Origin of the sequence: uncultured Modestobacter sp., assembly GCF_947486615.1 — a bacterium.
Classification (GTDB): Bacteria; Actinomycetota; Actinomycetes; order Mycobacteriales; family Geodermatophilaceae; genus Modestobacter.
Window position 1 is genome coordinate 57,672 of the sequence record NZ_CANKUD010000009.1, and the last position, 113,793, is coordinate 171,464.

Sequence of the window (113,793 nt, forward strand, 5' to 3'; positions counted from 1 at the left end):
ACGGTCCGGTCGCCCTCGGGGTCCTCGGACTCGCCGTTGACGATGGAGGGGTCCTCCTCGCCGTTGATCAGCGCGATGGCCAGCTCGGCCAGCGCGTTGGCCTCCTCGGCCGCCGGCTTGTAGACCGTCATGCACTGCCGCTCGGCCAGGATGTTCTGCAGGCCCTCGACCGAGGCGTCCTGACCGGTGACCGGCACCGCGCCGGCCTGGTTGTTGCGCGCCAGCACCTGGATGACGGCGTTGGCCAGCGTGTCGTTGGCCGCCAGGACACCCTGGATGTCGCCACCCTGCTGGGTGTACATCTGCTCGAAGATGGTCAGCGCCTCGGTGGGCTCCCACCCCGGGACGGCCTGCTCGGCGACCTGGGTGTACTGGCTCATCGGGTCGAGCACCTCGTGCGCGCCGTTGGAGAACGAGGTGGCGTTGCTGTCGTCGGGCGAACCGTTGAGGAAGGCGACGTTCGCCGGCTCGTCGCCCAGGCAGTCGGCCAGGCCTTGGCCCTGCAGCCGGCCGACCTCGGTGTTGTCGAAGGAGACGTAGTACTCCGCCGAGCCACCCAGGGTGAGCCGGTCGTAGTCGATGGTCGCCACGCCCTGCTGGGCGGCCTGGTCCTGGATCTGGGCGCCGGAGGCGTTGTCCAGGTTGACGATCGCCAGCACGGTCACGCCGCTGGTGATCATCTGGTTGGCGATCGTCTGCATCTGCTGGGCGTCGCCCTGGGCGTTCTGGATGTCGGCCTCGATGCCGGCCTCCTCGAAGGCGGCCTCCAGCAGCGGGCGGTCGAAGGACTCCCAGCGGGGCGAGGACTCGGTGTCGGGGAGGATGACGCCGACCTTGCCGGCGGCCTCGCCGCCACCGCCGCCGCCACTGCCACTGCCACCACCGTCGTCGTCGCCGCCGCCGCCACAGGCGGTCAAGCCGAACACGAGGGTGGCTGCGAGAGCCGTCATGAGGGTGCGCCGTCGCGCCATCAGGGCCTGCCGTTTCGTCGAAGTCTGGATGGTTGCCGGGCGCGATGTTGCGCGGGTCACTGGTGTGACCACAAGCACAAGCGAACTCCGTTATCAGCACGTGACCGAAACTCTCGGATGACGTCACAGACGTCTGACCGGGGATTCCCCGCCGTACGGCGATCTTCGGGTGCTGCACCCCCACCTCGGGGGAACTGGTCGCCGACCGCTGTTACCAGCGGGTAACTTCATTCGGGCCGTCCTCTGCCGAGGCCGGCACTGAACTCATCGCGGAGGTCGGAGTGTCATCTGCAGAGCGGCCACCACGCTCACTGCGCGAGGTCGTCTTCGTCGACGGCGTGCGCACCCCGTTCGGCAAGGCGGGGCCGACGGGGATCTACGCCGAGACCCGTGCCGACGACCTCGTCGTCCGCTGCATCCGGGAGCTGATGCGCCGCAACCCGGCACTGCCGGCCGACCGGGTCGACGAGGTCGCCATCGCCGCCACCACCCAGATCGGCGACCAGGGGCTGACCATCGGCCGCACCGCCGCACTGCTGGCCGGTCTGCCGAAGAGCGTGCCCGGGTTCGCGATCGACCGGATGTGCGCCGGGGCGATGACCGCCGTGACCACGACGGCCAGCGGCATCGCCTTCGGCGCCTACGACGTCGCGATCGCCGGCGGCGTCGAACACATGGGCCACCACCCGATGGGCGAGGGCGTCGACCCCAACCCGCGGTTCGTCAGCGAGCAGATCGTCGACGGCTCGGCACTGGTGATGGGCTCGACCGCGGAGAACCTGCACGACCGGTTCCCGCACCTGACCAAGGAGCGGGCCGACGCCTTCGCGCTGGCCAGCCAGCAGAAGTATGCCGCGGCCGTGGCAGCCGGCCGGATCGGCCCGGAGCTGGTGCCGGTGGCCACCCGGTCGGCCGAGCACGGTTGGGGGCTGGCCACCGTCGACGAGCCGCCCCGCCCGGGCACGACGCTCGACGGGCTGGCGACGCTGAAGACCCCGTTCCGCCCGCACGGGCACGTGACGGCGGGCAACGCCGCCGGGCTGAACGACGGCGCCACCGGCTGCCTGCTGGCCGCCGAGGACGTCGCCGAGGAGCTGGGCCTGCACGTGGGCATGCGGCTGGTGGGCTTCGGCTTCGCCGGCGTCGAGCCCGAGGTGATGGGCGTGGGGCCGATCCCGTCGACGGAGAAGGCGCTGGCCCGCACCGGGCTCACCATCGACGACATCGGGCTGTTCGAGCTCAACGAGGCCTTCGCGGTCCAGGTGCTGGCCTTCCTGGACCACTTCGGCATCGCCGACGACGACGCGCGGGTCAACCCGTGGGGCGGCGCGATCGCCGTGGGCCACCCGCTGGCCTCCTCCGGCGTGCGGCTGATGACCCAGCTGTCCCGGCAGTTCGCCGAGCGGCCCGACGTCCGCTACGGCCTGACCGCCATGTGCATCGGCATCGGCATGGGTGGCACCGTCATCTGGGAGAACCCGAACTGGGAAGGGGCTGCGGCATGAGCGCCGTCTTCGCCGACGAGGTCGTCACCGCCGCCAAGGTGCGGTACCTGCGGGTGCCCGGGCTGGCCGGTGAGCTGGCGCTGATCACGCTGGACAACGGGCACGACCACACCCGGCCCTCCACGTTCGGCCCCGGCGGGCTCGCCGCGCTGGACGCCGCGCTGGACGAGGTCGCCGCGCACTCCCCCGCCCCGGTCGCCATCGCCGTCACAGGGAAGCCGTTCATCTTCGCGGTCGGCGCCGACCTGTCCGGCGTCCCAGCGATCACCTCGGCCGCCGACGCCCGGGAGATCGCCGAGACCGGGCACCGGGTGTTCCGCCGGCTGAAGGACTCGGCGATCCCGACGTTCGCCTTCGTCAACGGCGCGGCGATGGGCGGCGGGCTGGAGCTGGCGCTGCACTGCCACCACCGGACGATCGCGAGCACCGCCGTCGTCGCGTTCCCCGAGGTCTTCCTCGGCCTGGTGCCCGGCTGGGGCGGCACCCAGCTCCTGCCGAACCTGATCGGCATCGACGCCGCGGTCGGCGTCATCGTGGACAACGCGCTGGCGCAGAACAAGGTCACCCCGGCGCCGAAGGCGGCTGCGCTGGGCATCGCCGACGCGGTGTTCGAGCCGGCGGACTTCCTGGAGCGGTCGCTGGAGTGGGCGGCCGGAGTCCTCTCCGGGGACGTCGCCGTCCGCCGTCCCGAGGTGGACCGGTCGGCCTGGGACGACGCGATCGCCCGGGCCCGCGGCATCGTTGCGGCCCGCACCCGCAACGCCTCCCCCGGCGCGCTGCGCGCGGTGGAGCTGCTCGACCTGGCCCGGGCCGGCGACGCCGGCTTCACCGCCGGGACCGCTGCCGAGGACGACGCGCTCACCGACCTGCTGATGAGCGACGAGCTGCGGGCCGGCCTGTACGCCTTCGACCTGGTCAACAAGCGGGCCAAGCGGCCGGCCGGGGCGCCGGACAAGGCGCTGGCCCGGAAGGTCACCAAGGTCGGCGTGGTGGGTGCCGGGCTGATGGCCTCCCAACTGGCACTGCTGTTCGTGCGCCGGCTCGAGGTGCCCGTCGTGCTCACCGACGTCGACCAGGCCCGCGTCGACAAGGGGGTGGGCTACGTGCACGCCGAACTGGAGAAGCTGGCCGGCCGTCGGCGGCTCTCCCCCGACGCCCTCAACCGGCTCAAGAGCCTGGTCACCGGCTCGCTGGACAAGGCCGCGTTCGCCGACGCCGACCTGGTGATCGAGGCGGTCTTCGAGGAGCTGTCGGTCAAGCAGCAGGTCTTCGCCGAGGTGGAGGCCGTGGTGCGGCCCGAGTGCGTGCTGGCGACCAACACCTCCGCGCTGTCGGTCACCGAGATGGCGGCGCAGCTGCAGCACCCGGAACGCGTGGTCGGGCTGCACTTCTTCAACCCGGTCGCCGTCCTGCCGCTGCTGGAGGTGGTGCGCGCCGAGCGCACCGACGACGCCACCCTCGCCACGGCCTTCGCCGTGGGCAAGGCGCTGAAGAAGTCGTGCGTGCTGGTCGCCGACGCCCCGGCGTTCGTGGTCAACCGGCTGCTCACCCGGTTCCTCGGCGAGGTCACCGCCGCCGTGGACGCCGGCACACCGGTCGCGGTCGCCGAGACGGCGCTGGAGCCCCTCGGCCTGCCGATGACGCCGTTCGAGCTGCTGTCGCTGGTCGGCCCGCCGGTGGCGCTGCACGTGGCCGAGCGGATGCACGAGGCGTTCCCCGACCGCTTCGGCGTCGGCGAGGGCCTGCGCCGGATGGTCGAGCTCGGCAAGACCTCGGTCTTCTCCGAGCCCGGCGTCATCGACCCGGAGCTGGCCGGCATCGACAGCGGCGACTCCCCGCTCACCGCTGAGGAGCTGCGCGACCGGGCAGAGCGGGCGCTGGCCGAGGAGATCGGGCTGATGCTGGCCGACGGCGTCGTCCAGGCCGTGCAGGACATCGACCTGGCGATGCTGCTCGGCGCCGGCTGGCCGTTCTGGCTCGGCGGCATCTCCGCGTACCTGGACCGGGCCGGCGTCTCCGAGGCGGTCACCGGTGCCCGGTTCCTCCCCCGCGGGGTGGCCTCGCTCCCCGCCTGAGGCGGCCGCCGTCCGCACTCCCCGGTCGCCGACCTCACGCTGTGGCGTGCGGTCGGCGACCACCGGGTGAGGACGGCGATCATGGTCCGAGACGACGAGAGCGCCGCATCCCGCGTGGGGTGTGGCGCTCTCGTCGGCGTCAGGTCGGCGGTGACCAGCTCCGGGTGACGGCGGTGGGGCGGAATCCCAGGGTGGCGTAGAGCTTCTTCGGAGTGTCCCCCGGCTCTGCCCCGATCAGCACGGGACCGGCTCCTCGGGCACGCACCCTCCCGACGGCGAGCCCGAGCAGTGCGGTGGCAACCCGGCGCCCGCGGTGGTCCGGGTGGACGAACACGTCCTCGATCAGACCCACGCCTTCCTCGCCCACCCAGGAGGCGATGCAGCCGATCGGCCGGCCGTCCTGCTGGGCCAGCAGGTACTCCACTTCCTCCCCCAGCGCCCGACGCAGTGCCACGGCCTCCGCTGTTGCCCCTGGCTGGCGGGCCGGTCGCCCCAGCCGGCGGTCCTCCTCGACGTGATCCAGCCGGAAGAGCTCGACGACCGCTGCCCAGTGGTCGTCGGTGCGCACGACCACGAACTCCCAGCCCAGGCCGTCGCCGGGGTGAGCCAACGCCTCCGTGGCCGGCAGCACCAGCTGCAACTGCGTCTCCAGCAGCCAGTCAAGAACGGTCAGCTCCGCCTCCACGAACGGTGCGGTGGCCGGGTCGACCAGCACCCGCGCAGCCGGCCCGGCCAACAGGTCACTGACGTCGCCCACCAGGGTGTCCAGCTCCGCCACGGTCTGCACCCGGACCCGGCAGAGGAAGGTGCCGAGCGGGTGGGTCGGCGCTGCTTGGTGCCGGACCAGCAGACCGCCGTCCAGCCGGTCGAGCTGCCCACTCGAGGACCAGAACTGCTCGACGGCCCTGGTGACCGCTTCGTCCGACAGCACGGGTCCGCGCCGTCGTCAGCGGAACTTGTGGGTGAGCGAGTCCATCGTGCGGTCCACCGAGGCGATCTTCACGTGCGAGATCCCGGCGTTGGCACCCGCGGCGAGCATCGCCTCGTGCGCGGCTCGCAGGGTCGCCCAGACCGTGTCGGCGTCGCCCTCCAGCGTCGTCCCGAGCGCACCGACCTCCGAACGCAGCCCGGACGCCTGGATCACCCGGATCGCCGCCTCCACGAAGGCGTGCGGGTCCTCGGCGGTGCCGGGCGGTGACGGTGCCACCTGGATCTCGGCGATGATCACAGTTCCCTCGTCCCGTCGGTGTCCTCCGGCCCCCGTGCAGGGTCCCGCCGCGAGCCTGCGAGTGGCGGGGAGCACGGGGGTCCTTCCCCTACTGCTGCCCCTCGGCCGGCTCCGTCTCCGCAGGGACCCCGGCACGGTCGGCGACGCGGGCGGCCCACTCGACGATCCGGCGGGCGACGTCCTGCTCGGTGAGCCCGACGTCGGCGAGCACCTGGCCGCGGCTGCCGTGCTCGAAGAACTGCTGGGGCAGGCCCAGGGTGCGCACCGGCACGTCGAGGTCGGCGTCCTGCAGGGCCTGCGAGAGCAGCGTGCCCACGCCACCGGCCCGGCCGCCGTCCTCGACGGTGACCACGAGCCGGTGCTCCCCGGCCAGGGCGACCAGCTCGTCGGCCACCGGCATCACCCAGCGGGGGTCGACCACGGTGACCTCGATGCCGTGGTCGGCGGCACGCTGCGCGGCGGCCAGGCACATCGGCACCAGCGAGCCGGTGGCGACCAGCAGCACCTCGTCGACCTCGCCCCGGCGCAGCACGTCGACCGGGCCGCGCCGCTCGACCGCCGGCACCTCGGGCGGCAGCGCGCCCTTCGGGAACCGGACGACGGTCGGCCCGTCGGTGACCTGCACCGCCTCGCGCAGCGCCTCCCGCAGCGTCGGCTCGTCGCGGGGGGCGGCCAGCTGCAGACCCGGCACGATCGAGCAGATCGACATGTCCCACATGCCGTTGTGCGAGGCGCCGTCGGAGCCGGTGACCCCGGCCCGGTCGAGCACGAGGGTGACCGGCTGGCCGTGCAGCGCGACGTCCATCAGCAGCTGGTCGAAGGCACGGTTCAGGAACGTCGAGTAGATGGCGACGACGGGGTGCAGGCCGCCCATCGCGAGGCCGGCCGCCGAGGTGAGCGCGTGCTGCTCGGCGATCCCGACGTCGTAGGTGCGCTCGGGGAACCGCTCGGCGAACGGGGCCAGCCCGGTGGGGTGCAGCATCGCCGCGGTGATCGCCACGACGTCGGAGCGGTCCGTGCCGATCCGCACCAGCTCGTCGGCGAACACGTCGGTCCACTCCGGGCCCTTGGCCGCCGAGGAGAGTCCGCTGTCGGGCTCGAACACCCCGGTGGAGTGCCAGGCGTCGATCGTGTCGGTCTCCGCCGGCGGGTAGCCGAAGCCCTTGGTGGTGACCGCGTGCACGATCACCGGCCCGCCGAAGGACCGGGCTCGGCGCAGCGCGGACTCCATCATCTCGACGTCGTGGCCGTCGACCGGGCCGACGTACTTCATGCCGAGGTCCTCGAACATGCCCTGCGGGGCCAGGACGTCCTTGAGGCCCTTCTTGATCGCGTGCAGCGCGTCGTAGAGCTTGGTGCCGACGACGGGGGCGCGGTGCAGGGCCTGCCGGACGGCGGCCAGCGCCTCCTCGTAGCCCGGGCGCAACCGCAGCGTGGCCAGCGCGTCGGCCACCCCGCCGATGGTCGGTGAGTAGGAGCGGCCGTTGTCGTTGACCACGATGACGACGGGGCGGTCCTGGGCGGCGGCGATGTTGTTCAGCGCCTCCCAGGCCATGCCGCCGGTGAGCGCGCCGTCGCCGATGACCGCGACCACCGGGCGGTCCTCACCACGCACGGCGAAGGCCTTGGCCAGCCCGTCGGCGTAGGACAGCGAGGTGGAGGCGTGGCTGTTCTCCACCCAGTCGTGCTCGCTCTCCGCGCGGCTCGGGTAGCCGGAGAGGCCACCGCGCTGGCGGAGCTGGGCGAACCCGTCCAACCGGCCGGTGAGCAGCTTGTGCACGTAGGCCTGGTGCCCGGTGTCGAACACGATCGGCTCACGCGGGGACTCGAACACCCGGTGGACGGCGATGGTCAGCTCCACCGCGCCGAGGTTGGGGCCGAGGTGGCCACCGGTCTTGGCGACGGCGGCGACCAGCGCGTCCCGGATCTCCGTGGCGAGCACGGGGAGCTGGTCGGGGCGCAGTGCCCGGAGGTCGGCGGGCCCGGTCAACGAGCGGAGCAACGACACGACGGGGCAGGGTCCTCTCGACGTCGGCGGCGTCCGATGGAACGCAACCGGTGGGATCCCACTGTAACCGCGAACCGGCGACCTGCCCGGTGGGCGGCGGAGCTAGAGGCGGGGCACCCAGCGCTCCCCGCGCAGCGCGCCGGCGACCACCTCGACCCCTCGCGCGGCGCGGGTCAGCCGGGCGCCCTCCCGCTCGTAGGCGCTGATCGCCGCCTCCATCGCCTCCGGCGGCAGCTGGTCGGCGAGCTCCACCCGCACGGTGCGCCAGCCGGTCCGCGCGGCCTCCAGACCGGCGGCGACGTGGTCCCCGGCGAAGCGGGCCAGCAGCACCGGGTAGCGCCGCAACACCTCGTGGGCGCGGTAGTCCGGCGGCACCAGGTCGAACAGCCAGGCGACCGCGGTCCGCTCCCAGTCGGGCGCCCCGGGTGGGTGCACCTCGTCCGGCCAGCCGGGGGGCAGGGCGACGTCCACCCGTCCAGTGTGCGTTCGGCGGCGCGACTCCTCGACACCGGATCGCACGCGTGTTCGAAGCGTGACCTGCCGGAGTCCCACCGTGCGACCCGGATCCTGACCGGCCCGCGGACGCGAGCACCGAGCTGCCGGGCGCGACCCGGGAGGCCTACCTGCCGGCGGCGGGAGCCTGACCAGGACCGGCATCCCGCAGGGTCCGGAGTCGCTGACCACAGACGGCGGCGGCCACGACGCCGACCAGCACCGAGGTCACGTCACCGCGCGCCCCGTTCGCGCCGGTGACCAGCACGACGAGGACCAGAGCCGTCAGCCAGGCCCCCCGGCTGACCGGGCGGCTCAGCAGCCAGGTCCACGCACCACGCGCCCAGCCCACGAAGCGCTCACCACCCGCCGGTCCGACCACGGCGCGAGCGTAGGCACGCCACCCCCCGACCGACCAGCGACGTCCCGAGGGGACGAGCAGTCCTGCGTAATTCTCGGGCCTCCCGAGCGACCCGATCCGGATCGGCCACGGGTCCGCTGCCCGCCGCCTGCTGTGCGCATACGGCTGACCGTCGGTACGTGCGCCTAACTTCCGCACCGTGACCGCTGATCCGATCGATCCCCCCGACGTCGTGGAGACCCGCGCCGCCTACGACACCGTCGCCATCTCCTACGCGGAACTGGTCCGGACGTCGCTGGCGGAGAGCCCGATGGACCGGGCGCTGCTCGGCGTCTTCGCCGAGCAGGTGCTCGCCGGCGGCGGTGGCCCCGTCGGCGACCTCGGGTGCGGGCCGGGCCGGCTCACCGACCACCTGCACCGCTCCGGGCTGGACGCCTTCGGGATCGACCTCTCCCCCGGCATGGTCGAGGTGGCGCGTGCGCGGCACCCCGACCTGCGCTTCGCCGTGGGGTCGCTCGAGGCGCTGACGCTGCCCGACGGCGGACTGGCCGGCGCACTGGTCTGGTACTCGCTCATCCACATCCCGCCGGGGCGCCAGCCGGCGGTGTTCGCCGAGCTGGCCCGGGTGCTGCGGCCCGGCGCCCCGCTGCTGGCCGCGTTCCAGGCCGCCGACGACGAGCCGGTGCACCACCGGCAGGGCTACGGGCACACCATCTCCCTGAGTGCGTGGCGGCTGGACCCCGACCGGGTCGCACGACAGCTCGCCGCGGCCGGCCTCGACGTGCGGGCCCGCGTGCTGCGCGAGCCCGAGGGGCCCTACGAGAGGTCCCCGCAGGCCCACCTGCTGGCGGTCCGGCGGTGACCCTCGACCGCTCGACCACGCCCGGGTCGGGGGTCTCGCACCCCCGCGTCGTCCCGCCCAGGCCGCCGGACCGGCCCGGACCAGCCACCACCCCCGGGTGAGGGCGGGCCTGACCGCGGTACGGGAGCCACTCGCCGACGCCGATACGTGACACAGGACACACGGGCGGCCCACGGGCCGATCCGGGCGTCCCTGACCGCACGCACTCGCCGAGCATCGGAGAACACGACGTGACCACCTACCGCAACGTCCGTGACCTGCTCGCCGAGGCCGTCCACGAGGCGTTCCTCTTCGCCGACTTCCTCATCCGCAAGGCCGATGACCGATGGGTCCTGCCGCGCGAGGACACCGGCCCGCTCTGACCCTCCCCGACCCCAGGTGGCGGTGGCCGTCGCCGGCGGGCTGCTACGCCTGGGCCAGCAGGGCGACGCACTCCACGTGGGCGGTCATCGGGAAGCAGTCGAAGGCCCGCAGCGCCTGGAGGCGGTAGCCCGCGTCCGCGAACGCGGCCACGTCGCGGGCCAGGGACGCCGGGTCGCAGGCCACGTAGACCACGGCCCGGGCACCGGCACCGGCGAGCACCCGGCTGACGTCCTGCCCGGCCCCGGCCCGCGGCGGGTCCAGCACCACGACGTCGGGGCGGCCGAGGTCGCCCAGCAGCTCGGTGAGCCCGGCGGCGTCCACATCGCCCTGCCAGACCTCGGCCTGCGGCAGGTCGGCGAGGTTGGCGTCGGCGGCGGCACAGGCCGCCTCGTCGGACTCCACGCAGACCACCCGGCCCCCGGCGCCGACGCCCGGGGCGAGGGCCCCGCCGAACAGGCCGGCGCCGGCGTAGAGGTCCAGCACCGTCTCCCCCGGCTGCACCGCGGCGAACTCCGAGACCGCGGCGACGAGCGCGTCGGCGGCCGCGGGGTGCACCTGCCAGAAGCCGGTGCCCTCGACCTCCCAGTCACGGCCACCGGCCGAGCGCTGCGCCCGCCCGGCGGGCTCCTCGGGGACCTCGGCGCCCGGGCGCAGCACAGACGTCTCCTGCGGCCGACCGCGGCGGTCCAGCGTCGTCGTCGTCACCGCACCGGCCGAGTCGATGGCGACGTCCACCGCGCCGGAGTCGAGCCAGCGGCGGCCGAGGACGGCCCGGGCAGCCGGCTCGACGGTGATCGGGCAGTCGTCGAGGACGACGACGTCGTGCGAGCGGTGCCGGCGCAGGCCGGGCTCCCCGGTGCGCTCGACCGCGAAGCGCGCGCGGGACCGCCAGCGCAGCGGCCCGCCGGGCAGCGGCTCGACGACCACCGGCAGGTCGATCCCGGCCAGCCGGGACAGCTGCTCCCGGACGACGGCGGCCTTGAGCCGGAGCTGCCCCTCGTGTCCGACGTGCTGCCAGTCGCAGCCGCCGCACTTACCCGGGCCGCTGTACGGGCAGGGACGCTCGACCCGGTCGGGCGATGCCTCCAGCACCTCGACCGCGTCGGCGCGGCAGAAGCCCTTCTGCCGGTCCTCGGTCACCTCGACCACGACCCGCTCGCCGGGCAGCGTGTGCCGCACGAAGACCACCCGGCCCTCGTGCCGGGCCACGCAGTGCCCGCCGTGCGCCACCGGCCCCACGGTCACCTCGAAGCGGCGTCCGACCCAGCCGCCACTCTTGTCCGACTGCGGTCGACGACGGTTCTTCGGCCGCACTTCAGGGCCCCGCCGCGAGCTTGCGAGGGGTGGGGGGAAGCGTGGTCCTTCTTCAGCCATAGGGGGTCTGCTCGACGTCCTCGGTGAGGCCGCGGCGGAGGTCGCCGGGGGCGGGGCCGTCGCCGCGGGGGCCGCCGTCCCGATCCAGCGAGCTCTCCAGCTGCCACGGCACGCTGGTGATCATCACGCCGGGCTGGAACTGCAGGCGGGTGCGCAGCCGGAGCGCGCTCTGGTTGTGCAGCAGGTTCTCCCACCAGTGCCCGACCACGTACTGCGGCACGAACACCACGACCAGCTCACGCGGGCTGGAGCGGCGGATGTCCCGCACGAAGTCCAGCACCGGCCGGGTGATCTCCCGGTACGGGGAGTCCACGACGGTCAGCGGCACCGGGATGTCGTAGCGCTCCCAGTCCTGCTGCAGGGCCCGGGTGTCGGCGTCGTCCACGTTGACGGTGAGGGCGGTGAGCACGTCGGGCCGGGTGGCCCGGGCGAAGGCCAGCGCCCGCAGCGTGGGCTTGTGCACCTTGGACACCAGGACGACGGCGTGCACCTTCGAGGGCTTCATCCGCGCGTCGCTGTCGGGCACCAGCTGCTCGGCGACGTGCGAGTAGTGCCGGTTGATCGAGCGCATCAGCAGGAAGATCACCGGCATCGCGGCGATGACGATCCAGGCACCGCCGGCGAACTTGGTGACCACGACGATCGCCAGGACCACGGTGGTCAGCGTCCCCCCGACGGCGTTGATCACCCGGGAACGCTGCATCTGCCCGCGCACGGCCGGGTCGGTCTCGCTGCGCAGCTCGCGGTTCCAGTGCCGCACCATGCCCCACTGGCCGATCGAGAAGCTGGTGAAGACGCCGACGATGTACATCTGGATCAGCTGGGTGGAGTCGGCCTCGAAGACGACCAGCAGCAGGATCGCGAACCCGGCGAGCAGCAGGATGCCGTTGCTGTAGACCAGCTTGTCGCCGCGGGTGTGCAGCTGCCGGGGCATGTAGCGGTCCTGCGCGAGCACCGAGCCCAGCAGCGGGAAGCCGTTGAAGGCGGTGTTGGCCGCGAGGATCAGCACCAGCGCCGTGGCGGCCTGCACGAAGAAGAAGCCCAGCGAGTCCGAGCCGCCGAACACCGCGGCGGCGACCTGGGCGATCACGGTGCGCTGCGGCTGGTTCTCGCAGTCGGCGAAGCCGACCAGGTCGCAGGCGTTCTCCACGTACTTGACGTCGGCGAGCATGGCCAGCGCGGTCACCCCGGCGAACATCGTCGCGGCGATCCCGCCCATCAGCGCGAGCGTCGTGGCGGCGTTCCGGCTCTTCGGCGGCTTGAAGGCGGGGACACCGTTGGCGATCGCCTCCACGCCGGTCAGCGCCGTGCACCCGGAGGCGAAGGCGCGCAGCACGAAGAAGATCAGCGCCAGCCCGGTGACCTGCTCGTAGCCCGGCTCCGGTGTGATCGCGTAGCCGGCGCTCTCGGCCACCACGTCACCGCCGGCCACGAGCTCACGGACCAGGCCGGTGACGATCATGACCATGATGCAGGCGATGAACGCGTAGGTCGGGACGGCGAAGGTCTTCCCCGACTCCCGGACGCCACGCAGGTTCATCGCGACCAGCAGCGCGACCAGGCCCACGGAGATCAGCACGCGGTGCTCGGCCAGGCCGGGGAAGGCGGAGATGATGTTGTCGGTGCCCGAGCTGACCGACACGGCGACGGTGAGCACGTAGTCGGTGAGCAGCGCGCTGGCGACCACCAGGCCGGCGAACTGGCCGTGGTTCTTCATCGCGACCTCGTAGTCGCCGCCACCCGAGGGGTAGGCGTGCACCACCTGGCGGTACGAGAGCACCACCACGGTGAGCAGCAGGACGACGACGGCGGCCAGCCACGGGGTGAGGAACAGGAACGACGTCCCGGCCAGCGTCAGGAAGATCAGGATCTCCTGCGTCGCGTACGCCACGGACGACAACGGGTCGCTGGCGAAGATCGGCAGCGCCAGGTGCTTGGGCAGCAGCGACTCACCGGCGCGGTCACTGCGGACCGGCCGGCCGAGGACGAGCCGTTTCGGGAGTTGTCCGAGGTCGGACAGGGATGGCACGGCGGCGATGGTACGGACGCCGCGCCCGCAGATGTGCCGATCCGGGGCGACCTCCCTCACAGGGGCACCCGGAGGGGTGTGTCGGAGCTGCCCGGGCGGGCACCGCGGGCCCGGGGCGGGTGTACGTTCGCGCGCTGTACGCCCCGGCGATCCGCGGGGGCGGCGAGGCAGCAGGACCGGCCAGCAGACGGGGTGGGACAGGTGCACGTGGTCGTCATGGGCTGCGGCCGGGTCGGCTCGGCGATCGCCCGGCGGCTCGAGGTGATCGGCCACAGCGTCGCGGTGATCGACCAGGACCCCGAGGCGTTCCGCCGGCTCGGTCCGGAGTTCGGCGGCCGGCAGGTGAGCGGGCTCGGCTTCGACCGGCAGACCCTGCTCGACGCCGGGATCGACTCCGCCGGCGCGTTCGCCGCGGTGAGCAGCGGTGACAACTCCAACATCATCGCCGCCCGGGTCGCCCGGGAGACCTTCGGCGTCGAGCACGTGGTGGCCCGGATCTACGACTCGAAGCGGGCCGAGGTCTACGAGCGGATGGGCATCCCCAGCGTCGCCACGGTGCCCTGGACGGTGAGCCGGCTGATGCGCGAGCTGCTCGCGGTCAAGGTGACCGAGATCTGGCGCGAGCCCACCGGCAAGGTGCTGCTCATGCGGGTCACCGTCACCGACGGCTGGGTCGGCCGGCCGCTGGGTGAGCTGGAGACCGCCTCCGGCGCCCGCGCCGCCTGGCTGGTCCGCTTCGGCGAGGCCCAGCTGCCCACCCCCGCCACGGTGCTGCAGACCGGTGACCACCTGGTGCTCGCCGCCACCGACGAGCTCACCGACCGGGTGCACCAGGTCGTCGAGCAGGCACCCACCGGAGGGCAGCACTGATGCGGGTCGCCATCGTCGGCGCCGGTGCGGTCGGCCGCTCGATCGCCGCCGAGCTGCTGGGCAACGGGCACAGCGTGATGCTCATCGAGAAGAACGGCTCCCGGGTCAGGCCCCGGTCGGTGCCCGGCGCCGAGTGGGTGCAGGCCGATGCCTGTGAGGTCAGCTCGCTGGAGGAGGCCCAGCTGGCCACCTGCGACGTGGTCATCGCCGCCACCGGCGACGACAAGGCCAACCTGGTGGTGTCGCTGCTGGCCAAGACCGAGTTCGCGGTCAACCGGGTGGTCGCCCGGGTGAAGGACCCGCGCAACGAGTGGCTCTACACCGAGGCGTGGGGCGTCGACGTCGCCGTCTCCACCCCCCGGGTGCTGGCCGCCCTGGTCGAGGAGGCGGTGACCGTCGGCGACGTGGTGCGGCTGATGAGCTTCCGCAAGGGCGCGGCGAACCTGGTGGAGATCACCCTCGCCGAGGACACCCCCTGGATCGGTCGCCCGGTGCGCGACGTGCCGCTGCCGCGGGAGACGGTGCTGACCACGATCCTGCGTGGCGACCGGGTGATCAGCCCGGACCCCGACGAGCCGCTGGAGGCCGGGGACGAGCTGCTGTTCGTCACCCACGGGGACATCGAGGAGCAGCTGCAGAAGATCATGTGCCCCGACGGCAGCTGTTGAGAAAGGACCCCCTCGCCCCCCACCGCGAGCTCGCGGCGGGGCCCTGCGAGGGGGCCGTCAAGCCGGGGGCTGCTCCTCGGCGCGGTGGCGGTGCAGGCGGGCGACCACCCAGAGGGTGACGACCAGCTGGACGGCGGTGACCGGCAGCCCGAGCACCAGCGACGATGTGCCCAGCCAGCCCACCGCGTTCTGCCAGTAGAAGAGCCCCTGCACGGCGGCCCGGAGCAGGAAGACCCCGCCCCACAGCACGGTCAGCCAGCTGTAGGCGCGCAGCATCCGCGGGTCGTCGCGCCAGTACACCTCGGGCGGGGTGTCCGGTCCGCGGACCCGGCCGATCGCCTCGGCGGCGGTCTCGGTGTCCACCGCCTGGGCGGGCCGCGTGCCGCCGGAGAAGCCCCGGCCGCGCAGCGAGGGCAGTCGGTGGGCGGCCATCGCACCCAGGTGGCTGGGTGCGAGCCACTCGGCGACCACGCCCACCAGCGGACGCCGGAACAGCAGCGAGCCCAGCACCACGACGCCGATGCCCGCGTTGCGCACGATGCCCAGCACGAAGAAGTCACGGGCCTGGCCGGAGTACCGCGCGATCGCAATGGCCACGGCCACCGCGAACAGGCCGCTGATCGCCTGCTGGATGCTCTGCCGGCGCACCAGCCGGAGCAGGAACACCAGCACCGCGGCGACGGCCGCGGACCAGATGCCGACGGTCAGCCCGCCAAGGGAGTTGGCGACGATGAAGGCGATGGTCGGCAGCGAGGCGTCGACCATGCCACGCCAGCCGCCGAGCTGCTCGAGCACCAGGTGACGGTCGAACGTCACCTCCTTGCCCTGCGGGAGGTCCTCCCCCTGCTGGAGGTCCTTGCCCTGCGGGAGTTCCTCGCCGTGCGGGAGATCCTCCCCCTGCGGCAGGCTCTTGCCCTGCGGCACGTCGCCCTCGGGCCGGGCGGTCATCGCCGGCCGGCCGGGGTCGGAGGGGTCACCCGGCGCTCAGCTCGTACCAGGGGTTGTAGATGACCTGCCGGCCCTCGAAGGCGGCGAAGCGGCCGCGGGCGGTCAGCCGGCGCCCTGGCTCGATGCCCGGGATCCGCCGGCGGCCCAGCCACACCAGGGTGACCGACCCCGATCCGTCGAACAGCTCGGCCTCCAGCGTCGGCACCGTCTCGCGAGGGGTGTAGACGACCGACTTGATCCGGCCGGTCACCGTCACGACCTCGCCCTTGCGGCAGGCGCTGACCGCCGAGCAGCCGGCGGACGCCGTCTCCGAGCGGAGCACCTGGGCATCGACGGTCTGGTCGTCGGCGGTGAGCTTCTGCAGTGTGCGGGAGAGCCAGCCGCGCGCACCGGGCTGCGCGGTCGACCCCACCCTGGTCTCGGTCACGACTCCAGGGTAGTGCGGTCCGAGGCCGCAGAGCGGCGCGCCGTCAGCCAGGTCACGGTGCGTCGCCAGGCCTCTCCGGCGAGGTCGATCACGGCCATGTGATCACCGGGGACCACGCTCACCTCCACGGTGTCCCCCGCGGCCGTGGCCGCCGTCCGGTACCGCTGGCTCTGGTCCAGCGGCACGGTCGTGTCCTGCTCGCCGTGCACGCAGAGCACCGGCACACCGGTGGGCAGCAACCGGGCCGGGTCGGCGGCCGCGTACCGGTCGGGCACCTCCGCCGGGGTGCCGCCGAGGAAGGCCACGGTGGCGCCGTCGCCGAGGTCGGCGGCGACCGCCGCCGCCAGGTCCAGCACCCCGGCCTGGGCGACCACGGCGCCGACCGGCACCCGGGGACGGGCCCCGGGTGCGCCGCCGGGCAGCCGGCCCCGGCCCGCCGCCCAGGCGGCCAGGTGGCCACCGGCGGAGTGCCCCACGACGGTGATGCCGCTGAGGTCCAGGCGGTCGGCCCCCGGGAGGTCCGGCAGGGCGTCGAGCGCGGCGGCGACGTCGTCCAGGGTGGTCGGCCAGCCACCGCCGGCCCCGACCCGGCGGTACTCGACGGCGACCGCCGCCCAGCCGCGCGCGGCGAGGTCGGCGGCCAGCGGCCGGGCCAGCTCGATCCCGTACCGGGCCCGCCAGAACCCGCCGTGCAGGACGACGACCACCGGTGCGGCCCCGTCGCCGTCCGGGAGCGTGAGCTCCAGGAACTGGTCCGGGCCGGGCCCGTAGGCGTGGACGACCGGCGCGGCGGTCACCCCGCGCTTCCGGGCGGCGTGCTGCCTGGCACAGGAGACGTGCTGCCCGGCGCGGGAGACGTGCTGCCCGGCGCGGGAGACGTGCTGCCGGGCGCCGGTGAGGCGGCTCCGGGCACGGCGGACGTGGGACCGGGTGCAGCGGACGTGGGGCCCGTTCCCGGGGAGGCCGTGCCCGCAGCCGGTGCGGCGGCCGCGCCCGTCGTCGTGGCCCGGCCGGCCGTGCGGCCGGCGGCCTGCTGGCGGGCCATCTGCGCCGCCGCCTGCGCCGGGAGGGTCAGCGGGAGCTGCTCCCGGACCGGCATCGGCTGCGGCCCACGGACCACGACCACGTCCCGGAAGGCGGCCTCCAGCGCCGCGCCCGCCTCGGGGTCCGCGGCCGCGGGGCCGGTCATCATGCCGCGCAGGAACCAGCGGGGGCCGTCGACGCCGAGGAAGCGGGCCGGCCGGCGGACCGGCTTGGCCGGCGCCGTCTGCCCGGGCGGCGCGGCGGGGGTGAGCAGCACCGAGCCGGCCAGCTCACGGCCGAACGGGCCGTCGACCTCCCTCAGCTGGCCGCCCTGACCACTGGCCCCGCGGGCGAGGTCGGCCCGGACCTCGTCCCACAGCCCACCGGCCCGGGGCGCGGCGAAGACCGAGAGCTGGAGCAGGGAGTCCCCCATCCGGAGGCTGGCCCCGACCACCTGCTGCTGGGCGTTGACGTCCACCCGGAGCTCCATCCCGCCGACCGCGGGGACCCGCAGCGCACCGAGGTCGACGCGCGGCCGGCCGTCCTGCGGCGCGTCCGCCTCGTCCCACGGTCCGCTGGTCGCGGTCTCCTCCCGCTCCCGCACCTGCGGCTCGGGGGGCACACCGCGCTCGCGGAGGCTGCGGTCGATGCGGTTGCGTCGGCGTCCGAACGGCATGTCAGACCCGTCCTTCCAGGCTCGAGGGAGTGCTGTCGGCGCCCAGCGCCACCGCGCCACCGGTCGATCCGTGGCCGGCGCCGCCCCGCTCGCTGACCGGCAGCTCGGCGACCGGGACGAAGCGGGCACGGACCACCGGCTGGACGACCAGCTGGGCGACCCGGTCGCCCCGGCGCAGCCGCAGCGGGGTCGTCGGGTCCAGGTTGACCAGGTTGACCTTGATCTCGCCCCGGTACCCGGCGTCGATCGTCCCCGGCGCGTTGACCAGGCTCAGGCCGAGCCGGTGCGCCAGCCCCGAGCGGGGGTGGACGAAGCCGGCGAAGCCGTCCGGGATGGCCACGGCGACCCCGGTGCCGACCAGGGCCCGCTGGTGCGGGGCGAGCTCGACGTCCTCGGCCAGGCAGAGGTCGGCGCCGGCGTCCCCGGGCAGTGCGTAGGCCGGCGCGACGGCGTCCGGACCGGTGAGCAGCACGGGGACGTCGACCGGGCGGGTCACCGGGTCGTCCGCGGGGGGTACGGGCACGGCGGCGAGGCTAGCCGCGCGGGCCGGACCGCTGGTGGGCGGCCGGTGGGCGAGCGTCTCCCCCACGCCGGTCCGGCCCCGCGCTCAGGAGCCGGCGGCGGGCGGCAGGCGCAGGTCCGACCGCAGCCGGTCGGCCAGCTCGGCGGTCGCCTTGCGGTTGCCGCGGGCGGCCAGCGTGGCGCCGACCAGGAGCGGGGCCATCGACGTCGTGCTGCGGGCCAGCCGGCGGGTGACCCGGCGGCGCAGCGCCGCCATCCCCGCCGAGCCCATCGTGGCGAACACCCCGCCGCGCCCCGGGGACCCGACCGCGCGCTGGGTCGTCCAGCTGGACAGGTACGCCGCGGCGCGCTCCCGGGCGTCCCCCGGGGCCGGCCGGCCGGCGAGCTCGTGCAGCTCACCGACGAGCACGACCTCCACCGCCGCGACCAGGACGGTCTGCGCCCCCAGCTCCAGCGGGACGGCGACCATCGACGGCGGGGCGAACCACTGGGCGGCCGCCAGCCCGCCGGTCGCCGCGCCGACCGCGCCGGTGAGCCGGGCGGCCCGGGCGACCAGGGCGTCGGCGATCTCGCCGTCCGAGGCCCCGGGGTGGGCCCGCCGCAGCCGCTCCCCGTCCCGGATGGGCAGCCGGGGCGCCGCGGCGTCGAGCAGGTCGGTCAGCAGCCCACCGGGGGCCCAGCTGCGTGCCCCCCCGGCGGTGCCGGCGGCCCGCTGCGAGCTCCCGGTGGCCCGTTGCGCGCCCTCGTCGGACCGGGCCGAGCGGGCCGCGCCGGCGACCGCGGAGACGACGTCGGCGAGCACGCCGGACGCGGCCCGGGCACCGGCGCCGGCCCGCGAGGAGCCACGGGACCCGCCGTCCTTGCCGGACCCGTTGCCGAGCAGCCCGGCCACGGCGTCGGCCAGGGCGCGGGCGGCAGAGCCGAGCCCGCTGTCCGCGCCGACGACCTCGCCCTCCACCGGCTCCCCGGTCGCGCCCACGGGACGTGGCGGGGGCACGTCCCGTGGCCGGCCGGGCCGGCCCGGCTGCTCGCTCATCGACCGGCGCCGATCAGGCGCAGTCCCGGCACAGCAGCCGGTCGCCGCGGGTGGCGGCCAGCCGGCTGCGGTGCTGCACCAGGAAGCAGCTGGAACAGGTGAACTCGTCCTCCTGCTTGGGCAGCACCCGGACGGTCAGCTCCTCGTTGGACAGGTCCGCACCCGGGAGCTCGAGGGCCTCGTTGAAGTCGGTCTCGTCGACGTCGACCGAGGAGGACTGGGCCTCGGCCCGGCGGGCCTTGAGCTCCTCGAGGGAGTCCTCCCCGAGCTCGTCGGTCTCGTTGCGGCGGGGGGCGTCGTAGTCGGTGGCCATGGTGTGCCCCTTCTCTCGTCTCGTCGCGGGCGCACGGCCCGCTCGTCTGCCGTCGGCGCCGAGGCGCCGGAGGCGGTGGTGCCGGCCGCCTCGGCGGCCGGATGTCTGTCGCCGGCCGGGGTCCCCTGCTGGGCTCCCGGCCGGTTTGGCTCGGTCGTGCGGTCGACGGTGCGGCGCGGTCGGGTCGGCAGGTCACCGCCCCGGTCGCCCCGGCGTCCTCCGCTCCGATCCGGCCAGCCGCCCAACGCCGTCAGGCCCCGGTTTGTGCCCGCCTGCTGCTGGCCGACACATCCGGTCGCCGGGAGACCGGCCGCGGGTGGGAGCGCCAGAGGCTACCCTGCCGCCGTGGCGACTCCAGTGGGTGCTGATCCGGGGGTCGTCGGGCCCTACCTGGCGACCGCTCTCGGAGACGAGAAGTGGCGTTCGGTGCGCGTCGAGCTGATCGCCGCGGGCATGTCCAACCTCACCTACGTGGTGACGCCGGAGGGGTCGTCCGGGGACGACGCGGTCATCCTGCGGCGCCCGCCGACCGGCGCCGTCCTGGCCACCGCGCACGACATGGCACGCGAGCACCGGGTCATCTCCGCGCTGGCCGGCACGCCGGTGCCGGTGCCGCGCACGCTGCACCTGGCCACCGACACCACGGTGCTGGGTGCGCCGTTCTACGTGATGGAGCGGGTGGTGGGCGTGCACGTGGCGACCGCGCTGCCCGCCGGGTACGCCGACGTCCCGGCCCAGCGCCGGGCGATCGCCGACGGCCTGATGGACGTGCTGGCCGACCTGCACGCGGTCGACCCGGCCGCGGTGGGCCTGTCGGACTTCGGGCGCCCCGAGGGCTTCCTGGAGCGCCAGGTGCGCCGCTGGACCAAGCAGTGGGACGCCACCCGGGACGCCGACCGGCCCGCCCTGGACGCACTGGCCGCACGGCTGGCCGAGACGGTGCCGGCCTCGCAGCGCGCCGGGATCACCCACGGCGACTACCGGCTGGACAACTGCCTGCTCGACCCGGAGACCCCCGGCCGGGTGCGCGCCGTCCTGGACTGGGAGATGTCCACCCTCGGTGACCCGCTCACCGACCTGGGGATGCTGTTCGTCTACTGGCCGCAGGCCGGCGAGGAGCGTGCGGTCTCGGTGTCCTCGGTGACCACGCTCCCGGGCTTCCCCACCCGGCTGGAGCTGGCCGAGCGGTACGCCACCCGCAGCGGCGCCGACCTCGCCGACCTCAACTGGTACGTGGGGTTCGCCTACTTCAAGTTCGCCGCCATCGTCGCCGGGATCGTCGCCCGGTCGGCGGCCGGGGCGATGGCCGGCAAGGACACCACCGGGTACGCGGACAAGATCGACCCCTGCGTCGAGCTGGGACGCGCCGCACTCGAGGACGGTGCGCTGTAGCCGGTGCGGCCGCCGCTAGGGTCGCCTCCGTGTACGTGCTCGCCGCCGCCGTGAGGACCCCGTGACCGAGACCGCGAGCGAGACGGGCACCCGGCGACCAGCCGGCGGGCCCCGGAACCGCCGTCCCCTGCCCGCGCTGGTCTTCCTGCTCGTGCTGGCGCTGGCCGCGCTCGCGGTGTGGTGGAACGTGCTCGGTGACGAGCGGGCCCGCAAGGAGGCCCAGGCCGCCGCCTGCAGCAGCGCCGAGAACGCGCCCGAGGCCCTGGACCCCGCGACGGTGACCCTGCGGGTGCTCAACGCCAGCGACGTCGGCGGCCGGGCCGGGGAGGTCGCCGCGCAGCTGCAGTCCCTCGGCTTCGTCGTCCAGGAGATCGCCAACGACCAGAGCGACCACGAGGTCACCGGCGTCGGTGAGCTCCGGTACGGACCGGCCGGCGGCGGGGTGGCCGACTACGTGCAGCTGTACCTGCCGCAGGCCACCGAGCGCCGCGACACCCGGGCGACCACCGTGGTCGACGTGGTCCTCGGGCCCGACTACGCCGGGCTGGCGTCGGCGGAGGACGTCGCCGCTGCCCTCGCCCCGGCGGAGAACGCCGAGGCCGCCTCCTGCTGACCGCCTGCTCGCCGGCGTGGCGAGCAGGCGGCTCCCCCGGTCAGCCGGCGGTGTGCAGCCGCTCCAGCAGCTCGACCAGCGGGCCGGCCACCGACGGTGCCGCCGCGACCGCCATCGGCTCGGCGAACGGCCGGCCCGTCGTGCCGGTGACGACCAGACCGGCCTCGGCGGCGATCAGCGCGCCGGCCGCGTGGTCCCAGGGCTTGAGGTCCAGCTCGTAGTAGGCGTCGACCCGTCCGGCCGCGGCTGCGCACAGGTCCAGCGAGGCGCAGCCCCAGCGGCGGATGTCGCGCACCTCGGGCAGCAGCTGGGCCACCACGGCGCCCTGGGCGCGGCGCTGCTCCACCCGGTAGCCGAACCCGGTGGCCACCAGGGTCTGCTCCAGGGACACCGGCGCGCTGCCGTGCAGCTGCATGGCCGCAGCACCCGGCGCGGTCAGCCACGCCCCCTGGCCCCGGACGGCGGTGAACAGCTCGCCGTTGCCGACGTTGAGCACCACGCCGACCTCGGTGCGCCCGTCGACCTGGCCGGCGATGGAGATCGCGAACGCGGGCAGGCCGTAGAGGAAGTTGACGGTGCCGTCGATCGGGTCCACGACCCACCGGACGCCGCTGGTGCCCTCGGTGGCGGCGCCCTCCTCCCCCAGCACCCCGTCGTCGGGCCGCGCCCCCAGCAGCCGCCGCACGATCAGCGCCTCGCTCGCCTTGTCCACCGCGGTCACCACGTCGACCGGACTGGACTTCGTGTCGACGTCCTCGGCGGCGGTGCTGCGCCCCGCCCCGACCAGGACGGCGGCCTCCTCGGCGGTGGCCCGGGCCAGCTCGAGGAGCTCGGTGGACAGGTCCGGAGCAGGGCTGCCGGAGGTGGACGCGGTGGTGCCGGAGGTGGTCACGCCCCGGGATCCTGCCGGACCTGTGTGCCGTCGCGACGTCGGGTCGCTAGCCTCCCCCCGTGCAGGGCTTCGGAGTGGACATCGGTGGCAGCGGCATCAAGGGCTGTGTGGTCGACCTGGACAAGGGCGAGCTGGTCGGGGAACGGGTCCGCATCCCGACCCCCCAGCCGGCCCTTCCCGACCCCGTCTACGGGGTGGTGGCCGACATCGTCGGCCAGTTCGGCTGGGAGGGGCGGATCGGCGTCACCTACCCGGGGGTCATGAAGCACGGCGAGGCGTTCACCGCCGCCAACATGGACAAGAGCTGGATCGGCACCGACATGGCCGCCGGCCTGGAGGCGGTGATCCCCGGCACCGTGCAGACGCTCAACGACGCCGACGCCGCCGGGATCGCGGAGATGGCCTACGGCGCCGGGCGCGGGGAGCGGGGGCTGGTGCTCATGCTGACCTTCGGCACCGGCATCGGCAGCGCGCTGTTCATCGACGGCACGCTGGTGCCCAACACCGAGTTCGGCCACATCGAGGTCGACGGCGAGGACGGCGAGAAGCGTGCCTCCGCCTCGGCCCGGGAGCGCGAGGAGCTCAGCTACCCGCAGTGGGCGAAGCGGGTCGACCGCTACCTGGACACGTTGGAGCACAGCCTGTGGCCCGACCTGATCATCGTCGGCGGCGGGGTGAGCAAGAAGGCGGACAAGTGGGTCCCGCTGCTGTCCACCCGCACCCGGGTCGTCGCCGCGGAGCTGCTCAACGACGCCGGCATCGTGGGGGCGGCGCTGGCGGCGGAGCAGCACATCGGGCAGTGACGCCGACCGCCCGCCGGGTGGGGCCTGCCTCAGGCTCGCCCGGCGGGCGGGCACCGGATCGCGGCCGGCACAGAACCAGTGGACCGGGGCGTGCCCGTCGTTACAATGGAGCCGCCCCAGCGCGCCGCTCTCCAGCCGACAGGCCATCCCCGGTTCCCAGCACGGTGAAACACCCTGTGGTGTGTCGCCCCGCCGGGCTCGTCGGTGGGCCATTGCCGTCCGGGCGGGGTGCGGAGCCGCTGCCCGCGGGCCACACGGTCCTCGAGGAACGCACCGCAGTAGCACGGGAAGGAACCTGAGTGCCCGCCGACCAGCCAGGACCGGACGCAGCCACGGTGAGCAGCACGAGTCGCAGCCGGACGGTCGCCGCCCGCTCCAGCGCCCCGTCGTCCACCAGCCCGGTGACCGCCGCAGCGAAGAAGGCCCCGGCCAAGCGCGTCCCGGCCAAGAAGGCAGCCTCCCGCAAGCCCACGATCGCCCCCTCCCCCGGCACCGGTGAGGGCACCGTGCTGACCGCCGTCGCCTCCGACGGGGCGACCGTCGCCGTGGTCGACGCCGGCGCCGAGGGCCTCAAGCTCGACGAGACGGTCGTGACCGGCAAGGACGGCGTCGCCGTCGCCGAGACCGACGAGAAGGACGCCGAGACCAGCGGCGACTTCGAGTGGGACGACGAGGAGGAGTCCGAGGCGCTGCGGCAGGCCCGCAAGGACGCCGAGCTCACCGCCTCCGCCGACTCCGTCCGCGCCTACCTCAAGCAGATCGGCAAGGTCGCCCTGCTCACCGCCGAGGAGGAGGTCGACCTCGCCAAGCGGATCGAGGCCGGGCTCTACGGCGCCGAGCGGCTGCGCCAGGTCGAGGAGGAGGGCCAGAAGCTCTCCCCGCAGATGCGCCGTGACCTCAACTGGATCGTCCGCGACGGCGAGCGGGCCAAGAACCACCTGCTGGAGGCCAACCTCCGCCTCGTGGTCTCCCTGGCCAAGCGCTACACCGGCCGCGGCATGGCGTTCCTGGACCTGATCCAGGAGGGCAACCTGGGTCTCATCCGTGCGGTGGAGAAGTTCGACTACACCAAGGGCTACAAGTTCTCCACCTACGCCACCTGGTGGATCCGGCAGGCGATCACCCGCGCGATGGCCGACCAGGCCCGCACCATCCGCATCCCGGTGCACATGGTCGAGGTCATCAACAAGCTCGGCCGCATCCAGCGCGAGCTGCTCCAGGACCTGGGCCGCGAGCCCACCCCGGAGGAGCTGGCCAAGGAGATGGACATCACCCCGGAGAAGGTGCTGGAGATCCAGCAGTACGCCCGGGAGCCGATCAGCCTCGACCAGACCATCGGCGACGAGGGCGACAGCCAGCTCGGTGACTTCATCGAGGACTCCGAGGCCGTCGTGGCCGTCGACGCGGTCAGCTTCACCCTCATGCAGGACCAGCTGACCAGCGTGCTGCAGACGCTGTCGGAGCGGGAGGCCGGCGTCGTCCGGCTGCGCTTCGGCCTCACCGACGGCCAGCCGCGCACCCTCGACGAGATCGGCCAGGTCTACGGGGTCACCCGGGAGCGGATCCGGCAGATCGAGTCCAAGACGATGTCCAAGCTGCGCCACCCCAGCCGCTCCCAGGTGCTGCGCGACTACCTCGACTGAGGAAACACCCCCTCCTCCTCATCCCTCGCAGGCTCGGGACGAGCCTCTGGAGGGGGCCGGGCAGAGCCCTCTCTCTCCCGGACTCAGCAGGTCTGGCACGCGACCAGCGGTCGGTGGCCCACGGGTCGCCGGCCGTTGGTGTGTCCGGCTGCCGGGGGACGTTCCGATCCCATCGGGTGACGCGGCGGTGTACGACGGCACGTGGCGGGTAGACGGCGTAGCGTGGGGGACGTCAGAACAGCAGCGGACCCACAGCTGGCCTGAGCCAGTGAACGAGATCCACCAGTACGTGCAGCACCCGGACCCAGTTCCGAACCAGCGACGTCCCCTGCTGACCCGCTCCATCCGCGCCTCCCGTGTCACGGACTCATCTCGATCGGTGAGTCGGTGCACAGTCGGCACCGGAGTGGGAACACGAGGGGCCATCCTGGCGCTGTGCAGGAGGCCGATCCGCAGCCGCGGGTCCGTGCGGTAGAGAGCGAGTGATGAGCCAGATGACCCAGACGCTGACGACGACCCCGCCCACCGAAGACCTCGTCGTTCCCTTCCACTGCGATCGCTGCGGTGCTCTGGCCAAGGTGCGCGTGGTCCTCCCGAGTGGGAGCGACCTCGTCTTCTGTGGACACCACGCACGTGAGTACGAGGACAAGCTCCGCGACATCGCGGCCGACTTCATCGAGGCCGACGGCGAGGCGCGCGTCTCCCACTGAGGAGGGCAACTATCGTCGCGCCAGCGATGAAGCCCTCACCCGACGAAGCCGCCGGCACCCCTGACCCGCACCACGGGCACGGGGGGCCGGCGGCTTCGTCGTCCTCGGGACCGGACCGCGGTCCCCGCCGACCCGGAGAGCGACCGATGCCGCAGGAACCCCGCGACGACACCGTCCGCCTGGAGCCGGACGGCACCGTCGGAGCGGCCCGGACCGGCCGCCCCCCAGCGGTCCCCCCAGCCGGCCGACCGGCCGCTGCGCCGGCCGCCGAGCCGGTCGAGCAGCCCACCGGTGCAGCCGACCCGTCGGCTCCCGCGGACGGTGACCAGCCGCAGCCCGACGGCCACGTCGACGGCCGCACGGCAGCCACCCCGCCGCCCGCGGAGCCCTCCGACACCCAGGTCATCCCGCCGGTCCAGGACGACCCCCCGGCGGCCGCCGGTACGGCGCCGACCCAGGACGCCCCGATCACGGCACGCGGCACGGACGAGACGGCGACGATCAGCGGGCCGCCCCCGGCAGCACCACGCGACGTCGACGAGACCGCCACCATCTCCGGCCCGCCCCCAGCGGCCGACGAGACCGCGACCACCGCCGGTCCTCCCCCGGCAGCCCCTCGGGACGTCGACGAGACCGCCACCATCTCCGGCCCGCCCCCCGCGGCCGGGCGCGACGCCGACGAGACCGCGCTGATCGGCGAGCGGGTCCCGGCCGAGGAGCGCGCCGGCCGGGGCGGCGACGACGACGGCACCACCCCGCCCCCCTCCGGGTCCACCGGGGACGACCGCCCCTGGTGGCGTCGCCGGGCGGTGGCCGTCCCGGCGGCCGCCGTCCTCACCCTCGGCGTCCTCTACGGGGTCGACCTGCTGATCGCCGGCGACGACGTCCCGCGCGGCACCGTGGTGGCCGGTGTGGACGTCGGCGGGCTCTCTCCCGCGGCCGCCACCGAGCGGCTGGACAGCGACCTCGCGCCCCGGATCGCCGCCGACCACCCGCTGGTCGCCGCCGACGTGCAGGGCCTGCTGCACCCGGCCAGCGCCGGGATCTCGCTCGACACCCCGGCCACCGTCGACGCCGCCGACGACCAGCCGCTCAACCCCTGGACCCGGCTGACCACGCTGTTCGGCGACCGCGAGGTCGACCCGGTCCTGGCGGGCGACGAGACCGCCCTGGCGGCCCAGGTCGAGGCGTTCGCCAGCACGGTCGACCGTGCCCCGGTCGACGCCTCGATCACCCTCGACGGGACGACGCCCCAGCTGGTCGAGCCGGCCGAGGGACGCGAGCTCGACCGGAACGCGGCGGCCGAGACGATCACCGCCGCCCTCGCCGCCGGCGGCGACCCCGAGACGCCCATCGAGCTCCCCGTCGAGGTGACCGAGCCCCGGGTGGAGACCGCCGAGGCCCAGCGGGTGCTGGCGGAGACGGTCACCCCGGCCCTCGCCGCACCGGTCACCGTCGTCGGCGCTGACGGCGCGGACTCCGTCGAGCTGCCGGTGACCGCGATCGCGGCCTCCCTGACCTTCACCCCGCAGGAGGACGGCAGCCTGGCCGTCGCCGTCGACCCGGCCGCTCTCCAGGCCGCGACGGGCGAGGAGTTCGCGGCGTTCGGCTCCCCCGCGCAGGACGCTCGCTTCGAGGTCTCCGGGGACACCATCGCCGTCGTCCCCTCCGTGGACGGTCAGGGGGTCGACCCGGCGGTGCTCGCCACCGACCTGCTGCCGGTGCTCGACGACCCGGCGCCCCGCTCGGTCACCGCGGCCCTCGGCCCGGTGCCGGCCGAGTTCACCACCGAGCAGGCACAGGCGCTGGGCATCAAGGAGGAGGTCAGCTCCTTCAGCACGAACTTCACCAGCGCCGCGAGCGGCACCAACATCCGGGTGGTCGCCGCCGAGGTCGACGGTGCGCTGGTGCGGCCCGGTGAGACGTTCAGCCTGAACGGCTACACCGGCCCGCGCGGCACCGCGCAGGGCTACGTGCCGGCCGCGGTGATCAGCGGCGGTGAGATCTCCCAGGCCGTGGGCGGCGGGATCAGCCAGTTCGCGACCACGATGTTCAACGCGGTCTTCTTCGCCGGGCTCGAGGACGTCTACCACAAGCCGCACAGCTTCTACATCAGCCGCTACCCGGCCGGGCGGGAGGCGACGGTCTACGAGGGCCAGATCGACCTGCAGTGGCGCAACGACACCGAGACCGGCATCTACGTGCAGACCCAGTGGGTGCCGGGCACGCTCACCGTCACCTTCTGGGGCACCCGCTACTACGACATCGAGTCGATCAGCAGCGAGCGCCGCAACATCCGGCAGCCGGCCGTGCAGGAGAAGGTCGACGACGGCAACTGCATCCCGCAGTCCGGTGCGCTGGGCTTCGACATCACCGTGACCCGGGTCTTCCAGGACCTCACCAGCGGTGCGGAGCTCCGTCGCGAGTCCTTCGACACCCGCTACGCGGCCGAGGCGATCATCCGCTGCGTGCCGCCGCCCGCGGAGCCGACCGACCCGGCGGCGGTCCCCCCGGCCACCGGCACCCCCGCTCCGTCCACCCCGGCCGGCCGCCGCCCCGGCCCGCGGGCCGGCACCGCCCCGCGGGCCGGCCGGCGACGCTGCTGACCCCTCCCCCCTCCGGCGAGGGGGGAGGGGACGGCCGGGCCGGCATCACCGACTGCGCGGCCGTGCAGACTGGTGCCGTGGCCTCCGTCGTCCCGAACAGCTCCCCGGCACCCGCCGCCGAGCTGACGGGCGCGTCCCACCCGGCGGCGGACGCCCCACCCACCGGGTCGTCCGCGCCCACCGGCTCGGCCGTGCCGCCGGGGTCGACTGCGCCCACGGGGTCGACGGCGCGGGGCGGGCAGCGGCCGGGCCGGCTGGACAAGCTGCCCACGCCGGTGCGGGTGCCGCTGCAGGTGCTCGGGCGGACGCTGGCGAAGGCGTGGCAGGACCGGATCCTCGGGTTGTCGGCCGAGGCGGCCTTCTGGCAGGTCCTCTCGGTGCCGCCGCTGCTGATCGGGCTACTGGGCTCGCTCGGCTACCTGAGCTCGTGGATCGGCACGGACGCGGTCCGGGAGATCGAGGAGCAGCTGGTCAACGCCTCGGCGGAGGCGCTCACCCCGGCCGTCGTCCAGTCGCTGGTGCAGCCCACGCTCAACGAGATCCTCGCGCCGGGCCGGCTGGACGTGGTGAGCCTGGGCTTCCTCGTCTCGCTGTGGGCCGGCTCCTCGGCCACCGCCACGTTCCTGAACACCTCGGTGATCGCCTACGACCAGCGGGACGTGCGGGGGCCGATCCGCACCCGGCTGATGGCGCTGTGGCTGTTCGTCGTCGGCCTGGTGCTGGCCGTGCTCACCCTGCCGCTGCTGGTGCTCGGCCGCGGCACGCTGGTCGGCCTGATGCCCCGGCGCTGGCAGGGCACCGCGACGTTGCTGGTCGACGCGGTGTACTGGCCGCTGGTCGTGGCGGCGCTCATCCTGGCGCTGACCAGCTTCTACCACGTGATCCTGCCCCGGCGGATCCCCTGGCACCGGCACCTGCTGGGCGGGGTGTTCGCGGTCGGCTTCTTCATCGTCGCGGCGCTGGTGCTGCGCAGCTACGTCGCCGACGTGCTCACCACCGCGCTGCCCTACGGTGCACTGGCGGCACCGATCGCCGCACTGCTGTTCTGCTTCGTGCTGGGCATGTCGATGCTGCTGGGCGCCGAGCTCAACGCCACCGTGGAGGCCCGCTGGCCGGCGCAGCAGCGCCGGCACGACCGCCGGAGCCAGCGCCGCCGGGCGGCCAAGATCGAGCTGGAGGCGCACAAGCTCGGCCTCCGCTGAGCACCGGTCAGCCCTTCGGCCCCGTCCCGAGGCTCGTGCCGAGCTTGCGAGGCATGAGGAGGACGAGGTCCTTCACTTCTTGAGCTGGTTGTAGACCTCCTTGCAGGCCGGGCACACCGGGCTGCCGGGCTTGGGGCTCTTGGTCACCGGGAAGACCTCGCCGCAGAGCGCCTCGACCATGGTGCCCATGACGGCGCTCTCGGCGATCTGGTTCTTCTTCACGTAGTGGAAGACCTCGTTGGCGTTGCCGGTGTCGGCGTCGCGGACGTCCGGGCGCTCGAGGATGTCGGCGCTGCTCATGGGCTGCTCCCTCAGGTCTCGGGTTCGGGCCGGGATCCGGTCCGGAACGGGCTGCCCACCATGATGGCAGGGTGGCCCACCCCTTCCCCGGAACTCCGTCCGTCCTCTCCCCCGAGGTGGCCGATGCGCTCGCCGCCGGCCGGCCCGTCGTCGCCCTGGAGAGCACCCTGCTCGCCCACGGCCTCCCCCGCCCGCAGAACCGCGCTGCCGCCGACGAGGTGGAGGCCGCGGTGCGTGCCGGCGGCGCGGTGCCGGCCACCATCGCGGTGCTCGACGGCGTACCGCACGTCGGGCTGACCGCGGCGGAGGTCGACCGGGTCTGCGCCGACCCGGAGCTGGCCAAGCTCGGCGTCCGCGACCTGCCGGTCGCCGCCGCGCTGGGCCGCAGCGGCGCGACCACCGTCTCCAGCACGGCACTGCTGGCCGCCCGGGCCGGGATCGGCGTCTTCGCCACCGGCGGGCTGGGCGGGGTGCACCGGCTGGCCAGCGACACCTTCGACGAGTCGGCCGACCTGGTCGCCCTGGCCCGCACCTCGCTGGTCGTGGTCTGCGCCGGCGTGAAGTCCATCCTCGACGTCCCGGCCACCCTGGAGCGGCTGGAGTCGCTGTCGGTGACCGTCGTCGGCTACCGCACGAACCGCTTCCCCGGTTTCTACGTGGCCGACTCCGGGTCGCCGGTCGACTGGTCGGTGGCGTCCGCCGCCGAGGCGGCCCGGGTGTTCGCCGCCCGCCGCGAGCTCGCCCCCGGCGCGGTGGTGGTGGCCAACCCCCTGCCGGTCGACCAGCAGCTGGACACCGAGCTGCACGATCGGGTGATCGCCGACGCGCTGGCCGCCGCCGACGCCGCCGGCGCCCGAGGCAAGGACGTCACCCCGTTCATCCTGGGGCACCTGCACGAGGCCAGCGGCGGGGCGAGCCTGGAGGTCAACGTGCGGCTGGTGCTGCGCAACGCCGAGCTGGCCGGGCAGATCGCGGCCGAGCTCGCCGCGATCGGCCGCTGACTCCCACGGTGGCCGCGTCGCGGGTCGTCGTCGTCGGTGACGTGTGCACCGACGTCGTCGTCCTGCTTTCCGGGGAGCCGGCGCCGGGCTCGGACCGGCCGGCGGCGATCAGCACCGCCGGGGGCGGCGCCGGGGCGAACGTGGCCGCGCACCTGGCGGCCCTCGGGACGCCGGTGACGCTGGCCGGGTGCGTGGGCGACGACCTGCCCGGGGAGGCGCTGCGCGCCGGGCTCGCGGCGGCCGGCGTGCAGCTGGCGCTGCGGACCGTGCCCGGTGCGCCGACCGGCACCATCGTCAGCCTCGTCGAGCCGGGCGGGGAGCGCAGCTTCCTGGCCGACCGGGGCGCCAACCTGGCGCTGCAGGCCGCCGACGTGCCCACCCCGGTCCGCGGCGGGCACCTGCACCTGTCCGGCTACACGCTGCTGGCGCCCGGGCCGCGGGCCGCCGGGCTGGCGGCGCTGGCCCGGGCCCGGGCGGCGGACTGCACCGTGTCGGTCGACCCGGCGTCCACCGGCCCGCTGGCTGCGCACGGCGTCGACCGGTGGCTGGCCGAGACCGCGGCGGCCACCCTGTTGCTGCCCAACGCCGACGAGGCGCGGCTGCTCACCGGCTGCGCGGACCCGGCCGCGGCGGCCCGGGCACTCGCCGCCCGGCACCCGGTGGTGGTGGTCACCCTGGGGGCGGACGGCGCGCTCTGGGCCGCCGGTGACGAGCTCGTGCACCGCCCGGCGCACCCCGCCGTCGTCGTCGACACGACCGGTGCGGGTGATGCGTTCACCGCGGGCGTGCTGGCCGCCTGGACGTCGTCCGGCGGGCGGCCGGACCCGCTGCGCGCGCTGGACGCGGGGCTGGCCCGGGCCGCCGAGGTGGTGGCCCGGCCCGGGGCCCGCTGACTCACATGTCGATGACGCGGGCCCTGCTGCTGCCGGACTCGAGGATCCGGTCCGGTGCCGGCGGCCGGTAGCGGTTCGGGTCGATCTTCTTCTTCGGCGGCCGGTCGTTGGCCATCACCACCGCGACCCAGGGCAGCACGGTGCCCAGGACCGCGAAGACGGCCATCAGCCAGATCGAGTACTGGTAGGTGAGCGCGGCCAGCACGAGGCTGACGCCACGGATCAGCATGGTGATCGCGTAGCGCTTCTTGCGGGCCGCGTGCTGGTCGGCCCGGCTGGGCTCGGCCTCGGTGATGAGCAGCGGCTCGTTGCTGTCGTGCCGGCCGACGGACTGGCTGGAGGCCACGGATGCCCTTCCCTGGACTGGCCGGGGGAAGGGCGGCGGTGGTCGGCTCCCGTGGTGCGACCGGCCCCCGGAGCCCCCGGCTCCTGCGGTCCATCGTGCCACTCGATCGTGCGCCATGCAGCGGCTCGGCAGACCCGCTGCCGGGCGACTCAGCCGACCGGGGCCTTCGCCGCGCGGGCCTCCTTGGCGGCCTGCTTGGCCGCCTGCTTGAACGCCCGCACCTCGGCCAGGGACGCCGGGTCGGTGATGTCGGCGACCGACCGGCGGGCGCCCTCCAGGCCGTAGTCCCCGGCGGCCTCCCGCCAGCCGGGCGGGGTGACGCCGCACTGCTTGCCCAGCAGGGCCAGGAAGATCGTCGCCTTCTGCGCGCCGAAGCCGGGCAGCTCCCGCAGCCGCCGCAGCAGGGTCGCGCCGTCCGGGGCATCGGTCCAGACCGCGTCGGCCCGGCCGTCGTACCGCTCCACCAGCGCCCGGGCCAGCTCCTGGGTGCGGGCGGCCATCGACCCGGGGTAGCGGTGCACCGCGGGCGGCCCCTGGAAGAGCCGGGCCAGCTCCGCCGGGTCGCACTCGGCGAGCTCGACCGCGGACAGCGTCTGCACACCCAGCCGGTCGGCCAGCAGCCGCGGCCCGGCGAACGCACGCTCCATCGGGAACTGCTGGTCCAGCAGCATCCCGATCAGCAGCGCCAGCGGGTCACGGCCGAGCAGCTCGTCGGCGACGTCGTCCTGGGAGATGCGGAGGGTCGGCACGCAGCAGATCCTGCCGCACCGGCCCGCCCACCCCTGCGGTCAGTGCGCCTTCGCGCCGCTCGCCTCGTCCGCCGTGCGCCGGTGCAGGGTCAGGCTCAGCACCGTCACCACGATCGCGCCCACGACCAGCCCGAGCAGCGCGCTGCCCAGGGTGTTGACCACCCAGCCGATGACCGAGCCGAGCGCGCCGGTGGCGTCGGCCGCGGCCTCCTCCAGGTGGTGCACGACCTCGTAGAGGACGTGCAGGCCCAGCTCGTCGGTGCCCACCAGCAGGATGTGGCCACCGACCCAGAGCATCGCCGCGGTGCCGACCACGGTGAGCGCGCTGAGCAGCTTCGGCATGCCCTTGACCAGCCCGCGCCCGAACCGGGCCACGCCCGCACTGGACCGCTGGGCCAGGTGCAGCCCGACGTCGTCCATCTTCACGATGAGGCCGACGACGCCGTAGACGAGCACGGTGATCCCGAGCGCGACGATCGCCAGGATGATCGCGCGGGACCAGAAGCCCTGGTCCACCACCTCGTTCAGCGAGATCACCATGATCTCGGCGGAGAGGATGAAGTCGGTGCGCACCGCCCCGGTGACGATCGTCTTCTCGTCCGGGAGCGCCTCCTCCACCGACGCGTGGGCCTCGTCGTGGCCCTTGACCCGGTGCCAGATCTTCTCCGCGCCCTCGTAGCAGAGGTAGGCGCCACCGACCATCAGGATCGGGGTGAGCAGGAAGGGCAGGAACTCACTCAGCAGCAGGATCGCCGGCAGGATGATCAGCAGCTTGTTGCGGAGCGAGCCGACAGCGATCTTGCGGATGATCGGCAGCTCACGGTCGGCGTTCAGCCCGTGCACGTACTGCGGGGTGACCGCGGTGTCGTCGACCACCACCCCGGCGGCCTTCACGCTGGCCCGCCCGGCAGCGGCCCCGATGTCGTCGATCGAGGCCGCGGCCGCGCGCGCCAGCACCGCCACGTCGTCCAGGAGTGCCACCAGTCCACCCGCCACGGGAGGTTCCTTCCGATCGGTTGCGCACTCGCGTGCTGTCGGAGGACATGGTGGACGATCCGGCGGTGCCACGCGCGGGCGCCGCACCCGTCCGGGTCACCGAAGTCCGGCACGCCCGCGCGGCCGGGGCGCCGGGTCGGCGAGGATCGACGGCGTGCGTGCGGTGGTGACCCGGGTCAGCGAGGCGTCGGTGACGGTGGACGGCGAGGTGGTCGGCGCGATCGGCGCGGGCCTGCTGGCCCTCGTCGGGGTCGGCCGGGACGACGACGTCGCCCGGGCCCGCGCGCTCGGGAAGAAGCTGCACGAGCTGCGCGTCTTCCCCACCGACGACGGTGCCCGCTCGGTCGGTGACCTCGGCCTGGGGGTGCTGGTGGTCAGCCAGTTCACCCTCTACGCCGACACCCGGAAGGGACGCCGTCCCTCGTGGGCCGACGCGGCGCCCGGGGAGCTGGCCGAGCCGCTGGTCGACGAGGTGGTCGCCGAGCTGCGCCGGCGGGGCACCGAGGTCGGCACCGGCCGGTTCGGCGCCCGGATGTCGGTGGCCTCGGTGAACGAGGGGCCGATGACCCTGCAGCTGGAGGTCTAGCCACCGGCGGAGCGGGGTACCACACCGCTGTCACTCGCTTCCGGAGCGCACGCAGAGTCGCCGACCTGGACGTTGCCTGTGAGTCCTCGCGCCCCGGAACACGCGCCCCGGCAGGTCCGTTGCACACGATGTACCACACGGACAGAACGACCGGAGAGCCACCCGGCTGATCCCGGACGACGCTCTGACCTCCACCGGGGTGCACCGCCAGACCACCCACGACGGCGACGCATCCGGACCCCGAAGCAAGGACGAAGACTCATCGTGACCGTGCTGCAGTCCTCCCCCACCGACACCCTCGAGGTGCGTTCCCCGCGCCGCGCCCCGGACACCAGTGGCCTGGTGTCGACGGACCTGGTGCGCGTCTACCTCAACACCATCGGCAAGACCGCGCTGCTGACCGCCGAGCAGGAGGTCGAGCTGGCCAAGCGGATCGAGGCCGGCCTCTACGCCGACCGGCTGCTGAACGAGAAGAAGCTGACCCCGGCGCTGACCCGGGACTACAAGCTGCTCGCGGCGGACGGCAAGGCGGCCAAGGCCCACCTGCTCGAGGCGAACCTCCGCCTGGTCGTCTCGGTGGCCAAGCGCTACACCGGCCACGGCATGACGTTCCTGGACCTCATCCAGGAGGGCAACGTCGGCCTGATCCGCGCCGTGGAGAAGTTCGACTACACCAAGGGCTTCAAGTTCTCGACCTACGCCACCTGGTGGATCCGCCAGGCCATCACCCGGGCGATGGCCGACTCCGGACGGACGATCCGGCTGCCCGTCCACCTGGCCGAGCAGGTCAACAAGGTGGTGCGCACCCGCCGCCGGATCCACCAGGAGCTGGAGCGGGAGCCCACCCCCGAGGAGCTGGGCCTCGAGCTCGACATGACCCCCGAGCGGATCACCGAGCTGCTCGAGTACTCCCGCGACCTGGTCTCCCTCGACCAGACCGTCGGTGCCGACGAGGAGTCCCGGCTCGGTGACTTCATCGAGGACGCCGACGCCGCGGTCGCCGAGGACGCCGTCGCCTTCCAGATGATGAAGGGCGACGTGCGCAACGTGCTGGAGACCCTCGAGGAGCGGGAGCGGGACGTGGTGATCATGCGGTTCGGTCTCGACGGCGGCCAGCCGCGCACGCTCGAGCAGATCGGCAAGCGCTTCGGCCTCTCCCGCGAGCGGGTGCGGCAGATCGAGCGCGAGACGATGACCAAGCTCCGCGCCCCGCAGCGCGCCGACGCCCTCCGGGACTACCTGGGCTGAGCCGACGACGACAGCGCCCCTGCCCCCCTGCCCTGGTGGGTGGGGGCTCTGTCGCGTCAGGTGCCGGGGCGGAACATGCGGCGGGGGCCCTGGTCGATGCGGGCGGTGGGCGGGCCGACCCGGATGACGGCGCCGGCGACCACCAGGCTGCGGCCGCCGTGCCAGGCGTCGGCCGGGCCGACGATGACCGGGTCCAGGCTGAGCCCGAGCACCTCGGGCAGGGCGTCGCCGAGCCGGGCGACCCGGAGCAGCAGGTCCTCCAGGGCGGCGCTGTCCACCGGCGCGCTGCCGCGATAGCCGTTCAGCAGCGGCCAGGCCCGGGGCTCCCGGACCAGCTCGTGCGCGTCCAGGTCGGTCAGCGGCAGGGTGCGGTAGGCGCGGTCACCGAGCAGGTCGGTCGCCACCCCGCCGACGCCGAAGCTGACCAGCGCCCCGAAGGACGGGTCGTCGACGATCTCCACCACCGTCGCCACCCCGGGCGCCGCCTGCTCCTGCACGATCACCGGGTCGCCGGCCGGGATCGCCGCGAACGCCGTCCGCACGTCCTCGGCGTCGGTCAGGTCGAAGCGCATGCCGCCCAGGTCGCGCCGGTCGCGCAGCCACGGCGCGGTGGACTTCAGCACCACCGGGTGGCCGATCTCCTCCGCGGCGGCGACCGCGGCCTCGGCGTCCTCGACCCGGCGGGTGCCCAGCATCGGCACCCCGTAGGCGCCCAGCAGTGCCATCGTCTCCTCGTCGGTGAGCTCCCGGCCCTCCGGGGACGCCACCAGCGCGGCCTCCACGACCCGGCGGGCGGCGGCCTCGTCGATGCCCTCCAGCTCGGGGACCACGCCCAGCGGCCGGCGCCGCCAGCGGGCGTACTCGCTGACCTTCGCCAGCGCGATGATCGCGCGCTCCGGGGTCGAGAACGAGGGCACCGACCCGCGGGCGGGCATGCCGTGCTCGTCGCGGATCGCCAGCTCGTCCGGGATGCCCTCGGTGGAGAGGAAGTTGGCCACCAGCGGCTTCCCCGAGCCGGCCGAGACGGCCCGCAGCACCTCGCCGAAGGGCTGCTCCTCCCCGCGCACCAGCGGCGGCAGGAAGACCGCGACGACGCTGTCCACGCCGTCGTCGTCCAGGGCCGCCTGGAGTGCGGTCCGGAAGTCCTCCGGGCCGGCCTGGGTGCCGATGTCGACCGGGCGGTCGTGGGCCAGCGCCAGGCCCTGCTCCAGGACGGCGTCGGCGACCAGCACGCCCATGGCGGTCGAGTTGCCGACCACGGCGACCCGGTCGCCGCCGGGCAGCGGCTGGTGGGCCAGCAGCGTGCCGACGTCGAAGAGCTGGGCCAGGGTCTCCACCCGGATCACCCCGGCCGAGGCGAACAGCGCCGCGACCGACTGCTCGGGGACGGCGACGCTGGTGCCGGCCAGGCCGGCGGTCATCCCGACGTGCCGTCCGCTCTTCACCGCGACCACCGGCTTGGTGCGGCCGATCCCCCGGGCCAGCCGGGCGAACTTGCGTGGGTTGCCGAAGCTCTCCAGGTGCAGCAGCACCACCTCGGTGCCGGGGTCGCTGGCCCAGTACTGCAGCAGGTCGTTGCCGCTGACGTCGGCCCGGTTGCCGGCGGAGACGAAGCTGGACAGCCCGATCCCCCGGCTGCGGGCCCGTTCCAGCAGGGCGACGCCGAGCGCACCGGACTGGGCGAAGAAGCCGACCCGCCCACGGCCGGGCACGTCGGGGGCCAGGCTGGCGTTCAGCCGCACCGCCGGGTCGGTGTTGACGATGCCCAGGCAGTTGGGGCCGACCACGCGCATGCCCGAGGCGCGGGCGGAGGCGACCAGGGCCCGCTCGGCGGCGCGCCCCTCGGGGCCGGTCTCCCCGAACCCGCCGGAGATGACCACCAGGCCGCGGACGTTCTTGCGCCGGCAGGCCTCGACCACCGCCGGCACCTCGTCGGCCGGCACCGCCAGCACGGCCAGGTCGACGTCGTCCGGGATGGCCTCGATGTCGGCGTAGGCCGGCACGCCGCGGACGTGCCGCACGGCCGGGTTGACCGGGTAGAGCGGGCCGGCGAAGCCGTACTCGAGCAGGTCGTGCAGCACCGCGTGACCGACCTTCGACGGGTCGTTGCTGGCGCCCACGATCGCCACCGACCCGGGGTTGAGCAGCCGGCCGATCGACCGGGACTCGCTGCGCTGCTCCCGCTCGTGCGCCACCGCCAGCGACTGCTCGGTGGGCGCGATCGGGAAGGTCAGGTGCACCACGCCGTCCTCGTAGGACCGCTTCGCCGAGTACCCGGCGTCGATGAAGACCCGCACCATCGCGCTGTTCTGGCTGAGCACCTCGGCGACGAACCGGCTGATCCCCCGCTCCCGCGCCGCCGCGGCCAGGTGCTCCAGCAGCACCGACCCCAGGCCCCGGCGCTGGTGGGCGTCCTCGATCAGGAAGGCGACCTCGGCGTCGTCGGTGCCCGGGTAGCGGTCGTAGCGGCCGACCCCGATGAGCCGGTCGCCGAGCAGGACGACGAAGGCGACCCGGGCGTCGTGGTCGACGTGGGTGAAGCGGTGCAGGTCCTTGTCCGACAACCGGCGCATCGGCCCGAAGAACCGGTAGTAGCGGGTCTGGTCGGAGCTGCGGTCCATCAGCCCGACGATCCCCTCGGCGTCCTCGGGGGTGATCGGCCGCAGGTGCACGGTGCCCCCGTCGGCGGCCACCACGTCGGCCTCCCAGTGCGGCGGCGCAGCGGGGGTCAGTTGGTCATCCACGGTCGCGTTCCTCCGGCCACCTCGTAGGGGCCCGCCACGAGCCGGCGAGTGGCGGGGGGCGAGGTGGTCCTTCCGTCAGTCACGGGGGTCGTCCGGGTCGAGTCCGAAGTAGGGGAAGGAGGCGGTGCGGGTGCGCAGGATCGCCCGGTCGACGCGGTTCTCGGTGAACGGGTCCCAGCGCTGGTAGCCGACGTACCCGCCCTCGGTCATGCTCACCGGCGGCGGGGTGTGCAGCCCGCGGGCGCGGACGTCGTCCTGCCAGCTCTGCGGGATGTCGGTCGTGCCGGCCAGCCGGTCGCCGCTGGCCTCGGCGATCAGGTGGGTCCAGGCGCGTGGCACGCACCGCACCACGCCGTAGCCGCCACCGCCGAGGGCGACCCAGCGGCCCTCGCAGACCTCGTGCGCCAGGTCGTGCACCGCGCGGTAGGAGGCACGCTGGCCGTCGATGGTGAGCCCGAGGTCGGCCATCGGGTCCTCGTGGTGGGCGTCGCAGCCGCACTGGGTGACGAGGATCTGCGGAGCGAAGGCACGCACCACGCTGGGCACCACGGCGGAGAAGGCGCGCAGCCAGCCGGAGTCGTCGGTGCCGTTGGGCAGCGCCAGGTTGACCGCGCTGCCCAGCGCCTTCTGCGGGTCGCCGGTCTCCTCGGGGAAGCCGGTGCCCGGGAAGAGGGTGAGCGGGGTCTGGTGGACGCTGACGGTGAGCACCCGTGGGTCGTCGTAGAACGCGGCCTGGACGCCGTCCCCGTGGTGCACGTCGAGGTCGACGTAGGCGATCCGCTCCCAGCCCTGGGCCAGCAGCCAGGCGATGGCGACCGCGGCGTCGTTGAACACGCAGAAGCCCGACGCCGCGTCGCGCATGGCGTGGTGCAGCCCGCCGGAGATGTTGACCGCGTGCTGCGCCCGCCCGCTGGCGACCTGCTCGGCGGCGAGCACGCTGCCCCCGGTGATCAGCGCCGCGGCGTCGTACATGCCCGGGAAGACCGGGTTGTCCGGCGTGCCCAGGCCGTGTCCCACCCCGTAGGGGTCCTCCGGTGCCCGGCGCACGGCCTCGAGGTAGCCGGGGTCGTGGACCAGGGTCAGCAGGTCCTCGCCCGCCTGGGTCGGGCTGACCACCTGGATCCGGGGCCGGTCCAGGACGCCCAGGGACCCGGCCAGCCGCATGGTCAGGTCCAGGCGGACCGGGTGCATGGGGTGGTCCCCGCCCATGGTGTAGCCCAGCAGCGCGTCGTCCCAGACGACCGTCACGGCGTCGCTCACGACCCCGCTCCCCGGTCGCGCGGGCGCGGGCACGGTGCTGCGGTGCTCCTCGTCGAGCAGGCGAGCTCCCTCACCGGGCCGACGCTACCGGTGCCGGCCCGCGCGTGCGCCGGCGCGACGCGGCGACCGTCCGCACCGCTCGCGTGCCCCGTCGGCTGGCCCCCGCCTCGTAGGATCGGGGCCACCTGACGGAGGAGTGGACGTGAACGACCTCATCGACACCACGGAGATGTACCTCCGGACGATCTTCGAGCTGGAGGAGGAGGGCATCGTCCCGCTCCGCGCCCGGATCGCCGAACGACTGCACCAGAGCGGCCCGACCGTGAGCCAGACCGTCGCCCGGATGGAGCGCGACGGGCTGCTGACGGTGCAGGGCGACCGGCACCTGCAGCTCTCCGACGAGGGCCGCGAGCTGGCCACCGCGGTGATGCGCAAGCACCGGCTGGCCGAGTGCCTGCTGGTGGACGTGATCCGGCTGGACTACGCCGACGTCCACGAGGAGGCCTGCCGCTGGGAGCACGTGATGAGCGAGGCGGTGGAGCGCAAGCTGCTCAGCCTGCTGAACAACCCGACGGTCTCGCCGTTCGGCAACCCGATCCCCGGCCTGGACGCGCTCGGTGGCGACACCTCCGCGGTGCTCGACGCGCTGACCCTGCTCTCCACCACGGCCACCCCGGAGGGGAGGCCGGTGGTGATCCGGCGGATCAGCGAGCAGCTGCAGGAGGACGCCACCCTGCTGCGCACCCTGGCCGACCTCGGCGTCCGGCCCGGGTCCCAGGTCACCGCGTCGCTGGCCAACGGCACCGTGCTGGTCGACGGGGAGGCGTTGCAGCCCGGGGTGGCCCAGCACGTGTTCGTGAGCGCGGTGGAAGAGGAGCTCACGCCGGTCGAGGCCGCCGAGGCGACCGCCGGCGTCAGCTGACCCGACCCGCTCGACCGAGAGCCGCGCCCCACTGGGGGCGCGGCTCTCCGCGTACCCGGGGCCCGGACGCCGCACTCGTTCGCACGGCTCACGACCTTCGTCACTAGGCTCGCCGGGACACCGACGCGACGCGTAGAGAGAAGGCACCGGTGAGCGACTCCCCAGCTCCCTCCGAGCAGCCCGACGCCACCCCGCCCACCCCGTTCCACCGGCTCGCGGACTTCGTCGCGCTGCCCCGGCTGGGCGGGCTCGCCCTCTCCCCCGACGGCACGCGGCTGGTCACCTCGGTGGCGACGCTGGACCCGGCGGGCACCCGGTGGCAGTCGGCGCTGTGGGAGGTCGACCCGGCCGGCCGGCGCCCGGCCCGCCGGCTGACCCGGGGCGCGGCCGGTGAGTCCGCCCCGCAGTTCTCCCCCACCGGCGACCTGCTGTTCACCTCTGCCCGCCCCGACCCGGACGCGGGCAAGGACGCCGGTGAGCCCAAGCCGGCCCTGTGGGCGCTGCCCGCGGACGGCGGCGAGGCCCGCGTCGTCCTGCAGCGCCCGAGCGGCATCTCCGGGGTGACCGTCGCCGCCGACACCGGTGACGTCGCGGTCGTCGCGTCGACCATGCCCGGTGCCGGCGACGCCGAGGCCGACCAGGCGCGTCGCACCGCCCGCAAGGACGCCGGGGTCACCGCCTTGCTGCACGAGAGCTACCCGGTGCGCTACTGGGACCACGACCTCGGACCGGCCGTGCCGCACGTGTTCTGGATCGGGCAGCTGCCCACCGAGCCGGTGCCCGGCACGGCTCCGGCCGCTTCCGAGTGGCGGGACCTCACCCCCGACGCGGGTCCGCCGCTGGGGGCCGGTGAGGACGTGGCCCTCTCCCCCGACGGCCGGCTGCTGGTGCGCAGCGAGGACGTCGCCGACGGCCCGGCCGGGCGGCGCTCCCGCCTGGTGCTCACCGAGGTGGCCTCCGGGCGGACCCGGGTGCTGGTCGACGACCCGCTGGCGGACGTGTCCGGGGCGCGCTTCTCCCCCGACTCCCGCCAGGTGGTCTGCGCCCGCCAGTCGGCGACGACCTACGACGACCCGCCGGAGTACACGCTGCTGCTGGTCGACCTGGACGACGACCAGCCGGCCGGCGTCCGTGAGCTGACCCCCGACTTCGACCGGTGGCCCAGCGCCCCGCAGTTCGCCGCGGACGGCACGGCCGTCTACTTCCTGGCCGACGACGACGGCCGGCACGCGGTGTTCCGGGTCGCCGTGGACGGGAGCGCACCGGTCCGGCTGACCGACCAGGGCGCCTACAGCGACCTGCAGGTGGCCCGGGACGGCAGCGCCCTCTACGCCCTGCGGTCGGGGTACGACACCCCGCCGGTGCCGGTGCGGCTGGACCCGGCGGCCACCGGTCAGGACCCGGTGCCGCTGCCCAACCCCGGCACGATCAGCTCCTTCCCCGGGACGCTGCGCGAACTGGACGCCACCGCCGCCGACGGCACCCGGGTGCAGTCCTGGCTGGTGCTGCCCGAAGGGGCCGGCGCGGACACCCCGGCCCCGCTGGTGCTGTGGATCCACGGCGGGCCGCTGATGAGCTGGAACTCCTGGTCGTGGCGGTGGACGCCGTGGGTGCTCGCCGCCCGCGGGTATGCGGTACTGCTGCCCAACCCGGCGCTGTCGCAGGGGTTCGGGCAGGACTTCGTCCGGCGTGGCTGGGGAGAGTGGGGCGACGCGCCCTACACCGACCTGATGGCCGCGGTGGACGCCGCCGAGGCGCTGCCGGAGATCGACCAGACCCGCACCGCGGCGATGGGCGGCTCCTTCGGTGGCTACATGGCCAACTGGGTGGCCACCCAGACCGACCGGTTCAAGGCGATCGTCACCCACGCCAGCCTGTGGCACCTGGACGGCTTCGTCGGCGCCACCGACGCCTCCTACTACTGGGAGAAGGAGTTCGGCGACCCGCTGACGGAGCCCAAGCGGTACGAGCAGAACTCGCCGCACCGCTTCGCCGACGCGATCCGCACGCCGATGCTGGTCATCCACGGCGACAAGGACTACCGGGTGCCGATCGGTGAGGGCCTGCGGCTCTGGTACGACCTGCAGAAGCGGGGCGTGCCGTCGAAGTTCCTCTACTTCCCCGACGAGAACCACTGGGTGCTCACGCCGGGCAACGCCGCGGTCTGGTACGAGACGGTGATCGCCTTCCTGGCCGAGCACGTGCTGGGCGAGGAGTGGCAGCGCCCCGAGCTGCTCTGAGGTGCACCGGGGCGCCGGCACCGCCGCTGGTGCCCCGGTCACCGCCGCGCAGCACCCGGGCGCGCCGGCGTCCCGGTCACCGGCGCACCCGGCCCGGGTCGCCGGCGTCCTGCATCAGCCGGCGCACCGCCTTCGGTGGCATGCCGGCGTGCAGCGCGGTCCGCAGCAGTCCGGCGAGGGTGTAGCTCGGCTCGCTGTCCAGCGCGCGCTGCAGGGCCACGTTGGCCAGGGCGCCGTTCCCGCCCACCCAGGCGGTGACGGCCAGCAGGGTCGCCGGCGCCGCGTCCAGCGGGGCGGGTGCCCGCCGGACCAGCTCGGTCCAGACCACCTCCGCGGCCGCTGCCTGCCGCCCCACCGTGAGCGCCAGCGCCCGGTCGCGGAGGTCGTGGTCACGCAGCCCCCAGGCCAGCCGGGCGACCTCCCGGTCCGACAGTCGCTCCACCGAGCCGGGCCGGGAGGCCGCGACCGCCGCCAGCAGGGCGTCCCAGCCCTCCTCCACGACGGCGTCCCAGCCCAGCTGCGCCGTCCGGTGGGCGAGCTCGTCGCCGACCTGCTCGCAGGCCCGGGCCATCCCCGCCGCGGCCAGGAAGCCGACCGGGGCGATCCGCCGGGCGAACGCCGCGCGGTCGTCCTCGACGACCTGCCCGGACAGCGCGCCGGCCACCGCCAGCTGGCTGGTGCCGCTGGGCAGTGGGGTGCCCGTCCCCGGGTCGCAGCAGGCCTGCGCGCAGTCGTAGTCCCACCACCGGCCGTGCCGGACCAGCAGCACGTCGCGCACCGGCAGCTCCTGCTCGTGCAGGGCGAGCAGGGCCTCGCGCACCAGCTCGCGGTGCGGCAGCACCGGGACCGCCGGGCCGGGCGGGAGCGGCGCCGCCCAGTCGTCGGCGTCCTCGGACACCACGGCCAGCAGGGCCGCCACCGGCTGGTCGGTGCACAGCGCCCGCACCACGTCCCGGACCACCGCGGCCCGGTGCTCCTCCGGCGGCAGGTCGACCCGGACGGTCAGCCCGAGGGTGACCGGGGTGGTGCCGCGGACGCCGACCAGCACGAGCGACTCCCGGGGACGGAAGCCGATGAGGTGCGGCAGCGCGGCGGCCACCTCCCCGGGACCGGTCAGGCGGACGGTGTGCTCGGGCCGTGAGTCGGACATGCCCCGACCCTGCGGCCGGCGCCGGCAGGCTGGCCGCTGCAGGAGCGGGTTGTGGACAGCACCTCCGGCTGTGGACGCCGAGCCGCTCGCGCTCACCGGACGGGTGCAGCCTCCCGGTCGTGCGAGAGCAACGTGCGGAGTCCTCCGACCTGGTACCGCCCTCAGACCTCGTACTGGACGGCGGAGCGGCTGGCCAGGTGCGGCTTGACGTGCTCGGCGATCACCGCGAGGTGCCGCGGGTCGCCGGCGTAGGCCCGGAAGGACTCGACGTCGGCGAAGTCGGCGACCAGCGCGGTGTCGGCGTTCCCGTCGACGAGACCGGCGTCGGGGCCGACCGCGAACGACGTCATCCCGCCCACCTCCTCGGGCAGCCGGCGCAGCGCGGCCAGCGTGGCCTCGCGGGTCTGGGGGGAGGTGTCCTCGGTCCAGGTGAACAGCACGACGTGGCGCAGCATGAGCGCACCCTGCCAGGCCGGTCCGGGCACCGGCCAACCGGAGCGCGCTGGTTACAGTCCGGGCATGGGACGGTCGTTGCGGGTCGCACTGCTGTCCTACCGGAGCAAGCCGCACGGCGGCGGACAGGGCGTCTACGTCCGGGCGCTGTCCCGGGAGCTGCGCGAGCTCGGCCACCGCGTCGAGGTGCTCAGCGGTCAGCCCTACCCGGAGCTGGACGACGGCACGCCGCTGACCCGGGTGCCCAGCCTCGACCTCTACCGGGAGCCGGACCCGTTCCGCACACCGCGGCTGCGCGAGTTCTCCAGCCTGGTCGACGTCGCCGAGTTCGCCACGATGTGCACCGCCGGCTTCCCGGAGCCGCTGACGTTCAGCCTGCGCGCCGCCCGGCTGCTGGGCCGGCGGGCCGCCGAGTTCGACGTGGTGCACGACAACCAGTCGCTGGGCTACGGCTTGTTGCAGCTGCGCCGCCGGGGCCTGCCCACGATCGCCACGGTGCACCACCCGGTGGCCATCGACCGGGATCTCGAGCTCGCCGCAGCCCCGACCCTGCGACGCCGGGTGACGCTGCGCCGCTGGTACGCGTTCACCGGCATGCAGGCCCGGGTCGCCCAGCGGCTGGACGGGATCACCACCGTCTCGGAGAGCTCCCGTCGCGACATCGAGCGGCACATGGGCGTGCCCGCCCAGGGAGTCCAGGTCATCCCGGTCGGGATCGACCCGGACGTGTTCCGGCCGGGCGACCCCGCGGCCCGGGAGAGCGCCCGGATCGTGGTGACCACCAGCGCGGACGTGCCGCTCAAGGGGCTGGTGCACCTGCTGGAGGCGGTGGCCAAGCTGCGCACCGAGCGGGACGTGCAGCTGACCGTGATCGGCACCGCGCGCCCCGGCGGGCCGGCAGCGACGGCGATGGACCGGCTGGGGCTGGGCGATGCGGTGCGGTTCACCGGGCCGGTCACGCAGGAGGAGCTGGTGCGGCTGCTGCAGACGGCCACCGTCGCGGCGATCCCGTCGCTCTACGAGGGGTTCTCCCTCCCGGCGGTGGAGGCGATGGCCTGCGCCACCCCGCTGGTGACCACCGACGCCGGCGCGCTCCCCGAGGTGGTCGGCTCGCACGCCGGCGTGCAGGTGCCCGCCGGCGACGTCGGCCGGCTGGGCGAGGCGCTGCGGCTGGTGCTGGACCACCCGTCGCTGCAGGAGCAGCTGGGGCGGGCCGGCCGCACCCGGGTGCTGGGCAGCTACACCTGGCGCCGCACCGCCGAACGGACGGCCGACTGGTACGCCGACGTCCTGGACCGGCGGCCGGCCGGGGCGACCGGAGGGCCGCGCGGGTGCTGACCGTCGACTACGACCTGCTCGACGTGCGCCCCGGCATGCGGGTGCTCGACCTGGGCTGCGGTGAGGGCCGGCACGCCTTCGAGGCCTACCGCCGCGGCGCCTCGGTGCTGGCGGTCGACTGGGGCCAGCACGAGGTGGACACCACCGCCGAGTGGCTGGGCGCGATCGCCGCCGCCGGAGAGGCCCCGGCCGGCGCCTCCGCGGCGGTGGCGCGAGGCGACCTGCGCGCCCTGCCCGTGCCCGACGCCAGCGTCGACCGGGTGATCGCCTCGGAGGTGCTGGAGCACATCGTCGACGACCGCACCGCGCTCGCCGAGATCGCCCGGGTGCTGCGGCCGGGCGGCCGGGTCGCGGTCACCGTCCCCCGCTACGGCCCGGAGCGGGTGTGCTGGGGGCTGTCGGACGCCTATCACGCCAACGAGGGCGGCCACATCCGGATCTACCGCGGTGACCAGCTGTGGGAGCGGCTGGCCGCGGCCGGGCTGCAGCCCACCGACACCCACCACGCGCACGCCCTGCACGCCCCCTACTGGTGGCTCAAGTGCGCGGTCGGGGTCGACCGGGAGACCGCGCTGACCCGCGCCTACCACCGGCTGCTGGTCTGGGACCTGATGCATCGCCCGTGGCTGACCCGCACGGCCGAGCGGGTGCTCGACCCGCTCATCGGCAAGAGCTTCGTCATCTACGCCGACAAGCCCGCCGCCGCGGCACCGGCCGACCGGCCCGCCGCCGCGGACGACGCACCCACGGCCGACGCACCCACGGCCGACGCCCCCACGGACACCGCCCCCACGGACACCGCTCCCACCGGCCTCGCCCGTGCCTGACCGGCGCCGGGCGGCCGACCTGCCCGCCGTCCCCGGTGTGCTCAGCGCCGACCAGCTGCGGCAGACCGTCGCCGCGATCGCCGCCGAGCAGGCACCCGACGGCGCGCTGCCCTGGTTCCGCGGTGGGCAGCTCGACGCCTGGGACTCCGTCGAGGCGGCGATGGCCCTGGACGTCGGCGGGGAGCACGACCGCGCCCGGGCGGCCTACGAGTGGCTGGCCCGACACCAGCGGCCCGACGGCTCCTGGGCCGCCGAGTACCGGGACGGCGTCGCCGTGGCGCCGGCGGTGGAGAGCAACCACGCCGGCTACCTGGCCGTCGGCGCCTGGCACTCCTGGCTGTGCACCGGCGACGCGGCACTGGTCGACCGGCTCTGGCCCACCGTCCGCCGGGCGCTGGACCTGGTCACCAGGATGCAGCTGACCAGCGGGGCGATCAGCTGGGCGCTGCGCCCGGACGGCACCCCGGACGACACCGCGCTGCTCACCGGCAACGCCAGCCTCTCCCAGGCGCTGCGGGCCGGCGTCGCGCTCGCCGGGCTGGTCGGTGAGGCCCAGCCGGACTGGGAGGTCGCCGCCGCTGACCTGGGCCGGGCGCTGCGCGAGCGACCCGGCGCCTTCGCCGACCGCTCCCGGTACTCGATGGACTGGTACTACCCGGTGCTCGCCGGAGCGGTCACCGGCGCGGCCGCCACCGACCGGCTGGCCGCCGGCTGGGACACCTTCGTCGTCCCCGGGCTCGGGGTGCGCTGCGTCGCCGACCGGCCGTGGGTCACCGGCGCGGAGACCTGCGAGCTGGCCCTCGCCCTGGCCGCCGCCGGGCGGCCGGACGACGCCACCGAGCAACTGGCCGCGATGCAGCACCTGCGGGCCGAGGACGGCTCCTACTGGACCGGGCTGGTCTACGCCGACGACGCCCGGTGGCCGGTCGAGCGCACCACCTGGACGGCGGCCGCGGTGGTGCTCGCCGCCGACGCGATCGCCGGCACCGGGCCGGCCGCCACGCTGTTCGCCGACCCGGCCGCCCTGGACCGCCCGGCGGTGGACGAGCCGGCCGCGCCCGGCATCCACCCGGCGGTGCCCGAGCCCCGATGACCGAGCGAGCGTCGCCCGGCGACTGTGATCAAGGCACTGGGTTGGCCCCGCCGACCGCCGGGCACGATCTGCCGGTGATCACGAACCCGAGCGCCGGAGCCGCGGTGACCTGCGTGGTGGCCAGCCGCAACCGGCGCGCCGACCTGCTGGCCAGCATCCCCCGGCACGAGGCGCCGGTCGTGCTCGTCGACAACGCCAGCACCGACGACACGGTGGCGGCGGTGCGCGCGGCCCACCCCGAGGTCACCGTCGTCCCGCTGGACCGCAACGCCGGGGCGGTGGCCCGCACGATCGGCACCGCCCGCGCCGGCACCCCGTTCGTCGCGTTCACCGACGACGACTCCTGGTGGGCACCCGGTGACCTCGCCCGCGCGGTCGAGGTGATGCGCGCCCACCCGCGCCTGGGCCTGCTGGCTGCCCGCATCCTGGTCGGCCCCGAGGAGACCCTCGACCCGGTCTGCACCGAGATGGCCGACAGCCCGCTGGCCACCGAACCCGACCTGCCCGGCCCGTCCCTGCTGGGCTTCGTCGCCTGCGCCGCGCTGGTGCGCACCGAGGCGTTCACCGCCGCCGGCGGGTTCGACGAGGTGGTCCGCTTCCCGGGTGAGGAGGAGCGGCTCGCGCTCGACCTGGCCGCCGCCGGCTGGGGCCTGGCCTACGTCGACTCCGTCACCGTGCACCACCACCCGTCCACCCACCGCGAGCCGTCGGCCACCCGGCAGTCCGGGCTGTGGCGCAGCCGGGTGCTGACCGCGCTGATGCGCTACCCGCTCCGGGACGTCGCCGGCCAGCTGCTCCGCACCGTGCGCGCCGGCCGGGTCGGCTGGCGCGGCCTGGCCGGCGCGCTGCCCCGGGTGCCGGCGGCGCTGCGCAACCGCCGGGTGCTGCCGCGGCGCGTGATGGACGGCGTCCGGGAGCTGGCGTCGTGACTGCCCAGGACGTCGACGGAGAGGACACCGTGACCAGCGCACCGACCGAGGCCGTCCGGAGCGGCGCCGACCCGCGGGTGGCCGTCGTGGTGATCACCCACGACCGCCGGGACGAGCTGCTGCTGGCGCTGTCGCGGCTGCGCGAGCTGCCCGAGCAGCCGCACGTCGTGGTGGTCGACAACGGCTCCTCGGACGGCACCGCCGACGCCGTCCGTGAGCAGCACCCGTGGGTGGAGCTGATCGCCAGCCCGGAGAACCTGGGCGCGGTGGGCCGCAACCTCGGCGTCGCCCGGCTCGACACCCCCTACGTGGCCTTCTGCGACGACGACACCTGGTGGGACCCGGGCTCGCTGCGCGCCGCCGCCGACGCCTTCGACGCCCATCCCCGGCTCGCCGTGGTCACCGCGCGGATCCTGGTCGAGCCGGGCGGCACCGAGGACCCGATCGTCGCCGAGCTGCGCGACTCCCCCGTCGTCGGCGCCGACTGGCTGCCCGGCCCGGCGCTGGGCAGCTTCCTGGCCGGGGCGAGCGTGCTGCGCCGGGAGGCCTTCGACGAGGTCGGCGGCTTCAACGAGCGGCTCTGGCTGGGCGGTGAGGAGGAGCTGATGGCCGGCGACCTCGCCGCCGCCGGCTGGGAGCTCTGCTACCTGGAGCAGCTGACCATCCACCACCAGGCCAGCACCGCCCGCGACCCGCACAAGCGCCGGGCCGACGGCATCCGCAATACCCTCTGGACGACGTGGCTCCGCCGCCCGCTCAAGCCGGCGCTGCGGCGGACTCTCCACCTGCTGCGCACCGTGCCCCGGGACCGGGTGACCGCCCGCGGGTTGCTGGCGGCGGTGCGCGGCCTGCCCTGGCTGGTGCGCGAGCGCCGGGTGCTCCCCGCCCACGCCGAGGCCCGCTTCGCCGCGCTCGAGGGCGCCCAGCGGACGTCCACCGCCCGCCGCTACGTGAGCTGAGGTACGTCCCGGCGCGGTGACCCGGACCCGGGACACCGCAACCTGCCGCATCTCGGTGACCGCGCCGCCGGGGACTCAGTCCCGGACGGCGCGGTCCAGGTGGTCGATCACCGTCGCGCGCACGTCGCCGCCGGAGTGCCCCGAGTCGCCGAGCACGACCAGCTCGCTGTCCGGCCACGCGCGGTGCAGCTGCCAGGCGGTGTCCAGCGGGCCGCTGACGTCGAGCCGGCCGTGCACCAGCAGCCCGGGGACGCCGGCCAGCCGGTGCGCGTCGCGCAGCAGCTGCCCGTCGTCGAGGAAGCAGCCGTGGGACCAGTAGTGGGTCACCACCCGGGCGAAGGCCAGCTGGAACGCGGGGTCCGCCACCGACAGCGACGGCTCGGAGTCCGGGGCGAGGGAGACGTGGGTGTCCTCCCAGTCGCACCAGTCCTGCGCGGCCTTCGCCCGCACCGCCGGGTCCGGGTCGTGCAGCAGCCGGCTGTAGGCCGCGGCCAGGTCGCCGTCCCGCTCGGCTGCGGGGACGCCGTCCCGGAACCGCTCCCACTCGCGCGGGAAGACCCGGCCCATGTCGCGGGTGATCCAGCGCAGCAGCCACCGGTCCGGGCTGGTGATCGCGGCCAGCACCAGCTCCGTCACCCGCTCGGGATGCGCCTGGGCGTAGGCGAGCCCGAGCGTGACGCCCCACGAGCCGCCGACGACCAGCCACCGGTCGATGCCCAGGTGCTCGCGCAGCCGCTCGATGTCGCTGATCAGGTGCGGCGTGGTGTTCGCCGACAGGTCGACCGTCGGCTCGCCCGCCCACGGCATGCTGCGGCCGGCGTTGCGCTGGTCGAACAGGACGACGCGGTACCGGGCCGGGTCGAACCAGCGGCGCAGGCCCGGGGAGCAGCCCGAGCCCGGACCGCCGTGCAGCACCACCGCCGGCATGCCGTCGGGGTCGCCGCAGACCTCCCAGTACAGCGAGTGGCCCTCCCCGACGTCGAGATGGCCCGTCTCGTAAGGCTCGACCGGTGGGTGCGGCGTGCCGCTCACCGGCGTGCGGGCCGGGAGGCGCAGGTGATGCAGGTGCGGGCCTGCGGACGCGCGGCGAGCCGTTCGGAGGCGATCGGCCGGCCGCAGGAGTCGCACGTGCCGTAGTCGCCGGCCTCGGCGCGGGCCAGCGCGGCGTCGACGTCGGCCAGCCGGCGGTGCGCCTGGTCCAGCAGCGCAGCCACCTGCTGCCGCTCGAAGGCGATCGTCGCGCCCTCGGGATCGTGCTCGTCGTCGGCGTTGGACGACCGCGAGGCGGCCACGACCTCGTCGAACTCGCGGGTGAGCGCGTCGATCTGGGCCAGGGTCTCGGTACGGGTCCGGGCCAGGTCCTCGGCTGCGCTCACCACCCCATCGTCCTCCCCCACCGCGCCGGATCAGGCCGAGCGGCGCAGCAGCCGGAGCGAGCCGGTGCCGGGCAGCTCGGTGAACTGCCCCGAAGCCAGCACCCGGGAGTACACGCCGAACGGGGCCTGGCCACCGTCGGCCGGGTCGGGGAAGACGTCGTGGATCGCCAGGGTGCCGCCCGGTGCCAGCTTGGCCACCCAGGCGTCCTGGTCGCGGCGCGCGGACTCCTCGGTGTGGCTGCCGTCCAGGAACAGCAGCGCCAGCGGCGTCGACCAGAGCGGGGCGAGCACCTCCGAGCGGGTGACGACGGCGATGACGACGTCCTCGGCGCCGGCGGCGGCGATGGTGGTGCGGAAGGCGGGCAGGGTGTCGATCCGGCCCACGAGCGGGTCGACCAGGGAGGGGTCGTGGTACTCCCAGCCGGGCTGGTGCTCCTCCGAGCCGCGGTGGTGGTCGACGGTGACCACCTGGCGACCGGTCTCCCGGGCGGCCGCAGCGAGGTAGAGCGCCGACTTGCCCATCCAGCTGCCGACCTCGAGCAACGGCCCGGGCACCGCGACCGCGCGGGCCGCCTCGTAGAGCGCCAGCCCCTCGTCCGGCGGCATGAACCCGGGCGCGGCCGCCGCGGCGGCCAGCAGGCCGGCGGTCACCGCGGGTCCCGCGGGCGCGGTGCCCCACCGGCCGGGCCGTCGTCGCGCCGCCGGGGCGCCGGGTCGTCGGTCCACCGGCGGCCGGTGGGGCCGTCTGCCGTCCGCGGGCCGGCCGGGTCGTCGGCCGGACGGCGGCCGGCCGGGCGGTCGCCCACCCGGGCCGGAGCGGGGGTCCGCTCCTCGGCCGGGGGCTGCTCGGGGGTCGCGCTGGACGCGGCCGCGGCCACCAGGGCGCCGATCAGGGTGGTCACCGGCACGGCCAGCACCAGCGCGATCCCGGCCACCAGCGTGCCGATCACCTGCTCGCCGACCTCCGAGCCGGTCAGCGTCGTCCAGAACGGCCGCTGGTACAGCTCGAACAGCAGCAGCAGGGGCAGCGACGCCCCGGCGTAGGCGAACACGATCGTGTAGACGGTCGAGGCGATGTGGTCGCGGCCGATCGCCATGCCGCGGCGGAACAGCTCCAGCCAGCCGGCCTGCGGCGAGGCCTCGTGCAGCTGCCAGACCGCCGAGGCCTGGGTGATCGTCACGTCGTTGAGGATGCCCAGCCCGGCGACGACCATGGCGGCCAGCACCAGGCCGGAGAAGTCCAGCGTCGGGTCGAACTGCAGCAGCGTCACCGACTCCTCGCTGGAGAAGCCGGTCAGCCGGGCGACCGCGACCGACACCGCGCCCAGCACCGCGCTCAGCGCCAGCCCGAACAGCGTGCCCAGCAGCGCCGTCGTCGTCCGGGCGGAGAAGCCGTGCGCCAGGTACAGGACGACGAACATGATCGCCGAGGAGCCGACCAGGCTGACCCAGATCGGCGACCCGCCGTCCAGCAGCGCGGGCAGCATGAACTGCAGCAGCACGGCGAAGGCGAAGCCCAGGCCGAGCAGCGCCAGCAGGCCGCGGAGCCGGGCGACCGCCGCCACCACCAGGGTGAACGCCAGCGCCAGCACCACGATCGGGGTGCCGCGCGGAAAGTCGCGGAACGTGTAGCCCGGCTCGCCGGTGTCCGTGCCGGGGTCGCGGTTGAGCACCAGCTCGTCGCCCTCCGCGACGCCCTCGGCCACCACCTCCGGCGGCAGCTCGACCTGCACGTAGTCACCGGAGCTGGGGCCCTCGGCGATCACCATCACCGCCCGCGCGCAGATCTGCGCCGGCGCCTCGCCGGTCGCCGCGGCGCACTCGTAGGGCTCCAGCGAGGCGATGGTCGCCTCGGGGTAGGTGGTGCCCGGCGGCAGGAAGGACTCCGCCGCCTGCTGGGCCGCGGTCTGCCCACCGCTGGGCCAGAGCAGGAACAGCCCGGCCAGGGTGGCCAGGCCGACCGGCACCAGCACGACGAGCATCATCCGCACGGCCCTGCGCCGCCGGGCGACGGCGGCCGGGTCGGGCGGGATCGGCTCGCCGTCGGGTCCGGTCTCGGGTCCGTGGCTGTGGAGATGGGCCGGCACCCGGTCAGGCTAGGCCGCGACGGCGCCGATCTCCGGGCCGACCGGCGGACGGCCCGCGATCAGGCCAGCCCGATCAGCTCAGCCCGTCAGGTCAGCCGGTAGGCCCGTTCGGCGTTGCCGGCGCCGATCATCCCCGCCACCCGCGCCGCGTCGTGCGCCGTCCAGGCGTCCTCGGCGACCCCCTCGGCCAGGTAGCGGCCCAGCCCGCGGCGGAACAGCAGAGTGCCCAGCAGGTACAGCTCGGCCAGGCCGAAGGCGTCGGAGGAGAAGAAGACCTTGCCGAACGGGGCCAGCTCGAGCAGCTCGCGCAGCACCGCCCCGGACCGGTGCCCCACGTTGTGGGTGGCCAGCCCGACGTCGACGAAGACGTGGCCGAACACCTGGGCGAGGAAGCCGGCGTGGCGGTGGAACGGATAGTTGTGCAGCAGCATCACCGGCACCCCGGCCGGCTCGGTGGCCCGCAGCAGGTCGGTGAGCAGCAGCGGGTCGCAGCGGTGCAGATCGACGTCGGCGTCGCCGTAGCCGACGTGGAACTGCACCGGCAGCCCCAGGTCGATGCCGGACCACACCAGGAAGCGGTGCAGCACCGGGTCGGCGACCCGGAGCGGGCCACCGCCGCGCAGCAGCCGGTCGGCGGCCCGGGTCACCTCGGCGTCGTCCGGCCGGGCGCCGTCCAGGGCCAGCCCGACCCGGTAGGCGGCGATCGACTTCACCCCGGCGGCACCGGCGGTGCGGCCGGCCAGCCGGGTGCGGAACCGCTCGGCGAACCCGGCGGCACCGACGTCCTCGGCGAGCACCTCCTCGGCCAGCGCCTCCAGGCGCACCACCTCCCGGGCCCGTCCGCCGGCGAGGGCGGCCAGCTCGTCCGGGGAGGTGATCGGCTCGGGCAGGTAGCCGGTGTCGACCAGGAACGTGCCGGTGCCGGTCGCGGTGAGCAGCCTGCGGTTCACCTCGTCGGCGCCGAGCTCGGCCCGCCGGGTCAGGTACTCCTCGGCCGGGGCGTGCGCCGGCAGGTCGAGCAGCGGCGGGCACCACCGGCGGAGGGCGAGACCGACCTGCGAGTCGAACAGCGAGCCACCGAGCGCGCTGGGCCCGGCCGACTCGGTGAGCATCGACTCGAACTCGCCGCGGGTGAGGTCCCGGCGCACCAGGCCGTGGCAGTGGTGGTCGACCAGCGGCAGGTCGGCGAGGTCGGGGTCCAGGGCGCTCACCGGGCCAGTCTGGCCGTCCGGGCGGCCGGCCGCCGCCTGTTCCACCGGCCCATCCGCCGCCCATGCTCAACCCCGGCGTTGCCCCAGCCCCGGCGTTGCCCCAGCCCCGGCGTTGCCCCAGCCCCGGCGTTGCCCCAGCCCCGGCGTTGCCGCAGCCCCGGCGTTGCCGCGCCCCTGCGCGTGCCGCTGCCTACAGTCGGGGGATGGCCTCCTGGAGCACCGCCGACATCCCCGCGCAGACCGACCGCACCGCCGTCGTCACCGGCGCGAACAGCGGCCTGGGTCTGGAGACCGCGCGTGCGTTGGCCGCCGCCGGCGCCCGGGTGGTGCTCGCCGTCCGCGACCTGGACCGGGGTGCCCGGGCCGCGGCGGACCTGCCGGGTGAGGTGGAGGTCCGCCGGCTCGACCTGGCCGATCTTGCCTCGGTGCGCGAGTTCGCCGCGGCGTGGTCCGGCGACCTCGACGTGCTGGTCAACAACGCCGGGATCATGCACGTGCCGGCCGGGCGCACCGCCGACGGCTTCGAGTTGCAGTTCGGCACCAACCACCTGGGCCACTTCGCGCTGACGGCCCTGCTGCTGCCGCACGTCACCGACCGGGTGGTCACCGTGTCCTCGATGCTGCACCGCGCCGGGCGGATCGAGCTGGACGACCTGAACTGGGAGCGCCGCACGTACTCGGCGACCAGCGCCTACGGGCAGTCGAAGCTGGCCAACCTGCTGTTCACCCTGGAGCTGCAGCGCCGGCTCACCGCGGCCGGTTCGACGGTGCGGGCGCTGGCCGCCCACCCGGGCTGGGCCGCCACGAATCTGCAGGGCAACACGGGCAGCCGGGTGAAGGACGCCGCCATGGCGGTGGCCAACCGGGTGATGGCGACGAGCGCCGCGCAGGGCGCGCTGCCCACGCTGTTCGCCGCCACCGCCGACCTGCCCGGCGCCGGCTTCACCGGGCCGGACGGCAGCACCATGCGCGGCGCCCCGACGCTGGTCGGCCGCAGCCCGGCGGCGTCGAACGCCGTCCTGGCCGGCCGGCTGTGGGCGGCCTCGGCCGAGCTCACCGGCACCGACCTCCCGGCTCAGCTGCCGGCCTGAGCCGGGCTGGTCCGCCGGCTGCCCGGCGCGGCACCGGACCGGGACGTCGCCCGCTCCGCCGCCGGCACCGCGGCCAGCACCAGGCCGGCGGCGACGACGAACGCCACCGGGGTGCTGGTCGCGCCGGCGACGACCCCGAGGAGGACGGCGCCGGCGGCCTGACCGACGGTCAGCGCGATGAACAGCACCGCGGCCGCCTGTGCCGCGGCGTCCGGGAGCCGGGCGGCACCCCAGGCGATCAGGATGCCGCTCAGCGCGACGAAGCCGGCGCCGAAACCGGCCAGCCCGGCGGCCACGGCGAGCACCGAGGAGGGCAGGGCGGCGAGCAGCAGGCTCGCCGCCGCGGTGACGACGGCGGCCCCCGCCCAGGCGTTCCGCAGGCCGGCCCGCTGCACCAGGTCACCGCTGAGCCCGCCGAGCAGCCCGGCCACGCCCAGCACGCACCAGAGCAGCCCGGTCGTGCTGTCGGGCAGTCCGCCGTCGACCGTCATCAGGTCCCGCCCGAACGTCCAGACCCCGGCACACCCGGCCCCGGCCAGCACCGCGGCCACGAGTGGCCGGACCAGGCCGTGCAGCGGCGCGTGCGGGCGGACCTCGGCGGCGGCGGGCCAGCGGCTGACGCGGTCGGCCCAGGCGGTGGCCAGCACGGCGACCACCGCGAACCCGGCCCAGGCCGGCCGCCACGCGCCCGGGACGGCGAGCACGAGGAGTCCGCCGACCACCACCCCGGCGCCCGTGCCGCTGTTGACCAGGGCCTGTGCACGTGGCTGCGCGTCCGGCCGCACGGTCGCCGTCACGGCGGCGACCAGCGCCGGGGTGGCGGCCCCGGCACCGCTGCCGGCCACCAGGACCCCGAGGGCGAGGCTGGGCACCGACCAGGCCAGCGCGACGACCAGCGAGCCCAGCGCCGCCGTGCCGCCGGCGAGCCACAGCGCGGCTCGCCCGTGGGCGCGCCCGGCCAGCCGCTGCCCGGTGGCCGCGGCGAGGCAGTAGGCCAGGTAGCCGGCCGCGGCCAGGACGCCGGCCGTTCCCGGACCGATGCCGAAGGCGCTGCGGAACTGGGGGAGGTAGAGGCCGTAGCCGTAGCGGGCCAGCCCGTAGGTCACCGCGATGACGGTCAGGCCGGGCAGCACGAGCCCGGTCGGTCGACGTCCAGGCGTCTGTAACGATCGTTTCACCATAACGAGCGTTACAGTAGGCGCATGACGCCGACCGCCGCATCCCGGACCGCACGGGAGCGACTGCTCACCGCGGCCGGCGAGCTGTTCTACGAGTCGGGCATCGCGGCGACCGGGGTGGATGCCGTGCTGCAACGGGCCGGCGTCTCCCCCGCGACGATGTACGCCCACTTCGCCGGCAAGGACGGGCTGGTGGCCGCCTACCTGGAGGACCGCTACTCCGCCTGGCACGCGACCTGGGACGACGTGCTCGCCGAGCTCGACGACCCGGTCGACCGGCTGCTGTCGGTGTTCGACGCTGTGGACCGGTACCGGCAGCGGGAGGGCAACCGGCGTGGCTGCGCATTCCTGGCCGCGGCCACCGAGCTGCCGCCCGGACACCCCGGGCAGCCCTGGCTGGCGGCGGACTCGCTGCTGCTGACCGGCCGGCTGCGCGAGCTCGCCGTCGCCGCCGGTGTCGACGACCCGGACGAGGCGGCGGCCACGCTGCTGCTCTGCTACGACGGCGCCCTGGCCCGGTCGGCCCGGGAGTGGACCACCCCGGACCTGGGCGCCGGCGACCCGGTCCGCCGCGCCCGCGACGTGGCCGCTGCCTGGCTGACCTCCCGCGGCACGGGCGCCCCGGCCTGAGCTCCCCGGGGACGACCGCCGGCCGGGCGGGACGACATGTCGACATGTCGACGTCGCGACCCGTCGCAGGACGACCCACCGGGGCGGCGGGCCGATCGATGAGTTCCCGGTCCGGCCCCGGTCACAGCTTCCAGGACCGCGCACCCGATGCGTCCGCGGCCGGAGAGGACACCATGGCCAGGCTCGTCTACGGGATGATCACCTCGCTCGACGGCTACGCCTCCGCCGCCGAGGGCGACCTCGGCTCCGGTGCCGAGGACGAGGAGGTGCACACCTACATCGGCGACACCTTCCGCCACGTCGGCACGTACCTCTACGGCCGGCGGATGTACGAGACGATGGTGTTCTGGGAGACGGCGCACGACCTGCCCGACGCCCCGCCGCACGTCGTCCAGTACGCCCGCGACTGGCAGGCCGCGGAGAAGGTCGTGTACTCCACGACGCTGGAGTCGGTGTCCAGCGAACGGACCAGGATCGAGCGGACCTTCGACCCGGCTGCGGTCCGCCGCCTCAAGGCCGAGGCCACGGCCGATCTCACCGTCGACGGCCCGACCCTCGCCGCCCAGGCCATCGCGGCCGGCCTGGTCGACGAGTACCACCTGTTCCTCACCACGAGCGTGGTCGGCGGCGGCACCCGGTTCTTCCCCGACGGCGTGCGCCTGGACCTCGAGCTGGTCGGGCAGCGCGCCTTCGACAGCGGACTGCTGCACCTGCACTACCGGACCCGCTGAGCAGCCCCCACCGGTCCGGCCCGGGCGGGGCGCTCTCGCGTGGTGCCCGGCCCGGGGTCGTGGTGCACTGCGCCCGTGTCCGTCGCCGAGAAGCTCGACCGGCTGCAGCGCCGGCGTCGCGCGGCCGGGTTCCCGATCGCCGTCGTCTACAAGTACGTCGACGACTCCGGCCCCTACCTGGCCGCGCTGATCACCTACTACGCCTTCGTCTCGCTGTTCCCGCTGCTGCTGCTGTTCTCCACGATCCTCAGCCAGGTCCTGGTCGGGAACCCGGAACTGCAGCAGCGGTTGCTCGACTCGGCGCTGAGCCAGTTCCCCGTGGTCGGCGAGCAGCTCGGTGAACCGCGCGGGCTCAGCGGCGGCGTCCTGGGCGTGGTCATCGGCGTCCTCGGCTCGCTGTACGGCGCGCTCGGCGTGGCCCAGGCCGTGCAGTACGCGATGAACACCGCCTGGTCCGTGCCGCGCAACAGCCGGCCCAACCCCTTCCTGGCCCGCGGCCGCAGCCTGGTGCTGCTGGCCACCGCCGGCCTGGCGGTGATCGGGACGACGGCGTTGTCCACCTTCACCTCGGGACACCTCGGCTCGCTGGGGGCGGCGACCCGGGTGCTGACCCTGGTCGGGTCGGTGGCGATCAACGCCGCGGTGTTCGTGTTCGCCTTCCGGCTGGCCACCACCCGGCACCTGACCGCCCGTCAGGTGCTGCCGGGCGCGCTGGCCGCCGCCGTGCTCTGGCAGCTGCTGCAGACCTTCGGGGTGACGTACGTGAGCCGGGTGATGGGCAGCGCCAGCGCCACCAACGGCGTCTTCGCCCTGGTGCTGGGCCTGCTCGCGTTCCTGTACCTGGCCGCGGTGGTCGGCGTGCTCTGCGTGGAGGTCAACGTGGTGCGGGTCGACCGGCTCTGGCCGCGGGCGCTGCTCACCCCCTTCACCGACGACGTCGACCTGACCCCCGGCGACCGGCGCAGCTACACCGGGATGGCCAAGGCCCAGCGGACCAAGGGCTTCGAGACGGTGCACGTCACCTTCGACCCACCCGACCGCAGCGCGGACTGAACGCACCCGGAGGTCACATGGAGCTGCACGAGCGGGACGAGCGACGGGCCGCGGCCGAGGCGGTGCTCGACGACCTGGCGGCCGCCGGCGTGGTCGGCGTCGTCCTCCCCTGGGTCGACACCAGCGGGATCACCCGGATGAAGTCCGTGCCACTGGCCCAGCTGCCCAGCGCCGCGCAGTGGGGCGTGGGGATGAGCCCGGTGTTCGACGGCTTCCTGGTCGACGACTCGATCGTCGCCGGCACCCACGCCGGCAGCGCGGTCGGTGACCTGCGACTGCACCCGGACCTCTCCCGGCTCACCGTGCTCGCCGCACAGGAGGGCTGGGCCTGGGCGCCGGTCGACCGGTACACCCAGGACGGTGTCCCGCACGTGCAGTGCTCCCGGTCGCTGCTGCGCCGGCTCGTCGACGAGCTCGCCGCCGACGGCCTGAGCGTGCGGGCCGCGTTCGAGGTCGAGTGGGCACTCGGCGAGCCCGGGGAGGACTTCGTGCCGGCGCTCTCCGGCCCGGCGTACGGCCTGACCCGGCAGATCGAGGTCTCCGACTACGCCCGCGACCTGCTGGCGGCGCTGGCCGCGCAGGGGGTGGCCGTCCACCAGTTCCACCCCGAGTACGCAGCCGGCCAGCTCGAGGTCTCGGTCGCCGCCGAGGACCCGGTCGGCGCCGCGGACACCGCGCTGCTGGTGCGGGCCACGATCACCGCGGTGAGCATCGCGCACGGGCTGCGGGCGTCCTTCTCCCCGAAGGTGACCGCCGACGGGGTGGGCAACGGCGGGCACGTCCACCTGTCGCTGTGGCGGAGCTCTCCGGACGGGCGGCCGGAGAACCTGATGGGCGGCGGCTCGGGCACCTTCGGCCTGACCCCGGACGGCGGGGCGTTCGTCGCCGGATTGCTGCAGCACCTGCCCGGACTGCTGGCGGTCGGCTGCCCGAGCGTCGCCTCCTACCTGCGACTGGTGCCCTCGCACTGGGCGGGCACCTACGCGGTGTGGGGGCTGGAGAACCGCGAGGCCGCCGTCCGGTTCGTCACCGGGCCGAGCGGCCACCGGCAGGAGGCGGCCAACGTCGAGGTCAAGTGCGTGGACGCCGCCGCCAACCCCTACCTGCTGCTGGCCGGCCTGCTCGCTGCCGGCTCCGCGGGGGTGCAGGCCGGCACCGCCCTGCCTGATCCGGTGGGGATCGACCCGGCGACATTGAGCGAGGCCGGACGGCGGGACGCCGGGATCACCGAGCTGCCCTCGTCGCTGGGCGAGGCGGTGGCCGCGTTCGAGCGGGACGAGGTGCTGACCGCCGCGTTCGGGCCGGAGCTGTCGACCACGATCGCCGAGGTCCGCCGGGGCGAGGTCGCGCTGTTCGACGGGGCCTCCCCGGAGGACGTCACCGCCGCCGTCCGCTGGCGCTACTGAGCACGCCCCGCCACCAGTTGACCATCGGCGAGTGACTGCCGCCCACGGCGAGCCGGCCAGCCACTCGCCGATGATCGACATGGTCGTCAGCCGCGGGCCGAGCCGGCGACCAGCGGTGCGGCATCGGCAGGCAACTCGTCGTCGGGGTCGTCGAGCAACTCCCGCAGCCGCGGGTGGCGGGCGAGCCGGCCGCGGGCACGGTGCAGGCGCACCCGCGCCGTCCCCGCGGTGATCCCGACGATGCGCGCGGCCTCCGCCGGGCTCAGCCCGTCCCAGGTCGTCAGCGTGACCAGCTCGCGGTCCAGGTCGCTGAGCGTCTCCAGGACCAGCCGCACCACCTCGCCCCGCCGGTCGTCGGTCGTCGGGCTGGCCGGGGGCTGCTCGACGACGTCCGTTCCTGATGCCACCGGCCGCCGCGGGACGGCGCGGTGATGGGCGACGACCAGCCGCCGGGCCACCCCGTACAACCACAGGCGACGCTCTTCCCCCGAAGGCAGGTCGGCACGCCGCCGCCAGGCGATCAGGTAGACCTCGGCGAGCAGGTCAGCAGCGTCCTCGGACGACGCACGCCGGGTCAGGTAGGCCAGCAACGGTGCGCGGGTGTCGAGGAAGAGCGCCTCGAACTGCGCTTGCTCGTCGCTCATCGCACACCGTGGTAGCGGTAGCCGGGGTCCGCATCGATGACCGGCAGGACGTCGTGGGAGCAGGCGTGAGAATCCGCCACCGTGTCCAGCACGCCCTGGCGATCCCCCGACGCAGCGGCTTCGGCGAGTGGGCGGAGCCACCAGCGGTAGGAGGCGTCCTGGTTCGGCGCCGACTCCGTCGGATGCGGCTCTCCGTGGTCCTCCGCGAAGGTGAGGAAGGGCTCCCAGGACACCGAGTCGGCGAGTGCCTGCGTCGCGACGGCGCGCGCCGGGACGTCTCCGGCGTCATCGGCGGCCACCCACGCGTCGGCCCACGTGCAGACCGCGGCGCCGGCGATAGACGAGCGCAGATGGCTCTCCGTGATGAGCGAGCCAGGTTCCGGACGACCGTCGGAGTCCAACGCCCACTCACGCTGGGCCTCGTAGCCGGGTGCGAAGGAGATGTCGGCCGTGACCTCCTCGACCACCTGCCGCAGGTCCGTGCCACCCAGATCGAGCATCTCGCCCGATCCCCCGGCCCCCACCTCCCAGCCGGTCAGCTCATCGCCGGTCCTGGTGGACAGGAACTCGGCCGCTGCCGCCGTACCGCCGCCGGCCACCGCGACGACCAGCGCCGCGGTGGCCAACCGGGTCGCCCGACGACGGCGGCGCGCGGCCACCTGCCGGTCACCGATCAGCGCCAGTCGCCGCTGCTGCAGCTCGTCACCGGTCGTCGGCTCGGCACTCATCGACCTCTGCACCCGCGACCAGACCTCGGCGAAGACCCGCTCGTCGTCCACGGTGGCAGGCCGCTCCGCCACGCCCGAGCGCAGCAGTGCATCGAGCCGCTCGTCGTCCTGGTCGTTCATCCTGTCGTCCTCCGGATCGGGGTCCGCGGTGCGCGACCCTCTCACCGCACTCATGTCGAGGCGTTACACCCGGCTACGGCACCCGTTGGCCGTTCGTGCCGGCCGGAAGCTGGCGGCACCGAGACCGCAGTCTCCGACCGAACCTGCATCAACCGGTGGAGACTTTCTCGACGATGTGCGTTTACATCGGTGCTCGGTGGAGGTAATTTTCAGTTGCCGCTGGCGTTTCGCCAGAGGCAGCGACAACCGCACTCCCGCACGACACCGGAGGTACGCAGCCATGATGCTGACTTCCTACGACCCCTTCGCGTCCACGTCCTCGGTCTTCCGGGCGCTGGACCAGCTGACCGGTCGCACCGGCACCACCACCGCCCGACCGCTGGCCGGCATGCCGATGGACGCCTACCGGGTGGGTGACAACTTCGTCGCCCACTTCGACCTGCCCGGCGTCGACCCCGGCTCGATCGACCTCTCGGTCGAGGGCACCACGCTGACGATCAGCGCCGAGCGCTCGGTGCCGCAGATCGAGGGCGCGCAGTGGCAGGTCGCCGAGCGGCCGTTCGGCAGCTACACCCGGCAGCTGGTGCTGGGCCGCAGCCTGGACACCGACCGGCTGGAGGCCAGCTACCACGACGGTGTGCTCACGGTGAGCATCCCGGTCGCCGAGAAGGCCAAGGCCCGCAAGATCACCGTGACCCGGGCGGACACCCCGGCCGCGGTGGAGGCGCACACCATCGACGGTGAGCAGCCCGCCGTCGAGAGCTGACCGCCGCTGCGCCCACGTCGACAGCCGATCGACACCCACGTCGACGGCTGGTCGACGACAACCCGGGAGGGGCGGGACCGCAGGGTCCCGCCCCTCCCGTCGTCTCCGGAGGAGCCATGAGCACCGACCCGCTGCAGCGCCTGGACGACCCCGACCACCCGGTGCTCACCATGAGCCAGGCGGCCGACCTGCTCGGCGTCCAGGCCGCCTTCCTGCGCAGCCTGGACACCTCCGGCGTGCTGCACCCGCACCGCTCCCCCGGCGGCCACCGCCGGTACTCCCGGCACCAGCTGCAGCTGGCCGCCCGGGTGCGCGTGCTGCTGGACGACGGCCACCTGCTCAGCTCCGCCCAGGTGATCGTGCAGCTGCAGGACGACCTGGCCGACGCCCGCGCCGAGCGCGACACCGCCCGCGAGGAGCTGCGCGACCACCGCCGCTGAACGCGGGGGTCAGGGCTCCAGCACGAGCTTGCGGTGGGCGGAGGCGACCTGCCGCGCCCAGACGTGGGCCACCTCGGCCAGCGGTGCCCGCTCGACGTCCACGGTGATCCGCCCGGCGGCGGCGTGCCCGGTGAGCTCGGCCCAGCCGCGGGCCACCACGTCGCCGGGCACGTGCCGGGTGGTGTAGCCCAGCAGGTCGACCATCGCCTCCCGGAAGCCACCGGCCACCAGCTCGGCCGCCGGTGCCGCCGAGTGGCCGATCTGCACGTGCCGCATCCCCCGCCGGGCCGCCCCCATCGCCGCCAGCGCCGGGGTGCCCCAGACCGGGTCGATGGTCACGTCCACCCCGCCGCCGGCCGCGTCGCGGATCCGCCCGGCGAGGTCGGCGACCGGCTCGTCGTCCGACAGCTGCACGGTCGCGTCGGCACCGAGGTCGGTCAGCCGCCGCAGCGCGTCGCCGTCCCGGGCCGCGGCCACCACCCGGCCGGCACCGAGCACCTTCGCCGCCTGGACGGCGATCGTGCCGAGCACCCCGCTGGCACCGAGCACGAGCACCGTCTCCCCCGGCTGCAGCCGGGCCCGCCACTGCAGCGGCAGCCAGGCCGCCAGCCCGGCGATCCCGCACGCCACCGCCAGTCCGTCGTCCAGCCCCTCGGGCACGTCGAACAGCGAGCCGGCCGGCACCAGCGTCCGCTGCGCCATCGAGCCGAACGGGGCGACGCAACCGTTGAAGTACACCCGCCGACCGTCCACGGTGCCGACGCCCTCACGCCCGGCGACCGAGGGGAACGGCGGCTTGGTCACGAACACCCCCGCGGCGATGGCGACGTCCACCGGGTTGACCCCGGCCACCCGCACGTCGACCAGCACCTGCCCGTCCGCCGGGACCGGGTCGTCGAAGGAGGCGAAGGTGGGGGTGCCGGGCTCGGTGAGCACTGCTGCGTCCATGGCCCGACGCTAGAGGTCGCCGGCGGCCACGGCTCCCCGACGGCCCCTAGACCAGGGCGGGGAGCAGGAGGAGCACGGTCGGCACGAGCAGGAGTGCGACCGCGCAGACCAGCGCCATCCACCGCGCTCGGGCCGGCAGCGGGTCGGCCGGGGCGAGCAGCCGGCGCACCCGGACGGCGACCGGCCCACCGCTGACCGCCAACGCCCCCTCGGGCACCTGCCCGCCGGAGCCGCCCGCGGCCGCGACGATCGCCGCGGCCAGCGTGCGCCGCGGGTCGGGGCCGGTCAGCGATCCCAGCGCCACGTCGTCGGCGCGCATCTCCACCAGGTCCCGGACGGCGTCGTGCGCGCGGTCGGCCGCCGGCAGCACCGGCAGCGCCGCCCGCCAGGCCACGAACGGCAGCAGCAGCAGGTGGTGGTGCTCGCGCAGGTGCGCCCGCTCGTGCGCGACGACGGCGTCCAGCTGGGCCTGGTCGAGCTCGGCCACCATGCCGGAGGAGAGCACCAGCAGCGGCCGGGCGCCGGGGATGCAGAAGGCGACCGGCGCCGGGTGGTCCAGCAGCAGCGTCTCGTCCTCGACCGGCGCCTCCGCGCCGGGCCGGACGACGAGCTCCAGCAGCGCCCGGTGCCGCCGGCGGGTGCGGGCGGTGCGCACCCCGGAGAGCAGCAGCACGCCCAACAGCTCCAGGGCCAGCACCGCAGCCAGGGTCTGGGCCACCCAGTGGTCGCCGCGCACGACCTCCTCCGCCGGTTGCCGGGTGACCCAGTGCCACCACGCCTCGGGCAGCGAGTGCCCCCAGGGCGCCAGCCCGTGCACCAGCAGCGCGCCGATGATGGACAGGCCCCCGGCCAGCCCGATCGCCTGCCAGCAGACCAGGGCCGCCAGCGGGTCGCGGCGCGGCCAGCGGGCACGGGCGATCACCGCCGGCACCGGCCAGGCCAGCATCGCGGCCAGCACCCCCAGGGCGAGCGCGGTCGCGGGGAGCACGGTCAGGCGGCCGGGTCGTTCCCGGCGCCGGCGAGCAGCTCGCGCAGCATCCGCATCTCGTCGTCCCCGACGCTGCCGACGAACCGGGCGAGTGCCGCCTGCCGGTCACCGGCCTGGCCGAGCACCTCGTGCATCAGGTCCGCGACGTGGTCCTCCCGGGTGCCCAGCGCCCGGAACTGCCGCGGCCGGGAGTCGTCGTGGGAGACGAAGCCCTTCTGCTCCAGCCGGGTGAGCACGGTGTGCACGGTGGTCAGCGCCAGCCCACGGTCGGTGAGCTCGTCGCGCAGCCGGGTGGCGGTGACCGGTGCGCCGACGGACCACAGGTGCTCGAGCACGGTGCGCTCCAGCTCTCCCAGCGTGTTCATGGGTCCCCCTGTCGGCCAGCTCACACGGCGTGTCTTCTACATCTCGTAGAAATAGTTGTTCTACCTGGCGTAGAAAGAACTCGTCGATCGTACGTCAGCAACTGGAGGAACCCCGGTGGACGTGTTGGACATCGCCCGGTGGCAGTTCGGGATCACCACCGTCTACCACTTCCTGATGGTCCCGCTGACCATCGGACTCGGGATCCTGGTGGCGGTCATGCACACCATGTGGGTGCGCACCGACAAGCCCGAGTGGCTGCGGATGACCCGCTTCTGGGGCCGGGTCTACCTGATCAACTTCGTGCTGGGCGTGGCCACCGGCCTGGTCCAGGAGTTCCAGTTCGGGCTGGCCTGGAGCGAGTACAGCCGCTTCGTCGGCGACGTCTTCGGCTCGCTGCTCGCCCTGGAGGCGCTGCTCGCCTTCTTCCTCGAGTCGACCTTCCTCGGCCTGTGGATCTTCGGCTGGGGCCGGATCCCGAAGAAGGTGCACCTGGCCACGCTGTGGGCCGCGGTCATCGGCTCGATCGTCAGCGCGTACTTCATCATCGCGGCCAACTCCTGGATGCAGCACCCGGTCGGCGTGGTCACCGACGACGCCACCGGCCGCCCCGTGCAGGTCGACTTCTTCGCGGTGCTGAGCAACAACACCGCGCTCGCCGCCTTCAGCCACACCATCGTCGCCGCGCTCATGGTCGCCGGCGCCGCGCTGGTCGGCATCGGCCTGTGGCACCTGCGCAAGCGGAAGCTGGCCGGCGCCCCGACCACCGACCCCGACCACCACGTGTGGCGGCGCTCGGTGCGGCTGGGCGGGTACGTCTCGGTCGCGGCCTTCCTGCTCACCGCGGTCACCGGCGACTACCAGGCCAAGCTCATGTACGAGCAGCAGCCGCTGAAGATGTCCTCGGCCGAGGCACTGTGCACCACCGAGGCGCCCGCGCCCTTCTCGATCTTCGCCTTCGGCAAGCTGGGCTCCAACGAGTGCGACGAGGTGCACTCCTGGACCGTCCCCTACCTGCTCTCCTACCTCGCCCACGGTGACTTCTCCACCGCCGTCCCGGGGGTGAACGAGCTGCAGGAGGAGTACTCGGCCGCCTACGGGGCCACCTACCCCGACGACCCCTCGTTCGGCGACAAGGCCGGCGAGCCGATCGACTACACCCCGCTGCTGGCGGTCACCTACTGGAACTTCCGGCTGATGATCGGCATGGGCATGGTCTCGGCGGCGGTCGGCGGCTACGCGCTCTGGTCGACCCGCAAGGGCCGGGTGCCGACCAACCCGATCGGCGTCTACGGCTCGGTGCTGGCCATCGGCGCCCCGTTCGTGGCCAACGCCTCGGGCTGGATCTTCACCGAGATGGGTCGCCAGCCCTTCGTCGTCTACCCGAACCCCGACGTCCCGCGCGAGGACCAGGTCTACTTCTTCACCGCCCAGGCCGTCTCCCCCGGCGTGACCGCGACCGAGGTGTGGACGTCGCTGATCGGCCTGACCCTGGTCTACGGGGCGCTGGCGGTGGTGGAGCTGTGGCTGCTCACCCGGTTCGTCCGCCGCGGGGTCACCACCAGCGACGGGGCCCCCACGCCCGGGCACACCCCCGAGGGCTCGCCGGACGACGACGTCAGCGGCGGCGCCGACGTCACCCCTGGCAGCGCCAGCACCCGGCGCGACTCCGACGACGACGTCCTGTCCTTCGCGTACTGATCCCCGACTGATCGAGAAGAGCTGACATGGACCTGCAGACGCTCTGGTTCGCCGCGGTCGCGGTGCTCTGGACCGGTTTCCTGCTGCTGGAGGGCTTCGACTTCGGGGTCGCCGCGCTGATCCCGGTGATCGGCCGCAAGGCCGCCGACCGGCACCTGATGCTGCGCAGCATCGGCCCGCTCTGGGACGGCAACGAGGTCTGGCTGATCACCGCGGCCGGCGCGGTCTTCGCCGCCTTCCCCGGCTGGTACGCCACCTGGCTGCCGGTGCTCTACCTGCCCTTCGTCCTGGTGCTGTTCGGCCTGATCATCCGAGCGGTGGCCTTCGAGTGGCGGCACTCGCACCACACCGCGCAGTGGGACAGCACCTGGACCCACGTGATCACCGCCGGCTCGCTGATCGCCGCGCTCGGCGTGGGCGCCGCCCTCGGTGGCACCACGCTGGGCCTGCCGATCGACGGTGACGGCATCCGGGTGGGCGGTGCGTTCGCCGGCGTCACCTGGTCCGCGCTGCTCGGCGGGGTCGCCCTGCTGGCCTGGTCGACGGTGCACGGCGCGGTGTTCCTGGCGCTGAAGACCGACGGCCCGGTGCGGGTCGCCGCCCGCCGGTTCGCCGTCCGCTGGTCACCGGTCGCCGCCCTGCCGCTGCTGGCCTGGGCGGGGCTGGTGCACCTGCGGTCGGGCACGTTCGTCACCGGCGCGCTGTGGCTGGTCGCCGCGCTGGCCGTGCTGGTCTCCTGGACCCGGATCCGGGTCGACCGCGAGGGCCAGGCGTTCACCGCCTGGGCGGTGGTGATGCTGGCCTCCGCCGCGACGATCTTCGGGGCCGTGTACCCGGTGGTGGTCGTCTCCTCGATCGACCCGGCGTTCTCGGTCACCATCGCCGAGGCCTCGGTCAGCGACTACACGCTGACGATCATGACCTGGGCGGCCGGTGTCGGGCTGCCGGTGGTGCTGGGCTACCAGACCTGGACCTACTGGGTGTTCCGCAAGCGCCTCACCGCCGAGCCGGAGACCCCGCACACCGAGGAGCCGGTGAACGCATGACCTCCCCGCACCCCACCGGCCATGTTGGCCAACATGGCCGCTCGGCCGGGATGGCCGCGTCCCCGGCGCCCGGCCAGGTCGGCGAACCTGGCCGCGCCGGGCGGGGGCCGTTGGGGGCGCTGGCGGGGGTGCCCGGGCTGACCGGGGCGCTGGTGCGGGCCGCGGTGGTCGCGCTGGTGCAGACCGCCGGGGTGGTGCTGCTCGCCGCCGGCCTGGCCCGCGCGGTCGCCGACGTCGCGGCCGGGACGACGCCGGGGACGGCGCTGCTGGTGGCTCTCGCCGGGGTCGCGGTCCGGGCGCTGGGGTCGTGGGCCGGTGGCGTGCTGGCCACCCGGGACGCCCGCCGGGCCGAGGACACCCTGCGCCGCCGGCTGCTGGACCGGCTGCTGGCCGGCGAGGGCGAGGCGGTCACCGCCGCCGGTGGCAGCGGCCCGGCCGCGGTGCTGGCCACCACCCGGCTGCACGACCTCGGCCCGGCGCTGGCCACCTACCTGCCGGCGCTGGCCCAGACGATCGTCGTCCCGCCGGTGGTGCTGGTGGCCATCGGCGTCACCGACTGGCTCTCCGCACTGCTGGTCGCGGTCACCCTCCCGCTGGTCCCGCTGTTCATGGCGCTGGTCGGGCTGCACACCCGGGACGAGACGGCCGAGGCCGCCCGCGCGCTGGACCGGATCGCCGGGCACGTCGCCGAGCTCGTGCGCGGGCTGCCGGTGCTGGTCGGCCTGGGCCGCGCCGCCGACCAGCTGGCCGCGCTCGCCGAGCTGGGCGAGTCGCACCGCCGCCGCACGCTGGCCACGCTGCGGATCGCCTTCCTCTCCTCCCTGGTGCTGGAGGTGCTCGCCACGCTGTCGGTCGCGCTGGTCGCGGTGACCGTCGGGATCCGGCTGGCCGACGGGACGATGAGCCTGGACGTCGGCCTGCTCGCCCTGCTGCTCGCCCCGGAGGCCTTCGCCCCGCTGCGGGCGCTGGGCGCTGCGCACCACGCCTCCGAGGACGCCGCCGAGGCCGCCGCGGCCGCCCGCGCGGTGCTCGCGACCCCTGCGCCCCGGCCGGTCCTGGCCGTCCCGCCGGCCGGTGAGCTGCGCGGGCTGACCATCACCGGCCTGACCGTCGCCTTCCCCGGCCGCGGCGCTCCCGCGGTCGAGCGCCTCTCCTTCGCCGTCGAGCCCGGCGAGCTGGTCGCCCTGCGTGGGCCCAGCGGCTCGGGCAAGTCCACCGTGCTCGCCGTCCTCGCCGGGCAGCTGCTGGACGGCGGCACCGCACGGGTGGACGGCGCCGTGCTGGCCCCGGCAGACGTCGCCGTCGTGCCGCAGTTCCCGCACACCGTCGCCGACACCGTGCTCGACGAGCTGCGCCGGCACGCCGGGGAGGTGCCGGAGGAGCGGGCCACCGACCTCGCCGACACCGCGCTGGGCTGGGTGGACGCCGCGCACCTGCGCGACCGCGCCTGCCGCACCCTCTCCCCCGGCGAGCTGCAGCGGGTCGCGCTGGCCCGGGCTCTGGTGCGGGTGCAGCGCGGCGCCCGGGTGCTGCTGCTGGACGAGCCGACCGCCTCCCTCGACCCCGCCGCCACCGCCCGGGTCACCGAGCTGCTGGTGCGGCTGCGCGGCTCGCTCTGCACCGTGCTGGTCACCCACGAGCCGGCGCTGGCCGCGCTGGCCGACCGGGCCGTCGACCTGCCCGGCCGCACCGCCGTCCCGGCGTTGACCACCGTGCCCGGGCCCGAGCGCGCCCCGGCGGTCGCGCCGGCCGGTGAGTCGCCGGGTGCCCCCACGAGCGGCGCCACGAGTTCGGCCGCCCCGACCACCGGGCTCTCCTGGCCGCGGCGGGCGGTCACCCGCGCCGTCGGCTACGGCGCGGCGTCCAGCGCCTTCGGCGTCGCGCTCACCGCGGTGTCGGGCTGGCTGATCGTCCGGGCCGCCGAGCAGCCGCCGATCCTCACCCTGATGGTGGCCATCGTCGGCGTCCGGGCCTCGGGGCTGGGCCGGGCACTGTTGCGCTGGCTGGAGCGGCTGGCCAGCCACGACGCCGCCTTCCGGCTCGCCTCGGACACCCGGCTGCGGCTGTGGCGGGCGCTGATCGCACAGGGCCCGGCCGCCGACCGCACACCGGGCCGCGCGCTGGCCCGGCTGGTCGGCGACGTCGGGCTGCTGCAGGACCTCTCGGTCCGAGCGGTTACCCCGCCGCTGGTCTCCGGCATCGTGCTCGCCGGGACGACAGCGGTGCTGACCCTGCTCGAACCGAGGGCCGGCGCGCTGGTGGCCGCGGTTCTGCTCGCCGCGGTGCTCGCCGTCCTCGGGGTGCACCGGTGGGCCGACCGCGGAGTGGCCCGCACCGCCGCCGAGCTGCAGACGGTGACCCTGCGGGAGACCGCCGGGACGCTGGAGGCCGCCGGCGACCTCCGGGCGCACGGGCTGGCTCCGGCTGCGGCCGACCGGCTCGACGCGCTGGGCCGCCGCCAGGGCCGCGCTGCCCAGGCCGGTGCCGCGGCGGCCGCGGCCGGCGACGCGATCGCCGTGCTGGCCTCCGGATCGGCCGCCGTGCTCGCACTGTGGGCCGGGGCCGCGGCGGTGCGCGCCGGGGAGCTGAGCGCCCCGGTCGCCGCCGTCCTCGCGCTGGCCCCGCTGGCGCTGCTCGAGCCGCTGACCGCGCTGGGCGCCGCCCGCCGGCACCGGCTGGCCTGGGCCGACGCGCGGGCCCGGGTGGAGGCGGTGCTGGCCGAGCCGGTCGCCGCCGACCCCGCCCCGGCCGACCGGCTCACCCCGCCGCGGCCGGTGCGCGAGCTGGCCACCGAGCACCTCACCGCCGGCTGGCCCGGCCGCCCCGGCGTGCTGCGCGACCTCGACCTGGTCGCCACCGCCGGCCGCGGCTGGCTGGTGGTCACCGGGCCGTCCGGGTCGGGCAAGTCGACGCTGCTGTCGGTGCTGATGGCCGCACTGCGGCCGGCATCGGGCGACCACGTGCTCAGCGACGGCGGCCGGCCGGTGCCGGTGGCCCGGCTGACCCGGGACGACGTGCAGGCCGCGATCGCCTGGTGCCCGCAGGACGCGCACGTCTTCGACGCGCCGCTGCGGGCCAACCTGGCGCTGGCCCGGCCGCGCGGCGAGCTCGCCGGCCCGGCGGGTGAGCAGGCGATGCGGGCGGCCATGACCGACGCCGGGCTGGATGCCCTCCTGGTCTCGCTCCCCGCCGGCCTGGACACCCCCGTCGGCGCCGGCGGCACGTCGCTGTCCGGCGGGGAGCGGCGGCGGCTGGCCGTCGCGCGGGCGCTGCTGGCCGACCGCGAGGTGGTGCTGCTCGACGAGCCGACCGCGCACCTGGACCCGCCGACCGCGGCGGCGCTGGTGGCGGACCTGCGCCGGGCGCTCGCCGGGCGGCTGGTCGTCTGCGTCACCCACGACCGCGACCTCGCCGGGGACGACGACACCCTGGTCGACCTCGGCACGCACGCACAGGTGGCGGCGCGCCGCTGACCGTTCCGAGACCCTGTGGTCCGCGGGCCACCCGGTGATCCTCGGTACGTGAGCCTGGCCCAGCGCTTCACCGCCGCCCTCGCCGCGGAGACCGCCGGGAGCGAGGACGACGACGGGCACCTGCTGCCCGAGCGGCTGGCCCGGGTCGTCACCCGGGTGCTGCCGGTGGACGGCGCCGGCCTGAGCGTGCAGCTGTCCCGGCTGGGCCGCTGCCCGCTCGGCGCGAGCCCCGCCGCGGCAGGACGGGCGGAGCGGCTGCAGTTCACCGTCGGCAACGGGCCGTGCCTGCTCTCCGTCACCACCGGGCACCCGGTGTTCCTGGTCGCCGAGGACCTGCAGCGGCGGTGGCCGGTCCTCGCCGAGCTCCTGCTGGAGCAGACGCCCTACCGGGGCGTGGTGTCCCTCCCGGTACGGCACGCCCTGGCCGGCACCGGGGCGCTCGACCTCTACCTCACCGACCCGGCGGGCGTGGCCTCGCTGGACGTGTTCGACGCCGTCGCCGTCGGCGACCTGGTCGCCGCGGCGCTCACCGACGCCGCCGTCTGGTCGACCTGGTCGGAGGCCGAGGGCCCGCACTGGCTGCACAGCCCGCCGGCCGAGCGCCGGGCCGCGGTCTGGCAGGCGGTCGGGCTGACGTCGGCCGCCCTGGACCTGGACGCCGCCGAGGCCCTGGCCGTGCTGCGGGCGCACGCCTACGGGGCCGGCCGCACCGTCGACTCGGTCGCCGCGGACCTGGTCAGCGGCCGCCTGGTGCCCGCCGACGTCGTCGGGCGGCCCGGCGCGGGCTGAGCGGGCCCGGCGATGAGGCATGGTGGCCGCATGGCGCAGCCCACGGTCGAGGAGTTCCTGGCCACCCTGGACCACCCGCGGGCGGACGACGTCCGCCGGCTCCGCGCGGCGATCATGGCCTCGGACGCCGACCTCACCGAGCACGTGAAGTGGCGGGCCCCCAGCTTCTGCTCCAAGGGCGTGGACCGGGTGACCTTCCGACTGTTCCCCGTCGACCACCTGCAGCTGGTCTTCCACCGCGGCGCGAAGCCGCTGGAGACCGCCGGCTTCGAGTTCGGCGACGACACCGGGCTGCTGCGCTGGGCCGACTCCGACCGCGCCGTCCTCACCCTCGGTGACTCCGCCGACGTCGCGGCGAAGGAGGCCGCGATCGTCGCGCTGGTGGAGCGCTGGGTGCGGGTCTGAGTCAGTCGCAGGCCGGCCCGTCGGGGACGTCGACCTGGATCTCGGTGCCCAGCTGGGCGTCGGCCAGCGGCAGGTCGTCGCCGGACCAGAAGCTGCCCGGGTCGTAGGCGTTCAGCGGCCGGTTCTTCGGCAGCAGGCCCATCGCGGTGTAGGTGGTGGCGACCAGCTCGGCGCAGAAGACCGTGTCGTTGGTCTGGTGCCGGCGCAACTTGCCGTTGACCCAGCCGTGCGCCAGGTGCCGGGTGGTCGGGAACGGCTTCCCGTCCAGCCGGGCGATGGTGCGCAGCACGGTGTCCTCCATCTCCCGGGTCACCCCGCCGTCGTCGGCCGGGCCGACCAGCTGCCGCAGCCAGGCCTGCTGCCCGTACCGCTTCTTCCAGACACAGACGGCGTCGGAGAGGTCGTGCAGCTGGACGCCGCGCTGGTGCCGGCCCGACCACACGTCGGCGAGTGAGTGGCCCAGCTCGGCGTGCCAGAGCAGCGGCGGCAGGTCGTCGAGGACGACGGCCATCCCGACGTGGTTCACCGGGGCGTTGGTGAGCGTCTGGATGGCCCGGTCGGCCAGCGAGGCGCCGCGGAAGACCCAGACGTCGCCGGTCCGGGTCAGCTCGACGGCCTCGTGCAGCGACAACACACGACCGGAGGTGCGGGACACCGCACGAGAGTGAGCCACACCACTACCGTAACGGCTCATGCGCCCCTCGAAGCTGCTCGGAGTCGCCGGGATCGTCGGCGTGGCCGCGACCGGCGCCGTCCTGGTCCGCCACGAACGCCACCGCCGGGCCTACTCCGCCGAAGAGGTGCGGGCCCGGCTGCAGGGCCGGGTGGCCGACGTCGCCATCGCCGACGCCGACCCGGACATGGTCCCGGACTGGCCGGCGGAGGTGCAGCGCCCCAAGCGCCACCCGCTGGAGGCCCTGCTCAGCTCGGTGATGAAGATCGGCCCCCTCCGCCGGTTCTGACGAAGGACCCCCTCTCCCCCCACCCCTCGCAGGCTCGGGGCGGGCCCCTGAGAGGGGGCCATCAGGCAGCGCCGGGCGGGAGCGCCGTCCCCTCGTCCTTGAGGACGACGCCGGAGGCGCCCAGCCGGCGGGAGGCCTGCAGCAGCGCGACCAGGGTGTCGGCGGCCTGGGCGTAGCCGAGCCCGTGCGGGGGCCGGACGTTGGAGATGCAGTTGCGCTCGGAGTCCGCCCGCCCGGGCCGCGGGCCGTGCGTCAGGTACAGCCCCAGGCTGTCGGCGGAGCTCAGCCCCGGCCGCTCCCCCACCAGGACGACGACGATTCCGGCGCCCAGCGCCGCGCCGATCGGGTCACCGAGCGCCACCCGCGCCTGGTGGGCCAGCACGACCGGGGCGACCGACCAGCCGGGCAGCCGGTCGAGGACGGCGGCGACCGTGCCGGCGGCGTGCTCGTGCACGGCACGGGGCGACAGCCCGTCGGCGACCACCAGCGCCAGGTCGTGCGGTCCGCCGGGCAGCTGCGTGTCCGCGGCCGGCTGCCGGCCCAGGTCGGGGCGCTGCAGGTAGGTCGTGCGGTCCGGTGCCCGGCTGTGCACCTCCAGCACGTCGAGCCCGACGCCGGCCGCGGCGAGCGCGGCGCGCACCCGGTCGGCGTCCAGCGCGGTGTGCACCGCGTCCCGGGCGGCCGCGTGCGCCGCCCGGAACTCCAGCTCCCGCGCCGTGGGCAGCCCGTCCCCGGCCCGCCCCAGCGCCACCCGTGCCCGGGTCGCCTCCCGCAGCACCGCCCACGGGTCGTCCGTCCGGCCATGTTCGCCAACATGGCCGTCGTGGGCCGACGGCCGGTCCGCCGTGTTCCGGCCATGGTGGCCAACATGGCCGTTGGGGGTGGTCATCGGGCGGCGGCGAGGAGGGTGCGGGCGGCGGGGGCGTCGGGGGTCAGCTCGCGGACGCGGCCGGCGTCATCGAGCAGGTCCATCCGGGCCAGCCACGCCTCGAACTCCGGCGCCGGGCGCAGGTCGAGCACCGAGCGGGCGGTGAGCACGTCGGTGAACGACAGCGACTGGTAGTGCAGCATCACGTCGTCCGAGCCGGGGACGGCGATGACGAACGCGCAGCCCGCCGCACCGAGCAGCAGGGTGAGGACGTCGGTGTCGTCGCCGTCGACGTCGGTGTGGTTGGTGTAGCAGACGTCCACGCCCATCGGCAGGCCGAGCAGCTTGCCGCAGAAGTGGTCCTCCAGCCCGGCCCGGATCACCTGCTTGCCGTCGTAGAGGTACTCCGGGCCGATGAACCCGACGACGGTGTTGACCAGCAGCGGGTCGAAGTGCCGGGCGACGGCGTAGGCACGGCACTCCAGGGTCTGCTGGTCGACCGGGCCGTCGACGCCGTGGTGCGCGTCGGCCGACAGCGCCGAGCCCTGCCCGGTCTCGAAGTAGGTGACGTTGTCCCCCACCGTCCCCCGGCCCAGCGCCAGCGCGCCGGCGCGGGCCTCGGTGAGCTGGTCCAGCGTGATCCCGAAGCCGCGGTTGCCCGCCTGCGTGCCGGCTACGGAGGCGAACACCAGGTCGACCGGGGCGCCGGCCTCCAGCGCCCGCAGCGTGGTGGTCACGTGCGCCAGCACGCAGGACTGGGTGGGGATCTCGTAACGGCTGATCACCGCGTCGACCAGCTCCAGCAGCGCGATCGTCTGCGCCGGGTTGTCGGTGGCCGGGTTGATCCCGATGACGGCGTCCCCGGCGCCGTGCAGCAGGCCGTCCAGGATCGAGGCGGTCACCCCGACGGCGTCGTCCGTGGGGTGGTTGGGCTGCAGCCGGGAGGCCAGCCGGCCGGGCAGGCCGAGGGTGCCGCGCAGGCCGGTGACCACCCGGGTCCGCCGGGCGACGGCGACCAGGTCGGCGTTGCGCATGAGCTTGGAGACAGCGGCGACCATCTCCGGGGTCAGCCCGCGGGCCAGGGCGGAGATGGCCACCTCGTCGCGCTCGGCGGCCCGGGCCAGCAGCCAGTCGCGGAACTCCCCCACCGTCAGCGAGGCGACCGGGGTGAAGGCGGCGCCGTCGTGGGTGTCCAGGATCAGCCGGGTGACGTCGTCCTCGTCGTAGCCGACGACCTGCTCGGTGAGGAAGGTGGCCAGCGGGACGTCGGCGAGCACGTGCTGGGCGGCGACCCGCTGGGCCTGCGACTCCGCGGCGACCCCGGCCAGCACGTCCCCGGAGCGGGCCGGGGTGGCCTTGGCCAGGACGTCGGTGAGCGAGCGGAACTCGTGGGTGTGCCCGCCCAGCGTCGTCCGGCGGACGGTCATCTGACGTCCTCCTCGGCGGCGGCCAGCAGCGCGAACTCCTCCTCGGGGGCGGAGGCGACCAGGTGGTGCCGGCTGTAGAACGCGAACCAGCCGATGAACACGGCGTAGGCGGCCAGCGTCCAGCCCGCGGCGACCGGGTCGACCAGGAACGTCGCCAGCACCGCGGCCGCGGCGAGCACCAGCGCGACGCCGGTGGTGACCGTGCCGCCGGGCGTGCGGTAGGGCCGGGGCAGGTCGGGCTCGCGGCGGCGCAGCACGATGTGGCTGACCATCATCAGCACGTAGGAGACCGTCGCGCCGAAGACGGCCATGTTGAGCAACATGGCCCCCTGGCCGGTCAGCGAGAGGGCGAAGCCGATCGCGCCGGGCACCAGCAGCGCCAGCACCGGCGCCTTGCGGGCGTTGGTCACCGACAGCGCGCGGGGCAGGTAGCCGGCGCGGGAGAGCGCGAACGTCTGCCGGGAGTAGGCGTAGATGATCGAGAAGAAGCTGGCGACCAGACCGACCAGGCCGGCGTAGTTGATCACCGTGGTCAGCCCGCTGGACGCCCCGGCGACCTCGAGCGCCTCCACCGGCGGGTTGCCGCTGGCCGACATCGCCTCCGAGCCACCCGCCCCCGCGGTGAACACCAGCATCAGCACCGCGAGCACCAGCAGCAGGCCCATCGCCGCGACGATCCCCCGCGGCATGCTCCGCGCCGGGTCCCTGGCCTCCTCGGAGGCCAGCGGCACGCACTCCACCGCCAGGAAGAACCAGATGGCGAACGGGAAGGCCGCCCAGATGCCGATCAGACCGAAGGGCAGGAACTCCGAGGCACCGGCGGCGTCGGTCGGCGCGATGTCGGTCAGGTTGGCCCCGTCGAACGCCGGCACCGCCCCGACCAGGTAGAAGACCAGCCCGGCCACCGCGACGGCGGCGATCACCAGCATCACCTTCAGCGCCTCGCCGACCCCCAGCAGGTGGATGCCGATGAACAGGGCGTAGGCGGCGAGGTAGACCCACCAGCCGTCGGTGATGCCGAACAGCCCGAGCGACTCGACGTAGGCGCCGATGAAGGTGGCGATCGCGGCCGGGGCGATCGCGCACTCGATCAGCACCGCCACCCCGGTCGCGTAGCCACCCCACGGACCCAGCGCCCGGCGGGCGAAGGTGTAACCACCACCGGCGGTCGGCAGCGCCGACCCCAGCTCGGCCAGGCCGAACACCATCGCCGAGTACATGACCGCCATGAGGACGACGGCGATCAGCAGCCCACCGAAGCCGCCCTCGGCCAGACCGAAGTTCCAGCCGGCGTAGTCACCGGAGATGACCGCGGCGACGCCGAGGCCGGCCAGCAGCACCCAGCCGGCGGTGCCCCCGCGGAGCTGCCGCTTCTCCAGGTAGCCGGCGTCCACGGACTCCGCCTCCACCCCCCGGCCCGGTCCGTGCGCGGTGCGGGCGGCTGCGGGCTCGACGGTCATCTGCGGTCCTCCGACTCGGCACCGGCGTGGATCAGGTGCGGGCCAGCGTGTTCCCCCCGCCGCCCCTGGTCAACGGGGTGCGACGTCTCGGAACACGGTGTTCACACCCGGCCCATCAGGTCCCCGGCCAGCTGCGCTGCGTGCGGGTGACCGAACAGCCCGGGCAGGCCGCCGGTGTGCAGGAAGACGGTCCGCCGGCCCAGGCTAAGCGTCCCGTCGGCGACCGCGGCCGCCAGCCCGGCGAGCGCCTTGCCGGTGTAGACCGGGTCGAGCACCAGGCCCTCGGTGCGCGCGGCCGTGGTCATCGCCACGCGCGCCGCCGGGGTGAGCACCCCGTAGCCCTCGCCGACCTGGTCGCCGCGCAGCCGCAGCTCCCCGACGGTCGCCCCGAGCGCCGTGGCCAGCGCGGAGACCCGTGCCGCCGCGTCGGCGACGGCGCCGGTGTCGACGCCCAGCACCCGCTCGGCGCCGAGCCCGGCGACCAGGCCGGCCATCGTGCCGCCCGAGCCGACCGCCACCACCACGCTGTCCAGGTCGGGCAGCTGCTCGGTCAGCTCCGCCGCGCAGGCCAGGTAGCCCCGCGCACCGGTGGCGGTCGACCCGCCCAGCGGCAGCACGGCAGGCACCTCCCCGGCCGCTTGCAGCTCCGCCGCGACGTCGGCGACCCGGGCGTCGACGTCCTCCCCCGGCGGGACCACCACCAGCCGGGCGCCGAAGAGCTCGGCCAGCGCCAGGTTGCCGGGGCGGGCGGCGTCCGGGGCACCGGAGAGCACCAGGACGGCGGACAGCCCGCGCACCGCCGCGGCGGCCGCGGTCATCCGGGCGTGGTTGCTCTGCACTCCCCCGCTGGTCACCAGCACGGTGGCGCCGGCGGTCTCCGCCTCGGCCACCAGGTGCTCCAGCTTGCGCACCTTGTTGCCGCCGGCGAACGAGGTCAGGTCGTCGCGCTTGACCCACAGGTCGTCCGCGCGGAGCCCGAGCGCGGCGGCGAGCCGGGGCGCAGGCTCCAGCGGGGTCGGCCAGCTGGACAGGCGCACGGGAGCCGGGGTGGTCACGGGGAGCCAGCCTGGCCTGCCGCGGGCCGGCTGACCACCCCCGGGTCAGACCTCCAGCAGCTGCAGGTCGCGCACGTAGGTGCCCGCCCCGCTGCGCACCCGGGTGACCGCCGGGCGCACCGCCGCGCCCATCGGGCGCAGCACCACCGCGACCGGCCGCCGGCCGAACAGCACCGGCTGCGCCCAGCCGGCGGGCATCGCCGGGCGGCGGATCTGCTCGCCGTCGATGCCCAGGACCAGCACCGCGGCGAGCACCGCCATCAGCGCGACCGTGCCCAGCGCGGTGGGCAGCCCGGCGTGCTCGGCCAGGAAGCCGATCACCGGCGGGCCGCCGAGCAGGCCGGTGTAGCCCACGGTCGTCGACAGCGCGACCCCCGAGGGCCCGCCGAGCGCACCGGCCCGGGCGATGGCCAGCGGGAACACGTTGGCCAGCCCCAGCCCGACGAGCACGAAACCGCCCAGCGCCACCGGCAGGGACGACGTCGTGACCGCGGCCAGCGCGCCGGCCGCGGCGACCAGCGCCCCGCCGACCAGCAGCCGGCGCTCCCCCAGGGCGAGCACCAGCCGCCCGCCGGCGAGCCGGCCGACGGCCATCGCCGAGGAGAAGCCGGCGTACCCGGCCGCCGCCAGTGCCGGCGCGGCGGCCAGCTGCTCGCGCAGGTGCAGCGCGCCCCAGTCGCTGAGCGCGCCCTCGCCGTAGGCGGTGGCCCCGGCCACCGCACCCAGCAGCACCAGGACGCCGGTCGGGCGCGTGGCACCACCGCCCGGCGTGACCACGACCCGCGGGTCGGTCGCGCCGGCGGTGGCGTCGGCGCCGACCAGCACCGGCGCGGCCCAGGCCATGACGGCCAGCCCGAGGACGGCGACCAGGGCCAGGTGCAGGCCGACCCCGACCCCGGCAGAGGCCAGCCCGCCGACCAGCGCGCCGAGCAGCCCGCCGGCGCTGAAGGCGGCGTGCAGCCCGGAGAGCAGCGGCCGGCCGGCGCGGGCCTCGACCTGGACGCCGGCGCTGTTGGCCGCGACGTTGACCGCACCGGTGGCGGCGCCGAACACCAGCAGCGCGGCGCACAGCCCGGCCACCGAGGTGGTCAGCCCGGGCAGCACGGCGCAGCCGCTGGCCGCGACACCGGCGAGCGCGGCCACCCGGCCGGTGCCGATCCGCCGGCAGAGGACGCCGGTGGCCTGCATGCAGGCCAGCGCGCCGAGGGACAGGCAGAGCAGGGCGACGCCCAGCGCGGTGTGACCGGCACCGGTCGCGGCACTGACGTCGGGCACACGGGCCGCCCAGCTGCCGAAGACGAAGCCGTCCAGCCCGAAGAGGACGGCGACGGCGAGCCGCAGCCGATCCAGCGACGGCGGCGTCCGGACGATCGGGGTGCGGGCACGGGAGGAGACAGAGATGACCATGGGACCTTCACGGGAGGAGACGCGCGGCACCGCAGCGCGGCGGGGCGGGGCGGGGGTCGGAGAGCACACGACCTCGGGCGCTGGACTCCACGGTGCCAGCCGAACGTGTGCCCGTCGTGTCGATCCGGTGTCCGGTGGGCGTGAGTGTGCGCACGTCGGCGCCTCCCCCGGCATCCGCCGTCACGCCCGCCCCGGCGGTTGCCGGGACGGCGCCGTGGGCACGGTCACGTCATGACCGGGACCTTCACCCGCGGGCTGCTCGCCGGCGCTGCCGGCACCACCGCGCTCAACGCCGTCACCCACCTCGATCGGGCCCTGCGCGGCCGGCCGGCCAGCGACGTGCCGGCGCAGACCGTCGACGCGCTCGCCGACGTCACCGGCCAGCAGGTCCCCGGCAAGGGCGCCGTCCGGGAGTCCCGGCTCAGCGGTCTCGGTGCGCTGGCCGGGATCGTCAACGGCGTCGGCCTGGGCGTGCTGTCCAGCGTGGCCCGCTCGGCCGGGGTCCGGATGCCGTTCCCGGTGGGCACGGTGGTCAAGGGCGCCCTGTCGATGGCCGCCACCGACGCACCGGTCGCCGCCCTCGGGGTGAGCGACCCGCGCGGCTGGTCCCGCGAGGACTGGCTCACCGACGCCGTCCCGCACCTGGCCTACGGCGCGACCGTGCAGGCGGTCGTGTCGGGCCTGCCGACGCCGAAGGAGCGGGTGCTGCCCCGCCAGAAGGCGCGCGCCGGCCTGGTCGCCCGTTCCCTGCTGCTCGGGGTCGCCGCCGGCGGCCGCAGCTCCCTGGGCCTGGCCGGCCCGACGCTCACCGCCACCGACACCGGCGTGGCCAAGAAGCTCGCATCGCTGACCTCCCTGGGTGGCGAGCTCTACGCCGACAAGCAGCCCGGGGTCCCCGACCGCACCAGCCCGGCCGCCCTGCCGGCCCGGCTGGCCAGCGGCGCCGGCGGTGCCGTGCTGCTGTCCCGCCGGCAGGGCGCCAACGCCGCGTGGCCCGTCGTGGCCGGCATCGCCGGCTCCGCCGCCGGGTCCTTCGGTGGCCTCGGCTGGCGCCGCTGGGCGGACGGCCGGCTGCCCGACTGGCAGGCCGGCGTCATCGAGGACGGCGTCGCGCTCGCCCTGGCCCTCGCTGCGTGCCTGCCCGGCCGGCGTCGCTCCACCCGGGTGCGCACCGTCCACCTCTTCGACTGACCGATCCGGCCGCCCGGCTCAGGCCACCCGGCCGGGGCCGCGGCCCAGCCGGCTGACCGGGCTCCGCCGGCTGATCGGGCTCCGCCGGCTGATCGGGCTCCGCCGGCTGATCGGGCTCCGCCGGCTGGCCGGAGCTCCGCCGACTGGCCCGGGCTCAGCCGGCTGACCGGGCTCCGCCGCCTGGCCGGGGCTCAGCCGGGTGGTCGGCGCCGGCTCAGGCCGTCCAGCCGGGGTCGCGGCCGGTCAGGCCGAGCGCACGGTCGAAGGCCGTCGAGGTGGCCGGCACCGGCACCTCGGGGCCGTACCAGCCGCCGTCCCTGCCCAGTTGCGCCAGCGGGGTCACCGCGGCGAGGAGCGCATCACCGAGCGGGGCCGGGACGTCGTAGTCGGCGCCGATCGCCCGGGCAAGGTCCCAGCCGTGCAGCACGAACTCGGCCAGCATCAGCGGCCCGACGACCTCCGCCGGCATCGGCGCGGTGCCCATGAGGGTGTCGCCCTTCCACGCGGCCGGGTCGGCCCATGCGTCGGCGGCGGTGTCCAGCTCCTCGGGGACGGCGGCGGCCCACGCCTCCACCGGCCGGCCGTCCAGGAACGGCGCCGGGGTCAGGCTGTTCGCCTCGTGCTCCAGCGGCATGCCGGTCGCCGACCGCTGGGAGAGGACGGCAGCCCAGGCCAGGTGGTCGATCAGCGCGCGGACGTCGAGATCCCGGCACGGCGTGGGGGCGGTCAGCTGCTCGGGGCGGACGGCGGTCAACACGGTGGACGCCAGGCCGGCGGCGGCGCGCACCGCCGCGGGTGGGCGGAGGGTCTCGGTCACCCGCCCAGCCTGCCCTGCCCGGGACCGGGCGCGGAGCAGCGGTTCAGCGCGGCCGGGCGTCGAGGGCCTGCAGCAGCCACCCGGGGCCGGCCACTTCTGCCCCGGCCGGGAGCCGATCCCGCAGCCCCCGGTCGGCGGTGACGACCAGCAGGTCGTCGTCGCCGTCGGCGAGGTCGGCGGCGGTCGCGACGAGGGCGTCGTCCCCGCTGCCGGGAGCCCGGACGACCCGGACGCCGGCGGGGGCGGCGACGTCCCGGGCCTGCCCCTCGACGACGGCGACCAGCGCGGTGACCGGTACCGGTGCACCGCCGGGTCCGGTCAGCTCGCGCCCGGGCAGGGCGGTGAGCTGGTCGAGCAGCCGGCCGGTGGCGCCGGCACGGTCACGCCACCAGCCGTCGGGCCGGGACCCGACGACGTTGGCGACGTCCACCAGGACGGTGGTCACCGGGTCAGCGGCGGCGGGCGATCGCGAGTGCGGCGGTGCCCGCGGCGAAGAGCAGGCCGACCACGGCCAGCCAGAACAGGCCCTCCACGATGAAGCCGATCACGCTGACCGCGATCCAGAGGACGAGGAGAACCAGCAGCAGGAGCAGGAAGGGACGCACGCCCTGACCGTAGGCCCTCCGGCTCCGGTCAGCTGCCCTCGGACGCGCCCAGTCGCCAGTAGCCCATGAAGGCCACCGAGGTGCGTGGGACGCCGAGGTCGCGGACCAGCCGGCGGCGCAGCAGCTTGACCATCCCCGCCTCGCCGGCGAGCCAGGCGTAGCAGCCGTCGGCGCCGGCCGGGGGCACCTCCCAGAGGATGCCGCCGTCCAGGTCGACGTCCTCGGGCTCCTGCCCGGGGGTGCGGGCGGCGATGCCCAGCTCGCAGAGCGCCGCGTGCACGGCCGGGCCGAGCGCCTCGCCGCGGGCGCGGCTGCCACGGACCAGCCAGCGGACCTCGATGCCGGGGGCGACGTCGAGGCTGAGCACGTCGCCGGCCTCGGGGACCTCGAGCACGGCCATCGTCCGGCGGCCGGCCGGGAGCGCCTCGAGGATCGCGCTGATCGCCGGGACGGCGGTCTCGTCGCCGGCGAGGAACAGGGTGCCGTCGGCCGGCGGGGCCCACTCCACGCCCCAGGCGCGGCCGCTGCCCGCGTTCGCCGGCATCGAGCGGTCGGGGCCGAGGAGCACCATCGGGTCGCCGGCGACGGCGGTGGCCGCCCAGCTGGCGGCGGGCCCGGCGTGACCGTCATCGACGCCGTGCAGCACCACGTCGACGTCGATCTCACCGAGCTGCGGGCGGGCGGCCCGCACGGTGTAGGTGCGCAGGTGCGGACGGCGGTCGTCGGGCAGCGCGCAGTACTCCTGGTACCAGCCGGGGCCGTCGGTGAGCAGGTCGGCGACAGGGGCGCCGTCGCGGGAGAGCACCAGCTTGATCCGCTGGTCGGCGCCGCCGACGCCGAAGCCGGTCAGTTCGGGGCCGCTGAGGGTCAGCCGCAGGAAGCTCGGGCTGATCCGCTGCACGCGGGCCACGGTGGTGCGGAAGAACCGGTAGTCGGGAGCGGCGACCGGCTGCTGGACCACCGGTTGCGGCTCGGCGACGTCCTCCAGGACTGCCGTACCGGCCCGTGCGGTCACCGCCGTGGTCATCGCTGCTCCTGCGCTCGTCGAGACCGGCTCGTGCGCAAACCGGACGTTGGTGAGGCTAGCCTCACCAACCCAACGAAGGGAACCCCCGAACCCGAACTCGCGTCGGCCCGCTGTCACCCGGCGGGGACGCGGGTGTGCTCGGTGGCAATCTCGACCAGCCGGCACAGCCCGTTCACCAGCCGGAGCTGCTCGGGGGTCTGCACCGGGGAGGTCAGCAACGCCGGGCTGCCGACCAGGTAGGCGACCGTCTTGGCCCGGGAAAGGGCGACGTTGAGCCGGTGGCGGTCGAGCAGGAAGTCCAGCCGCCGGGGCACGTGCGCACCGCTGGAGGCGGCCAGGCTGAAGACGGCCACCGCCGCCTCCCGGCCCTGGAACTTGTCGACCGTGCCGACCTCCACGTCCGCCAGGCCCACCCCGGCCAGGGCGCTGCGCACCTGGTTGACCTGGGCGTTGTACGGGGTCACCACCAGCACGTCGGCCGGGGTCATCACCCGCTCCCCCGCCCCGGTGCACCAGCTGCGCCCGACCAGGTCGGCCACCAGCGCGGCGACCACCGCCGCCTCCTCCGGGGAGGCCGACCCGTTGCCCTCGTGCGTCACCGGGATCCAGCCGACCCCGGCCGGCGCCGCCCAGCGGGCGGGCACGTCGAGCGCGTTGCCCGCGGTGACCGGAGCCGGCTGCAGCTCCCCGCGGTAGGACAGCTCGGACACCACCCGGCACAGCGCCGGGGCCATCCGCCAGCTGCGGTCCAGGAAGACGCCCCGGTCGGCGGTGAGCACCTCGGCGTCGCCGAGCACGTGCTGCAGCGCCGAGACGTCCGCGCCGTCGGGGTGGATGCCCCGGCCCGGCTGGCGCAGCTGCTGCGGGTCGCCGAGCAGCACCAGGCTGGTCGCGGCCCGGCTCACCGCCAGGGTGTTGGCCAGGGACAGCTGGCCGGCCTCGTCGACCACCAGCACGTCCAGCCGGCCGGCCAGTTCCGGCCGGGCGAACAGCCACGAGGTGCCGGCGACCAGGTCGACGTCCCCGCCGTCGAGCGCGTCGACGACGGGGCCGTTGGCGGTCACGCAGCGCACGTCCGCGTCCCGGCAGCGCTGCAGCTCGTCGGCCTTCTGCAGCGCCCGGATCGGCACCCCCGCCTCCCGCGCGGCCACCATCACCGCATCGAGCAGGTTGCCGATCACCTTGTGACTGGAGGCGGTGACGCCGACGCGCTTGCCGGCGCGCACCAGGTCGACCACCGCGCGCGCCCCGGTGTACGTCTTGCCCGCGCCGGGCGGGCCCTGCACCGCGAGCACTCCCCCGTCGAGCACGCCGGCCAGCCGGCGCGCGGCGGCCGCGGACTCCTCACCGGCCTCCCGCTGCGGCGCCCCGTCGAGCAGCCGCGGCGGCCGGCGCAACAACAGGTCGCGGGCGGCGCGGAACGGCCCCGGCGCGTCGATCCCACTGCCGGCGACCTGCTCGCCGAGATCGGCCAGCGCGGCCCGGAACACCGCGTCGCCGGGCGGCGAGGTGGGCAGCAGACCGGTCGGGTGCTCGAGCGAGGCGGCCGCGCCGCGGGCCAGCACCACCCAGCCGGCGGTGGCGTCGATGTCCACGACCGTGCTGGACGGCCGCTTGCCGTCGCCGCCGGGCAGCAGGTGCTCGTAGCGGCTGCCGGCGGACACCTTGGTCTCCTGCGGCGGGAACGTGTAGCGCCAGTGCACCGACCGCCCCTGCGCCCCGACGAGCTCAGCACCCTCCAGCGGCCCGAGCGCGGCGGTCTCCCGCTCCAGCTCCTCGGCGGAGGAGTCGTGCAGCCGGAAGTACTCCCACCAGGCCGCCCGGGCCTCGCGGGCGTGCCAGCCCAGCTGCTGGGCCAGCAGCCAGGTCGCCTGCTGGTGCGGCGTCCGGTCGACGTCGGGCAGGCCGGCGGTGAGCCGCTGCTCCAGCTCCTCGCGGAGCACCTGGGCCGCGGCGTTCTCCGCGGAGCCCTCGGGGTCGCCGTCCTCCGGCCGCCCCAGCCGCGCGCCGGAGGCGAGCAGCTCGGTGCGCCGGGCCTCCAGCCAGTCGCGCAGCTCCCGGGTGGAGACGCAGTCGTCGCGGTTGTAGGCCTCGATCTGGTCCAGCAGCGCCTGGTCGCGGGTGGCGAGCCAGCGCTCGAAGGCGACGATGCTCTCGCCCGCGTCGGAGACGTCGGCCCCGTGGGCCCGGGTGTGACCGCGGTAGTAGTCCTCGACCTGCTTGATCGAGTAGGACTCCTTGCTCAGCCGCAGCCCCTGCCGCACCACTGCGTAGAGGTCGACGAGCACGTCGCCCCGCAGCAGCCGGTCGACCTCGGCCTCCCGGGTCTGCAGCCGGGCCGACAGCGTCTTCAGCCGGGTCGGCTCGTAGGGCGCGTAGTGGAAGACGTGCATCGCCGGGTCGGCGGCGTGGGCGGTGGTCAGGTGGTCGACCAGCTGCTCGAAGGCAGCGCGCTCGGCGGCCGACTGGTCGGCGGCGGCCGGATCGCAGCCCCAGAAGGCGGTGAACTCCCCGGCGGTGTCCAGGACGCCCCAGAGGTACTCCAGCCCCGCGTCGCCGGCGAACGGGTCACCCTCGATGTCGAAGAACAGGTCACCGGAGCTCGGCGGGGGTAGCAATTCGAAGCCCCGCCCGGCCTCGCGGGGCAGGAACTCGTAGGACGGCTCGCCGGTGGCCCGCTCCGCCACCTGCAGCCGGGCCTGCTGGGTCAGCCGCTCGCGCGAGGAGCGGCCGATCGGCTCGGGCAGGTCGTCGGGCTGCCGGGCGGCCAGCGCGGTGACCGTCGGGATGCCGGCCTCGACGAGGGCGGTGGCGTGGTCGCGGCGCATGAAGGCGACCAGCGAGAGCGAGTCCTCCGCGCGCCAGCGTTCGGTGCAGGTCTCCCGCCACGGGCAGACGCCGCAGTGCGCGTTCGGGTAGGGCGGGGCCAGCTGCCCGTCGGCGAGCCGGTCGAGGAACCGGGTGCGGGCCGCGCGGGTGTAGGCCTCGGCGTCGGCGTACCGGAACACCAGCTCCTGCTGGTCGCCGGTGACCACGGTCAGCAGCTCGGGCGGCACGCCCTGCAGCCCGGCCAGCAGGTCGCCGTAGAGGGCCATCTGCAGCAGTGCCGGCACCTTGATCCGCCGGGCGAGCTTGGTGTCGGCGACGTCGTAGGCCCAGTCGCCGAGGTCGCTGACCCGGTCGGTGCGCTTGAGCAGGAAGTCGGCGTGCCCGCGCCACCGGCCGTCGAAGAAGGTGGCCTGGTAGACCACGTCGGCGCCGGCCCGCATCGCGGCGAGCGTCTCGACCTGGGCGCGGACCAGCCCCGCGGCGTCCTTGCCGGCCGGCCCGGCGATCTCCACCACCGTGAGCCCACGGTCGCGCAGCCGCTGGACGTGCCGCTCCTCGTGCGCCATGCCGTGCGCGGCGACCAGCTCGGTCATCGGGTCGACCGCCGGCGGCCGGCTCCGCTCCCCGCGGGCGACCTCCATCGACAGCCGGGTGAGGTGCTCGCACTCCAGGAAGCCGGTCAGGTCGCTGGCGCTGACCACCAGCGTGCCGTCGGACTGGTACACCGGTTCCTCCGTCCCGTCCTCCGGCGGAGGACCGGGGCCGACCGTACGGTCGGGGTACGACGATCCCGCGGGCAGCACACCCGTTGACGACAGCCCGACGGGGGGCGACCGTTTGGGGCAAGAGACGTACCGGTAGGAATCCAGCGTGTCCGCGACGTTGCACTCGGTGGCTGCCGCCGCCGGGGTGAGCACCAGCACGGCCAGCCGTGCCCTGTCCGGACACCCCGCCGTGCTGCCCTCCACCCGGGCCCGGGTGGAGGCGGCCGCGGCGGCGCTGCAGTACCAGCCCAACCGGATGGCCAGCGCGCTGCGCACCCGCCGCACCGGCCTGCTCGGCCTGGTGGTCAACAACCTGCGGACGGCGACCTTCCACACCATCGCCGAGAGCCTGCAGGGCTGGGCCGCCGAGCAGGACTACCAGGTGCTCGTCTGCACCACCGGCGGTGACCCGGGCCGGGAGGCGGCGTTCCTGCAGACGGTGCGCCAGCACTCCTTCGACGGGGTGGTCGTCGCCGGCTCCGGGGCCAACACCGACCTGATCAACACCCTGGTCCGGGAGGGCCGGGCGGTGGTAACGATGAACCGCGAGGTGCCCGGGTCGCTGGCCCCGTCGGTCATGTCGGCCTACGAGACGGCGGCCCGGCTGGCCACCGAGCACCTGCTGAGGCTCGGCCACACCCGGATCGCCGCGATCGAGGGCCCGCCGGAGATCACCTCCGGGCGGCTGCACCACGCCGGCTTCGCCGCCGCCATGGCCGCTGCCGCGGTGCCGGTCCAGGCGGAGCTGGTGCACCGCGGGCCGTTCACCCCCGACTTCGGCCGCGAGGCCGCCGGCGTGCTGCTCGCCCTGCCCGAGCCGCCGACGGCGCTGCTGGTGAGCAACCACGAGGCGTCCTTCGGCGCCGTCCCGGTGCTCGGGGACAGCGGGCTGGGGGTGCCGGACCAGATGTCGGTGGTCTGCACCGAGGACGAGCCGTTCTACGAGTGGTGGTCCCCTGGTCTGACCACCGTCGACAACCGGGCGGAGCTGCTCGCCCGGCGCGCGGCGGCCCTCCTGCTGGCCCAGCTGACCGGCGAGGCCGCGGCACCGCTGCGCCGGGCCGAGCTGGTCGAGCCGGTGCTGGTGGCCCGCGGGTCGACCGCACCGCCGCGCTGACCACCCCCGGCCCCGGTGCGACCGGGGCCGGGCGTGGATCGACTCAGCCCAGGACCTCGGCGAGCTGCGGGGTGAAGCTGTCCAGCAGGTAGGGCAGGCTCAGCGCGCTGGCGAACTGCAGTGCGGCGTAGTCGTCGTCGACGATGAACAGCGACCGGCCCTCGGTCACGGTGGGCAGGCCGGCGAGCACCGGGTCGCCCTCGATGCCGGCCCGCTCGGCCTCGGAGCCCACCTGGAACACCAGCACGTCGGCGTCCAGCAGCTGGGCCTCCTCCCGGCTCACCGTGCCGTAGAAGTCGCTCTGCGCCGCGGCGTCCAGCGCCGGGTCGACGGTCATGCCCAGGTCCAGGAAGAACCGGGTGCGGGTGTCGTCAGAGGTGTGGAAGGGGTACTCGCCCTCGTACGCCGGGCCGGAGAGGGTGACCGTCCTGCCGGCGAACTCCGGGTGCGCGGCGGCGGCCTCCTCGACCTGGGCCTCGACGTCGGCGATCAGCTCCTCCGCGCGCTCGGACTGCCCCAGCGCCTGGCCGGTGATCCGGGTCTGCTCCTGCCACGGTGTGCCGAAGGCGATGTGCTCCGCCGGCTGCACGACGGTCGGCGCGATCTCCGAGAGGGTGTCGTACTCCTCCTCCGTCAGGCCGGCGGTCACGGCCATGATCAGGTCCGGCTGCAGGGCGGCGATCTGCTCGGGGTCGACCTCCGCGCGCGGCAGGATCTCCGGGTCGGCGTCCCCCGCGGCCTCGTCGGCCCACGGGAAGAAGACGTCGTCCTCGGGTCCGAAGGCGTAGCGGACGCCGACCGGGACCACCCCGAGGGCGAGGATCGCGTCCTGCTCGGTGTAGCCGAGGGAGACCACCCGTTCGGGCTCCTCGGGGATCTCGGTCGTGCCGTAGGTGTGCTCGATGCTCACCGGGAAGGCGCTCTCGCCGGCGGCACCGGACGACGCGTCGTCCTGACCGTCGTCGGAGCCGGACGCACAGCCGGCGAGGGCGGTGGCCGCCAGGGTGCCGAGGGTGAGGCTGCTGATCAACGTGCGTCGCCCGAACGGCGACCGGGTGCGGGACATGCGCACTTTCTACCTCAGGCAAGCCTTACCTAAGTAGTGGGTCCCGTCGCCGGTCCCGGACCAGCCCGGCGAGGGCCGGTCAGACGACCCGCTCGAACACCGCGGCCAGCCCCTGACCACCGCCGATGCACATCGTCTCCAGGCCGTACCGGGCCTCCCGCCGGCGCATCTCGTGGGCCAGGGTGGCCAGGATCCGCGCTCCGGTGGCGCCGACCGGGTGGCCCAGCGAGATGCCCGAGCCGTTGACGTTGACCCGGTCCCGGTCGCCGCCGTCCAGACCCCACTCCTGCAGGCAGGCCAGCACCTGGCTGGCGAAGGCCTCGTTGAGCTCGATGAGGTCCATGTCCGACAGCTTCAGGCCGGTCTTCTCCAGCACCGCGGCGGTGGCCGGCACCGGGCCGATGCCCATCGTCTCCGGGGGCACGCCGGCCACCGCCCAGCCGGTGAGCCGGACGAAGGGCTCCCAGCCGCGGCGGTCGGCCTCGGCGCGGGTGGTCACGATGCACAACGCGGCGCCGTCGTTCTGCCCGGAGGCGTTGCCCGCGGTCACGGTGGCCTCCGGGTCGACCCGGCCCATCACCGGGCGGAGCTTCGCCAGGTCCTCCATCGTCGTGTCCGGGCGGGGGTGCTCGTCCTCGGTGACCAGGCGGGCCGGCGTCTTCCGGGTGGCCGGCACCTCGACCCCGATGATCTCGTCGGCGAACCGGCCGTCCCGGATCGCGGCGCCGGCGGCCTGCTGCGAGCGCAGCGCCCAGGCGTCCTGCTCCAGCCGGTCGATCGAGCACTCGCGGCGCACGTTCTCCGCCGTCTCCAGCATGCCGCCGGGCACCGGGTGGTGGACGCCGCCGGCGGTCTCCCGGGCGCGGGCCAGCCGGTCGTGCAGCATCACGCCGTCGCCCTTCGCGCCGGTGCGCAGCCCCAGGGCGTAGTGCTCCACGTTGCTCATCGACTCCACGCCACCGGCGACCACGACGGTGCCGGAGCCGGCCGCGACCTGCATCGCGGCGTAGATCACGGCCTGCAGGCCCGAGCCGCAGCGCCGGTCGATCTGCAGCCCGGGCACCTGCACACCGAGCCCGGCGTCCAGCGCGGCGATCCGGCCGATCGCCGGGTTCTCCCCGCTCGGGCTGCAGTTGCCCAGGATGACGTCGTCCACCTCGCCCTCGCCGAGCCCGGCGCGCTCGGCCAGGCTGCGCAGCGCGGAGGCGGCCAGCTCGTTGGCGGAGAGCCCGGCGAAGACCCCGCCGAAGCGGCCGACGGGCGTGCGGACCGGGGAGCAGATGACGACGTCGTCCATGCGCCCACTCTGCCAGCCCTCCCCCGGCCAGGCACGGGGCTCGGCACGAACGGCGACGCCCCTCGCCCGGCGGACCGGGGAGGGGCGTCGTCGCAGGCGGGAGGTCAGTCGCGGGGCTTGGCCATCGCCTCGTGCGCGGAGGACTTGAACGCGTCGGGCAGCACCTTGTTCGCCGCGCCCTGCACCTTGGTCATCAGCGAACCGGCGGTGAGCTTCTTCTCCCCGCTCATCATCGCCTCGAAGCCCTGGGCGGCGACCTGCGCCGGGTCGTCCTTGGAGCCCTTGCCGATCGCGGTGTCGTCCAGGTCGGCGCGGGTGAAGAAGTCGGTGTCCGTCGGCCCGGGCATCAGGGCGGTGACGGTGACCGCGGAGTCCTTCAGCTCCTGCTGCACCGCCTCGGTGAGCGACTGCACGAAGGACTTGGACGCGTTGTAGACGGGCTGGTAGGCGCCGGGCATGGTCGAGGCGATCGAGGAGGTCACCAGCACCCGGCCCTCGTTGCGACCGGTCATCTCCACCAGGCAGAGCTTCAGCAGCGCGGCGGTGGACACGACGTTGAGCTGCATGATCTCCAGGTCGTCGGCCCAGTCGGTGTCGACGAAGGCGCCACCGCGGCCCACGCCGGCGTTGAGCGCCGCGGCGTTCAGCGGCCGGCCGAGGCCCTGGACCGTGGTCCACAGCTTCTCGATGCCGTCGGGGGTGCGGAGGTCGGCCTGGACGGGGAGCACCTCGGTGCCCTCGGCCCGCAGCCGCGCCGCGGCGGTGTCGATGGTCGGGTCCTCGGCGTCGATCACCAGGTCGAAGCCGTGCTGGGCGAACTGCTTGGCGAGCTCGAACCCGATCCCGCTGGAGGCGCCGGTGACGAGTGCGAGGGGCTTGGTGTCGGTCATGTCCAGGCCGGTACCCAGCCGCCCGCGCCCCGTCACCCCGATCGCCCGACTTCCGGGCGGGCCTGGGCGCGCACCTGCCGGACGTCGATGATCCGCTCGCCGGCCGCCCGCACCGCGGGCACGAGGGCGAGCGCCGCATCCCGGCGGGCGGCCAGCGCGGCGGGAGTCGACACCCCGAGCAGGTCCGCGGTGACCTCGCGGAACCGCTGAGCCGCGCGGCTCACGACGAGGGACGGCGCGTCGGTCGTCAGGACGGTGAGGCACCGGCCCCACGTCGCCACGACCCAGAACACCGCCTCCCGGTGGTCTCCTGCTGCCACGAGCTCCCGACTGCCCTGGACGGTGACCGGACGGGCGTCGGGAGTCAGGTCGGCGGAGAAGGGGAACGGCGTCCGGGCCACGGAGGCGACCTGGTCCAGCACCGGTTCCAGCTGGTCCAGGTGGTGCTGCACGGCGGAACCATCACGACCACCCGCGTCGACCAGATCGACCAGGCTCCCGTACAGCTCGAGCTGACCGTGCTCGGCGAGCACCTCCCGGGCCGCCACGAACCGACGACGGACCGTCGGCGGGCGGAGTGCTGCGACCAGCGGCACCTGGGTGGGCAACGTCGCGGGGAAGAGCCATGTGAGCACCTGCTCGTGCCACGGCGCCGCAGGATCCAGGGCGGCCGACCTGGTCACCATCCGGATCAGCACGTCCTCGCAACGGGCCTGTACGGCTTCCGGCGCAGCGAAGGACGGTGCGATCTCGGTGCGCAGCCGCGCCAGGTGCCCGGTCGGGTCGGCGAGCACGTGGTCACCGGCGAAGCTCGGTGCCAGATAGTGGGTCCGGGCGACGACGGCAGGATCGGCGACCTCCGACCACGGCAGCTCGGTCACCTCCAGCAGCACGCCGTCACACCGCAGCTTGCCGGGCTTGGCCGGGACGGCCGGACCGTTGCGGAGGACGACCACGACGTCGACGTCCGAGGTCGCCGGCAGTTCGGCATCCGGTGCCAGTGCGGTGACCGAGCCGGTCAGGAACGCACCCGCGACCTCCGGCCGGTCCACGGCGTGCTGCTGGACCCGGCGGTGTGCAGCGGCCCGGGCATCCGCTGCCGAGGTCACCTGCTCACGCCGAGGCGCCGCTGTGGTGGCGCAAGCCCACCCGCCAGGCCAGGCGGGTCACGGCGACTCGAGCCCGATCCCAGACTCAAACCCGATGCCACTGGCGGCCCCGGTGACGAGCGAGGGGTTCGGTGTCTGTCATGGCCGCTGGGCTACCCAGGATGACGGCTGCTGCACTGCACGAGCCCGGGACGGCCGCGAGCGTCGGCGTGCCGGCCGGACCCCCCGTTCCCTGGCCTCCTCGGCGAGCTGGCGGGCCGCGATCAGCAGCGCCGACTCCGCGGTCGTCACTCCCCTTCCCCGAGTGCGTCGGTGATCCTGGTGATCGGCTCCTCCCGGTCGGGCAGCCCCGGACCGGTGACCCGGGCGGTGCTCGCCGACTCGACGTCCCGGACCACTGCGGCCCCGTCTTCCAGGGTCTGCGCCGCTCCCGGCGCCCCGCCGGACCGGAGCAGCTCCACGCGCGCATGGCCGGGCGGGGCGGTGACCACGTAGGACACCAGCTCCGCGGCGTTGCTGGTACCCGGTACCGAGCAGGCCGCCGCCGCGACCACGTCGGCCACCGCGGTGCCGGCCGGATGGGTGCCGACCCCGCAGCCTCCGGCGGTCCCCGATCCGTCGGCAGCCATGTCGGCGAAGGCGGTGCTGGTCGCCACGGCACCCGAGGGCAGGGTGAGGGCCAGGACGACGACGTCGGCGTCCCCACCGTCGGGGCCGGGCACCACCCCGGACCACAACAGCACCGGGTCCAGCGTCTCCTCGCCCAGTCCGGTCGGGCCGGAGACCTGTCGCAGCGCCTGGTCGATGGCCTCCGGAGCCGGGTCGGGATCACCGCCCGGCCGCAGCGGGACGAGGTCCGGCGGGTCGAACACCTCGCCCGCTCCGAAGGCCGGGAACACCCCCCGGGACTCCGAGACCACGCCGTCGTGCACCACCCGGTACCGAGCTCCGTCAGCGCCGGGGACGACGGCGTCCAGGGCGACCACCGCCACCCCGTCGACGGTGTCCACCGGCTGGTAGTCGCGGCCGACCGTGCCGTCGGTGGCGATCTCCGCCCGGGGGGACACCAGCACCTGGTCGCCCGGCTGGGCGATCACGATCAGCGCCCCTCCGCCCCCGTCGACCCCCGAACCGGGCTGCCCGACCGCGAGTGCGGTCGACTCCGCTGGATCGACGGTGAGGTAGGAGCTGTCGGGCACGAGGTCCTGCGGTGCGGCAGCGGCCGGGCCGGTGTACCACTGGCCGAACAGCTGCCCCTCCGCCGGACCGACGACGAGCGCCACCCGGCCGGCGGGGGTCTCCCCGGCGAAGACGACCTGCCGATCCGCGCTGTCGGGCACCGGCCGGTTCGGCCAGTCCAGCTCCCGCACGGCCGCGAGGTAGTCCGGGTCGTCGGCCAGCGAGCCGCGCGGCGGCAGCGGGAAGCTGTGCCCGCCGGCCGCGTCCCCGCCGCCCTCGTCCCCGCTCCGCCCGGCGCCGCCGAGCAGCACCGGGACGACGACCACCACCAGCGCGACGCAGGCGACGACGGCGACCGCGGCGGCGCGGTGCCACCGCTCGGTGCGCCGCCGGTCGATCACCGCATCGGCCGCGGCCAGGTCGTCCCGCCGGGGGCCGGCCGGGGTCGCCGCCGCGGCGTGCAGACGCCGCCGCAGCTCCAGGTCGTCGATCATCGCCGTCCCACCTCTCGGTGCTCGGGCTCCCGGGGCCCGGGGCCGAGCAGTTCGCGGAGCCGGGCCATCGCCCGGGACGTCTGTGTCTTCACCGTGCCGACCGAGCAGCCCAGCAGCTGTGCCGTCTGAGCCTCCGAGCGGTCCTCGTAGAACCGCAGGACGACGACCGCCCGCATCCGCGGTGGGAGGGTGCGCAGCGCGCCGAGCAGCTCCTCGTCGCGCTCGTCGGCCGGGCGGGCCGCCCGGTCCGGCAGCGACTCCACCACCTGCTCGGTGCTGGCCAGCCGCCGGCGCCAGCTGGTGTGCGTGGTCACCAGCACCCGACGCACGTACGCGGTGGGGTCACCTCGGCCGCTGACCCGCCCCCAGTGCCGGTAGGTCTTCAGCAGCGCCTGCTGCACCAGGTCCTCGGCGTGGCCGTCGTCGCCGGTGAGCAGGTGGGCGGTGCGCAGCAGGGCGGCCCGCTGCTCGATCACGAAGTGGCGGAACCGCGCGTCGTCCTCGTCGCTCACTGCACCTCCCTCGCTGCGCTCTCACCCTCTACACGCGGTGAGCACGCCGGGAGGTTGACACGGGCGTCGTCCAGCGGACCCGTGCCGAGGACTGCTGCCCTGGAGCCAGGCCGCACAGGTGGTCAGCCGGCGGCACGCAACCGCGCGGGCCTCCCGCTCCCGGGGTCACCGACTCACGCCGAGGCACCGCTGTAGTGGCGGAGCCCCACCCGCCAGGCGAAGCGCGTCACGGCGAACAGCGCGGCGGTGAACGCGGCCGCGCCCAGCAGCAGCCAGCCCGACGCCCGGCCGGTGAGCGCCTCGGCCGGCACGGTGATGGCGAAGGCCAGCGGCACCAGGAAGGTGAACCCGAAGCGGAGCCAGCCCGGGTAGACCGACACCGGCCAGCGGCCGGCCTGGTACATGCCGTCGAAGAGCTCGACCAGCGCGTCGACCCGGACGATCCAGAACGCCAGCACGGTGAGCAGCAGCCAGAACGAGTAGATGACGACCACCCCGAGCAGCAGGGCGACCAGGAAGCCGGCCACGGCCAGCGGCCCCACCGGGCGGTCCAGCCGGACCACCGCCACGACCACCAGGGCGGCACCGACCAGCACGTCCACGACCTGCCACACCTCGAACCGGCGGGCGCTGACCAGCAGCTGGCCGTCGGCGGGCTTGGTGAGGACGAAGTCGAGTGTGCCCTGCCGGACGTCGTCCATCAGCTGCTGCATGTTGGGCTGGATCACCGAGCGGATCACCCCGCCCATGAGCACGTGCACGCCCATGACCACCAGCAGCTCGTCGCCGGACCAGCCGCCCAGGGAGTCGGTGTGGCTGAAGACCAGCGCCAGCACGGCCAGCGAGGTGCCGACCGCCACTCCCGACTGCAGCAGGCTGAACAGCACGTTCGTCCGGTACTGCAGCTCGTTCTGCACCCCGACCCGCAGGAAGGTGCCGACCAGCCGCAGCGCTTGCAGGTCCCGGTCGGTGCGCGTGCCGGCCATCAGTTGCCCACCGCCCCGTACCGCCGCACGCCGAGCCGGAAGACCCCGGTGGCCAGCAGCGTGCCGACGCCGATCCAGATCAGCTGGACGCCGATCCCGGCCCACAGCTGACCGGTGGACAGGTTCCCGACCAGCGCCTCGATCGGGAAGCCGAACGTCGACGGGAAGGGGCTCCAGGCGGCGACGGTCTGCGCCCAGCCGGGCAGCAGGGCCAGCGGCAGGAGGCGGCCGGAGAGCAGCAGCTCGGCGGTGAACCACAGCTGGTAGAGCGCGCTGACCCGCGTCGTCCAGAAGGTGATCATGCCCAGCGCCTCGAGCAGCAGCGACCGGATCAGGTACGCGCCCCAGATCGCCAGCACGAAGACCAGCAGCTCCAGCGCGGTCACGTCGAACACCGGGGAGAACACCAGCGTCAGCACGGCGGCGATCGGGATCCACAGCAGGATGACGACGAACTTCCACCCGGCGAAGTACGCCAGGTCGTAGTGCAGCGGGTGCACCGGGAGCAGCAGTTGCCCGGACAGCTCGCCCTGGCGGATCCGCTGCTCCCAGCCGTAGGGCGTGAAGACGACGTTCATGTTCCGGACCAGCGTCCAGACGATGTAGTAGGCGGCGAACTCCCCGGCGGTGATGCCCTCGACCGCACCGCCCTGTGCGTCGGCCACTGCGGACCACACCACCAGGTAGACCACCGGCTCGGCGATCATCCCGAGCATGTACAGGTAGTTGGCGGTGCGGTACTGGAACTGGCTCTGCACCGCGGTGCGCATCACGACGGCGTAGAAGCCGGGCAGCCCGCGCAGCCGGCGCCGCTCCCGGGTCTGCGGCGCCGCGGTCACGACGGGACCGGCGCGGACGGCCGGCCGGCGAACACCCGCTCGATGACGTCCTCGATCGGCGGGTCCTCGATGGTCAGCCCGCTCACCCGGTGGTCGGCGAGCAGCCGGGCGGCGACCGCGGACGCCTCGGCCGTGGGCACGCGCAGGCTGGTGCGCCCGTCCGGTGAGCTCTCCACCACCTCGCCGTAGCCGGAGAGGTCGGTGACCCCCTCGGGCAGCTGCACGGTGATCGTCTGGTGCGGGGAGAACCGGGTGGTCAGCGCCCGCAGCCCGCCGTCGTAGAGGACGGCCCCGGCGTCGATGACCACCACCCGGGAGCACAGCGCCTGCACGTCGGCCATGTAGTGGCTGGTCAGCAGGATCGAGGCGCCGGTGCGCCGGTTGTACTCGGCGAGGAACCCCCGGATCCGCTTCTGCGCCGTCACGTCCAGGCCGATCGTCGGCTCGTCGAGGAAGAGCACCTGCGGCCGGTGCAGCAGCGAGGCGGCGATCTCGGCCTTCATCCGCTCGCCCAGGGAGAGGTTGCGCACCGGCTTGCGCACCAGGTCACCGATCTCCAGCAGCTCGACCAGCTCGTCGCGGGTGCGGCGGAACTCCGCGTCGGGAATGCGGTAGACGGCGCGGTTCATCTCGAAGGAGTCCAGCGCCGGGATGTCCCACTGCAGCTGGTTGCGGTTGCCCATGACGAGGGTGATGCGGCGCAGGAACTCCCGCTCCCGCCGGGACGGGGTGTGGCCGAGCACGGAGACCTCGCCCGAGGTCGGGAAGAGCAGCCCGGAGAGCATCTTCAGCATCGTGGTCTTGCCCGCGCCGTTCGCGCCGAGGAAGCCGACCACCTCGCCCGAGGCCACGTCGAAGGACACCCCGGCGACCGCCTCGACGTCCCGGTGCGTGCGGCGCACCAGGCCCCGGATCGACGCGGCCAGGCCGGCGTCCCGCTCGGCGACCCGGAAGGTCTTGCGCAGGTCGCGCACCCGGATGGCCGGCTGGTCGGACCTGCTCGCGGCGTCCACGGCGCGGACCCAAACGGCGGGACGGTGCAGTCCCGAACTGCTTTACCGCGGCGCGCCACGGTGGTGCCGCCCGGCCCGGCCGGACAGCCGGGCGGCGACCGGTGCACCCGGCGACGCCGGAGGTCAGCCCCGCTGGGCATCCCGGCGACCGGGCACCAGGCGGCGCGCCGCCCCGCGGTGCACCCAGCCGGCCACCGCCAGGTAGGCGATCACCGGGCAGGCGGCGAACACCGCGAGCACCGTGCCGCCCACCGCCAGCCCGACCACCAGCAGCAGGCCGCTGACGAGCACGGTCAGCAGCCCGGCCAACCGCCAGCGCCGCAGCTCGTCGTCCGGCACCGACTCGCCGCCGGAGAACAACCGGTGCAGCTCCGGTTCCTCGGTGGTGAGCTGCCGCTCGATGTCGGCCAGCACCTGCTCTTCTGAGTTGGTCATCGGTGAGCCCCGTCCCCCTGCACACAGGCCGGTCGTGCCGGCCCGCGCCGTGCTCTCGACGCGCGACCGGGCTTTCCCCGGCGGGGGCGGTCCTACACCACCCGGCCACCGCGCGATCGGTGATGATCGAACACGTGACGGACGACGCGCTGATCTGCTCGGCGAAGGGCTGCCGGGCGCCGGCCACCTCCCGGCTGGTGTGGAACAACCCGAAAGTGCACACCCCGGACCGGGAGAAGGTCTGGACCGCCTGCGACGCGCACCGCGAGCAGCTCTCCCACCACCTGGCGATCCGGTCGTTCCTGCGCCGCGTAGAACCCGTGGAGCAGGCCCGGTAGGTTCGTCGGCGCACACGGGAGCCCGGGCGCGGGCTGAGAAGGCGGACGACCACCGCCGACCGTCCAACCTGATCCGGTTCATGCCGGCGGAGGGAGCTGCTCGGTGCTCGCCGCACGTTTCCATGCCCCAGGCCAGCCGCTGGCCCTGGACGACGTCCCCGTCCCCACCCCCGCGCCCGACGAGGTGCGGGTGCGGGTGCACGCCGCCGGTGTCTGCGGCACCGAGCTGCACTTCACCGACGGGCTCTACGCGCCGTCCCGCACCCCGATGACGCTGGGGCACGAGGCCGCCGGCGTGGTCGAGGCCGTGGGCTCGGCGGTCACCGGCTGGGCCGAGGGCGATCGGGTCGCCGTCTACTACTACCTGTTCTGCGGCTCCTGCCGCTGGTGCCTGCGCGGCCGGCAGAACCTCTGCCTCACCCCGCGCGGCGTGCTGGCCTTCGCCGCGGACGGCGCCTTCGCCGAGCAGCTCGTCGTCCCGGCCCACTGCCTGGTCCGGCTGCCGGACGAGGTCTCCTTCGACGCCGCGGCGCCGCTGTGCTGTGCCGGCACCACCGCGGTGCACGCGCTGGCCGAGGCGGCGGTGGAGCCCGGCGAGGTCGTCGTGGTGCTGGGCAGCGGCGGTGTCGGGCTGGCTGCCGTGCAGGAGGCCCGGCGGCGCGGTGCCACCGTGATCGCGGTCAGCCGGGACGCCGCCCGGCGGGACGCTGCCCGCCGCTGCGGGGCCACTGCCGCGGTGCCGCCGGGCGAGGCCGCCGACGCGGTCGCCCGGGTGTCGGGCGGGCAGGGCGCGGACGTGGTGGTCGAACTGGCCGGGGTGACCGCCACCCTCGAGCTGTCCACCGGCGTGCTGGGCCGGCGGGGCCGGCTGGTGCTGGTCGGCTACAGCGCCGACCAGCTCACCGTCAGCCCGCTGGCGCTGGTGGTCGCCGAGCAGCGGGTGCTGGCCAGCGTGGGCAACACGCTGGCCGAGCTGGAGCAGGCGGTGGGCCTGGCGGCAGCCGGTCAGCTGACCCCGCCGGTGGCCGCTACCCTGCCGCTGACCCAGGTCAACGAGGCGCTGGACCGGCTGCGGGCCGGCGAGGTGACCGGCCGGCTGGTGTTGCACCCCCAGGCCTGAGCCCGGCCGGGCGCCCGTGTGAGGATCGGCGCTCGTGCGACGACGCGGCAAGGACGCCCCACTCCCCCGCGAGGTCGGCGTCCTCGCCATCGTCGCCTTCGTGGTGGCCCTCGGCTTCGGCGTCGTGGCCCCGGCCATCCCGCTGTTCGTCCGCGACTACGGCGTGGGCACCACCGCCGTCGGCTTCGCGGTCAGCGCCTTCGCCTTCTTCCGGTTCGTCTCCGCGTTCGGCGGCGGCTCGCTGGTGGAACGCATCGGCGAGCGGGCGGTGCTGGCCGCCGGGCTGGCGATCGTCGCGGTGACCACCGGCCTGGCCGGGCTGGCCGGCAACTTCCCGCTGTTCGTCAGCCTGCGCGCGGCCGGCGGCATCGGCAGCGCGATGTTCACCGTCGCCGCGCTGTCGCTGCTGCTGCGCACCGCGCCGTCGCACCAGCGGGGCCGGGCGGCCGCCACCTACCAGGGCGGCTTCATCCTCGGCGGCATCGCCGGGCCCGCCGCCGGTGGCTTCCTGGCCGAGATCTCCCCGCGGGTGCCGTTCTTCGTCTACGCCGGCTTCCTGCTGGTCGCCGGTGCGGTGGCGCTGGTGCTGCTCCGGCCGGCCGCGCTCCCACCGATCCCGGCCGAGACCGCGCCCGGCGTCGACCAGGGCGGCGGGCCGGAGCCCTCCACCGCCGCCGTCCCCCCGCCCGGCACCCACGACGGCGGGCTGCGCCAGGCGCTCCGCTCCCGGGCCTACCTGGCGGCCCTGGTCGCCAACCTCGGTGTCGGCTGGGTGCTGTTCGGGGTGCGCAACTCCCTCGTTCCGCTGTACGTGACCGAGGAGCTGGGCAAGACCGTGGCCTGGGCCGGCGCCGGGCTGCTGGCCGGGTCAGTCGCCCAGGCGCTGGGCCTGCTGCGGGCCGGGCGGCTGTCGGACACCTGGGGACGGCGCCCGTCGCTGGTGCTGGGCACCGGGCTGGCCACCGCGTCGATCGCGGTGCTGGTGCTGCCGCCGTCCACCGTGGTGTTCCTGCTGGCGATGGCCACCTTCGGCCTGGGCGCCTCGCTGCTGGCCAGCGTGCCGGCCGCGGTGGTCGGCGACGTGAGCCCGCGCCGGGGCGGGCGGATGGTCGCGGTGTTCCAGATGGTCGCCGACCTGGGTGCCGTCGTCGGGCCGCTGGTCGCCGGCTGGCTCACCGACGCCTTCTCCTTCCAGGTGGCGTTCGCGGTCAGCGCCGCCGTCCTCGGCCTCGGGCTGCTGGCGGCGCTGGCCATGCCGCGGCAGGTGCGGCCGGCCTGAGGCAACCGGCGGGACTTCCGTTGGACACCTCCACGGAGTTGGATGAGCAGGCCACCGGGGGCCCGCCCACCGGGGCGGTCCACCCTGCGGCGGCGCCGACCGGAGGTGCTGTGCCTGCCCGACCCGTCCTGCTCACCGTCGACGACGACCGCGCCGTCAGCCGCGCCGTCGCCCGCGACCTCCGCCGCCGCTACGGCGAGGCGTTCCGGATCGTCCGGGCGGAGAGCGGCCACGACGCGCTGGCGGTGCTGCGCGAGCTGACCGCGCGCGGCGAGGCGACCGCCCTGCTGCTGGCCGACCACCGGATGCCCGGCATGACCGGGGTGGAGTTCCTGGAGCAGGCGATGGACCTGGCACCCACCGCCAAGCGGGTGCTGCTCACCGCCTACGCCGACACCGACGCCGCCATCCGGGCGATCAACGACGTCGACCTCGACCACTACCTGCTCAAGCCCTGGGACCCGCCGGAGGAGAAGCTCTACCCGGTCCTGGACGACCTGCTCGACCAGTGGAAGCGCACCGCCCGGCAGCCCTTCGACGGGCTCACCCTCCTCGGCCACCAGTGGTCGGCGGAGACCCAGGAGCTCAAGGAGTTCCTGGCCCGCAACCAGGTGCCCTACCGGCACCTGCAGGGCGAGGAGGCCGCCGCGATCCGCACCGCCGCCGAGCTCGGCGACGACGCGCTGCCGGCCTGTGTCTTCCCCGACGGCACGGTGCTCAGCCGGCCCTCGCTGCGTGACGTGGCCGAGAAGTGCGGCCTGTCCACGACGGCCGGCAGCCCGTTCTACGACGTCGTGGTGATCGGCGCCGGCCCCGCCGGTCTGGGCTCGGCCGTGTACGCCGGCAGCGAGGGGCTGCGCACCCTGCTGGTCGAGCGGACCGCCACCGGCGGGCAGGCGGGCACCAGCAGCCGGATCGAGAACTACCTCGGCTTCCCGCGCGGCGTCTCCGGCGCTGACCTGGCCCGGCGGGCCCGCGACCAAGCGGTGAAGTTCGGCGTGGAGATCCTGACCACCGCCGAGGTCACCGAGATCGCGCCGGCCGGCGACGGCCGGGTCGTGCGGTTCGCCGACGGCGCGGAGGTCACCACCCACGCCGTCGTCCTGGCCACCGGCGTCCAGTGGACCCGGCTGCCGGCCCGGGGCGCCGAGGAGTTCGCCGGCCGTGGCGTGTTCTACGGCGCCGACCCGCACGAGGCGCTCAGCTGCACCGACCAGACCGTCTACATCGTCGGCGCAGCCAACTCCGCCGGGCAGGCGGCGCTGCACTTCGCCAAGTACGCCGGCAAGGTCGTGCTGCTGTGCCGCGGCACCGACATCCGCCGGGGCATGAGCGAGTACCTGGTCGCCCGGATCGAGGCGCACCCGGTGATCGAGGTGCGCACCTGCACGACCGTCGAGGCCGTCGAGGGCGATGACCACCTCGAGCGGCTGGTGCTGGCCAACGCGGCCAGCGGCAGCTCGGAGACCGTCGAGGCCAGCCGGCTGTTCGTGTTCATCGGCGCCCGGCCGATCACCGACTGGCTGGGCGAGGCCTACGCCCGCGACGACCACGGCTTCCTGCGCACCGGCCCGGCGCTGCTGGACGCCGAGGGCCGCCCGCCGGCGGACTGGCCGCTGCCCCGGGCGCCCTACCACCTGGAGTGCTCGGTGCCCGGGGTGTTCGTGGCCGGCGACGTCCGGTCGGAGTCGGTCAAGCGCGTGGCCTCCGCCGTCGGTGAGGGCGCGATGGCCGTGAGCCTGGTGCACCGCTACCTGGAGGCGATCTGAGATGGCCGTCGACCTCGACGAGCTGCGCAGCCTGTTCCTGTTCGAGTCGCTCGACGACGAGGCGCTGCACTGGCTGTCCGGCCGCAGCGACGTGCGCGTGTACGACGCCGACACGGTCGTCTTCGCCGAGGGCGAGCCGGCCGAGGCGCTGTACATGCTGCTGGAGGGCGAGCTGCTGCTGACCAAGCACGGCGGCGGCGAGGACGTCGTCATCAACCGTACGGCGCACCGCGGGGCGTACTCCGGCGCCGTCCGGGCCTTCGCCAGCGGACCGCCGGAGGTGTACCAGACGACGCTGCGCAGCACGCTGCCCAGCCGGTTCCTCCGGCTGCCGGCCGGGGACTTCGCCACGCTGGTGGTCCAGCAGTGCCCGATGGCGGTGCACCTGCTCGACGGCATCTACGAGGGCGTGCGGGCCACCGAGTCGGCGATCCGCCAGCGCGAGCACCTGGCCCAGCTCGGCGTCCTGTCGGCGAACCTGGCCCACGAGCTGAACAACCCCGCGGCCGCGGCCGTGCGGGCGACCGAGCAGCTGCGCAGCCGCGTCGCCGGGATGCGGACCAAGCTGCGGCTGCTGGCCGGCAAGGGGCTCTCCCCGGAGCTGGTCGCCCGGCTGATCGAGACCCAGGAGGTCGCGGTCGAGCGGGCGCTGAAGCCACGGCCGGAGCTCACCGCCCTGGAGGAGAGCGACCTGGAGGACTCCATCGCCGACCGGCTGGAGGAGCTCGGCGTCGGCCACACCTACGACCTGGCACCGGTGTTCGCCGCGGCGGGCATGGACGCCCAGTGGGTGGACGACGTGGTGGAGCGGGTCGACTCCGGGCTGGAGTGGGACGCGGCCTTCGGCTGGCTCCGCTACACGCTGGAGACCGAGGCGCTGATGAGCGAGATCGAGGAGGCCAGCACCCGGATCTCCTCGCTGGTCGGCGCGGTGAAGCAGTACTCACACCTGGACCAGGCCCAGCACTCCGACGTCGAGCTCAAGCCCGGCCTGGAGAGCACGCTGGTGATGCTGGCCCGCAAGCTCACCGGCATCGAGGTGCGCCGCGAGTACGCCGCGGACCTGCCGAAGGTGCCCGGCTACCCGGCCGAGCTCAACCAGGTCTGGACGAACCTGATCGACAACGCCGCCGACGCGCTCGGCGCGCACGGCGTGCTGACGTTGCGCACCCGGGCGGACGCCGAGGCGGTGTTCGTGGAGGTCGCCGACGACGGGCCGGGGGTGCCGGAGTCGGTGCGCGAGCACCTGTTCGAGCCCTTCGTCACCACCAAGCCGGCCGGTGAGGGCAGCGGCCTGGGCCTGGAGAACGCCAAGCGGATCGTCGAGCGGCGGCACGGCGGGTCACTGAGCTACACCACCGGCCCGGAGGGGACGACGTTCTGCGTCCGGCTGCCGCGCACCCGCCGGCCCTGACCGTCGATGGGCTGGCAGACCGAACGCGGAGCCACCTGCGGGCACGCCGGCGGTCTGCCGGCTCCGCCCGGCCCGGCGTCGGCGTGCGCGGACTGCGTGCGGGTGGGCGGCCAGTGGGTGCACCTGCGCCGCTGCCTGGCCTGTGACCACGTCGCCTGCTGCGACTCCTCGCCGCACCGGCACGCCACCGCGCACGCCACGGCGACCGGCCACCCGGTGGTCGCCTCCGCCGAACCCCGCGAGCACTGGGCCTGGTGCTACCCCGACCAGGCCCTCCTCCTCCCCGGCCCCTAGCTCTTCGGCCCTGTCGCAGGGGGCCGCCCCGAGCGGAGCGTGGGGTGAGGGGCGACGGGGTCCTTCACGTAGGGGATCGTCTGCGGGCCCTCGGGCAGCACGCAGACGCGGGCGTCCGGGCCGGCCTCCGCCACCGCCTCGGCGACGGTGGCGGCGATGTCGGTGGTCTGGGCCAGGTGCGCCTCGGCCAGCTGGGCGTCGGTGAGGTGGTCGGTGTGCATCACGACCCGGTGTGCGGCCTGGATGCGGGCCTGGATCTGCACCTGCCACTGGTCGGGCACCGTCTGCTCCCGGGCACCGATCAGCTCCAGCAGCGCCTCCGGCGACGCGGCCGAGGTGAGCACCTCCCGGTAGGAGCCGTGGTCGGGGAAGCCGTCCTCGCAGGCCGCCGCGCAGACGATCAGCCCGTCGGGCTTCGTCACCTGCGCGGCGGCGGACATGCCCTTCACCGACTGGTAGAGGTTCTGGTCCAGCGGGAAGCCCGAGCCGGTGGTGACCACGACGTCGAAGGGGGCGTCCACCGGGGCCATCGCCACCTCGCGGGCTCGCTCGATCGCCACCGCGTGCATCTCCAGGGTGTCGCCGCCGAACGCGGCGATCACCTCCTGCGCGGTGTTGAGCACCACGTCGAAGGAGTACGTCACGTCGGTGCCGGCGGTGATCGCCCGGACGTCGTCGTGCACCGGGTTGCCCTGGGTGACGCCCCAGGTCGCCCGCGGGTCGCCGATCCGCTTCGCGTCGTGCAGCACCAGCACCGTGTCCAGCGCGGCCAGGCCCGGGGCGACCATCTTCGGGCCACCGGAGAAGCCGGCGAAGAAGTGCGGTTCGACGAAGCCGGTGGTGATCCGGACGTCGGCGTCCACCCACTGCTCGTTGAGCCACACCGGCACGCCGTCGCCGAAGGTGCCCATCCAGCGGTGGGTGTCACTCGCCCGGGAGTCGTGGTTGACGATCCGCACCGTGTCCACGACCTCGTCGCCGAACATGGCCCGCAGCTCGGCGTCGGTGTTGGCCCGGTGGGTGCCGGTGGCGACCAGCACGACGACGTCCTCGAGCCGCACGATGCCGTCGAGCTCCTCGAGCACCGCCGGGACCATCAGGTGCCGGGGCTGGGCACGGGTGCCGTCGCAGGCCGAGATCGCCACCGTCTGCCCGGGCCGGACGCGCTCCCGCAGCGGCGCACCGCCCACCGGCTCGCGCAGCGCCCGGCGCAGCTCGGCCGGGACGTCCGCGGCAGCCGCGTGCTCGACGGGGGTGATCACCGCCGCGTCATCCGGCAGCTCGACGGTCAGTCCTGCGCGCCCGTAGGCGAGCCTCACCTGCTGCACGTCGGCCTCCTCGCCGTCTGGTCGGCCCATTCGACCACTCCTCCGCCGATCCCACTCGGTCGCCGGCGCAAACACGTGGACCCGCCGAGCGGCCCCGCCTACCGTCCGGCGGATGGAAGCGCGGCCCTACCTCGTCCTGGACCTCAGCCGGCCACTGCCCGAGGTTGACCGCACCGGCGTCCGGGTGGCACGGGAGGCCGACCTGCCGGCGATGGCCGAGGTGATGGCCGAGGCCTACCGCGGCACGGTGGACGACGAGGGCGAGGACCAGCCCGCCGCGCTGGCGGAGCTGCGGTCGACGGCCGCCGGCACCCACGGCCCGCCGCTGCCCGACGCCTGGCTGCTGGCCGAGGAGGCCGGTGAGGTGGCCGCCGCCGTCGTCTGCACCCGGTGGCAGGGGTTGCCGTTCGTCGCGCAGGCCGTCACCCACCCGCGGTGGCAGCGCCGCGGGCACGGCACCCGCCTGTTGCTGGCCGCCGCGACGACGCTCCGGGCCGGTGGGGAGACCCGGTTGTCGCTCATCGTGACCCGCCGGAACCCCGCCCATGCCCTGTACCAGCGACTCGGCTTCACCGAGATCCCCTGGCCCGAGGGCACCTGACCCGGGCGTGCCCGGCTCGCACCCCGGGTAACGGCTGTGGATGAGCGACGCGAGCTTCGTGGACACCCTCGGCGTGCACGGCGGGACGGCGGAGGACGGGACGGCACACCTGCGGCTGGACGCCACCGACCAGCACCTGAACGAGGCGGGCACGGTGCACGGCGGCGTCCTGGCCACCCTGGTCGACACCGCGATGGGGCGGGCGGTGCGCAGCCGTACCGGCGAGTCCGACGTCCCGGCCACCAGTCAGCTGACCGTCACCTACCTGCGTCCCGGCTCGCCCGGGACGCTCGAGGTGACCGGCCGGATCAGCAAGCAGGGCGAGCACCTGACGGTCTGCGAGGCGGAGGTGGCGCAGGAGGGCCGCACCCTGGTGCACGCGGTGGCGACGTTCGCCGTCCTGCACCGCTGACCCCGGGGAAGACGAAGGGCACCTGGACCGGTGGTGGTCCAGGTGCCCCGGTGGTGCTCCGAACGGTGGTCAGGCGGGACGGCGCCCGGCGAGTTGGCGGGCCGCGGTGACGGCCTGCTCGTCGAGGGCGCCGGCGTCGCCAGCGCGGCGGGCCGCCGCCTGGGCGTCCAGCCAGCTGATGTGCCGCTCCCAGGCCGCGCGCGGCGAGATGCTCAGCGCGCGACCGATCTGCGCCCAGTCGGCACCACCCCGGAGGGCGGCGCGGATGCCGAGCTGGCGGTGCTCGTGCGCCTTGCGGGCGACGACCTCGCCGAGGGCGAGCAGCTCGAGCGCCTCCTCGGTGTCCAGCGACGTGCCGACGGCCTTGAAGCTGGCCCAGTCGTCGTCGTCGTCGGAGCTGTCGTTCAGGCCGTCGATGGCGACGTTGTCGCGCCGGCTCAGGAAGTCCAGCCGGATCACGGCGGTCATGAGCGAGAACTCGCTCTCCAGCACCTCAGGGGTGGTGGCGACCTCAGGCACAGTGGTCATGAGGCACAGCATTTCCCGAACCCACCCGGCTGTAACGCGATCGTGACGATCGTCTCGTGTGCGGCCGAGTGGCCTCGCACACGGTGGTCGGCCGGGCGCGGGACGTGCCTGGCCGACCACCGCCGGCCGACGGGCCGGCCCGGCAGGGTCACTCCGGGATGCCGACGGCCTCCTTGGCCAGGGCGGCGAGCCGGGTCTGGGTCGCGCTGACCACGCTGGAGCGGGCCTTGTGCGCCTCCTCGTAGCGGATGACCGCGTTGACCTGCTGCGGGTCGTCCAGCTCCCGGACCGCCTTGGCGATCTGCGCGGTGGACATCGAGTCGTAGCCGGCGATCGGCAGTTCCTCGGCGGTGAGGTCACCCAGCTCGCGGCGGGTGGCGGCCACCGCCTCGGCGGTGCTGCTGTTGCCCTCCCGCTCGGCGATGCGCTCGGCCCGGCGCAACGAGGCGACGCGGCCGACGGTGAGAGTCTCCCGGACGGCGCCGCTGAAGGCGGTGGCCCGCCCCACGACGTCGCCGACGACCCCGTTGACCGCGCCACCGGCCTGGCCGCCGGCGTGCTGGGCGGTGTCCACGGCGCGGTTGACGGTGTTCGCGGCGAACCGCACCGGGAGGCTGGCCAGCTTGCCGGCACCACCGGCGACCCGCTGGAAGGGGGTGGCCCGCAGCGCGGCCGGCCCGCCCAGCGCCTGCTCGGCGAGGACCACGGTCAGCCACTCGACGGTGGCCGAGTGCGCGGTGACCAGCCGCTCGGCGAGCTCGTGCACGGCCGGCTGCTCGGCGGTCTGGGCCAGCACCTTGAGGTAGGTGGCCCGGTCCAGCAGCTGGTGCTCCAGCTGCAGGTCCTGCAGCAGCGCCTCGTCGATCGGCTCGGCCTGCTCGAGCGTGGCCTTGACCAGTGCGCCGAGCCGGCCCAGGGCCGGGGTGACGACGTCGGTCATGCCGCCGAGCCGGCGCAGCTGCTCGGCGATGGCGGTCGTCCGCTCGGCCGCGTGCTCGGCGTTCTGCTGCAGTTCGCGGCGGACGGCGTCGGTGCGGGCCTGCGTCACCCGGATGCGGGCGATCTGCTCCTCGGTCTGGGTGAGCACGAGGAGGGCGCGCAGCTGGGCGATGAGCGTGGTGGTGTCGGTCATGGGGACTCCAGGGTCGGGATGTGACCTGACCTCCGGTCTCTGCCCAGCCGACCGCCGCCGCTAACTGCAGCAAGCACGACGGCTAGCAGTGATCGTCGTCACAGACACCCGGGGCTCGCCTGCCCCACAGGGGGTAGGTGTCATGAGCGGGGACACCACGACCGGACGACGGCGAGGACAGTGACCGTGACGCGAGGGAGTGAACGGTGACCACGACGAGTGATGACGGGCGCGATCCTGACCTGGTGGCCGTGCAGAAGGGTTCCGCGGCGGCCAGTGAGCTGACCCGGCCCAGCGGGCTCGACCGGGAACGGATCCTGCAGGCGGCGATCGACTTCATCGACGAGAGCGGACTGGCCGCGCTCACCATGCGCCGGCTGGGCTCCTCGCTGGGCGTGGAGGCGATGGCGCTCTACCGCTACGTCCCCGGCCGCGAGGACCTCCTCGACGGGGTCGTCGACCGGGTGGTCGAGACGCTCTGGGACGACGAGGACGGCGACGACGTCTACATCGGCGACCACGCCGGCTGGCAGGACTACCTCGTGCGGCTCGCGCACGGGATGCGCCGGATCGCCCTGGCCCACCCGGCGGTCTTCCCGCTGATCGCCAGCCGCCCCCCGGCCGCCCCCTGGGTGCGGCCACCACTGCGCAGCCTGCGCCTGGTCGAGTCCTTCCTGGGCACGCTGTCCGAGGCGGGCTTCTCCGACCAGGCCGCGGTCGCGGCCTACCGGGCGTACTCCAGCTTCCTGCTCGGCCACCTGTTGCTGGAGGTCACCCAGATCGGCGCCCAGGTCAGCCTGCTGGACCAGCCGGAGGGCGACGCACAGGCGCAGCGGGAGACCGACCTGGCCGAGTACCCGAACCTGGCGCGCACCGAGCAGCTGCTGGGTCAGGACAAGTCGGCGGCGGAGTTCGAGGAGTCGCTGGAGAACCTGCTCGACCGGCTGGAGCGGGTGCTGCACCAGGCGAAGAACAACGACGGCGAGGTCGGCGACCTGGCCTGACCCCGTCACGATCGCGCTGCACACGATCACCGGGAGCGACCCGCCGCCCCGCCGGCCGGCGGCGCGGCGGCCTGCACGATGAACCCCGGGCGAATGTCATCTCCCTTCCGTTTACGACGTAAACGGAAGGGCACAGGAGGGTCCGGCGGACGACGGCACCACGGTCGTCCCCAGTCCACCCAGACCCCCCTGGAGGCATCGTGATCACCCAGCAGGACATCACCACCGTCATCGGCAGCAACGCGGTCGACGCCAGCGGCGACAAGCTCGGCAAGGTCGGGCAGGTCTACCTGGACGACCAGACCGGCACCCCGGAGTGGGCCACGGTCAGCACCGGCCTGTTCGGCACCTCGGAGACCTTCGTCCCGATCAGCGACGCTTCGGTCGCCGACGGCACCCTCCGGGTGCCCTTCGAGAAGGCCAAGGTCAAGGACGCCCCCCGGATCGACGCCGACCAGGGCCACCTCTCCCCCGCCGAGGAGGAGGAGCTCTACCGCTACTACGGCGTGGGCACCGGCACCCGTGACACCACGGTCACCACCGGCGGCGGCACCGACACCACGACGGGCCGGGACACCGGCACCGGCACCGGCACCGGCACCGGCATCGACACGAACCGGCACGGCACCGTCGGCCACGACACCTCCGGCCCGACCACCGACGACGCGATGACCCGCTCCGAGGAGCAGCTCCGCGTCGGCACCCAGCAGGTCGAGTCCGGCCGCGCCCGGCTGCGCAAGTTCGTCGTCACCGAGAACGTGACGACCACGGTCCCGGTCTCCCACGAGGAGGTCCGCATCGAGCGTGAGCCGATCACCGACGCCAACCGCGGCGAGGCCCTCGACGGCCCGGCGATCTCCGAGGAGGAGCACGAGGTCGTGCTGCACGCCGAGCGCCCGGTCGTGCAGAAGGAGGCCGTGCCCGTCGAGCGCGTGCGCCTGGACACCGAGACGGTGACCGAGCAGGAGACCGTGGCCGACACGGTCCGCAAGGAGCAGATCGACACCGACGACGTCACGGACACCAACCGCCGCTGAGCTGGCGGGTGCGCCCCGCGCACCCGCCCCGCTGCCTGTTGGCCGGCCGGTCCCCGACCGGCGGCCGGCCGCCCGGCGACCCACACGCGACCGTCCCGGGCCGGCTTCGCCCCCGGTCGCGCCCCTGAACTCGTCGCGGCCGGCGGGCGGCTGCTCGCCCGCCGGCCGCGACGACCTCATCCCTGGAGCACCCCATGACCGGCAGCACCGCACCGAACGACCCCTCCGACCGCGGCACCTCCGTCGGCGACCGGGAGACGAGCTTCCGCAACAACACCGCCGACCCCGGCGCAGGTGCCTTCGCCAGCAAGGGCGCCGCCCGCGACGCCGTCGACCGGCAGCACGACCGCTTCGGCGGGATCAAGTGGGGTGCCGCCTTCTTCGGCTGGCTGTCCGCCAACGGTCTCGCCGTGCTGCTCGTCGCGGTGGTCTCCGCGGCCGGGGTCGCCATCGGGCTGACCCAGGACGTGCCCTCGGTCGACGAGGCCACCTCCAACGCCGGCGGCATCGGCATCGGCGGCGGGATCGCCCTGCTCGTCGTCCTGTTCCTGGCCTACCTGGCCGGTGGGTACGTCGCCGGGCGGATGGCCCGCTTCGACGGCATCCGGCAGGGCGTGGCGGTGTGGGTGGTCGGGCTGCTCGTCGTCCTGGCTCTCGCCATCGCCGGCGCCGTCCTCGGCTCGCAGTACAACGTGCTCTCCCAGCTGGACCTGCCGCGCATCCCGATCGACGAGGGCACCCTCACGACCGCCGGCATCATCGCCCTGGTCGCCGTCCTGGTCGTCACGCTCCTGGGCGCCGTGCTCGGCGGCAAGCTCGGTGAGCGGTTCCACCGCAAGGTCGACCGCGCCGGCTTCACCGCCTGACCGGTCCGAGTCCCCGTACCGTCACCGTTGGCCTGGGGGAAGGCCAGCGGTGGCGGTACGGCCGCGCCCGGGCCCTGGACCGGTGGGACGGGCGGGACCGGTGGGGCGTCGGGGCTGGCGCAGTGAGCGTGTTGCCCGGAAGATGCCGCCCGCGCCTCCCATCGTGAGGCCATGGGGTTCACGTACCGCACGGCTCGCGCCGTGATGATGGTCGGGTCGCTCGACGACCCGGCCGGCCAGACGGCACGGCTGATCGGACCCGCGCACGCCACGCTCGGCCTCTCCGGCTCCCGCGGCCGCACCGCCCTCTGCGGCGCCTACGTCGCCCGCGACGAGGAGGTGCCCTGGCCGCCGCAGCCGGAGGTCTCCGAGGCGCTCTGCCCGGACTGCAGCACCCTCGCCCGGCTCTGACGGTCCGCCGCCGTTCGGGGAGTTCCGTCACAGAACGACAACTGCTGTCACACCCGCACCATCCGTCGGCCGGACCTGAGCGGAACGGTCCGTCCGACCGGGTAGACAGGGGCCATGGGGAACGTGGCCGACGCGCAGTGGAGCTCCGAGGGCCCGGCCCGACCGTCGACGTCGCCGGTCACCGTCGACCTCACGGTCGCCCCCGTGCTCGGTCAGGCGCTGGCGCACAGCGGCGTCCCGGTCGTCTCCCGACTCACCCTGACCGGCACCGGCACCACCGTGCGGGGAGCCACCCTGCGGGTGGGCGTGCAGGACGGCGGGGGTCCGGTCGGCGCGGCCGTGGAGCGGCTGGTCGACCTCGACGCCGGCCGCACGACCGTGCTGGACGTCGACCTCGCCCTCGACCCCGCGGCGATGCAGCAGGTGGCCGAGGACCACGACGGCTGGGTGCAGGTCGAGCTGGAGACCGCCGGCCGGGTCCTGCTCGCGCACCGGGTGCCGGTGCGGCTGCTCGCCGACGCCCGCTGGCAGGCCGCTCCCCTGCCGCTCGCCCTGGAGCTGCTCGCCGCCCACGTGCAGCCGCAGCACCCCGCGGTCACCGCCCTGGTCGCCGAGGCCGCCGCCCTCCTGGAGGAGGGCACCGAGAGCGGCAGCATGGCCGGCTACACCGACGGCGCCGAGCGGGTCGACGAGATCGTCGAGGCGCTCACCTGGGCGGTGCGCCGCCGGGAGATCCGGTACAGCGAGCCGTCCGCCGGCTGGGCCGAGACCGGCCATCGGGTCCGCACCCCCGGCGAGGTCCTCGACGGCCGGGCCGGCACCTCCCTGGACACCGTCCTCACCCTGGCCGCCGCCTGCGAGCACGTCGGGATCCGGCCGCTGGTCTGGGTGGTCCAGGGGCACGCCTTCCTCGGCTACTGGCGGGCCGAGCGCAGCGCCGAGGCCGCGGTCACCACCGACGTGTCCGCGCTCGTCGAGCTGGTCGACCGCGGCGAGCTCCGGCTGGTCGAGACCACCCTGCTCACCGACCGCGGTGACACCAGCGCCGACCTGCACGGCCCGGCCCGCAGCCGGTGGCTGACCGGCGACCTCGACCGGGTCGTCGGGGTCACCGACGTCCACCGGGCGCGCCGGGACGGGGTGCGCCCGCTGCCCACCCCCGGCCAGGACGACGACGCCGCGGTCCCCGCTCCGCGCACGGGCGCGGCGGACTCCCCCGCTCCGTCGGCCGCCGAGGACGCCGCACGGGTCCCCGCCCGGGTACGGGAGTGGCAGGACGCGTTGCTGGGCAGCGGCCTCCGCGACCGGCTGCTCGACCACCCCTGGCACGCGGGCCTCCCGCTGGCGGTGCCGTACGACGCGCTCCCGCTGCTGGAGGACCTGCTCAGCAGCGGCAAGACGCTGACCCTGCTGCCCGGTGACCGGCCGGCCGGCGAGCAGCGCGAGCGCAGCCTGACCGCCGCCCGCGAGCTGCCGACCGCCGAGCTCACCGAGCTGCTCACCGAGCGGCGGTCGGTGCGACTCGACCTGCCGCCCTCGGACCACCTCCCCCGGCTGCGCGCGCTGGCCCACCGGGCCCGCAGCATCGTCGAGCAGACCGGTGCCAACGACCTGCACCTCGCGCTCGGCTCGCTGGTCTGGGAGCTCGACGGCCGGACCGTGCGCTCACCGCTGGTGCTGCTGCCCGTCGTCCTGGTCCCCGACGCCCGGAGCGGCTCCTGGCGGCTGGCCCTGGACGAGTCCGGCAGCAGCACGCCCAACGACTGCCTGCTGGCCGAGCTGCACCGCCGGCACGACCTGACCGTCCCCGGCCTCGCCGCCTCCGGGACGGACGGCGCGGCCATCGACCTGCCGGCGGCACTGCAGGCCGTGCGGGACGCGCTGGCCGCCGCGGAGCTGCCCTACCGGGTCGAGGCGACCGCGGACCTGGCCGTGCTCCCCGTGGCCGGGTACCGGCTGTGGGCCGACCTCGACGAGCACTGGTCGGACCTCGCGGCCAACCCGCTGGTCGCGCACCTCGTCGAGGGCCGGGACGAGCGGTTCACCGACCCGGTCGAGGACATCGCCGGCCCGGTCGACCTCGACGCGCTC

General features: G+C 74.9%; 111 protein-coding genes and 1 riboswitch (2 of these 112 running past the window's edge). Of the genes, 52 read left to right on the top strand and 59 right to left on the bottom strand.

Going from position 1 to position 113,793, the window contains the following annotated elements; translation table 11 throughout:
- On the bottom strand, positions 1–950 hold the 5' portion of the coding sequence (locus tag Q1A09_RS16355; RefSeq protein ID WP_299957103.1) for a sugar ABC transporter substrate-binding protein. It extends 136 nt beyond the left edge of the window; 950 of the gene's 1,086 nt are visible here — the first part of the coding sequence; the start codon lies at positions 948–950; its stop codon lies beyond the left edge, outside the window.
- A gap of 302 nt (positions 951–1,252) precedes the next feature.
- On the opposite strand from Q1A09_RS16355, the gene Q1A09_RS16360 reads away from it, so the two are divergent.
- Together Q1A09_RS16360 and Q1A09_RS16365 are read left to right on the top strand one after the other, a co-directional pair.
- Entirely contained in the window at positions 1,253–2,476 is a 1,224-nt protein-coding gene (locus Q1A09_RS16360) for a thiolase family protein (RefSeq protein ID WP_299957106.1), read from the top strand.
- On the top strand, positions 2,473–4,551 hold the full coding sequence (locus tag Q1A09_RS16365; protein ID WP_299957109.1) for a 3-hydroxyacyl-CoA dehydrogenase NAD-binding domain-containing protein: 2,079 nt from the start codon (positions 2,473–2,475) through the stop codon (positions 4,549–4,551). The genes Q1A09_RS16360 and Q1A09_RS16365 overlap by 4 nt, the downstream gene beginning before the upstream one ends.
- 139 nt (positions 4,552–4,690) lie before the next feature.
- Here Q1A09_RS16365 and Q1A09_RS16370 read toward each other — a convergent pair whose 3' ends face one another.
- The 5 genes from Q1A09_RS16370 to Q1A09_RS16390 form a co-directional block, all read right to left on the bottom strand.
- On the bottom strand, positions 4,691–5,482 hold the full coding sequence (locus tag Q1A09_RS16370) for a GNAT family N-acetyltransferase (protein WP_299957112.1): 792 nt from the start codon (positions 5,480–5,482) through the stop codon (positions 4,691–4,693).
- 15 nt (positions 5,483–5,497) lie between these two features.
- Positions 5,498–5,779, bottom strand: coding sequence for a thiamine-binding protein (locus Q1A09_RS16375; RefSeq protein WP_299957115.1), 282 nt, complete (start codon positions 5,777–5,779; stop codon positions 5,498–5,500).
- Between the two features lie 88 nt (positions 5,780–5,867).
- Positions 5,868–7,787: a 1-deoxy-D-xylulose-5-phosphate synthase gene (dxs, locus tag Q1A09_RS16380; protein WP_299957118.1), complete on the bottom strand. Its 1,920-nt coding sequence runs from the start codon at positions 7,785–7,787 to the stop codon at positions 5,868–5,870.
- Between the two features lie 102 nt (positions 7,788–7,889).
- The gene (locus Q1A09_RS16385; RefSeq protein WP_299957121.1) at positions 7,890–8,258 is read right to left on the bottom strand and encodes a hypothetical protein; all 369 of its coding nucleotides are present in this window, start codon (positions 8,256–8,258) and stop codon (positions 7,890–7,892) included.
- A 148-nt stretch (positions 8,259–8,406) separates the two neighbouring features.
- Positions 8,407–8,661, bottom strand: coding sequence for a hypothetical protein (locus Q1A09_RS16390; RefSeq protein ID WP_299957124.1), 255 nt, complete (start codon positions 8,659–8,661; stop codon positions 8,407–8,409).
- 178 nt (positions 8,662–8,839) lie between these two features.
- Here Q1A09_RS16390 and Q1A09_RS16395 point away from each other — a divergent pair, with 178 nt between their 5' ends.
- Together Q1A09_RS16395 and Q1A09_RS16400 are read left to right on the top strand one after the other, a co-directional pair.
- Entirely contained in the window at positions 8,840–9,502 is a 663-nt protein-coding gene (locus Q1A09_RS16395; RefSeq protein ID WP_299957127.1) for a class I SAM-dependent methyltransferase, read from the top strand.
- 230 nt (positions 9,503–9,732) lie between these two features.
- Complete coding sequence (locus Q1A09_RS16400) at positions 9,733–9,864, top strand: hypothetical protein (protein WP_299957130.1); 132 nt, start codon at positions 9,733–9,735, stop codon at positions 9,862–9,864.
- Between the two features lie 43 nt (positions 9,865–9,907).
- Here the strand turns inward: Q1A09_RS16400 and Q1A09_RS16405 are convergent, their stop codons facing one another.
- Entirely contained in the window at positions 9,908–11,179 is a 1,272-nt protein-coding gene (locus Q1A09_RS16405) for a class I SAM-dependent RNA methyltransferase (protein ID WP_299957133.1), read from the bottom strand.
- A gap of 52 nt (positions 11,180–11,231) precedes the next feature.
- Positions 11,232–13,268 carry an APC family permease gene (locus Q1A09_RS16410; RefSeq protein ID WP_299957138.1) on the bottom strand — a complete coding sequence of 679 codons (2,037 nt, stop codon included), beginning with the start codon at positions 13,266–13,268 and terminating at the stop codon, positions 11,232–11,234.
- Between the two features lie 192 nt (positions 13,269–13,460).
- Between Q1A09_RS16410 and Q1A09_RS16415 the strand changes: the two genes are divergently transcribed.
- Both Q1A09_RS16415 and Q1A09_RS16420 read left to right on the top strand, forming a co-directional pair.
- Entirely contained in the window at positions 13,461–14,138 is a 678-nt protein-coding gene (locus Q1A09_RS16415; protein WP_299957141.1) for a TrkA family potassium uptake protein, read from the top strand.
- Entirely contained in the window at positions 14,138–14,806 is a 669-nt protein-coding gene (locus Q1A09_RS16420) for a TrkA family potassium uptake protein (RefSeq protein WP_299957144.1), read from the top strand. The genes Q1A09_RS16415 and Q1A09_RS16420 overlap by 1 nt, the downstream gene beginning before the upstream one ends.
- Before the next feature lie 57 nt (positions 14,807–14,863).
- On the opposite strand, the gene Q1A09_RS16425 is transcribed toward Q1A09_RS16420, so the two are convergent.
- The 7 genes from Q1A09_RS16425 to Q1A09_RS16455 all read right to left on the bottom strand — a co-directional run bounded on the left by Q1A09_RS16425 (position 14,864) and on the right by Q1A09_RS16455 (position 19,751).
- Positions 14,864–15,754, bottom strand: a complete 891-nt coding sequence (locus Q1A09_RS16425) for a DUF3159 domain-containing protein (protein WP_299957147.1) — start codon at positions 15,752–15,754, stop codon at positions 14,864–14,866.
- A 25-nt stretch (positions 15,755–15,779) separates the two neighbouring features.
- Entirely contained in the window at positions 15,780–16,181 is a 402-nt protein-coding gene (locus tag Q1A09_RS16430) for an OB-fold nucleic acid binding domain-containing protein (protein ID WP_299957150.1), read from the bottom strand.
- The gene (locus Q1A09_RS16435; RefSeq protein WP_299957153.1) at positions 16,178–16,978 is read right to left on the bottom strand and encodes a S9 family peptidase; all 801 of its coding nucleotides are present in this window, start codon (positions 16,976–16,978) and stop codon (positions 16,178–16,180) included. Before Q1A09_RS16435 ends, Q1A09_RS16430 begins: the two co-directional genes overlap by 4 nt.
- Entirely contained in the window at positions 16,975–17,880 is a 906-nt protein-coding gene (locus Q1A09_RS16440; RefSeq protein WP_299957156.1) for a DUF3710 domain-containing protein, read from the bottom strand. Before Q1A09_RS16440 ends, Q1A09_RS16435 begins: the two co-directional genes overlap by 4 nt.
- 1 nt (position 17,881) lies before the next feature.
- Positions 17,882–18,403: a dUTP diphosphatase gene (gene dut / locus Q1A09_RS16445; protein ID WP_299957157.1), complete on the bottom strand. Its 522-nt coding sequence runs from the start codon at positions 18,401–18,403 to the stop codon at positions 17,882–17,884.
- Positions 18,404–18,487: 84 nt separating this feature from the next.
- Positions 18,488–19,438, bottom strand: a complete 951-nt coding sequence (locus tag Q1A09_RS16450; RefSeq protein WP_299957160.1) for a hypothetical protein — start codon at positions 19,436–19,438, stop codon at positions 18,488–18,490.
- Between the two features lie 13 nt (positions 19,439–19,451).
- Positions 19,452–19,751: a DUF4193 domain-containing protein gene (locus Q1A09_RS16455; RefSeq protein WP_299957163.1), complete on the bottom strand. Its 300-nt coding sequence runs from the start codon at positions 19,749–19,751 to the stop codon at positions 19,452–19,454.
- A gap of 345 nt (positions 19,752–20,096) precedes the next feature.
- On the opposite strand from Q1A09_RS16455, the gene Q1A09_RS16460 reads away from it, so the two are divergent.
- Entirely contained in the window at positions 20,097–21,143 is a 1,047-nt protein-coding gene (locus tag Q1A09_RS16460; protein WP_299957166.1) for a phosphotransferase family protein, read from the top strand.
- A gap of 61 nt (positions 21,144–21,204) precedes the next feature.
- Positions 21,205–21,756 (top strand): LytR C-terminal domain-containing protein, encoded by a 552-nt coding sequence (locus Q1A09_RS16465; RefSeq protein ID WP_299957169.1) that lies wholly within the window; start codon positions 21,205–21,207, stop codon positions 21,754–21,756.
- 40 nt (positions 21,757–21,796) lie between these two features.
- Here Q1A09_RS16465 and Q1A09_RS16470 read toward each other — a convergent pair whose 3' ends face one another.
- Complete coding sequence (locus Q1A09_RS16470; RefSeq protein ID WP_299957172.1) at positions 21,797–22,648, bottom strand: inositol monophosphatase family protein; 852 nt, start codon at positions 22,646–22,648, stop codon at positions 21,797–21,799.
- A 59-nt stretch (positions 22,649–22,707) separates the two neighbouring features.
- On the opposite strand from Q1A09_RS16470, the gene ppgK reads away from it, so the two are divergent.
- The 5 genes from ppgK to Q1A09_RS16495 all read left to right on the top strand — a co-directional run bounded on the left by ppgK (position 22,708) and on the right by Q1A09_RS16495 (position 29,612).
- Complete coding sequence (gene ppgK / locus Q1A09_RS16475) at positions 22,708–23,451, top strand: polyphosphate--glucose phosphotransferase (RefSeq protein ID WP_299957175.1); 744 nt, start codon at positions 22,708–22,710, stop codon at positions 23,449–23,451.
- A gap of 299 nt (positions 23,452–23,750) precedes the next feature.
- Positions 23,751–25,094: an RNA polymerase sigma factor gene (locus Q1A09_RS16480; protein ID WP_366139798.1), complete on the top strand. Its 1,344-nt coding sequence runs from the start codon at positions 23,751–23,753 to the stop codon at positions 25,092–25,094.
- A gap of 485 nt (positions 25,095–25,579) precedes the next feature.
- On the top strand, positions 25,580–25,804 hold the full coding sequence (locus Q1A09_RS16485; protein ID WP_299957180.1) for a hypothetical protein: 225 nt from the start codon (positions 25,580–25,582) through the stop codon (positions 25,802–25,804).
- 146 nt (positions 25,805–25,950) lie between these two features.
- Positions 25,951–28,410: a VanW family protein gene (locus Q1A09_RS16490; protein WP_299957183.1), complete on the top strand. Its 2,460-nt coding sequence runs from the start codon at positions 25,951–25,953 to the stop codon at positions 28,408–28,410.
- A gap of 77 nt (positions 28,411–28,487) precedes the next feature.
- Complete coding sequence (locus Q1A09_RS16495) at positions 28,488–29,612, top strand: YihY/virulence factor BrkB family protein (protein ID WP_299957186.1); 1,125 nt, start codon at positions 28,488–28,490, stop codon at positions 29,610–29,612.
- A gap of 72 nt (positions 29,613–29,684) precedes the next feature.
- Here the strand turns inward: Q1A09_RS16495 and Q1A09_RS16500 are convergent, their stop codons facing one another.
- Positions 29,685–29,912 (bottom strand): DUF3039 domain-containing protein, encoded by a 228-nt coding sequence (locus Q1A09_RS16500; protein WP_222195256.1) that lies wholly within the window; start codon positions 29,910–29,912, stop codon positions 29,685–29,687.
- 71 nt (positions 29,913–29,983) lie between these two features.
- Here Q1A09_RS16500 and Q1A09_RS16505 point away from each other — a divergent pair, with 71 nt between their 5' ends.
- Both Q1A09_RS16505 and Q1A09_RS16510 read left to right on the top strand, forming a co-directional pair.
- Positions 29,984–30,913, top strand: coding sequence for a pseudouridine-5'-phosphate glycosidase (locus Q1A09_RS16505; RefSeq protein WP_299957192.1), 930 nt, complete (start codon positions 29,984–29,986; stop codon positions 30,911–30,913).
- A gap of 8 nt (positions 30,914–30,921) precedes the next feature.
- Complete coding sequence (locus Q1A09_RS16510) at positions 30,922–31,806, top strand: carbohydrate kinase family protein (protein WP_299957195.1); 885 nt, start codon at positions 30,922–30,924, stop codon at positions 31,804–31,806.
- 1 nt (position 31,807) lies between these two features.
- On the opposite strand, the gene Q1A09_RS16515 is transcribed toward Q1A09_RS16510, so the two are convergent.
- The 3 genes from Q1A09_RS16515 to Q1A09_RS16525 all read right to left on the bottom strand — a co-directional run bounded on the left by Q1A09_RS16515 (position 31,808) and on the right by Q1A09_RS16525 (position 33,882).
- On the bottom strand, positions 31,808–32,152 hold the full coding sequence (locus Q1A09_RS16515; RefSeq protein ID WP_299957198.1) for a DUF3099 domain-containing protein: 345 nt from the start codon (positions 32,150–32,152) through the stop codon (positions 31,808–31,810).
- A gap of 149 nt (positions 32,153–32,301) precedes the next feature.
- Positions 32,302–32,901, bottom strand: a complete 600-nt coding sequence (locus Q1A09_RS16520) for an HhH-GPD-type base excision DNA repair protein (protein WP_299957201.1) — start codon at positions 32,899–32,901, stop codon at positions 32,302–32,304.
- A gap of 39 nt (positions 32,902–32,940) precedes the next feature.
- Positions 32,941–33,882 carry a DUF808 domain-containing protein gene (locus tag Q1A09_RS16525; RefSeq protein ID WP_299957203.1) on the bottom strand — a complete coding sequence of 314 codons (942 nt, stop codon included), beginning with the start codon at positions 33,880–33,882 and terminating at the stop codon, positions 32,941–32,943.
- Positions 33,883–34,051: 169 nt separating this feature from the next.
- On the opposite strand from Q1A09_RS16525, the gene dtd reads away from it, so the two are divergent.
- A complete protein-coding gene (gene dtd, locus Q1A09_RS16530) occupies positions 34,052–34,483 on the top strand; it encodes a D-aminoacyl-tRNA deacylase (RefSeq protein ID WP_299957205.1) in 432 nt (143 codons plus the stop codon).
- Positions 34,484–34,747: 264 nt separating this feature from the next.
- Positions 34,748–35,731: an RNA polymerase sigma factor SigB gene (gene sigB / locus Q1A09_RS16535; protein ID WP_299957208.1), complete on the top strand. Its 984-nt coding sequence runs from the start codon at positions 34,748–34,750 to the stop codon at positions 35,729–35,731.
- A 56-nt stretch (positions 35,732–35,787) separates the two neighbouring features.
- Here the strand turns inward: sigB and Q1A09_RS16540 are convergent, their stop codons facing one another.
- Positions 35,788–38,475 carry a bifunctional GNAT family N-acetyltransferase/acetate--CoA ligase family protein gene (locus Q1A09_RS16540; RefSeq protein WP_299957211.1) on the bottom strand — a complete coding sequence of 896 codons (2,688 nt, stop codon included), beginning with the start codon at positions 38,473–38,475 and terminating at the stop codon, positions 35,788–35,790.
- Positions 38,476–38,550: 75 nt separating this feature from the next.
- Positions 38,551–39,735 carry an acetoin utilization protein AcuC gene (locus tag Q1A09_RS16545; protein WP_299957213.1) on the bottom strand — a complete coding sequence of 395 codons (1,185 nt, stop codon included), beginning with the start codon at positions 39,733–39,735 and terminating at the stop codon, positions 38,551–38,553.
- Between the two features lie 202 nt (positions 39,736–39,937).
- Between Q1A09_RS16545 and Q1A09_RS16550 the strand changes: the two genes are divergently transcribed.
- Together Q1A09_RS16550 and Q1A09_RS16555 are read left to right on the top strand one after the other, a co-directional pair.
- The gene (locus Q1A09_RS16550) at positions 39,938–40,657 is read left to right on the top strand and encodes a metal-dependent transcriptional regulator (RefSeq protein WP_299957216.1); all 720 of its coding nucleotides are present in this window, start codon (positions 39,938–39,940) and stop codon (positions 40,655–40,657) included.
- Between the two features lie 149 nt (positions 40,658–40,806).
- Positions 40,807–42,897, top strand: coding sequence for a S9 family peptidase (locus Q1A09_RS16555; RefSeq protein ID WP_299957217.1), 2,091 nt, complete (start codon positions 40,807–40,809; stop codon positions 42,895–42,897).
- 76 nt (positions 42,898–42,973) lie between these two features.
- Here Q1A09_RS16555 and Q1A09_RS16560 read toward each other — a convergent pair whose 3' ends face one another.
- Complete coding sequence (locus tag Q1A09_RS16560) at positions 42,974–44,047, bottom strand: DUF4192 domain-containing protein (protein WP_299957220.1); 1,074 nt, start codon at positions 44,045–44,047, stop codon at positions 42,974–42,976.
- A 161-nt stretch (positions 44,048–44,208) separates the two neighbouring features.
- Complete coding sequence (locus Q1A09_RS16565) at positions 44,209–44,502, bottom strand: Dabb family protein (RefSeq protein ID WP_299957223.1); 294 nt, start codon at positions 44,500–44,502, stop codon at positions 44,209–44,211.
- 64 nt (positions 44,503–44,566) lie between these two features.
- On the opposite strand from Q1A09_RS16565, the gene Q1A09_RS16570 reads away from it, so the two are divergent.
- The 5 genes from Q1A09_RS16570 (at position 44,567) to Q1A09_RS16590 (ending at position 49,646) form a co-directional block, all read left to right on the top strand.
- Positions 44,567–45,838: a glycosyltransferase family 4 protein gene (locus Q1A09_RS16570; RefSeq protein ID WP_299957225.1), complete on the top strand. Its 1,272-nt coding sequence runs from the start codon at positions 44,567–44,569 to the stop codon at positions 45,836–45,838.
- Positions 45,832–46,665, top strand: a complete 834-nt coding sequence (locus Q1A09_RS16575) for a class I SAM-dependent methyltransferase (RefSeq protein ID WP_299957228.1) — start codon at positions 45,832–45,834, stop codon at positions 46,663–46,665. Before Q1A09_RS16570 ends, Q1A09_RS16575 begins: the two co-directional genes overlap by 7 nt.
- Positions 46,658–47,758, top strand: coding sequence for a prenyltransferase (locus Q1A09_RS16580; protein WP_299957230.1), 1,101 nt, complete (start codon positions 46,658–46,660; stop codon positions 47,756–47,758). The genes Q1A09_RS16575 and Q1A09_RS16580 overlap by 8 nt, the downstream gene beginning before the upstream one ends.
- Before the next feature lie 74 nt (positions 47,759–47,832).
- Positions 47,833–48,687, top strand: coding sequence for a glycosyltransferase family 2 protein (locus Q1A09_RS16585; protein WP_299957233.1), 855 nt, complete (start codon positions 47,833–47,835; stop codon positions 48,685–48,687).
- Positions 48,684–49,646, top strand: a complete 963-nt coding sequence (locus tag Q1A09_RS16590) for a glycosyltransferase family 2 protein (RefSeq protein ID WP_299957235.1) — start codon at positions 48,684–48,686, stop codon at positions 49,644–49,646. Before Q1A09_RS16585 ends, Q1A09_RS16590 begins: the two co-directional genes overlap by 4 nt.
- A 75-nt stretch (positions 49,647–49,721) precedes the next feature.
- On the opposite strand, the gene pip is transcribed toward Q1A09_RS16590, so the two are convergent.
- The 5 genes from pip to Q1A09_RS16615 form a co-directional block, all read right to left on the bottom strand.
- A complete protein-coding gene (gene pip, locus Q1A09_RS16595) occupies positions 49,722–50,678 on the bottom strand; it encodes a prolyl aminopeptidase (RefSeq protein WP_299957237.1) in 957 nt (318 codons plus the stop codon).
- Complete coding sequence (locus Q1A09_RS16600) at positions 50,675–51,022, bottom strand: TraR/DksA C4-type zinc finger protein (RefSeq protein WP_299957240.1); 348 nt, start codon at positions 51,020–51,022, stop codon at positions 50,675–50,677. Before Q1A09_RS16600 ends, pip begins: the two co-directional genes overlap by 4 nt.
- A gap of 30 nt (positions 51,023–51,052) precedes the next feature.
- Positions 51,053–51,673, bottom strand: coding sequence for a class I SAM-dependent methyltransferase (locus Q1A09_RS16605; protein ID WP_299957243.1), 621 nt, complete (start codon positions 51,671–51,673; stop codon positions 51,053–51,055).
- On the bottom strand, positions 51,670–53,109 hold the full coding sequence (locus tag Q1A09_RS16610) for a YibE/F family protein (RefSeq protein WP_299957246.1): 1,440 nt from the start codon (positions 53,107–53,109) through the stop codon (positions 51,670–51,672). The genes Q1A09_RS16605 and Q1A09_RS16610 overlap by 4 nt, the downstream gene beginning before the upstream one ends.
- Positions 53,110–53,195: 86 nt before the next feature.
- Complete coding sequence (locus Q1A09_RS16615) at positions 53,196–54,320, bottom strand: amidohydrolase (protein WP_299957248.1); 1,125 nt, start codon at positions 54,318–54,320, stop codon at positions 53,196–53,198.
- A gap of 203 nt (positions 54,321–54,523) precedes the next feature.
- Between Q1A09_RS16615 and Q1A09_RS16620 the strand changes: the two genes are divergently transcribed.
- Positions 54,524–55,411, top strand: coding sequence for an oxidoreductase (locus Q1A09_RS16620; protein WP_299957251.1), 888 nt, complete (start codon positions 54,524–54,526; stop codon positions 55,409–55,411).
- Here the strand turns inward: Q1A09_RS16620 and Q1A09_RS16625 are convergent.
- Positions 55,396–56,544: an MFS transporter gene (locus Q1A09_RS16625; protein ID WP_299957254.1), complete on the bottom strand. Its 1,149-nt coding sequence runs from the start codon at positions 56,542–56,544 to the stop codon at positions 55,396–55,398. The genes Q1A09_RS16620 and Q1A09_RS16625 overlap by 16 nt on opposite strands.
- Positions 56,545–56,613: 69 nt before the next feature.
- Between Q1A09_RS16625 and Q1A09_RS16630 the strand changes: the two genes are divergently transcribed.
- The 4 genes from Q1A09_RS16630 (at position 56,614) to Q1A09_RS16645 (ending at position 60,409) form a co-directional block, all read left to right on the top strand.
- Positions 56,614–57,219: a TetR/AcrR family transcriptional regulator gene (locus Q1A09_RS16630; RefSeq protein ID WP_299957257.1), complete on the top strand. Its 606-nt coding sequence runs from the start codon at positions 56,614–56,616 to the stop codon at positions 57,217–57,219.
- A gap of 173 nt (positions 57,220–57,392) precedes the next feature.
- Complete coding sequence (locus Q1A09_RS16635; protein WP_299957260.1) at positions 57,393–57,950, top strand: dihydrofolate reductase family protein; 558 nt, start codon at positions 57,393–57,395, stop codon at positions 57,948–57,950.
- 75 nt (positions 57,951–58,025) lie between these two features.
- Entirely contained in the window at positions 58,026–59,003 is a 978-nt protein-coding gene (locus Q1A09_RS16640) for a YihY/virulence factor BrkB family protein (protein WP_299957263.1), read from the top strand.
- A 17-nt stretch (positions 59,004–59,020) separates the two neighbouring features.
- The gene (locus Q1A09_RS16645) at positions 59,021–60,409 is read left to right on the top strand and encodes a glutamine synthetase family protein (protein WP_299957266.1); all 1,389 of its coding nucleotides are present in this window, start codon (positions 59,021–59,023) and stop codon (positions 60,407–60,409) included.
- An 86-nt stretch (positions 60,410–60,495) separates the two neighbouring features.
- On the opposite strand, the gene Q1A09_RS16650 is transcribed toward Q1A09_RS16645, so the two are convergent.
- Together Q1A09_RS16650 and Q1A09_RS16655 are read right to left on the bottom strand one after the other, a co-directional pair.
- Positions 60,496–61,053, bottom strand: coding sequence for an RNA polymerase sigma factor (locus Q1A09_RS16650; protein WP_299957269.1), 558 nt, complete (start codon positions 61,051–61,053; stop codon positions 60,496–60,498).
- Positions 61,050–61,901 carry a hypothetical protein gene (locus Q1A09_RS16655; protein WP_299957271.1) on the bottom strand — a complete coding sequence of 284 codons (852 nt, stop codon included), beginning with the start codon at positions 61,899–61,901 and terminating at the stop codon, positions 61,050–61,052. Before Q1A09_RS16655 ends, Q1A09_RS16650 begins: the two co-directional genes overlap by 4 nt.
- Positions 61,902–62,184: 283 nt before the next feature.
- Between Q1A09_RS16655 and Q1A09_RS16660 the strand changes: the two genes are divergently transcribed.
- The gene (locus Q1A09_RS16660; protein WP_299957273.1) at positions 62,185–62,667 is read left to right on the top strand and encodes an Hsp20/alpha crystallin family protein; all 483 of its coding nucleotides are present in this window, start codon (positions 62,185–62,187) and stop codon (positions 62,665–62,667) included.
- 116 nt (positions 62,668–62,783) lie between these two features.
- Entirely contained in the window at positions 62,784–63,107 is a 324-nt protein-coding gene (locus Q1A09_RS16665; protein WP_299957276.1) for a MerR family transcriptional regulator, read from the top strand.
- Between the two features lie 9 nt (positions 63,108–63,116).
- Here Q1A09_RS16665 and Q1A09_RS16670 read toward each other — a convergent pair whose 3' ends face one another.
- From Q1A09_RS16670 to Q1A09_RS16680, 3 genes are read right to left on the bottom strand one after another with little or no spacing between them, the layout of a single operon-like run.
- Positions 63,117–64,055: a zinc-binding dehydrogenase gene (locus Q1A09_RS16670; RefSeq protein ID WP_299957279.1), complete on the bottom strand. Its 939-nt coding sequence runs from the start codon at positions 64,053–64,055 to the stop codon at positions 63,117–63,119.
- Positions 64,056–64,101: 46 nt separating this feature from the next.
- On the bottom strand, positions 64,102–65,043 hold the full coding sequence (locus tag Q1A09_RS16675) for a M56 family metallopeptidase (protein ID WP_299957282.1): 942 nt from the start codon (positions 65,041–65,043) through the stop codon (positions 64,102–64,104).
- A 2-nt stretch (positions 65,044–65,045) separates the two neighbouring features.
- Entirely contained in the window at positions 65,046–65,408 is a 363-nt protein-coding gene (locus tag Q1A09_RS16680) for a BlaI/MecI/CopY family transcriptional regulator (RefSeq protein ID WP_299957284.1), read from the bottom strand.
- A 115-nt stretch (positions 65,409–65,523) separates the two neighbouring features.
- Here Q1A09_RS16680 and Q1A09_RS16685 point away from each other — a divergent pair, with 115 nt between their 5' ends.
- Genes Q1A09_RS16685 through Q1A09_RS16705 form a run of 5 tightly spaced genes read left to right on the top strand, consistent with a single transcriptional unit; the run spans position 65,524 to position 72,820 of the window.
- Entirely contained in the window at positions 65,524–67,107 is a 1,584-nt protein-coding gene (locus Q1A09_RS16685; protein ID WP_299957287.1) for a cytochrome ubiquinol oxidase subunit I, read from the top strand.
- 26 nt (positions 67,108–67,133) lie between these two features.
- Positions 67,134–68,153 (top strand): cytochrome d ubiquinol oxidase subunit II, encoded by a 1,020-nt coding sequence (gene cydB / locus Q1A09_RS16690; protein WP_299957290.1) that lies wholly within the window; start codon positions 67,134–67,136, stop codon positions 68,151–68,153.
- Complete coding sequence (cydC, locus tag Q1A09_RS16695) at positions 68,150–71,626, top strand: thiol reductant ABC exporter subunit CydC (protein WP_299957292.1); 3,477 nt, start codon at positions 68,150–68,152, stop codon at positions 71,624–71,626. The genes cydB and cydC overlap by 4 nt, the downstream gene beginning before the upstream one ends.
- A gap of 48 nt (positions 71,627–71,674) precedes the next feature.
- A complete protein-coding gene (locus Q1A09_RS16700) occupies positions 71,675–72,415 on the top strand; it encodes a GAF domain-containing protein (RefSeq protein ID WP_299957294.1) in 741 nt (246 codons plus the stop codon).
- A 30-nt stretch (positions 72,416–72,445) separates the two neighbouring features.
- Positions 72,446–72,820 (top strand): DUF1801 domain-containing protein, encoded by a 375-nt coding sequence (locus Q1A09_RS16705; protein ID WP_299957297.1) that lies wholly within the window; start codon positions 72,446–72,448, stop codon positions 72,818–72,820.
- A 1-nt stretch (position 72,821) separates the two neighbouring features.
- Here the strand turns inward: Q1A09_RS16705 and Q1A09_RS16710 are convergent, their stop codons facing one another.
- Positions 72,822–73,475, bottom strand: a complete 654-nt coding sequence (locus tag Q1A09_RS16710; protein WP_299957300.1) for a hypothetical protein — start codon at positions 73,473–73,475, stop codon at positions 72,822–72,824.
- Between the two features lie 37 nt (positions 73,476–73,512).
- On the opposite strand from Q1A09_RS16710, the gene Q1A09_RS16715 reads away from it, so the two are divergent.
- Entirely contained in the window at positions 73,513–73,782 is a 270-nt protein-coding gene (locus Q1A09_RS16715) for a hypothetical protein (RefSeq protein WP_299957303.1), read from the top strand.
- Positions 73,783–73,843: 61 nt separating this feature from the next.
- On the opposite strand, the gene eutC is transcribed toward Q1A09_RS16715, so the two are convergent.
- The 5 genes from eutC to Q1A09_RS16740 form a co-directional block, all read right to left on the bottom strand.
- Complete coding sequence (eutC, locus tag Q1A09_RS16720) at positions 73,844–74,671, bottom strand: ethanolamine ammonia-lyase subunit EutC (RefSeq protein WP_299957305.1); 828 nt, start codon at positions 74,669–74,671, stop codon at positions 73,844–73,846.
- On the bottom strand, positions 74,668–76,077 hold the full coding sequence (locus Q1A09_RS16725; RefSeq protein WP_299957308.1) for an ethanolamine ammonia-lyase subunit EutB: 1,410 nt from the start codon (positions 76,075–76,077) through the stop codon (positions 74,668–74,670). The genes eutC and Q1A09_RS16725 overlap by 4 nt, the downstream gene beginning before the upstream one ends.
- On the bottom strand, positions 76,074–77,537 hold the full coding sequence (eat, locus tag Q1A09_RS16730; RefSeq protein WP_299957311.1) for an ethanolamine permease: 1,464 nt from the start codon (positions 77,535–77,537) through the stop codon (positions 76,074–76,076). Before eat ends, Q1A09_RS16725 begins: the two co-directional genes overlap by 4 nt.
- 101 nt (positions 77,538–77,638) lie before the next feature.
- A complete protein-coding gene (locus Q1A09_RS16735) occupies positions 77,639–78,592 on the bottom strand; it encodes a pyridoxal-phosphate dependent enzyme (RefSeq protein ID WP_299957314.1) in 954 nt (317 codons plus the stop codon).
- A 45-nt stretch (positions 78,593–78,637) separates the two neighbouring features.
- The gene (locus Q1A09_RS16740) at positions 78,638–79,999 is read right to left on the bottom strand and encodes an MFS transporter (protein WP_299957317.1); all 1,362 of its coding nucleotides are present in this window, start codon (positions 79,997–79,999) and stop codon (positions 78,638–78,640) included.
- Positions 80,000–80,230: 231 nt separating this feature from the next.
- On the opposite strand from Q1A09_RS16740, the gene Q1A09_RS16745 reads away from it, so the two are divergent.
- Complete coding sequence (locus tag Q1A09_RS16745) at positions 80,231–81,190, top strand: hypothetical protein (protein WP_299957320.1); 960 nt, start codon at positions 80,231–80,233, stop codon at positions 81,188–81,190.
- Positions 81,191–81,404: 214 nt separating this feature from the next.
- On the opposite strand, the gene Q1A09_RS16750 is transcribed toward Q1A09_RS16745, so the two are convergent.
- The 5 genes from Q1A09_RS16750 to Q1A09_RS16770 form a co-directional block, all read right to left on the bottom strand.
- On the bottom strand, positions 81,405–82,007 hold the full coding sequence (locus Q1A09_RS16750; protein WP_299957323.1) for a TIGR03086 family metal-binding protein: 603 nt from the start codon (positions 82,005–82,007) through the stop codon (positions 81,405–81,407).
- A 43-nt stretch (positions 82,008–82,050) separates the two neighbouring features.
- Complete coding sequence (locus tag Q1A09_RS16755; RefSeq protein ID WP_299957326.1) at positions 82,051–82,452, bottom strand: hypothetical protein; 402 nt, start codon at positions 82,450–82,452, stop codon at positions 82,051–82,053.
- A gap of 4 nt (positions 82,453–82,456) precedes the next feature.
- Positions 82,457–82,612 (bottom strand): hypothetical protein, encoded by a 156-nt coding sequence (locus Q1A09_RS16760; protein ID WP_299957329.1) that lies wholly within the window; start codon positions 82,610–82,612, stop codon positions 82,457–82,459.
- Between the two features lie 28 nt (positions 82,613–82,640).
- Positions 82,641–83,639, bottom strand: coding sequence for a siderophore-interacting protein (locus tag Q1A09_RS16765; protein WP_299957332.1), 999 nt, complete (start codon positions 83,637–83,639; stop codon positions 82,641–82,643).
- 113 nt (positions 83,640–83,752) lie between these two features.
- On the bottom strand, positions 83,753–87,193 hold the full coding sequence (locus tag Q1A09_RS16770) for a TM0106 family RecB-like putative nuclease (protein ID WP_299957335.1): 3,441 nt from the start codon (positions 87,191–87,193) through the stop codon (positions 83,753–83,755).
- A gap of 145 nt (positions 87,194–87,338) precedes the next feature.
- On the opposite strand from Q1A09_RS16770, the gene Q1A09_RS16775 reads away from it, so the two are divergent.
- A complete protein-coding gene (locus Q1A09_RS16775) occupies positions 87,339–88,349 on the top strand; it encodes a LacI family DNA-binding transcriptional regulator (RefSeq protein ID WP_299957338.1) in 1,011 nt (336 codons plus the stop codon).
- A 43-nt stretch (positions 88,350–88,392) separates the two neighbouring features.
- Here the strand turns inward: Q1A09_RS16775 and Q1A09_RS16780 are convergent, their stop codons facing one another.
- From Q1A09_RS16780 to Q1A09_RS16825, 10 genes are all read right to left on the bottom strand, one after another.
- A complete protein-coding gene (locus Q1A09_RS16780; RefSeq protein WP_299957341.1) occupies positions 88,393–89,415 on the bottom strand; it encodes an iron-siderophore ABC transporter substrate-binding protein in 1,023 nt (340 codons plus the stop codon).
- 79 nt (positions 89,416–89,494) lie between these two features.
- Positions 89,495–90,712 carry an acetyl-CoA C-acetyltransferase gene (locus Q1A09_RS16785; protein ID WP_299957344.1) on the bottom strand — a complete coding sequence of 406 codons (1,218 nt, stop codon included), beginning with the start codon at positions 90,710–90,712 and terminating at the stop codon, positions 89,495–89,497.
- Positions 90,713–90,816: 104 nt separating this feature from the next.
- A complete protein-coding gene (locus tag Q1A09_RS16790; protein WP_299957347.1) occupies positions 90,817–91,602 on the bottom strand; it encodes an SDR family oxidoreductase in 786 nt (261 codons plus the stop codon).
- A gap of 32 nt (positions 91,603–91,634) precedes the next feature.
- Positions 91,635–92,711, bottom strand: a complete 1,077-nt coding sequence (locus Q1A09_RS16795; RefSeq protein WP_299957350.1) for a hypothetical protein — start codon at positions 92,709–92,711, stop codon at positions 91,635–91,637.
- 287 nt (positions 92,712–92,998) lie between these two features.
- On the bottom strand, positions 92,999–94,384 hold the full coding sequence (locus Q1A09_RS16800) for a hypothetical protein (protein WP_299957352.1): 1,386 nt from the start codon (positions 94,382–94,384) through the stop codon (positions 92,999–93,001).
- Positions 94,381–94,896 carry a SigE family RNA polymerase sigma factor gene (locus tag Q1A09_RS16805; RefSeq protein WP_299957355.1) on the bottom strand — a complete coding sequence of 172 codons (516 nt, stop codon included), beginning with the start codon at positions 94,894–94,896 and terminating at the stop codon, positions 94,381–94,383. The genes Q1A09_RS16800 and Q1A09_RS16805 overlap by 4 nt, the downstream gene beginning before the upstream one ends.
- Before the next feature lie 173 nt (positions 94,897–95,069).
- Positions 95,070–95,882, bottom strand: coding sequence for an ABC transporter permease (locus tag Q1A09_RS16810; RefSeq protein ID WP_299957358.1), 813 nt, complete (start codon positions 95,880–95,882; stop codon positions 95,070–95,072).
- Positions 95,882–96,721 carry an ABC-2 family transporter protein gene (locus tag Q1A09_RS16815; protein ID WP_299957361.1) on the bottom strand — a complete coding sequence of 280 codons (840 nt, stop codon included), beginning with the start codon at positions 96,719–96,721 and terminating at the stop codon, positions 95,882–95,884. Before Q1A09_RS16815 ends, Q1A09_RS16810 begins: the two co-directional genes overlap by 1 nt.
- Positions 96,718–97,734: an ATP-binding cassette domain-containing protein gene (locus Q1A09_RS16820; protein WP_299957364.1), complete on the bottom strand. Its 1,017-nt coding sequence runs from the start codon at positions 97,732–97,734 to the stop codon at positions 96,718–96,720. Before Q1A09_RS16820 ends, Q1A09_RS16815 begins: the two co-directional genes overlap by 4 nt.
- A 123-nt stretch (positions 97,735–97,857) precedes the next feature.
- Positions 97,858–98,169, bottom strand: a complete 312-nt coding sequence (locus Q1A09_RS16825; RefSeq protein ID WP_299957368.1) for a DUF3040 domain-containing protein — start codon at positions 98,167–98,169, stop codon at positions 97,858–97,860.
- Positions 98,170–98,303: 134 nt separating this feature from the next.
- Here Q1A09_RS16825 and Q1A09_RS16830 point away from each other — a divergent pair, with 134 nt between their 5' ends.
- From Q1A09_RS16830 to Q1A09_RS16855, 6 genes are all read left to right on the top strand, one after another.
- A complete protein-coding gene (locus tag Q1A09_RS16830) occupies positions 98,304–98,507 on the top strand; it encodes a hypothetical protein (protein WP_299957371.1) in 204 nt (67 codons plus the stop codon).
- A gap of 4 nt (positions 98,508–98,511) precedes the next feature.
- A riboswitch (TPP riboswitch) is annotated at positions 98,512–98,620 on the top strand.
- On the top strand, positions 98,611–99,627 hold the full coding sequence (locus Q1A09_RS16835) for an alcohol dehydrogenase catalytic domain-containing protein (RefSeq protein ID WP_299957374.1): 1,017 nt from the start codon (positions 98,611–98,613) through the stop codon (positions 99,625–99,627). It overlaps the preceding riboswitch by 10 nt.
- 34 nt (positions 99,628–99,661) lie before the next feature.
- Positions 99,662–100,906: an MFS transporter gene (locus Q1A09_RS16840; RefSeq protein WP_299957377.1), complete on the top strand. Its 1,245-nt coding sequence runs from the start codon at positions 99,662–99,664 to the stop codon at positions 100,904–100,906.
- 110 nt (positions 100,907–101,016) lie between these two features.
- Positions 101,017–102,675, top strand: coding sequence for an FAD-dependent oxidoreductase (locus Q1A09_RS16845; protein ID WP_299957380.1), 1,659 nt, complete (start codon positions 101,017–101,019; stop codon positions 102,673–102,675).
- Position 102,676: 1 nt separating this feature from the next.
- Positions 102,677–104,089, top strand: coding sequence for an ATP-binding protein (locus Q1A09_RS16850; protein WP_299957382.1), 1,413 nt, complete (start codon positions 102,677–102,679; stop codon positions 104,087–104,089).
- A gap of 6 nt (positions 104,090–104,095) precedes the next feature.
- Complete coding sequence (locus Q1A09_RS16855) at positions 104,096–104,383, top strand: UBP-type zinc finger domain-containing protein (protein WP_299957385.1); 288 nt, start codon at positions 104,096–104,098, stop codon at positions 104,381–104,383.
- Here the strand turns inward: Q1A09_RS16855 and larA are convergent.
- Positions 104,380–105,741, bottom strand: coding sequence for a nickel-dependent lactate racemase (larA, locus tag Q1A09_RS16860; protein WP_299957389.1), 1,362 nt, complete (start codon positions 105,739–105,741; stop codon positions 104,380–104,382). The genes Q1A09_RS16855 and larA overlap by 4 nt on opposite strands.
- A gap of 82 nt (positions 105,742–105,823) precedes the next feature.
- Here larA and Q1A09_RS16865 point away from each other — a divergent pair, with 82 nt between their 5' ends.
- Both Q1A09_RS16865 and Q1A09_RS16870 read left to right on the top strand, forming a co-directional pair.
- Positions 105,824–106,312, top strand: coding sequence for a GNAT family N-acetyltransferase (locus Q1A09_RS16865; protein WP_299957392.1), 489 nt, complete (start codon positions 105,824–105,826; stop codon positions 106,310–106,312).
- A 40-nt stretch (positions 106,313–106,352) separates the two neighbouring features.
- The gene (locus Q1A09_RS16870) at positions 106,353–106,724 is read left to right on the top strand and encodes a PaaI family thioesterase (RefSeq protein WP_299957395.1); all 372 of its coding nucleotides are present in this window, start codon (positions 106,353–106,355) and stop codon (positions 106,722–106,724) included.
- Between the two features lie 69 nt (positions 106,725–106,793).
- Here the strand turns inward: Q1A09_RS16870 and Q1A09_RS16875 are convergent, their stop codons facing one another.
- Both Q1A09_RS16875 and Q1A09_RS16880 read right to left on the bottom strand, forming a co-directional pair.
- Positions 106,794–107,252 carry a hypothetical protein gene (locus Q1A09_RS16875; protein WP_299957398.1) on the bottom strand — a complete coding sequence of 153 codons (459 nt, stop codon included), beginning with the start codon at positions 107,250–107,252 and terminating at the stop codon, positions 106,794–106,796.
- 148 nt (positions 107,253–107,400) lie between these two features.
- A complete protein-coding gene (locus Q1A09_RS16880) occupies positions 107,401–108,384 on the bottom strand; it encodes a ferritin-like domain-containing protein (protein ID WP_299957401.1) in 984 nt (327 codons plus the stop codon).
- Between the two features lie 206 nt (positions 108,385–108,590).
- Between Q1A09_RS16880 and Q1A09_RS16885 the strand changes: the two genes are divergently transcribed.
- The 5 genes from Q1A09_RS16885 to Q1A09_RS16905 form a co-directional block, all read left to right on the top strand.
- Entirely contained in the window at positions 108,591–109,388 is a 798-nt protein-coding gene (locus Q1A09_RS16885) for a TetR/AcrR family transcriptional regulator C-terminal domain-containing protein (protein WP_299957404.1), read from the top strand.
- Between the two features lie 200 nt (positions 109,389–109,588).
- Complete coding sequence (locus Q1A09_RS16890; RefSeq protein ID WP_299957407.1) at positions 109,589–110,425, top strand: PRC and DUF2382 domain-containing protein; 837 nt, start codon at positions 109,589–109,591, stop codon at positions 110,423–110,425.
- A 194-nt stretch (positions 110,426–110,619) separates the two neighbouring features.
- A complete protein-coding gene (locus Q1A09_RS16895) occupies positions 110,620–111,291 on the top strand; it encodes a hypothetical protein (RefSeq protein ID WP_299957411.1) in 672 nt (223 codons plus the stop codon).
- Between the two features lie 171 nt (positions 111,292–111,462).
- Positions 111,463–111,702 (top strand): hypothetical protein, encoded by a 240-nt coding sequence (locus tag Q1A09_RS16900; protein ID WP_299957414.1) that lies wholly within the window; start codon positions 111,463–111,465, stop codon positions 111,700–111,702.
- A 114-nt stretch (positions 111,703–111,816) separates the two neighbouring features.
- On the top strand, positions 111,817–113,793 hold the 5' end (the start) of the coding sequence (locus Q1A09_RS16905) for a DUF4011 domain-containing protein (protein WP_299957417.1). 4,284 nt of this gene lie beyond the right edge of the window; only the first 1,977 of its 6,261 coding nucleotides appear in the window; the start codon lies at positions 111,817–111,819; the stop codon falls past the right edge of the window.

Bases quoted from the DNA above. Each gene is read 5' to 3' on its own strand.
- Q1A09_RS16560 (WP_299957220.1), bottom strand. From the start codon at position 44,047: ATGTCCGACTCACGGCCCGAGCACACCGTCCGCCTGACCGGTCCCGGG.
- Q1A09_RS16570 (WP_299957225.1), top strand. From the start codon at position 44,567: ATGGGACGGTCGTTGCGGGTCGCACTGCTGTCCTACCGGAGCAAGCCG.
- Q1A09_RS16485 (WP_299957180.1), top strand. From the start codon at position 25,580: ATGAGCCAGATGACCCAGACGCTGACGACGACCCCGCCCACCGAAGAC.
- Q1A09_RS16490 (WP_299957183.1), top strand. From the start codon at position 25,951: ATGCCGCAGGAACCCCGCGACGACACCGTCCGCCTGGAGCCGGACGGC.
- Q1A09_RS16855 (WP_299957385.1), top strand. From the start codon at position 104,096: ATGGGCTGGCAGACCGAACGCGGAGCCACCTGCGGGCACGCCGGCGGT.
- Q1A09_RS16780 (WP_299957341.1), bottom strand. From the start codon at position 89,415: ATGTCCCGCACCCGGTCGCCGTTCGGGCGACGCACGTTGATCAGCAGC.
- Q1A09_RS16900 (WP_299957414.1), top strand. From the start codon at position 111,463: ATGGGGTTCACGTACCGCACGGCTCGCGCCGTGATGATGGTCGGGTCG.
- Q1A09_RS16680 (WP_299957284.1), bottom strand. From the start codon at position 65,408: ATGAACACGCTGGGAGAGCTGGAGCGCACCGTGCTCGAGCACCTGTGG.
- Q1A09_RS16785 (WP_299957344.1), bottom strand. From the start codon at position 90,712: ATGGACGACGTCGTCATCTGCTCCCCGGTCCGCACGCCCGTCGGCCGC.
- Q1A09_RS16565 (WP_299957223.1), bottom strand. From the start codon at position 44,502: ATGCTGCGCCACGTCGTGCTGTTCACCTGGACCGAGGACACCTCCCCC.
- eutC (WP_299957305.1), bottom strand. From the start codon at position 74,671: ATGACCACCCCCAACGGCCATGTTGGCCACCATGGCCGGAACACGGCG.
- Q1A09_RS16665 (WP_299957276.1), top strand. From the start codon at position 62,784: ATGAGCACCGACCCGCTGCAGCGCCTGGACGACCCCGACCACCCGGTG.
- Q1A09_RS16825 (WP_299957368.1), bottom strand. From the start codon at position 98,169: ATGACCAACTCAGAAGAGCAGGTGCTGGCCGACATCGAGCGGCAGCTC.
- cydB (WP_299957290.1), top strand. From the start codon at position 67,134: ATGGACCTGCAGACGCTCTGGTTCGCCGCGGTCGCGGTGCTCTGGACC.
- Q1A09_RS16635 (WP_299957260.1), top strand. From the start codon at position 57,393: ATGGCCAGGCTCGTCTACGGGATGATCACCTCGCTCGACGGCTACGCC.
- Q1A09_RS16705 (WP_299957297.1), top strand. From the start codon at position 72,446: ATGGCGCAGCCCACGGTCGAGGAGTTCCTGGCCACCCTGGACCACCCG.
- Q1A09_RS16420 (WP_299957144.1), top strand. From the start codon at position 14,138: ATGCGGGTCGCCATCGTCGGCGCCGGTGCGGTCGGCCGCTCGATCGCC.
- Q1A09_RS16440 (WP_299957156.1), bottom strand. From the start codon at position 17,880: ATGCCGTTCGGACGCCGACGCAACCGCATCGACCGCAGCCTCCGCGAG.
- Q1A09_RS16670 (WP_299957279.1), bottom strand. From the start codon at position 64,055: ATGGACGCAGCAGTGCTCACCGAGCCCGGCACCCCCACCTTCGCCTCC.
- Q1A09_RS16645 (WP_299957266.1), top strand. From the start codon at position 59,021: ATGGAGCTGCACGAGCGGGACGAGCGACGGGCCGCGGCCGAGGCGGTG.
- Q1A09_RS16630 (WP_299957257.1), top strand. From the start codon at position 56,614: ATGACGCCGACCGCCGCATCCCGGACCGCACGGGAGCGACTGCTCACC.
- Q1A09_RS16745 (WP_299957320.1), top strand. From the start codon at position 80,231: ATGACCGGGACCTTCACCCGCGGGCTGCTCGCCGGCGCTGCCGGCACC.
- Q1A09_RS16425 (WP_299957147.1), bottom strand. From the start codon at position 15,754: ATGACCGCCCGGCCCGAGGGCGACGTGCCGCAGGGCAAGAGCCTGCCG.
- cydC (WP_299957292.1), top strand. From the start codon at position 68,150: ATGACCTCCCCGCACCCCACCGGCCATGTTGGCCAACATGGCCGCTCG.
- Q1A09_RS16365 (WP_299957109.1), top strand. From the start codon at position 2,473: ATGAGCGCCGTCTTCGCCGACGAGGTCGTCACCGCCGCCAAGGTGCGG.
- Q1A09_RS16850 (WP_299957382.1), top strand. From the start codon at position 102,677: ATGGCCGTCGACCTCGACGAGCTGCGCAGCCTGTTCCTGTTCGAGTCG.
- larA (WP_299957389.1), bottom strand. From the start codon at position 105,741: ATGGGCCGACCAGACGGCGAGGAGGCCGACGTGCAGCAGGTGAGGCTC.
- Q1A09_RS16725 (WP_299957308.1), bottom strand. From the start codon at position 76,077: ATGACCGTCCGCCGGACGACGCTGGGCGGGCACACCCACGAGTTCCGC.
- Q1A09_RS16875 (WP_299957398.1), bottom strand. From the start codon at position 107,252: ATGACCACTGTGCCTGAGGTCGCCACCACCCCTGAGGTGCTGGAGAGC.
- Q1A09_RS16650 (WP_299957269.1), bottom strand. From the start codon at position 61,053: ATGAGCGACGAGCAAGCGCAGTTCGAGGCGCTCTTCCTCGACACCCGC.
- Q1A09_RS16450 (WP_299957160.1), bottom strand. From the start codon at position 19,438: ATGAGCGAGCAGCCGGGCCGGCCCGGCCGGCCACGGGACGTGCCCCCG.
- Q1A09_RS16790 (WP_299957347.1), bottom strand. From the start codon at position 91,602: ATGACCGACACCAAGCCCCTCGCACTCGTCACCGGCGCCTCCAGCGGG.
- Q1A09_RS16765 (WP_299957332.1), bottom strand. From the start codon at position 83,639: ATGACCACGGCGGTGACCGCACGGGCCGGTACGGCAGTCCTGGAGGAC.
- Q1A09_RS16455 (WP_299957163.1), bottom strand. From the start codon at position 19,751: ATGGCCACCGACTACGACGCCCCCCGCCGCAACGAGACCGACGAGCTC.
- Q1A09_RS16740 (WP_299957317.1), bottom strand. From the start codon at position 79,999: ATGGTCATCTCTGTCTCCTCCCGTGCCCGCACCCCGATCGTCCGGACG.
- Q1A09_RS16655 (WP_299957271.1), bottom strand. From the start codon at position 61,901: ATGAACGACCAGGACGACGAGCGGCTCGATGCACTGCTGCGCTCGGGC.
- Q1A09_RS16865 (WP_299957392.1), top strand. From the start codon at position 105,824: ATGGAAGCGCGGCCCTACCTCGTCCTGGACCTCAGCCGGCCACTGCCC.
- Q1A09_RS16810 (WP_299957358.1), bottom strand. From the start codon at position 95,882: ATGGCCGGCACGCGCACCGACCGGGACCTGCAAGCGCTGCGGCTGGTC.
- Q1A09_RS16895 (WP_299957411.1), top strand. From the start codon at position 110,620: ATGACCGGCAGCACCGCACCGAACGACCCCTCCGACCGCGGCACCTCC.
- Q1A09_RS16880 (WP_299957401.1), bottom strand. From the start codon at position 108,384: ATGACCGACACCACCACGCTCATCGCCCAGCTGCGCGCCCTCCTCGTG.
- Q1A09_RS16800 (WP_299957352.1), bottom strand. From the start codon at position 94,384: ATGATCGACGACCTGGAGCTGCGGCGGCGTCTGCACGCCGCGGCGGCG.
- eat (WP_299957311.1), bottom strand. From the start codon at position 77,537: ATGACCGTCGAGCCCGCAGCCGCCCGCACCGCGCACGGACCGGGCCGG.
- Q1A09_RS16660 (WP_299957273.1), top strand. From the start codon at position 62,185: ATGCTGACTTCCTACGACCCCTTCGCGTCCACGTCCTCGGTCTTCCGG.
- Q1A09_RS16500 (WP_222195256.1), bottom strand. From the start codon at position 29,912: ATGAGCAGCGCCGACATCCTCGAGCGCCCGGACGTCCGCGACGCCGAC.
- Q1A09_RS16620 (WP_299957251.1), top strand. From the start codon at position 54,524: ATGGCCTCCTGGAGCACCGCCGACATCCCCGCGCAGACCGACCGCACC.
- Q1A09_RS16870 (WP_299957395.1), top strand. From the start codon at position 106,353: ATGAGCGACGCGAGCTTCGTGGACACCCTCGGCGTGCACGGCGGGACG.
- Q1A09_RS16715 (WP_299957303.1), top strand. From the start codon at position 73,513: ATGCGCCCCTCGAAGCTGCTCGGAGTCGCCGGGATCGTCGGCGTGGCC.